At 39.0% G+C, this 115,343-nt stretch carries 105 protein-coding genes, 1 tRNA gene, 3 pseudogenes and 1 riboswitch (2 of these 110 cut by a window edge); of the genes and pseudogenes, 56 read left to right on the top strand and 53 right to left on the bottom strand.

The window, feature by feature from the left end; genetic code table 11:
• Window positions 1-796 carry the 5' portion of a 4Fe-4S dicluster domain-containing protein gene (locus JW794_05735; GenBank protein MBN2017610.1) on the bottom strand. It extends 224 nt beyond the left edge of the window, so 796 of the gene's 1,020 nt are visible here — the first part of the coding sequence; it begins with the start codon at window positions 794-796; its stop codon lies off the left edge, out of view.
• A gap of 348 nt (window positions 797-1,144) precedes the next feature.
• Here JW794_05735 and JW794_05730 point away from each other — a divergent pair, with 348 nt between their 5' ends.
• On the top strand, window positions 1,145-3,349 hold the full coding sequence (locus JW794_05730; protein ID MBN2017609.1) for a sodium-translocating pyrophosphatase: 2,205 nt from the start codon (window positions 1,145-1,147) through the stop codon (window positions 3,347-3,349).
• Window positions 3,350-3,439: 90 nt separating this feature from the next.
• On the opposite strand, the pseudogene JW794_05725 reads toward JW794_05730, so the two are convergent.
• The 6 genes and pseudogenes from JW794_05725 to JW794_05700 all read right to left on the bottom strand — a co-directional run bounded on the left by JW794_05725 (window position 3,440) and on the right by JW794_05700 (window position 9,983).
• Window positions 3,440-4,603 (bottom strand): annotated as a pseudogene (locus JW794_05725) (4Fe-4S binding protein).
• Window positions 4,604-4,625: 22 nt separating this feature from the next.
• Entirely contained in the window at window positions 4,626-5,630 is a 1,005-nt protein-coding gene (locus JW794_05720; protein MBN2017608.1) for an alpha/beta fold hydrolase, read from the bottom strand.
• Window positions 5,631-6,779 (bottom strand): saccharopine dehydrogenase NADP-binding domain-containing protein, encoded by a 1,149-nt coding sequence (locus tag JW794_05715; GenBank protein MBN2017607.1) that lies wholly within the window; start codon window positions 6,777-6,779, stop codon window positions 5,631-5,633.
• Entirely contained in the window at window positions 6,776-7,633 is an 858-nt protein-coding gene (nfo, locus tag JW794_05710) for a deoxyribonuclease IV (protein MBN2017606.1), read from the bottom strand. Before nfo ends, JW794_05715 begins: the two co-directional genes overlap by 4 nt.
• Before the next feature lie 60 nt (window positions 7,634-7,693).
• Complete coding sequence (ftcD, locus tag JW794_05705) at window positions 7,694-9,385, bottom strand: glutamate formimidoyltransferase (protein ID MBN2017605.1); 1,692 nt, start codon at window positions 9,383-9,385, stop codon at window positions 7,694-7,696.
• 25 nt (window positions 9,386-9,410) lie between these two features.
• Window positions 9,411-9,983, bottom strand: coding sequence for an orotate phosphoribosyltransferase (locus JW794_05700; protein ID MBN2017604.1), 573 nt, complete (start codon window positions 9,981-9,983; stop codon window positions 9,411-9,413).
• Window positions 9,984-10,071: 88 nt separating this feature from the next.
• On the opposite strand from JW794_05700, the gene JW794_05695 reads away from it, so the two are divergent.
• The 8 genes from JW794_05695 to gap all read left to right on the top strand — a co-directional run bounded on the left by JW794_05695 (window position 10,072) and on the right by gap (window position 16,995).
• Window positions 10,072-10,159 (top strand) — tRNA-Leu (locus JW794_05695).
• A 104-nt stretch (window positions 10,160-10,263) separates the two neighbouring features.
• Window positions 10,264-11,448: a tyrosine--tRNA ligase gene (locus JW794_05690; GenBank protein ID MBN2017603.1), complete on the top strand. Its 1,185-nt coding sequence runs from the start codon at window positions 10,264-10,266 to the stop codon at window positions 11,446-11,448.
• Window positions 11,449-11,514: 66 nt separating this feature from the next.
• On the top strand, window positions 11,515-12,417 hold the full coding sequence (locus tag JW794_05685) for a hypothetical protein (protein ID MBN2017602.1): 903 nt from the start codon (window positions 11,515-11,517) through the stop codon (window positions 12,415-12,417).
• Window positions 12,418-12,539: 122 nt separating this feature from the next.
• On the top strand, window positions 12,540-12,977 hold the full coding sequence (locus JW794_05680; protein ID MBN2017601.1) for a transcriptional repressor: 438 nt from the start codon (window positions 12,540-12,542) through the stop codon (window positions 12,975-12,977).
• A 9-nt stretch (window positions 12,978-12,986) separates the two neighbouring features.
• Window positions 12,987-13,229, top strand: coding sequence for a ferrous iron transport protein A (locus tag JW794_05675; GenBank protein ID MBN2017600.1), 243 nt, complete (start codon window positions 12,987-12,989; stop codon window positions 13,227-13,229).
• Window positions 13,222-14,943 carry a ferrous iron transporter B gene (locus JW794_05670; GenBank protein ID MBN2017599.1) on the top strand — a complete coding sequence of 574 codons (1,722 nt, stop codon included), beginning with the start codon at window positions 13,222-13,224 and terminating at the stop codon, window positions 14,941-14,943. The genes JW794_05675 and JW794_05670 overlap by 8 nt, the downstream gene beginning before the upstream one ends.
• A 66-nt stretch (window positions 14,944-15,009) precedes the next feature.
• Complete coding sequence (locus JW794_05665) at window positions 15,010-15,981, top strand: hypothetical protein (protein ID MBN2017598.1); 972 nt, start codon at window positions 15,010-15,012, stop codon at window positions 15,979-15,981.
• A 21-nt stretch (window positions 15,982-16,002) separates the two neighbouring features.
• Entirely contained in the window at window positions 16,003-16,995 is a 993-nt protein-coding gene (gap, locus tag JW794_05660) for a type I glyceraldehyde-3-phosphate dehydrogenase (protein ID MBN2017597.1), read from the top strand.
• Between the two features lie 73 nt (window positions 16,996-17,068).
• Here the strand turns inward: gap and JW794_05655 are convergent, their stop codons facing one another.
• The 4 genes from JW794_05655 to JW794_05640 all read right to left on the bottom strand — a co-directional run bounded on the left by JW794_05655 (window position 17,069) and on the right by JW794_05640 (window position 21,132).
• On the bottom strand, window positions 17,069-18,226 hold the full coding sequence (locus JW794_05655) for a hypothetical protein (protein MBN2017596.1): 1,158 nt from the start codon (window positions 18,224-18,226) through the stop codon (window positions 17,069-17,071).
• A gap of 112 nt (window positions 18,227-18,338) precedes the next feature.
• Entirely contained in the window at window positions 18,339-18,902 is a 564-nt protein-coding gene (locus JW794_05650; protein MBN2017595.1) for a hypothetical protein, read from the bottom strand.
• A 158-nt stretch (window positions 18,903-19,060) separates the two neighbouring features.
• Window positions 19,061-20,032, bottom strand: coding sequence for a class II fructose-1,6-bisphosphate aldolase (locus tag JW794_05645; protein MBN2017594.1), 972 nt, complete (start codon window positions 20,030-20,032; stop codon window positions 19,061-19,063).
• 5 nt (window positions 20,033-20,037) lie between these two features.
• Entirely contained in the window at window positions 20,038-21,132 is a 1,095-nt protein-coding gene (locus tag JW794_05640; protein ID MBN2017593.1) for a hypothetical protein, read from the bottom strand.
• Between the two features lie 163 nt (window positions 21,133-21,295).
• On the opposite strand from JW794_05640, the pseudogene JW794_05635 reads away from it, so the two are divergent.
• The 5 genes and pseudogenes from JW794_05635 (at window position 21,296) to JW794_05615 (ending at window position 28,468) form a co-directional block, all read left to right on the top strand.
• Window positions 21,296-21,828, top strand: a pseudogene (locus JW794_05635) (TetR/AcrR family transcriptional regulator).
• A gap of 101 nt (window positions 21,829-21,929) precedes the next feature.
• Complete coding sequence (locus tag JW794_05630; protein ID MBN2017592.1) at window positions 21,930-23,330, top strand: TolC family protein; 1,401 nt, start codon at window positions 21,930-21,932, stop codon at window positions 23,328-23,330.
• A 13-nt stretch (window positions 23,331-23,343) separates the two neighbouring features.
• Entirely contained in the window at window positions 23,344-24,375 is a 1,032-nt protein-coding gene (locus JW794_05625; GenBank protein MBN2017591.1) for an efflux RND transporter periplasmic adaptor subunit, read from the top strand.
• A gap of 28 nt (window positions 24,376-24,403) precedes the next feature.
• Window positions 24,404-27,496, top strand: coding sequence for an efflux RND transporter permease subunit (locus tag JW794_05620; protein MBN2017590.1), 3,093 nt, complete (start codon window positions 24,404-24,406; stop codon window positions 27,494-27,496).
• A gap of 165 nt (window positions 27,497-27,661) precedes the next feature.
• Window positions 27,662-28,468: a phosphohydrolase gene (locus JW794_05615; GenBank protein MBN2017589.1), complete on the top strand. Its 807-nt coding sequence runs from the start codon at window positions 27,662-27,664 to the stop codon at window positions 28,466-28,468.
• A gap of 12 nt (window positions 28,469-28,480) precedes the next feature.
• On the opposite strand, the gene JW794_05610 is transcribed toward JW794_05615, so the two are convergent.
• From JW794_05610 to JW794_05575, 8 genes are all read right to left on the bottom strand, one after another.
• Entirely contained in the window at window positions 28,481-28,984 is a 504-nt protein-coding gene (locus tag JW794_05610; protein ID MBN2017588.1) for a 4Fe-4S binding protein, read from the bottom strand.
• Window positions 28,985-28,991: 7 nt separating this feature from the next.
• On the bottom strand, window positions 28,992-29,777 hold the full coding sequence (locus JW794_05605) for a 4Fe-4S binding protein (protein MBN2017587.1): 786 nt from the start codon (window positions 29,775-29,777) through the stop codon (window positions 28,992-28,994).
• A 9-nt stretch (window positions 29,778-29,786) separates the two neighbouring features.
• Window positions 29,787-31,121 carry a sigma-54-dependent Fis family transcriptional regulator gene (locus JW794_05600; protein ID MBN2017586.1) on the bottom strand — a complete coding sequence of 445 codons (1,335 nt, stop codon included), beginning with the start codon at window positions 31,119-31,121 and terminating at the stop codon, window positions 29,787-29,789.
• Entirely contained in the window at window positions 31,118-32,770 is a 1,653-nt protein-coding gene (locus tag JW794_05595; GenBank protein MBN2017585.1) for a hypothetical protein, read from the bottom strand. Before JW794_05595 ends, JW794_05600 begins: the two co-directional genes overlap by 4 nt.
• 1 nt (window position 32,771) lies before the next feature.
• Window positions 32,772-33,734 (bottom strand): hypothetical protein, encoded by a 963-nt coding sequence (locus JW794_05590; protein ID MBN2017584.1) that lies wholly within the window; start codon window positions 33,732-33,734, stop codon window positions 32,772-32,774.
• A gap of 3 nt (window positions 33,735-33,737) precedes the next feature.
• Entirely contained in the window at window positions 33,738-34,088 is a 351-nt protein-coding gene (locus tag JW794_05585; protein ID MBN2017583.1) for a hypothetical protein, read from the bottom strand.
• A 66-nt stretch (window positions 34,089-34,154) separates the two neighbouring features.
• Window positions 34,155-34,610, bottom strand: a complete 456-nt coding sequence (locus JW794_05580; protein ID MBN2017582.1) for a carboxypeptidase regulatory-like domain-containing protein — start codon at window positions 34,608-34,610, stop codon at window positions 34,155-34,157.
• Window positions 34,611-34,850: 240 nt separating this feature from the next.
• Entirely contained in the window at window positions 34,851-36,545 is a 1,695-nt protein-coding gene (locus JW794_05575; protein MBN2017581.1) for an AMP-binding protein, read from the bottom strand.
• 228 nt (window positions 36,546-36,773) lie between these two features.
• On the opposite strand from JW794_05575, the gene JW794_05570 reads away from it, so the two are divergent.
• Genes JW794_05570 through JW794_05560 form a run of 3 tightly spaced genes read left to right on the top strand, consistent with a single transcriptional unit; the run spans window position 36,774 to window position 38,390 of the window.
• On the top strand, window positions 36,774-37,292 hold the full coding sequence (locus tag JW794_05570; protein MBN2017580.1) for an RNA polymerase sigma factor: 519 nt from the start codon (window positions 36,774-36,776) through the stop codon (window positions 37,290-37,292).
• Window positions 37,293-37,294: 2 nt separating this feature from the next.
• The gene (locus JW794_05565) at window positions 37,295-37,876 is read left to right on the top strand and encodes a hypothetical protein (GenBank protein ID MBN2017579.1); all 582 of its coding nucleotides are present in this window, start codon (window positions 37,295-37,297) and stop codon (window positions 37,874-37,876) included.
• Between the two features lie 13 nt (window positions 37,877-37,889).
• Window positions 37,890-38,390: a hypothetical protein gene (locus JW794_05560; protein MBN2017578.1), complete on the top strand. Its 501-nt coding sequence runs from the start codon at window positions 37,890-37,892 to the stop codon at window positions 38,388-38,390.
• Window positions 38,391-38,393: 3 nt separating this feature from the next.
• On the opposite strand, the gene JW794_05555 is transcribed toward JW794_05560, so the two are convergent.
• Complete coding sequence (locus JW794_05555) at window positions 38,394-39,146, bottom strand: segregation/condensation protein A (GenBank protein ID MBN2017577.1); 753 nt, start codon at window positions 39,144-39,146, stop codon at window positions 38,394-38,396.
• Between the two features lie 2 nt (window positions 39,147-39,148).
• Window positions 39,149-39,775 (bottom strand): site-2 protease family protein, encoded by a 627-nt coding sequence (locus tag JW794_05550; protein ID MBN2017576.1) that lies wholly within the window; start codon window positions 39,773-39,775, stop codon window positions 39,149-39,151.
• A gap of 130 nt (window positions 39,776-39,905) precedes the next feature.
• On the opposite strand from JW794_05550, the gene JW794_05545 reads away from it, so the two are divergent.
• Genes JW794_05545 through JW794_05530 form a run of 4 tightly spaced genes read left to right on the top strand, consistent with a single transcriptional unit; the run spans window position 39,906 to window position 44,629 of the window.
• Window positions 39,906-41,444, top strand: coding sequence for an AMP-binding protein (locus JW794_05545; GenBank protein MBN2017575.1), 1,539 nt, complete (start codon window positions 39,906-39,908; stop codon window positions 41,442-41,444).
• A 23-nt stretch (window positions 41,445-41,467) separates the two neighbouring features.
• Entirely contained in the window at window positions 41,468-42,196 is a 729-nt protein-coding gene (lepB, locus tag JW794_05540) for a signal peptidase I (protein ID MBN2017574.1), read from the top strand.
• Between the two features lie 30 nt (window positions 42,197-42,226).
• On the top strand, window positions 42,227-43,348 hold the full coding sequence (gene hemW, locus JW794_05535; protein ID MBN2017573.1) for a radical SAM family heme chaperone HemW: 1,122 nt from the start codon (window positions 42,227-42,229) through the stop codon (window positions 43,346-43,348).
• Window positions 43,349-44,629 carry an asparagine synthetase B gene (locus tag JW794_05530; GenBank protein ID MBN2017572.1) on the top strand — a complete coding sequence of 427 codons (1,281 nt, stop codon included), beginning with the start codon at window positions 43,349-43,351 and terminating at the stop codon, window positions 44,627-44,629.
• On the opposite strand, the gene JW794_05525 is transcribed toward JW794_05530, so the two are convergent.
• The 3 genes from JW794_05525 to JW794_05515 are packed head-to-tail and all read right to left on the bottom strand — an operon-like array spanning window position 44,618 to window position 46,747.
• Window positions 44,618-45,436: an A/G-specific adenine glycosylase gene (locus JW794_05525; protein ID MBN2017571.1), complete on the bottom strand. Its 819-nt coding sequence runs from the start codon at window positions 45,434-45,436 to the stop codon at window positions 44,618-44,620. The two genes, JW794_05530 and JW794_05525, sit on opposite strands and share 12 nt — an antisense overlap.
• A complete protein-coding gene (locus tag JW794_05520) occupies window positions 45,408-46,013 on the bottom strand; it encodes a phosphatase PAP2 family protein (GenBank protein ID MBN2017570.1) in 606 nt (201 codons plus the stop codon). Before JW794_05520 ends, JW794_05525 begins: the two co-directional genes overlap by 29 nt.
• 11 nt (window positions 46,014-46,024) lie before the next feature.
• On the bottom strand, window positions 46,025-46,747 hold the full coding sequence (locus tag JW794_05515) for a hypothetical protein (GenBank protein MBN2017569.1): 723 nt from the start codon (window positions 46,745-46,747) through the stop codon (window positions 46,025-46,027).
• Window positions 46,748-46,805: 58 nt separating this feature from the next.
• On the opposite strand from JW794_05515, the gene JW794_05510 reads away from it, so the two are divergent.
• From JW794_05510 to JW794_05475, 8 genes are all read left to right on the top strand, one after another.
• Window positions 46,806-47,357, top strand: coding sequence for a PTS sugar transporter subunit IIA (locus tag JW794_05510; GenBank protein ID MBN2017568.1), 552 nt, complete (start codon window positions 46,806-46,808; stop codon window positions 47,355-47,357).
• Window positions 47,358-48,578, top strand: coding sequence for a cation:proton antiporter (locus tag JW794_05505; protein ID MBN2017567.1), 1,221 nt, complete (start codon window positions 47,358-47,360; stop codon window positions 48,576-48,578).
• 18 nt (window positions 48,579-48,596) lie between these two features.
• A complete protein-coding gene (locus JW794_05500; GenBank protein ID MBN2017566.1) occupies window positions 48,597-48,911 on the top strand; it encodes a hypothetical protein in 315 nt (104 codons plus the stop codon).
• A gap of 3 nt (window positions 48,912-48,914) precedes the next feature.
• The gene (locus JW794_05495) at window positions 48,915-49,400 is read left to right on the top strand and encodes an HPP family protein (protein ID MBN2017565.1); all 486 of its coding nucleotides are present in this window, start codon (window positions 48,915-48,917) and stop codon (window positions 49,398-49,400) included.
• 72 nt (window positions 49,401-49,472) lie between these two features.
• On the top strand, window positions 49,473-49,904 hold the full coding sequence (locus tag JW794_05490; protein MBN2017564.1) for a hypothetical protein: 432 nt from the start codon (window positions 49,473-49,475) through the stop codon (window positions 49,902-49,904).
• Window positions 49,905-50,289: 385 nt separating this feature from the next.
• A complete protein-coding gene (locus tag JW794_05485; protein ID MBN2017563.1) occupies window positions 50,290-51,063 on the top strand; it encodes a hypothetical protein in 774 nt (257 codons plus the stop codon).
• Between the two features lie 178 nt (window positions 51,064-51,241).
• Window positions 51,242-51,442, top strand: a riboswitch (cobalamin riboswitch).
• A 67-nt stretch (window positions 51,443-51,509) separates the two neighbouring features.
• Complete coding sequence (locus JW794_05480; GenBank protein MBN2017562.1) at window positions 51,510-52,337, top strand: ABC transporter substrate-binding protein; 828 nt, start codon at window positions 51,510-51,512, stop codon at window positions 52,335-52,337.
• Window positions 52,330-53,277: an iron ABC transporter permease gene (locus JW794_05475; GenBank protein ID MBN2017561.1), complete on the top strand. Its 948-nt coding sequence runs from the start codon at window positions 52,330-52,332 to the stop codon at window positions 53,275-53,277. The genes JW794_05480 and JW794_05475 overlap by 8 nt, the downstream gene beginning before the upstream one ends.
• Window positions 53,278-53,323: 46 nt before the next feature.
• Here JW794_05475 and JW794_05470 read toward each other — a convergent pair whose 3' ends face one another.
• The 3 genes from JW794_05470 to JW794_05460 are packed head-to-tail and all read right to left on the bottom strand — an operon-like array spanning window position 53,324 to window position 55,559.
• On the bottom strand, window positions 53,324-53,959 hold the full coding sequence (locus JW794_05470) for an iron-sulfur cluster assembly scaffold protein (GenBank protein MBN2017560.1): 636 nt from the start codon (window positions 53,957-53,959) through the stop codon (window positions 53,324-53,326).
• Complete coding sequence (locus JW794_05465; protein ID MBN2017559.1) at window positions 53,959-55,140, bottom strand: cysteine desulfurase; 1,182 nt, start codon at window positions 55,138-55,140, stop codon at window positions 53,959-53,961. The genes JW794_05470 and JW794_05465 overlap by 1 nt, the downstream gene beginning before the upstream one ends.
• Before the next feature lie 11 nt (window positions 55,141-55,151).
• Window positions 55,152-55,559, bottom strand: coding sequence for an Rrf2 family transcriptional regulator (locus JW794_05460; protein ID MBN2017558.1), 408 nt, complete (start codon window positions 55,557-55,559; stop codon window positions 55,152-55,154).
• 64 nt (window positions 55,560-55,623) lie between these two features.
• Here JW794_05460 and JW794_05455 point away from each other — a divergent pair, with 64 nt between their 5' ends.
• The 5 genes from JW794_05455 (at window position 55,624) to JW794_05435 (ending at window position 62,413) form a co-directional block, all read left to right on the top strand.
• The gene (locus JW794_05455; protein ID MBN2017557.1) at window positions 55,624-56,415 is read left to right on the top strand and encodes an ABC transporter ATP-binding protein; all 792 of its coding nucleotides are present in this window, start codon (window positions 55,624-55,626) and stop codon (window positions 56,413-56,415) included.
• Entirely contained in the window at window positions 56,396-58,540 is a 2,145-nt protein-coding gene (locus JW794_05450; GenBank protein MBN2017556.1) for a TonB-dependent receptor, read from the top strand. Before JW794_05455 ends, JW794_05450 begins: the two co-directional genes overlap by 20 nt.
• A 10-nt stretch (window positions 58,541-58,550) precedes the next feature.
• Complete coding sequence (locus tag JW794_05445) at window positions 58,551-59,882, top strand: T9SS type A sorting domain-containing protein (protein ID MBN2017555.1); 1,332 nt, start codon at window positions 58,551-58,553, stop codon at window positions 59,880-59,882.
• Between the two features lies 1 nt (window position 59,883).
• Entirely contained in the window at window positions 59,884-61,170 is a 1,287-nt protein-coding gene (locus tag JW794_05440; GenBank protein MBN2017554.1) for a bifunctional folylpolyglutamate synthase/dihydrofolate synthase, read from the top strand.
• 229 nt (window positions 61,171-61,399) lie between these two features.
• Window positions 61,400-62,413, top strand: coding sequence for a hypothetical protein (locus JW794_05435; protein MBN2017553.1), 1,014 nt, complete (start codon window positions 61,400-61,402; stop codon window positions 62,411-62,413).
• 172 nt (window positions 62,414-62,585) lie between these two features.
• On the opposite strand, the gene JW794_05430 is transcribed toward JW794_05435, so the two are convergent.
• The 26 genes and pseudogenes from JW794_05430 to mnmG form a co-directional block, all read right to left on the bottom strand.
• On the bottom strand, window positions 62,586-63,650 hold the full coding sequence (locus JW794_05430) for a BamA/TamA family outer membrane protein (GenBank protein MBN2017552.1): 1,065 nt from the start codon (window positions 63,648-63,650) through the stop codon (window positions 62,586-62,588).
• 55 nt (window positions 63,651-63,705) lie between these two features.
• Window positions 63,706-64,401 carry a leucine-rich repeat domain-containing protein gene (locus JW794_05425; GenBank protein ID MBN2017551.1) on the bottom strand — a complete coding sequence of 232 codons (696 nt, stop codon included), beginning with the start codon at window positions 64,399-64,401 and terminating at the stop codon, window positions 63,706-63,708.
• 8 nt (window positions 64,402-64,409) lie between these two features.
• Entirely contained in the window at window positions 64,410-65,762 is a 1,353-nt protein-coding gene (locus tag JW794_05420; GenBank protein MBN2017550.1) for an amino acid permease, read from the bottom strand.
• Between the two features lie 15 nt (window positions 65,763-65,777).
• Complete coding sequence (locus JW794_05415) at window positions 65,778-66,575, bottom strand: DUF3147 family protein (protein MBN2017549.1); 798 nt, start codon at window positions 66,573-66,575, stop codon at window positions 65,778-65,780.
• Window positions 66,576-66,600: 25 nt separating this feature from the next.
• On the bottom strand, window positions 66,601-68,256 hold the full coding sequence (locus JW794_05410; GenBank protein MBN2017548.1) for an AMP-binding protein: 1,656 nt from the start codon (window positions 68,254-68,256) through the stop codon (window positions 66,601-66,603).
• A gap of 31 nt (window positions 68,257-68,287) precedes the next feature.
• A complete protein-coding gene (locus JW794_05405) occupies window positions 68,288-69,772 on the bottom strand; it encodes a GNAT family N-acetyltransferase (GenBank protein MBN2017547.1) in 1,485 nt (494 codons plus the stop codon).
• A 118-nt stretch (window positions 69,773-69,890) separates the two neighbouring features.
• Complete coding sequence (locus tag JW794_05400) at window positions 69,891-70,067, bottom strand: hypothetical protein (protein MBN2017546.1); 177 nt, start codon at window positions 70,065-70,067, stop codon at window positions 69,891-69,893.
• Window positions 70,068-70,073: 6 nt separating this feature from the next.
• The gene (locus JW794_05395) at window positions 70,074-70,280 is read right to left on the bottom strand and encodes a hypothetical protein (GenBank protein MBN2017545.1); all 207 of its coding nucleotides are present in this window, start codon (window positions 70,278-70,280) and stop codon (window positions 70,074-70,076) included.
• Between the two features lie 393 nt (window positions 70,281-70,673).
• A pseudogene (locus JW794_05390) lies at window positions 70,674-71,885 on the bottom strand (LysM peptidoglycan-binding domain-containing protein).
• A gap of 153 nt (window positions 71,886-72,038) precedes the next feature.
• Entirely contained in the window at window positions 72,039-72,458 is a 420-nt protein-coding gene (locus JW794_05385) for a F0F1 ATP synthase subunit epsilon (GenBank protein ID MBN2017544.1), read from the bottom strand.
• Complete coding sequence (atpD, locus tag JW794_05380; GenBank protein ID MBN2017543.1) at window positions 72,458-73,957, bottom strand: F0F1 ATP synthase subunit beta; 1,500 nt, start codon at window positions 73,955-73,957, stop codon at window positions 72,458-72,460. Before atpD ends, JW794_05385 begins: the two co-directional genes overlap by 1 nt.
• A 19-nt stretch (window positions 73,958-73,976) precedes the next feature.
• Window positions 73,977-74,843 carry an ATP synthase F1 subunit gamma gene (atpG, locus tag JW794_05375; GenBank protein MBN2017542.1) on the bottom strand — a complete coding sequence of 289 codons (867 nt, stop codon included), beginning with the start codon at window positions 74,841-74,843 and terminating at the stop codon, window positions 73,977-73,979.
• A 10-nt stretch (window positions 74,844-74,853) separates the two neighbouring features.
• Complete coding sequence (locus JW794_05370) at window positions 74,854-76,542, bottom strand: F0F1 ATP synthase subunit alpha (protein ID MBN2017541.1); 1,689 nt, start codon at window positions 76,540-76,542, stop codon at window positions 74,854-74,856.
• A 29-nt stretch (window positions 76,543-76,571) separates the two neighbouring features.
• Window positions 76,572-77,102, bottom strand: coding sequence for an ATP synthase F1 subunit delta (gene atpH, locus JW794_05365; GenBank protein MBN2017540.1), 531 nt, complete (start codon window positions 77,100-77,102; stop codon window positions 76,572-76,574).
• Window positions 77,095-77,592, bottom strand: coding sequence for a F0F1 ATP synthase subunit B (atpF, locus tag JW794_05360; protein MBN2017539.1), 498 nt, complete (start codon window positions 77,590-77,592; stop codon window positions 77,095-77,097). Before atpF ends, atpH begins: the two co-directional genes overlap by 8 nt.
• 54 nt (window positions 77,593-77,646) lie before the next feature.
• The gene (atpE, locus tag JW794_05355; protein ID MBN2017538.1) at window positions 77,647-77,886 is read right to left on the bottom strand and encodes an ATP synthase F0 subunit C; all 240 of its coding nucleotides are present in this window, start codon (window positions 77,884-77,886) and stop codon (window positions 77,647-77,649) included.
• Between the two features lie 20 nt (window positions 77,887-77,906).
• On the bottom strand, window positions 77,907-78,638 hold the full coding sequence (gene atpE / locus JW794_05350) for an ATP synthase F0 subunit C (protein MBN2017537.1): 732 nt from the start codon (window positions 78,636-78,638) through the stop codon (window positions 77,907-77,909).
• Window positions 78,639-78,641: 3 nt separating this feature from the next.
• A complete protein-coding gene (gene atpB / locus JW794_05345; GenBank protein ID MBN2017536.1) occupies window positions 78,642-79,472 on the bottom strand; it encodes a F0F1 ATP synthase subunit A in 831 nt (276 codons plus the stop codon).
• A gap of 11 nt (window positions 79,473-79,483) precedes the next feature.
• Window positions 79,484-79,810 (bottom strand): ATP synthase subunit I, encoded by a 327-nt coding sequence (locus JW794_05340; GenBank protein ID MBN2017535.1) that lies wholly within the window; start codon window positions 79,808-79,810, stop codon window positions 79,484-79,486.
• Between the two features lie 40 nt (window positions 79,811-79,850).
• Window positions 79,851-80,087, bottom strand: coding sequence for an AtpZ/AtpI family protein (locus tag JW794_05335; protein ID MBN2017534.1), 237 nt, complete (start codon window positions 80,085-80,087; stop codon window positions 79,851-79,853).
• A 3-nt stretch (window positions 80,088-80,090) separates the two neighbouring features.
• On the bottom strand, window positions 80,091-80,459 hold the full coding sequence (locus tag JW794_05330; protein MBN2017533.1) for a polymer-forming cytoskeletal protein: 369 nt from the start codon (window positions 80,457-80,459) through the stop codon (window positions 80,091-80,093).
• A gap of 13 nt (window positions 80,460-80,472) precedes the next feature.
• Window positions 80,473-81,129, bottom strand: a complete 657-nt coding sequence (locus tag JW794_05325) for a M23 family metallopeptidase (GenBank protein MBN2017532.1) — start codon at window positions 81,127-81,129, stop codon at window positions 80,473-80,475.
• A complete protein-coding gene (locus tag JW794_05320) occupies window positions 81,126-81,956 on the bottom strand; it encodes a ParB/RepB/Spo0J family partition protein (GenBank protein ID MBN2017531.1) in 831 nt (276 codons plus the stop codon). Before JW794_05320 ends, JW794_05325 begins: the two co-directional genes overlap by 4 nt.
• Complete coding sequence (locus JW794_05315; GenBank protein MBN2017530.1) at window positions 81,953-82,729, bottom strand: ParA family protein; 777 nt, start codon at window positions 82,727-82,729, stop codon at window positions 81,953-81,955. The genes JW794_05320 and JW794_05315 overlap by 4 nt, the downstream gene beginning before the upstream one ends.
• Window positions 82,722-83,360 carry a 16S rRNA (guanine(527)-N(7))-methyltransferase RsmG gene (rsmG, locus tag JW794_05310; GenBank protein MBN2017529.1) on the bottom strand — a complete coding sequence of 213 codons (639 nt, stop codon included), beginning with the start codon at window positions 83,358-83,360 and terminating at the stop codon, window positions 82,722-82,724. The genes JW794_05315 and rsmG overlap by 8 nt, the downstream gene beginning before the upstream one ends.
• Window positions 83,350-85,179 (bottom strand): tRNA uridine-5-carboxymethylaminomethyl(34) synthesis enzyme MnmG, encoded by a 1,830-nt coding sequence (gene mnmG, locus JW794_05305; GenBank protein MBN2017528.1) that lies wholly within the window; start codon window positions 85,177-85,179, stop codon window positions 83,350-83,352. Before mnmG ends, rsmG begins: the two co-directional genes overlap by 11 nt.
• 166 nt (window positions 85,180-85,345) lie before the next feature.
• Here mnmG and JW794_05300 point away from each other — a divergent pair, with 166 nt between their 5' ends.
• The 22 genes from JW794_05300 to JW794_05195 form a co-directional block, all read left to right on the top strand.
• Window positions 85,346-86,572 (top strand): GAF domain-containing sensor histidine kinase, encoded by a 1,227-nt coding sequence (locus tag JW794_05300; protein MBN2017527.1) that lies wholly within the window; start codon window positions 85,346-85,348, stop codon window positions 86,570-86,572.
• A 3-nt stretch (window positions 86,573-86,575) separates the two neighbouring features.
• Window positions 86,576-86,974, top strand: a complete 399-nt coding sequence (locus JW794_05295) for a response regulator (GenBank protein MBN2017526.1) — start codon at window positions 86,576-86,578, stop codon at window positions 86,972-86,974.
• Window positions 86,975-87,014: 40 nt separating this feature from the next.
• Window positions 87,015-89,117 (top strand): GHKL domain-containing protein, encoded by a 2,103-nt coding sequence (locus tag JW794_05290; protein ID MBN2017525.1) that lies wholly within the window; start codon window positions 87,015-87,017, stop codon window positions 89,115-89,117.
• Between the two features lie 8 nt (window positions 89,118-89,125).
• Complete coding sequence (locus JW794_05285) at window positions 89,126-90,550, top strand: sigma-54-dependent Fis family transcriptional regulator (protein MBN2017524.1); 1,425 nt, start codon at window positions 89,126-89,128, stop codon at window positions 90,548-90,550.
• Between the two features lie 9 nt (window positions 90,551-90,559).
• The gene (locus JW794_05280; GenBank protein ID MBN2017523.1) at window positions 90,560-92,686 is read left to right on the top strand and encodes a tetratricopeptide repeat protein; all 2,127 of its coding nucleotides are present in this window, start codon (window positions 90,560-90,562) and stop codon (window positions 92,684-92,686) included.
• Between the two features lie 243 nt (window positions 92,687-92,929).
• Window positions 92,930-93,352 (top strand): hypothetical protein, encoded by a 423-nt coding sequence (locus JW794_05275; protein ID MBN2017522.1) that lies wholly within the window; start codon window positions 92,930-92,932, stop codon window positions 93,350-93,352.
• Between the two features lie 77 nt (window positions 93,353-93,429).
• Window positions 93,430-94,773, top strand: a complete 1,344-nt coding sequence (locus tag JW794_05270; GenBank protein ID MBN2017521.1) for a type II secretion system F family protein — start codon at window positions 93,430-93,432, stop codon at window positions 94,771-94,773.
• 19 nt (window positions 94,774-94,792) lie between these two features.
• Window positions 94,793-96,577, top strand: a complete 1,785-nt coding sequence (locus JW794_05265; GenBank protein ID MBN2017520.1) for a type II/IV secretion system protein — start codon at window positions 94,793-94,795, stop codon at window positions 96,575-96,577.
• Between the two features lie 2 nt (window positions 96,578-96,579).
• Entirely contained in the window at window positions 96,580-97,014 is a 435-nt protein-coding gene (locus tag JW794_05260; GenBank protein MBN2017519.1) for a hypothetical protein, read from the top strand.
• Window positions 97,015-97,016: 2 nt separating this feature from the next.
• Window positions 97,017-97,565: a hypothetical protein gene (locus tag JW794_05255; GenBank protein ID MBN2017518.1), complete on the top strand. Its 549-nt coding sequence runs from the start codon at window positions 97,017-97,019 to the stop codon at window positions 97,563-97,565.
• A gap of 89 nt (window positions 97,566-97,654) precedes the next feature.
• Window positions 97,655-99,571 carry a hypothetical protein gene (locus JW794_05250; protein MBN2017517.1) on the top strand — a complete coding sequence of 639 codons (1,917 nt, stop codon included), beginning with the start codon at window positions 97,655-97,657 and terminating at the stop codon, window positions 99,569-99,571.
• 9 nt (window positions 99,572-99,580) lie between these two features.
• Window positions 99,581-100,471 carry a hypothetical protein gene (locus JW794_05245; protein MBN2017516.1) on the top strand — a complete coding sequence of 297 codons (891 nt, stop codon included), beginning with the start codon at window positions 99,581-99,583 and terminating at the stop codon, window positions 100,469-100,471.
• 21 nt (window positions 100,472-100,492) lie between these two features.
• Entirely contained in the window at window positions 100,493-101,392 is a 900-nt protein-coding gene (locus tag JW794_05240) for a histidine kinase (GenBank protein ID MBN2017515.1), read from the top strand.
• Between the two features lie 17 nt (window positions 101,393-101,409).
• Entirely contained in the window at window positions 101,410-102,261 is an 852-nt protein-coding gene (locus JW794_05235) for a response regulator (protein ID MBN2017514.1), read from the top strand.
• 68 nt (window positions 102,262-102,329) lie between these two features.
• The gene (gene tadA / locus JW794_05230) at window positions 102,330-103,544 is read left to right on the top strand and encodes a Flp pilus assembly complex ATPase component TadA (protein ID MBN2017513.1); all 1,215 of its coding nucleotides are present in this window, start codon (window positions 102,330-102,332) and stop codon (window positions 103,542-103,544) included.
• 7 nt (window positions 103,545-103,551) lie between these two features.
• Entirely contained in the window at window positions 103,552-106,404 is a 2,853-nt protein-coding gene (locus JW794_05225; GenBank protein ID MBN2017512.1) for a tetratricopeptide repeat protein, read from the top strand.
• Between the two features lie 4 nt (window positions 106,405-106,408).
• Window positions 106,409-107,284, top strand: a complete 876-nt coding sequence (locus JW794_05220; GenBank protein ID MBN2017511.1) for a hypothetical protein — start codon at window positions 106,409-106,411, stop codon at window positions 107,282-107,284.
• On the top strand, window positions 107,281-108,471 hold the full coding sequence (locus JW794_05215; protein MBN2017510.1) for a type II and III secretion system protein: 1,191 nt from the start codon (window positions 107,281-107,283) through the stop codon (window positions 108,469-108,471). Before JW794_05220 ends, JW794_05215 begins: the two co-directional genes overlap by 4 nt.
• Window positions 108,452-110,281, top strand: a complete 1,830-nt coding sequence (locus tag JW794_05210; GenBank protein ID MBN2017509.1) for a hypothetical protein — start codon at window positions 108,452-108,454, stop codon at window positions 110,279-110,281. Before JW794_05215 ends, JW794_05210 begins: the two co-directional genes overlap by 20 nt.
• Window positions 110,282-110,597: 316 nt before the next feature.
• Entirely contained in the window at window positions 110,598-114,008 is a 3,411-nt protein-coding gene (locus JW794_05205) for a carboxypeptidase regulatory-like domain-containing protein (protein MBN2017508.1), read from the top strand.
• Between the two features lie 51 nt (window positions 114,009-114,059).
• The gene (locus JW794_05200; protein ID MBN2017507.1) at window positions 114,060-114,716 is read left to right on the top strand and encodes a hypothetical protein; all 657 of its coding nucleotides are present in this window, start codon (window positions 114,060-114,062) and stop codon (window positions 114,714-114,716) included.
• Window positions 114,717-114,760: 44 nt separating this feature from the next.
• A protein-coding gene (locus JW794_05195) for a hypothetical protein (protein MBN2017506.1) crosses the window boundary here: on the top strand, window positions 114,761-115,343 show its 5' portion. The gene runs 140 nt beyond the window's last position; 583 of the gene's 723 nt are visible here — the first part of the coding sequence; its start codon is at window positions 114,761-114,763; the stop codon falls past the right edge of the window.

Below are 115,343 nucleotides of genomic sequence, written 5' to 3'. Positions count from 1 at the left end.
GAACTTTTTTGAATTCCTCATTTGTGCTTTCATCATTGAGGATAAGACAATAACAAGTCGGACAGATATTCGTACATGCACCGCATTGTACACATTCATTACATAATTCTTTCCATGTAGCAGCTTCTTTATTCTCTGTGATCACATCATAGTTTCTGTCAGGTGTAAAATCTGCATTGATGTCTCTGACCTTCTTGAGAACCTCTGCTCGATTTGCTTCACGGATCTCTTTATCATTATCAGTTACACTTGAGAGTGTACACACTTCTTTGAGTTTTTCTGCGAGTTCTTCCCCCTTCTTACTACCGATTGTTATGATATATTTATCATCGACAGGAGAAAGGTTAATATCGTAAAGCACTTCACCTTCTTTTTCTACAGGATAGGGATTATTATCGAGTAAAATGCAATGGCAGGTGGGAAGTGCCCCCGTGCAGTCACAACTTATAATGTATGAATTTTCTCTCCAGATTTTATAATTCGGCTCTACAAAATTATCTTTAAGTAGCGCATCATCAAGAACAGCAAGTCCCATAAGATCACAATTCTTTACGCCTGCGATTATTCTTTTCTTTGATTTTGCAGAGGGTGGCAGAACGGTTTCTGATGGCATATAAAAAAGTGCTCGTACAGGATCAACTGTGCGGTATTTATCGAGGACAAAATCTTTTTCAGGATCAAATTTTTTAAATACAAGGTCGTCAACTTCCCGCTCAGTTTTATGGGGGACATAAACCTCATATTCTGACTGTATTGAATTGAAAAATTTAATTAGATCGGATTTTGAAACGACCATGTGTGTCCTTTCTCATTCAAGCATTTAGGTCTAATCATTTAAATAATTTTATTTTTGAAGTAAGTTATTTGGTGGGTAAAACATTAGGGTATATTTTATGTGTCAAGTTTTTCCGAGAAAGATTCCTAAATTTATAATTCAACCATTTTAGCATGTGAAATTTTGATATTAATCATCAAAAATGATACTTTTTTTCCGCTTAATATTCCTAAACTCTCGTTATTTATAATTATCCAATTATTCATTGAAGTTCGATGTAGAAGATAGCTCTCATCTTTGTATCCTTGACAAACAGGATAGTGCTTAAAAATCTGACGCTAAATCAACATTTATATCGGAGGATTCTCTATGAACATCCCATTACTATGGATTGTCGCTCCTGCCGGTGCTATCATAGCTTTGATCTTTTCATTCGTTCTTTACAGGAATGTGAAAAAAGAAGATCCGGGTAATGAGCAGATGCAGAAGATCGCCAAATATGTACGGGAAGGCGCTTTTGCATATCTTAAGCAGCAGTATCGCGGAGTCGGAATATTTTTTATTATTGCATTCATCGTCTTTAACATTATGGCATGGGTGCTGAAAGTGCTCCACCCTCTTATACCATGGGCATTCTTGACTGGTGGATTTTTCAGCGGACTTGCAGGCTGGATTGGCATGAACACAGCAACTCTTGCATCAAACAGAACTGCTGAAGGTGCACGTCAGAGTCTGAATAAAGGTCTCACTATCGCATTCCGGGCAGGTGGTGTGATGGGTCTTGTGGTCGTTGGACTGGCACTTGTTGATATCTCTGCATGGTTCTTTGTACTTAATGCATTCAAGATGGACCTTCATACGATCACAGTCGTGATGCTTAGTTTCGGTATGGGTGCATCAACTCAAGCACTTTTTGCTCGTCTCGGTGGAGGTATTTATACAAAAGCTGCTGACGTGGGTGCTGACCTCGTTGGCAAAGTCGAAGCCGGTATTCCAGAAGACGATCCCCGTAATCCAGCGACCATTGCAGATAATGTGGGAGACAACGTCGGTGATGTGGCTGGTATGGGTGCAGACCTTTATGAATCTTATGCTGGTTCAATTCTTGCAACTGCCGCACTTGGTATGGCTGCTTTTACTCAGATTTCTTTGAGGATCCCGGCATTGCAGGATCTTGCGATCCGCTTTGTCACCGCACCGATGATACTTGCCGGTATCGGTGCATTTCTCTCTGTACTTGGCATTTATATGGTCTCAACCAAAGAAGATGCTACAACCAAAGACCTCATGTTCGCTTTGAACAAGGGCGTGTATGGAAGCTCAATACTCATCGCGATCGTTGCATTCTTTGTAACAAAATGGATGTTACCTCCCGAATATTCGCTTGGAGTCTTTTTTGCCATGGTCATAGGATTGCTTGCCGGTATTCTTATCGGGATATTCACCGAACGCTCTACATCATATAGCTACAAGCCAACAAAAGGAATAGCGGAACAGGCTGAATTTGGACCTGCAACCGTTATCATTGATGGACTTGCAGTTGGCATGAGATCGACAGGCGCACCGGTCATTATTATCGGCATTGGAATTCTTGCTGCGTTTGCTGTGAGTAAAGGTTTCAGTATTCCTGAAATGGGCTTGTACGGCATCGGATTCGGTGCAGTCGGCATGCTCTCCACACTCGGTGTAACACTCGCTATGGATGCCTTCGGTCCTATTGCTGACAATGCCGGTGGAAATGCAGAAATGTCCAAGCTTCCCAAAGAGGTTCGCGAACGCACCGATGCACTCGATTCTGTTGGTAACACAACTGCGGCAACCGGAAAAGGTTTCGCTATCGGCTCTGCAGCACTTACCGCAATGGCTTTGCTCGCTTCCTATCTTGAAGAAGTGCGAACCGGGTTGAAATTCGCAGGCGAAACAATGATCGCTGGCGTAGAATTGAGTAAAGCAACAATTGCCCATTTCGTTCAGCATTATAATATAACACTCATGAATCCTAAGATGCTGATCGGTCTTTTTATCGGAGCAATGGTCACATTTGTTTTTGCAGCACTGACCCTTAAAGCAGTTGGACGCGCAGCAGGCGATATGGTTGCTGAAGTCCGCAGACAGTTCAAAGAGCTTCCAGGTATTATGGAAGGCAAGACTGAACCCGAATATGCAAAATGTGTTCTTATCTCTACAAAAGGAGCTCAAAAAGAAATGGTTGCCCCTGCACTTCTTGGTATTCTTACTCCCATCTTTGTTGGTCTGTTACTCGGTGTTGCCGGTGTCATGGGCTTGCTTGCAGGTGGACTCACCACAGGTTTCACACTCGCGATCATGATGAACAATTCTGGCGGTGCGTGGGATAATGCAAAAAAATATGTCGAGATCGGTCATTATGGTGGAAAAGGTTCAGACGTTCACAAAGCATGTGTGGTTGGTGATACAGTTGGCGATCCATTCAAAGATACTGCCGGTCCTTCAATTAACATTCTCATCAAACTGATGAGCATGGTAAGTATTGTGTTCGCAGGAATGATCGTAGCGTTCTCCCCCGCAATTCAAAATTTCCTCGGTATTATGTAAAATCCAATAACCCTTAAATACATAGAGCACGGCGTCTAATGATACCGTGCTTTTTTTTCACCTTGCTCTTAAATCTCAACGCACAATTTATTAACCCAATTTCTGTAAAATATCCTTCGTTGGCTTATCTCTCTTACCTTCCTTGAAACTGATCGCATCGACCGGGCAGCTCTCAATGCAGGATGCACAGGAAAAACAATCGGGAATTATCTTCTTCTTTTTAATGATTGCTTCCATTACGCTTGAAGGACAACTTTTAATGCAGCTTCCGCATCCAATACATTTAGTATAATCAACCTTTATTTTGATGATGCTTATCTTTTCTGCAACCCATCCAATAAGACCGAAAGGGCAGAAAAAGTGACACCACGGACGATAAACGATCAATGATAAGCTGAACATGATCGCCGCAAAAATTATCCCGATAATACCAAGTGCAGACGGTTTGAATATCCTGAAGAGATCGATCGGCTCGATAATATCAAATGCCCAGACTAATGCAATGACCGCAAATACCAGAAAGAAAATTATCCGAATCGTGTTCGTGATCACAAATGGTATTTTAATCTTTGCGATAACAGGTCTCCCTTTTTTTTCTTTATTGATCCTGAAAATGAGATCCTGCAATGTCCCGAGCTGGCATCCCCACGAACAGATAAATTTGTTTGCAAGAATGACCATGAGCAACATAAGTGCAAGTGCGACTAATCTCGGCGGGAAGAGAACATGATATGCACCAAATAGAGCAAAGTTATCTTTGATCGTTCCCATGGGAGAAGGATCTGCGCTGAGTATGACGCCAAATATCATAACTGCAATAAAGTAGAACCAACTTCTGTTCTTTGTGCTGACATTTTTCTTTTTTATCATAATGAACATGAATATCAGGAACGCAAACCAGAGTGCGAATTTGATGACGATCTTTACCCAATTTTTTGATGCGTCCTCGGACTGTAATGCCATGGATTTTTGTATCTTTGATGCCGCCTGCTCGATAGAGAGATTAAAGTCCGAGAGTTTCTTTTGCATCTCTTCTTTTGCCTGAAGTCCGAAAGCATTTTTCAGTACAATATTTTCAAGCTTGTTTACTTTCCCGATTTCAGAAATCGTCATATTCTCATTGATGGCGATTTCAAGCGATTAATCTATCTTCTCAGACTTTCCCGACCACAATCGCACAGAAATAATTGATCCAACAACGACGATGAGTATGATCAGAAAAAATCGTAATCCTAAATTTATCTTATCTTTCATTATATCTCTCCTGAGATTTATTTCATTCTACATATTTTTTATAAAAATCTACAGTGCGCTGCATCGCTTCCTCGAAATGTGGGGGACCGATATTATGATCATACGAATTATAGATATAAAGCTCAACCGACTGCTGCGCAACTTCCAGATGTTGAGTAAAAGCTATCGACATTTCTACCGGCACAGACGGATCGTATCGTGCATGATGCAGCTGAACGGGTCCGCTTATCTTATGCAAATAAGCAACAGGTGAAATCGATTTCCAGAATTCATTCTCTAACGAATACGCACCGTATTCTCGTTCCAACCTTTCCATTTCATGCGCAATATATCCGCCTTTTCTCACCCATGGCGTCTTATCCTGGTATGTATAGAACATATCTTCGTATGTTCCGACCACTCCTCCCCAGATAACTCCTGCTCGTATGCGGTCATCGATGACCATTGCATGCTGGGTGATCGAGCCGCCCATAGAATGCCCCCACATAAAAATATTGGTTGTATCTGCATTATCGAGTTGCAAAACAGAACCCAGAGCATTCATCACATCCTTAAGGTAATGATTTGTGAAAAAAGGAGAAGTGGCGATTCCTCCGGATTTTCCATGTCCCCGATAATCCGGCATACATACGATAAATCCATTCCGTGCCATAAAATCAATATAACGAACATATTTCCTGGTGTTGTCATATGAATCAGGTGGAATGTATCCGTGGTTGAGAATGATTATGGGAAAAGTACTTTCTGTTTCATCACTTTTGGGTATTGCCAGTGCTGCATAAATTTTTAGACTGCCCGACTTGTATGATACGATATATTTTGAATATGATTCATTGACCAGCACCGTATCGACGATCTCAATCCTGCTTCTCGAAAAGTTTTGCGTTCTGAGATACTCAATGGATAAAGGATGTTCAACTGTTTTCTTCTCTGAGACTACCTCTTCTTTCTCTGCTTCATGTTTTTGATTCTGAGTACAACAAAAAAGAAGGCATATGAAAAGCAATAAAAGAGATATTTTCTTCATTTATTCATCATCTTTAGCGAGTTTCTCTTCCATCACAATATTTCGCTGTGAAAGTTGCTTCAGTACTGATTCATAACATTTCTGACTTTGCCCGACATATTCTGGAGGACAGATACCTTTTTTATCAAACATTCCTGAAAGCAAAAGTCTTGCGACAGCTGTGCATGTATAACCTGTTGTTCGCGCCATTGAGGTCGTATCAGTTTCCTTATCATAGGAATCAAGAAGATCATACGTATAAGCGTAGTGTTGATTTTTCTTTTCCCCGTCGATGATAACTCTCATAAACGTCACATCTTCTTCGCCCTCATCGAATTTCCAGTTCTTGAAAAGTAATTGAGACGTCATCTCAATGGGTTTGACCCTCGTTCCGTGAACATCGATTTCATTAGTATCAAGAAAACCATTATCACGAAGCATCTTCATAATAAAAGCATGACCAGGATATCGCAGTGTCTTTTCCTTCATGAATGGAACATGAATCGTTTTGAGAAGTGTGCGCAATCCGTCCGTATTGAATGCTTCGAGTGTTCCGACTCCGGGCACATCAAGATGCTCTACATCGGATAATGCAGGTTTCGTGATCTCTTTATCAAACTCGATAAATCGCGCAGGACGAGTATATTCCTCAAGCACATCGATCGGGGAGAATCCTGCTTTGTACTGGAAAGGCATTCTGCGAACTTTCGGCAATCCGCCTACAAAGCACTCATAACGTGAAATTTCATCAAGATGAGCATATTGATAACCAAGTATGATGTTACACAAACCGGGGGCTACTCCGCAATCGATAACAGCAGTAACCTTCATCTCTTCTGCAAGCTCATCGAGCTGGAAGGGATCTTCAGGAAAAAATGCAATATCAACGACATTCGTTCCCGTTTTGATGATCTTAAGCAATGTTTCAAAACCCATAAATCCAGGTACCGCAGAAATTGCAAGATCGACATCTTCAAGTATTTCATCAAAAGATGATAATCCTGCAACATCCTTACACTCCGCTTCCACATTATAGATATTCTGAAACTGATTGAGCTTCTCATCATCAATATCATAAACCTTCACAAAAACATCCTTATCCTTAGCAAGGTCCTGTACGATTGCATGACCAACAAGACCTGCTCCTAAAACTGCAATTTTTTTATTCATGTAACCTCTTTCTGTTCAATAAGATCGTAGAGCAATATTATTTCTTTTTTCCAATTATCTCGTTCGGGTGTTTCGAGTATGAGAGGAATTTCATCGAATCGTTCATCATTCATGATGTTTCTGAAACCTTCTATTCCTATAAAACCTTTTCCGATTGGGGCATGTCTGTCTATGCCGCTTCCGAAATCCTTTTTGGAATCGTTGAGGTGAGCTCCTTTTAGATATTGAAGACCTATGACATCTTCAAACCTACGCATCGTTTCTTCATATTTCTTCTTTTTACCGATATCATATCCTGCTGCGAAGATATGGCACATGTCGATACAGACACCTATTCTGGATTTGTCTTCAACTCGTTCTATAATATACGAAAGTTCTTCAAATGACGAACCAACACTCGAACCCATTCCCGCGGTTGTTTCAATGACTAATGTAAGATAATCGGAGTTATCAATTGTCTTATTTATCGAATCCACAACGATGGCTAGGCATTCTTTATTTGAAATTCTCTTAAGCGTACTTCCCGGGTGAAAATTGAGATAGCGCAACCCAAGCTGCTCGCATCGTCGGACCTCATCGATAAAAGCATCTCTTGATTTTTGAAGAGCATCCTTTTCAGGATGTCCCAGGTTTATCAGATAACTGTCATGGGGAAGGATATATCTGGAATCATATCCAAAACGGGAGCATGCTTCTTTGAATAATGAAATATCCTCTTTATTAAGCTGATTTGCCTTCCATTGCCTCTGGTTTTTAGTAAAGAGTGCAAATGCCTTTGCACCAATATTATGGGCATTTTCCGGTGCGTTCCACACACCGCCGCTTGCGCTGACATGTGCTCCAATATATTTCATAATAAAAAAGTGCACACAAAGTTATTATTCGTGTGCACGTATGTCATTCATAGAATTTTTTTATAACTTCTCTAAAACACTTTTTTCAATTTTTCCAGAAAGTTCAATTGCTTGATTTAGTGTGTTGTCTGCTTCCTCTCTGATCTTCTTTTTAAAATCCTCATCTTTGACACCAGGCAGGTTGATTAGCACATTAAAATATGCACTTTTTGTTGCGGTAAGTGCTGTTATGGCAGCGACGCCTGCGTCAGAAAGGGCATTCTGGTTTCCATATTTTGCTGCGGTTTCTGCCAGCACGATAACTTCCCAGCAAAGTTTCATTGTATGAAGCGGAACCTGTGTTGCATTTTTGATCGCCTTCTGAATTTCAGTAGATCGAATTTTCTTTTCCTCATCCGTTTTCTTGGGAAGCTTCATTGCGGCCATATACGTATTGAATGCTTCCGTGTCAGTATCGATTGCGATGAGAAGATGCTTTTTAAGTTGCTGGGCTTCCCACGCCATGGTCAGCATGCGCGCTTCGTTTTCTTTATATGCAATCCTCTCTTCGCTATTCTTGAATTTATATTTTCCCTGCGTCAGATTTCCAACCATCGAAGTCAAGCCTGCAGCGAGACTCCCGCATAATGCTGCAACACTTCCGCCACCAGGGGCAGGTGAATCGGAGGCAAGCTCATCAACAAATTCGTTGACTTTCAGATTAACAAGTAAGTCTTGTTTAGCAATCTTATATTCAATGATCTTCTCATTTGGATCGAATTTTGAAATGTCATTGAGTCCGAGTGAAACAATTGCAATATGCACCAGTTCTTTATCGGAAACAGCATAGGATGAACCTTGCTTTTCGAGGAAATATCTACCTGCATTAAGCATTGCTTCAAGCGGAATGAGTCCAACAAGCTCACTACCTGTTACCACCAAACCTCTTTCAAGAGCGATCTCTCTGACTTTGTCAAAAACAAGATGGGGTGGTGCAACGTTGTAGTTCGTAAGGTTGATGGAGATCTGCGCCTGTCCGTATTCAGGAATATACCATCCGATCGCTTTAACATCCTCAAATATACCTGGCTCTGTAATAATGTTTCCTTCATCATCTGTAATAGGCTGATAATTCTCATCACGCATTCGACGACCTTTTTCACGTATCGTAAGAGCTATTTCCTTTGCTTTTTGAGTATCACGTGTGTTCAAATCGATGTTGTATGCAATGAGAAATTCACGAGCACCGGTAACAAGACCCCCTGCTTTTTCATGGCATTTTGCAGGACCAAAATCAGGTTTCCAATGCGGATTTTCGAGTTTCTTGGCGAGCCCTTCAAATTCTCCCTGCCTGATGTTTGCAAGGTTCTGCCGTTCCGGTGTCGTTGCTGAGTGTTCATATAGAAAAACCGGTATGTGGAGTTCATCACCGACACGCTTACCAAGTTTTTTTGAAATCTCAATACAATCTTCAGTTGTTACTCCTGCCACAGGCACAAAGGGACATACATCGGTTGCTCCCATGCGTGGATGAGCACCTGAGTGTTGACGCATGTCGATGATCTCAGAAGCCTTCTTAATTGCCCTGAACGCTGCTTCTTCTACACCTTCTGGAGACCCGACAAAGGTTACAACAGTTCGATTCGTTTCTTTACCGGGATCAACATCGAGCAGCACAACGCCATCGACTTCTTCTATCTGGTCAGTGATCTGTTTGATAATATTGAGATCACGACCTTCACTAAAATTAGGAACACATTCAACAATTTTCATATGTATTTACTCCTTGAATATTCTCTTATTTACCGCTTGAACCGGGTTTGGTTATCTGAACATTTTCTCTACAAAGGGGGCATTCATCCGGCTCGTATGCTTCGATTTTCAACGTGAGGAGTGGGAGTACAGGTACACCAAAATCGATAATACCTCCACTTCTGTAAACCACAAGACCGACACCGGCTATATCTGCCCCACGCTCTCTAATGCAATCGATTACCTCAAAAACACTCCCTCCGGTTGTTGTCACATCTTCGATAATAAGGACTCTTTCACCCGGCTGAAGATCAAACCCGCTGCGGATTGACATCACACCTTCTTTTCTCTGGGTAAAAACAAATCTCTTACCCATTTGTTTGGCAACTTCATATCCAAGAACAATCGCTCCGAGAGCAGGACTCACAACCACATCAAAATCGAGATGAGAACACTTCGAAGCAAATGCCTTCCCGATCTTGACCACATCTTCCGGTCTCTGAATGAGCTTTATCTTCTCAACATAATATTTGCTGTGTTTTCCAGAGGTCAGCTTGAAATGACCTTCTAAAAAAGCACCAGAGTCGACCAATAATCTTTCAATCTCTATTTTATTCATCTACTATCCTTATTCTATAATCAATACTGCATCTGGAAATGCGATTTTCTTGACGCTCCAGAGCGCATCTCAGAAATTTCTCACTCGTGCTGAAGTGGCGGAAGTGGTAGACGCGCTAGGTTCAGGACCTAGTGTCCATTACGGATGTAGGGGTTCGAGTCCCCTCTTCAGCACCAATCATTTATGATTCAGCTCTTAAAAAGGGCATATCTGTTGTCAAGAATAAACCTATGAATGTAAGATAATCAAATCGGGAGATATTTTGGATATACAAAAACAGATGGAGATCATCAAGCAGGGAGTTGAAGAGATCATTCCTGAAGAAGATCTTATTAAGAAACTCAAACATTCGCAAGAGACAAAAATCCCACTCAGGATAAAATACGGTATCGATCCCACAGCTTCGGATGTACACATCGGGCATATGGTTCCTGTTCGTATTATGCGCAGATTCCAGGACTTAGGACATATCGGCGTTATTGTGATCGGAGACTATACTGCACAGATCGGAGACCCGACCGGGAAAAACGAGTCGCGACCGCACTTATCTGCAGAAGATGTAAAACGAAACGCAGAGAAATACATGGATCAAATGTACTATGTTCTGGATAAGGATAAGACTGAAGTTCGTTATCAGAGTGAGTGGTTTGGTCCTATGCAGCTTTCGGAATTTATTTCTCTACTTGGAAAATTCACCATGGCGCAGATCATGGCGCATGATACATTCCGTAGAAGATATGAAGAAAATCTTCCTTTCGGACTGCACGAGCTTATGTATCCAATACTCCAGGCATACGACTCTGTTGCGATCAAAGCTGATGTGGAATTGGGTGCCACCGAGCAGAAATTCAACATCTTAGCAGGACGTGATATGCAGCGTTACTTCAATATGCCCGAACAGGTCGCAGTGCTGATGCCCATTCTGATCGGAACTGATGGTGTAGAAAAAATGAGTAAAAGTCTTGGTAATTACATAGCAATCTTTGACTCTCCCGAAGATAAATACGGCAAGGTCATGTCCATACCGGATTATCTCATTGAGAATTATTTCCTGTATGCGGCGTTTGCATCTATCGACGACATACTTGAGATGAAGAAGAAACTCAAAGAAGGTATGAATCCCAAGCTGATCAAGCAGGAGCTTGCACGTCGGGTTGTTGAGCTTTATCATGATGCTGAAGCTGCAAAGAAAGCAGAAGATCATTTTAATACTGTTTTTGCTCAAAAAGAAATTCCAGATGACATCCCTGAGTTAAAGGTCAAACCGGAAAAAATCTGGCTGGTTCAGCTTCTTAATGATGGGGGGCTTGTGCAGTCTAATGGTGAAGGCAGACGCATGATCAAACAGGGGGCTGTATCAATAAATGGCGAAAGAATTTCCGACATGAACTATGAATTAATCCCGGAAAATGACATGGTCATCAAAGTTGGTAAACGCAGATTCTGCAAACTTATTCTCTTATAGAAATTCCTAAAATTCTTGACATTTTAATATAAACTGACGTACTCACATAAAAGTGTGGAGGTACACATGAAGAAAATAATTTTAGTTTTTCTTTTTTTGATGATTTGTGCTGTTTCTCTTATCCAGGCTGATGTTATAGAAGACCTCACAAAGCTTGGTGAAGAGAACGCTAAAATGTATATCAAGCCCTTTGTTAATGCTTTTGGAAGCGACCTTAATTCAGGATGGTTCAGTACAGCTAAGACGGCACCCTTGAGTTTTGGTCTGACGTTCAATGCAATGCTTGCAGTTGTTCCAGACAAAGAAAAAACCTTTTTAGCTCATAACCCAAATACTGAACTGTATAATGGAGATTACGAGGTTTCAGCAACAGTGTGGGGAAAAGACGGTGCAGTTTTCACAACCAAAGATCCTCAGGTTACACCGGATTTATTTTTACCTCCAGGTGTAAATTTTGGTATGATCCCTCTTGTTGTTCCTCAGGCTCATCTTGGATTACCAGCAGGTTTCGAAGTCGAATTACGTTACATCCCTCCTTACGAGATCAAGGATCTCGGAAAACTTACGTTTATAGGTGGGGGTGTAAAATACCAGGTAAGTAAACTTATCCCAATGCTATCTGCTCTTATCCCAATATCAATACAGGGAACATACCAGCAGCTGAAGGTTGGTGACGAGGTTACAGTGAATAGCTCATTTGTAAATCTTCATGCCAGCAGAGGACTCGTTGTACTTCCTGTTACAATTTATGGTGGTATCGGATATGAGATGACAAAGCTCAAAGCAAAATATACCTATAAAGAACCTTGGACTGGTACAGATGTTCCGATCGACTTTGATATCGATGGTGACAACGGATTCCGTTTAACAGCAGGTGCACGGTTGAAAATATTACTCATCGACGTTATGCTTGATTATTCCGTTGCGAAGTACCAGACCGTACGATTAGGTGTCGGTTTTTCTATTTAAAAAACATTTGTAAATTAACTTAAAACCCGGAGTGAATGCTACGGGTTTTTTATTTTACATTTTTCTTGACAGGCGTAAACTTCAAATGAGACTGTGTCTCAATCTTAAAATGGTTTATAAAAATGGAAAAGAAGATAAAAAAATTTAAAACCTTTTTAAAAATGAACAATTCACTCTGTTCTGCAGAAAGAGAACAGATAACCCGATACATCCTTTTACGTTCAGACCATTTCAGCGCAGATGAACTCTATCTTGACCTTAAACAAGACGGATATGCCATATCCCGCGCAACAGTTTATCGTACCCTCGATCTATTGGTAAAGAGCGGCCTGGTCGAGAATACTCAGCTGCAAAGCGGTTCATATATCTATGAACAAAAGAAGGATGAAGCCCATCATGATCATCTTATATGCAATGAATGCGGCAAGATCATAGAATTTCATTCTGATAAGATCGAAGCGATACAAAAGCAGGTATGTGAAGAAAATGATTTCTTGATGACCGGTCACACACTCAGAATATGCGGCATCTGTAAAGAATGCCGGAAAAAGGACAAGTAGAGGTTGTACATGGAAAAAATCCCCTTGATCAAACTCAAAAAAGGTGAAAGCGCTGTTATCGTGTCACACCACGGCGGAAGACTCTTTGAACGCAGGATGAGTTCGCTTGGATTACGTCCTCATGCAGTAGTTAAAATGGTCTCATCGCAGCTTTTTCACGGTCCGGTTATTGTTCAGATCGGGAACTCACAAGTAGCGATCGGGCATGGCATGGCTCGCAGGATCTATGTGGAAAGGCTCGGTCATGAATAAGATCCTTCTTATCGGGAATCCTAATGTCGGGAAAAGCGTTATATTCTCTCGCTTGACCGGCGTGAATGTTATTGCATCCAATTACCCGGGAACCACCGTAAGTTTTACAAAAGGTATCCTGCGGCATGAGGGATTGCGCACCGAGATCTTCGATGTTCCGGGCACGTATACACTCGAACCGACATGCCGTGCAGAAGAGGTTGCCGTGCAAATGCTCGACGATATCAAAGATGATGAAAACTCCATTATCGTCAATGTTGTCGATGCAACAAATCTTGAACGAAACCTCCATCTTACCCTTCAGCTCATACAACGAAGAATGCCGATGATCGTCCTACTTAATTTCTGGGACGAATGCAAGCATACCGGTGTATCCATCAATGTAGAAGCCTTACAAAAAGAACTTGGCATTCCGGTCTTTACAACCTGCGGAATAACAGGTGAAGGTATCAAGCATTTTGTGGAATCACTCGATCAGGCAAAAATAAGCACCCTGCAATTCAAAGAAGAAAATATATGGAACAAGATCGGTAAGATCATTGAGAAAACACAGCAACTAACGCATAGACATCATACACTGTGGGAGCGAATTGGCGACGCCTCGATCCATCCTATTGCTGGTATACCAATTGCAATAATCATACTTGCTCTATCATTTTATATTATTCGGCTTATTGGGGAATCAATCATCGGTTATGTTATGGAACCACTGTTTGATAATTTATGGACACCGGTGCTTATGAAACTCTCAGCCCTTCTCGGTGGCTCAGGTTTCTTTCATAACATACTGCTTGGTAAACTGATCAATGGCTCGATCGAATATGTCGAATCTTTGGGACTCCTTTCTACAGGTCTTTTTGTTCCTATCGGAATGGTTCTTCCATATATAATTTCATTCTATTTGGTACTCAGTTTTGTTGAAGATTCGGGCTATCTGCCACGCCTTGGAATCCTTATCGATAAGTTCATGCACAAGCTTGGCATACATGGGCTGGCGATTATTCCGATGCTTCTCGGTATCGGATGTAATGTGCCTGGTGCAATGGCAACACGAGTACTTGAAACCCGGCGGGAAAGGTTCATCGCTGCTACACTCATGGCAATTGCTATCCCCTGTATGGCTCAGATCGCCATGATATTCGGGCTTGTCGGCTCATATGGAGTAGGAGCAATTGCAATCGTTTTTGGGACACTGTTCATTGTCTGGGTCGTGCTTGGTTTGATTATGAATGTCTTTACCAAGGGTGAGAGTCCTGAGATTTTCATTGAGATACCACCATATAGATTCCCATATATTCCAGGTCTTTTTAAAAAGGTCTGGATGCGTATCCTGTGGTTCCTGAGAGAAGCTGTTCCCTTCGTAATCGTCGGCGTTCTTGTTGTGAATATTCTCTATTTTTCGGGCATCATACAATTTTTAGGCAGGCTTTCTGCGCCACTCGTTAAGGGAATTTTTGGACTGCCGGAGGGTGCTGTCGGTGCCCTCATTATTGGCTTTCTACGAAAAGATGTTGCTGTAGGTATGCTTATTCCTCTTGGATTATCCAAATCGCAGATGATCATTTCTTCGGTTGTTCTAACCATGTATTTCCCTTGCATAGCAACTTTTGCAGTACTCCTAAAAGAATTGGGTGTAAAGGATATGTTAAAATCCGCAGGGATCATGTTGATTTCCACGATCATTGTTGGGGGTATTCTCAATTTAATTTTGTGATCAAAATCCTAATCTTGACAATTAAAAATATTTACCGATAAACGTTCGCATGCAAGGAGAATGTTCATGAAGAAAATAATCATGCTTTTATTAGCAGCACTGTTTATCATTATTGGCTGTTCAAAATCTCCAAAAAAAATATTGGTAATATACAGCTATCATCCTGAATATGAATGGTGCAAGCAGGAGAAAAAGGGAATATATGAAATCTTCAATGATCAGGATATTACGATCGAGTCCTTCTATATGGATACAAAACGCAAAACGGATAAAACATGGGAAAAGAACGTCACAACCGAAGCTATTCAGAAAATTGACTCTTTCAAGCCGGATATTGTTATTGTTTGTGATGACAATGCGTGCCGACTGGTAGCAAGTAAATACATCGATAAAAAATTCCCATTTATCTTTACTGGTATAAATGGAGATCCAGAGGATTATGGAATGCCTGCAAAGAATATCACCGGTGTCATTGAACGAAATCTTATTGAGGGCACGATCGGATTGCTCCAGCAACTAGATCCATCTGTAAGATCAGTTGCTATTATTACTGATAATAGTGTGACTTCACAAGCTGCAGTGACCAGATTTACTCAGGAAAATTTTCCGGTTGATCTGTATGATGTTTTTATGACCGATAATTACGATGACTGGAAAAAATATGTACGAAAGATCCACTCAGAAGTTGATGCTCTTGGAATATATCTTTACTTTACGCTGAGAGATCCAGGTTCTGATGAGAGTATACCAAACGAACGAGTCCTTAATTGGACACTTGATAATACTCCGATTCCTACGTTTAGTTTCGAAGCATTCTCCGTTCTTGGTGGCGTCCTATGCGGAGAAACCCAATCCGGTTATGAACAGGGTCGTGAAGCTGCACTTATGGCAAAAGAAATTCTATCGGGCACAAAACCGTCACAACTCACAGTCAGGATGCCTAAAAAAGGAACGCTGATGGTGAATGAAAAAACAGCTCAAAAACTTGGCATTACAATTCCTGAAGATATTCAAGATGAAGTAAAAATAATACATTAACATATTTTGAAAGGAGAATGTATGATTAATGTTGGCATAAATGGATTTGGAAGGATCGGGCGGCTTGTTTTCCGTGTAATGATGCAGCGCAAAAATATCAAGGTCGTTGCTGTTAATGATATCACGGATGCAAAGACCCTTGCCCAGCTTCTGAAATATGATTCTACTCACGGTAAATTTCCGGGCACGGTCGAAGAACAAGACGGATCGCTTATTGTAGACGGGATAGTTATAAAAGTCTATGCAATAAAAGACCCGGCTGAACTTCCGTGGAAGGAACTCGGTGTGGATGTAGCTGTAGAATCCACTGGCATATTCCGTAAAAGAGAACAGATCGAAAAACATCTTCAGGCAGGTGCAAAAAAGGTTTTACTTACAGTTCCTGCAAAAGATGAGATCGACGCAACGATCGTCCTAGGTGTTAATGATTATATGCTCAAACCCGAAGACAAGATCGTATCCAATGCATCGTGTACGACCAACTGCCTTGCACCAGTAGTAAAAGTATTGAACGATAATTTTAAGGTGAAGTACGGACTCATGACAACCGTGCATGCATACACGAATGACCAAAAAATCCTCGATTCACCACATAAAGACCTGCGTAGGGCAAGAACTGCCGCTTCAAATATTATTCCAACGACGACCGGCGCTGCCAAAGCTGCAGGAAAGGTAATACCTGAACTTAATGGTAAACTCGACGGAATGGCAATGCGCGTGCCGGTTCATGACGGCTCTATTGTAGATTTCGTCTGTCTGCTTGAAAAAGAAGTAACAGAAGAAGAAATAAACCTTGCAATGAAGAAAGCGGCTATGAAAGAGATGAAGGGTATTCTTGAATATTCTGAAGAACCTCTCGTCTCCACAGATATTATTGGGAATCCTCATTCAAGCATCTTCGATGCACAACTCACCAAAGTTATGGGTGGTAATTTCGTAAAAGTAATTTCATGGTATGATAACGAATGGGGTTACTCAAACAGGGTTGTCGATCTTATTGAGAAGATAATGTAGTAAGAAAATTTGTATATAAAACAAAAAGGGACGATTTTTTTAATCGTCCCTAAGTTTATAATCAGAATAGAGATTATTGACCGAAATTATATTTTACCGTAAATGAACCGGCAAAATCGCTTTCATTTCCAGTTACAATAAACGGACCTTCCCAATAAAGGTCATCACAGATTTCCCAATCGACCGTCCATCTTCCGAAGTTAAGTCCAACGCCAAATGCATAGTTGAAGTTTGAATCATAATATGAAACTTTGTTATCATCTTTGCAGCATTCATCACCTTTTGATGAGTAGTAGTAATATTCTTTACTAACACCTGCTCGTAAGGTCAGCCATTTTGCAAGATGTGCTTCAAGGCCAAGCTCAAGGAAAGGCAGGGTGATCATAGAATAGCTGGTATCATAACTATATGTTGTGTCTGAATACCCGTATGAATAGGTATATTTGCCGGTATAATACCCGCAGCTTGCAGCAGCGATAACAAGGACTTCGTCCGTAATCCAATGATTCAAGCCGATACCCGGATCGATGGTCATGTAATTAAATTTGTATTCATCTTCATTATCATCTTTTGTCAGGTCTTTTTCCACCTCTTTTGCGGTTCCAATTTCAAGTTCTGCTTTTGGATAAATACATGATTTTTCTGTTTCGAACATTTTCATTCGAGCAGCACCATATAAGAACATGGCATTATCAGTGTCTTCTGAAACATCTTCCACTTCAGATTTTCCGGTTGCAAAGTATACCTGCCCTGCAACATCAAAACCGCTTACTTCGAGTCCGATCTTTCCACCAAGACCAAGAGTGTTTTCTGTCAGCTTTGATTTCGTATAATAATTATCGTTCTGATAGTTATCCATTGCAACATCGAATCCAAGACCAAGTCCACCCAGTGCAAGATAGAGGTTCATTGCTTTATCCAGTCTTGCATAATTATAGTCAAACTTGATGGGGAAATCTCTATTGATATAGATACCAAAGTCATTGCCGAGAAGCTTGAAGTTCAAACCGCCCGAATATTGATAAGCTTGAGTCTTTCCATAATATGAAGAATAATATGCATCAATATATGCATTATTCATATAATGTGAAATATACTGTGGAAATAGAATAAAAAGACAGTCATCATCATAAAATATGGGATTTACTCCCATGCCTCTTGCTCGTCCTTCTGTAGCGAAGGCAGAGGTACAAACAGCAAGTAACAGTATAAGAACTAGTAGTTTTTTCATCATTGTACTCCTTTTTAGTTCATACTTTCTTATATGTTTTGGTATGTATTGAAATGAGAAACGAAGCACCATTGAATGATGCTCCGTTATTTCATAATTACATTATTAGTTTTTATGGTAGATGAACTACAAAACCTGCTCCGACACCAATGTTTGTGCGTTCGTTGTCTGCTTCGCTATCACCAGAGAATTTTCCAAGTCCCATCAAATAATCAGCACCAATATCTATAAATACATGTTCAACAAGTGGGAACAGATAGCCACCACCAAACAGTAAGTATGTTGCATTTTGAGTATAGGTGTCATCACTCTTGCTATTATATTTTGAACTATACAACTCATAGAGAAATGCTGCATTGATATAGAAATTAGTTATATAGAAAGAACCACCAACGCCAAGCATCAGATCACTAACAGTTTGGGTTTCATCTTCTTTCATATAGAAATATGGACTTTTTACACTTTCCCAAAAAAGACCGACATCAAGTGAAATATCCTTCATAAGAAAATAGCTGACCATTGCATCAAGACTAAGTGTTGTTGTAGCATCAAAATCTTTCATGGGTGTATAAGAACTAAATCCTACTTCACCCCAGATAAGTTTTTCACCTGGATCGAAAGCAAACACACTTGTGGTTATCATTAAACACACAACTAAAGCAATTATTTTTTTCATAGTACTCCTTCTCGAACTTTGTTATTTTTTTTATTACCTGCCTAAGAAGTTAACATAATCAGCCGAAGCTTGGTTTAATTTCGACATTTCAATTCAAAAAACACGTATAGAATTTCTGTTCTTAAATTTCGTATAAATTGTCAAGTTTTTATGTTATATCATGCCTTTCCTGCGGAACCAAGGACATTTTTATTCTTGTGTTCATACATTGCAATCAGTTCTGTGCGAGCCGGTCCAAGATACTTTCTCGGGTCAAAAGCGGATGGATTTTTTGCGAGAAATTCTCGTATGATAGCAGTCATAGCAAGTCTTCCGTCAGAGTCGATATTGATCTTACAAACAGCAGATTTTGTTGCTTTTCTAAGTTGATCTTCCGGCACACCTGTTGCACCGTGCATATCTCCGCCATACTTATTAATTATCTCAATATATCTTGGCATAACGGATGATGAACCATGAAGCACAATCGGGAATCCGGGAATTCTGTGTTCAATCTCTTCGAGTATATCAAAACGGAGTGGTGGAATTTTCTCTCCTGGTGCTACTTTGAATTTGTACGCGCCGTGCGAGGTGCCGATTGATATTGCAAGCGAATCAACACCTGTTCTATTCACAAAATCTTCAACATCGTCTGGATCGGTGTAGTGTGACACTTCAGCAGAAACATCATCCTCGATTCCTGCGAGAACACCCAATTCACCTTCTACGGTGACGTCATGCTTATGAGCATAATCAACCACTTTTTTTGTCAGCTCGATATTTTCCTCGTACGGCAATGAAGATCCGTCGATCATAACGGATGAAAATCCATATTCAATACAACTTACACACAGTTCAAAAGTATCTCCATGGTCAAGATGCATTGCAACGGGAACTGCTTTTCCCATCTGCTTCATCATTGCAATAGCACCCTGTCCCATATATCGAAGGAGGGTTTCGTTTGCATAATTACGAGCACCCTTGGAAACCTGTAAGATAACCGGAGAAGCTGTATTAACGCAAGCAGTAATAATTGCCTGAAGCTGCTCCATGTTGTTAAAATTATAGGCGGGGATGGCATATTTGCCATCCATCGCCTTTTTAAACATGTCACGCGTATTTTGAAATCCTAATTCCTTAAAATGTACCATTGTTACTATTCTTTCTCTTTTTCTTCGACATCGATCTCAACATCGACTTCTTCTTCCACGTCATCTTTTTCCTCGTCTTCTTCGTCCTCATCAAGATCGACATCGTCATCTTTTCTCTTTGGGTAAAATTTATCCTGTGATGAAAGATAGATGAAGGTTTCTGCTGCGGACATATAATTAAAGAAATAGGAATAGAGCATACCTGCTATCAGAATCAGGAAAATACCTATGATAAATCCTGGAACAAGATAATATCCACCTACGCCATAAACCATATTTAGTTTTGGAAAGAGAAGGCCCAGAAATCCAAAGAAACTCGGAATTGTTATCTTAGCAAACTCCTGTCCCATGATGAGATGTGCGCCCCAGCTTGTGAGTGCCACCGCGCCCTGAACGACGACGAAAACGAAACAGAATGCAATGGTTCCTACGAGCCATGATAGCGCATGTGTGGCAATGATATAAACGCCGTGGTCCTTAATAAGATGGAATAGACTTATGATACTGTCCATTGCAGATTCCTGCTCGACACCAACGATAACAGCGCCATAGGTACATGCAAAGCATAGAATGACCCCTGCAAGAACTGCAAAAAGAGAAATCACAAAAGGGATAAGATACATGATTGATAGCCAAAGTGAACCAACATAGGGGATCATACCGATTACATAGAAGAAGAGATGACCAAGTGCAATGAGAACAAAGAGCAAAATCCATCCTAACACATAAAATACAAATGTCTTAATATGTTTACCTAAGAATTTGAAAACATCTTTCCATCCAACGAATATCTCATCATCAACCACCTCAGTCCTGATGGAATATGCAATGCACATTCGGGCGATAAACATAATGAACGCAATCAAGATTATACCGATGATCGATTTAACGGAAAAGAGGTTAAGAGCGACCAATAACGTATCTTTCATACCGAACATAGAAACTGGAATAAGAAAGTCATCGAATATGAGGAAATATGCAATAATCCCCATAAGGATATACGCAAAACCTGATATCATCAAACGATGGAATCTGAAAGTATGATTCCATGCTTTAAAGATATCCCTGAACCTGAAAACCTTAGCTTGTTTTTCTTCCATAGCATCTCCTCTGGTTTTTTATCAATGTAGTTCAACGTTTACAAATAAGGATTAAATAATGTCAAATATTTTTATTCTATGTTAAATAATTTGACAGCTTTTATTGAAGCCACAAAAAAGTGAACCAATTCATTTTTGAATCTATTCATTTTTTGGAGATATCATGACTGGTTTAAGAGAAAAAAAGAAAACAGCCCGAAAAGATAGGATCTTTGCAGCCGCAGTTGACCTATTTAACAAGAAAGGATTCTCGAATACATCCATGCAGGATATCGCAGAAAAATCTAATGTGGCAGTTGGAACTTTATATAACTACTTCCCCTCAAAGCACGATCTTCTGCTCGATATCATACAGGAGCAGATGGAATTCAAAATCGCTGATAGTGATGAAATTTTTACCGTTAATCTTACAGAGCAAAAAGCGAAAGATGCGATAAAATTACTCCTAAGAAAAATTTTTAGTATCCCGTTATTAGTAAATAAGGATAGTCTAAAGGAGATTTTTATTGCAACCCTTTCCTCCGATGCGCATATCCAGAAGGGTATCTTCCTTGATATTGAACTCATGAAATCATTCCAAAAATTATTGGATAGATTCAAAAAAAATAATATTATATCCCGCGATATCAACACCTTCGATGCAACAAAAATATTCTATTCCGTTCTTCTGACGCAAATGATGATGTACATCTTTGATCCTGAATTTGATACGGAAACACTTTTTGAGAATACCGACGATCTCATCGATTTAATATTCAAGGGAATGAAACCATAAATTATATAATAAGGAGATATACATGAGTAAAAAACTCATTTTCAGGGCTTTCAAGTTTTTGATCCTTCTGCTGTTCTTGATGGGCTTCCATCTTTCTGCCATAACTCTTAATGATGCGATCTCAACTGCTCTCAAGAACAACAAGAGTTTTAATGCTGAAAAATATGATTATCTAAATTCAAAGTGGAATGAAAAAAATGCTCTTACGAATTTCTTCCCGAAACTTGATTTCAATGCAATGGCTTTTAGGATAGACGATGAAACCTACAACGAAGCGAACACAGTTTATAAATTACCGGTTTTCGATGCATTCGATGTGCCGACTGGTGACTATGTTCCGATATCTGCCGGTGAATTGAGCGGCGGAATTTACAAAACAACATACACGACCGATATTACGCTGCAACAGCCAATATTCAATGGCGGGAAACTCTTTCTCGGTTATACGATCGCAAGATTGAGCACAAAGCAGGCACTACAAAGCCTTGCAAGCACACAGAACGATCTCGAGTACAATGTTGCAGATTCATATCTTAATATTCTTAATATCCAAGATATGATCAAGATCGCAAATAAAAGCCTGGCATCCAGCAGAGCTCAGTTGAAAAAAATTCAGGATAAATTCGATGTGGGAATGGTTACAAAATCCGATGTGCTTCAGTGGGAAGTAAAGGTCGAAAATGACAAGATCACACTTGAGCAGTTGAAGAATAGTTTATCTGTTCTGAAAACATACTGGTTCAACATTCTCGGCTTGCAGTCTCTGTCTGATGCTGCTATGCCTGACCGCATTGACCTTACATCCTATGATAATGAGATTTCACTATTGCACTCTATGTCTGAGGTTACTAAATATGATACGCTGAGTTATGTGCTTTCCATTGTCAAATCTGAAAATCCTGATCTAAAAAGCCTGGAACTTACAGATCGAATTGCCAAGACTGCGCACAAACTGGCTATCAGCAACTTTCTTCCTTCTTTCAATCTAAAGTACACCCGTACATTTGACCAGGATGACAAACTCAATTTTGATGGTGCTGATACATGGAACATAGCTGCTGTATTTTCAGTTCCAATTTTCCATTTTGGTACAAACATTACCAATCTTAAAAAAAGCAGCTATGAGTATAAAAGCACAAGACTCAAGCTGGAAGATGCACGTCAGAAAATTCTCATGGCAGCTGAAAACTGCGTGTACGACCTGATCACAAAAGCAAAAAAAGTGATGAGCGGGAAGTTGGCATATGAGAATGCAAAAGAAAATTATAGTATCGTAAATGACCTTTTTGACCAGGGAATGGTCACCAATACAGAATTAATGGATTCAGAGATAATGCTTTACAGCATAGAACTGGGCTTGCAAACGTCTTACTATGATTTTGTGCGAGCAAAGTATGCCTTGGAAAAATATACAAACAAATAATTGAGAGGAACACATGAACTATAAAATAGTAACTCTGGCACTTATACTGATCGTCATATCCTTTACTGCTTGTTCACAAAAAGCGAAAGTTGAGGAAGAGATCATATCAACAGGTAAAAATATTGTCCAAGTAGAAAAAGTTAAAATCAAAGATATCGAAGAGGTAGTGACCTATTCCGGAACATTGGAAGCAGAAAAAGCGGCACTCGTTGGTCCCGAACTTAGCATGAAGATCAATAAAATTTTTGTTCAAGAAGGTGATAACGTTCACAAGGGACAGGTGCTTGCGATCATGGACAGCACACAGCTCAGACAGGCAGAAGCACAGTTCGAGGTTGCAAAGAAAAATTATGAGCGAATGAAGTCCCTCAAAAATACCGGTTCTGTGGACAAACAAACTTTCGACCAGATCGAATCTGAATACAAGACAGCAGAATCGGCATATAATTTTATCAAGAATAACACACAAATCAAAGCACCTTTCGACGGAATCGTAACCCTTCGCACAAAACATGAGGGTGAATCCTTTTCTCCTATGCTCCCAAGCGCATATGGAGATCCTGCCCTGTTCCGCATCGTCACTCTTGATAAACTCAAAATGAATGTAAACATCTCGGACGTAGACATCAATAAGATCAAAAAAGGACAAAAGGCCTATATCTTTGTTGATAGTGAACCTGACCAATATTTCCTGGGTACGGTTACTTTCATCTCTCCTGAAGCAGATATGATGTCCGGAACCTTCCCCTGCGCGATCAATATTGACAACCGTGACCATTCACTCAAACCAAATCAATTTGCGCTTACAGATATTGTAATAAAAAGCTCATCTAAAACTCTGATCATTCCCAAAGATGCTCTTGTCGATGACAATTATGTTTTTGTGGTGAGTAAATCAAAAGCATCAAAACAGGCAATTACTCGAGGGTTGTCGAACGAAACCGAGGTTGAGATTTTATCAGGACTTAGTGAAAATGATCTTGTGATTATCAGCGGTGCGATCGGTCTGCCTGATGGTTCTGAAGTAATAATTAGAAACCAGTAATGCACACCACACACAAGGAGATCTTATCATGAAATTACCAGAATTTTCCGTTAACAGACGCGTCACTGTAACGATGCTCACTGTGTTGGTTGTCATATTGGGTATTGTATCATTCCTGATGATCGGTTTTGAAATGCTTCCGGATCTCGACTATCCTACCATCTCAGTTGTGACATATTATCCGGGAGCTTCATCCCAAGATGTCGAAGAGGTTATAACAAAGCTTCTCGAAACTTCCATTGCCGGTGTTAAAAATATTAAAAATCTCAAGTCCGAAAGCATGGAGAACATTTCTCTCATTCTTGTTGAATTTGTCTGGGGCACAAATCTTGATTTTGCTGCACAAGATCTTCGAGATGCGATCGATATGAACCTTGATTATCTTCCGGAAGATGCAAATCGTCCAATGGTTGTTAAGTTCAATCTCTCTGAAATGCCGGTTTTATATTATGGTGTTACCGGTATGGAGAATACCTATCAGCTTAAGAAGATACTCGAAGATGAGGTCGAGCCTAAACTCAAGCATCTCAAGGGGGTTGCTTCCATTTCAATGATGGGTGGAGACGAACCGCAGAAGCAGGTCATTATCGACAAAGTCAAGCTGGAGCAGAATGGGATTTCCATCGATGATGTGGTTCAGATCATTGGCGCTCAAAATCTTAATATGAGTGCCGGTTATATCGACGAAGGTATCAATGAATATATGATTCGATCACTCGGTCAATTCACATCAACCGAGGAAATTGCAAACACCCCTATCGGGATGAGTAAAAGCGGCAAAGTCATCTATGTGAAGGATATAGCTCGAGTTGTAGATGGATTTGCAGAAGTACGATATAAAGTTCTCACGAACGGTAAACCTACCGTCATGCTCTGGATAAGTAAAGAGTCCGGTGCAAACACACTGAAGGTTTCTAAAATTATCAATGAAGAATTGGTTAAGATCAAGGAAACCCTTCCTGAAGACATCAAATTTGTGGAGATCTTTGATCAGGGTGATATCGTAGCAAGAATAACGTCAAAAACAGGAAATACTCTTATATTTGGTGGTCTCATTGCAATATTGATCATGTTCCTCTTTCTAAGAAACTGGCGTCCGACGCTTATCATTTCTCTTGCAATCCCCATCTCGGTAATCGTTACTTTTATTCCAATTTACCTGGCAAAATATTCACTGAACATCATGACACTTGGAGGTCTGGCGCTCGGGGTTGGTATGCTGGTAGATAACTCTATTGTTGTGATCGAGAACATCTATCGTCATCTTGAAAAAGGGAAGAAGCGTTTTGAAGCAGCGATTATCGGTGCTTCGCAGGTTGGTATGGCGATAACTGCATCAACGCTGACCACAATTGCTGTTTTTGCACCCATGATTTTTGCGGGAGGATTTACCGGTCAGCTTGTCCGCGGCATGGCACTCACTGTTGCATTCTCTCTCTTTGCATCATTATTCGTAGCCCTTACGATCGTTCCTATGCTTGCTTCTGTCATTTTTAAAAAGCGAGCGTCGGGCGAAGAATACATGCAGGCGACAGGTAAGATATTCATCAAGCTGCGTAATTTCTATGTTCGAGTTCTCAATTGGTCTCTGCATCATCGGGGGAAAATCATTTTAATTACGCTTGCTTTCTTTGTACTTGCAATTTTACTTATACCGTTTGTTGGAGCTGAATTCATGCCGAAATCCGATATGCCCATGCAGGTCATGACGGTAAAAGCTCCTGTGGGTACAAGTCTTGACCAGACAAGTGCTCTTGTGCATGACCTCGAAGCGATCATTGAAGAAATTCCTGAAGTCATCGATGTCATGTCTGCTACCGGCGCTATGACAGAAGGTATGGCAGCAGCCGACCCTACTAATCCTCAGGGATCCAACGAATCGCAGATATTTTTCAGGATCAGTTACAAAGAAGATCGCGACCGCAGTTCTGACGAAATAAAAGAAGCAATAAGGCAGAAATTTCCCCGCTACGAAGATGTAGATATCACATTCTCTGATATGTCCGGCGAGATGATGGGCGGTTCAGGTGATCCTATTTCGATCAAAATATTTGGGAAGGATCTCAATTATCTCCGAAAGATAAGTCTTCAGATTGAAGATAAAATTTCGTCAATTCCAGGTATCATCGATGTTAAAAATACCTACAAGCAAGCGAAGCCCGAACTTCACATTAAGATAAACAGAGATAAGGCATTTAGATACGGCCTGACAACGGCACAGATCGAATCTGCGATCAGAACCGCAACTTATGGAACGGTGGCAGGTATCTTTCGTGAAGCAGGAGATGAGATCGATATCTTCGTACGATATGATAAGGAAGACAGGAACAGTATCAAAAATCTTGAAGATATTACTTTAGTTTCACCGATGGGATTTTCGATCCCCCTTAAGCAAATAGCTTCATGGGATATTGGTGAAGGTCCTCTGACAATATCGCGCGAACATCAGACGAGGAAGGTTACAATAACCGCTGACCTGAAAGGAAAAGACCTTAGCGGAACAGTTCTGAAGATCAAAAAGGAACTCACGGATATTACAGATGACCTTCCGCTTGGATACTTCATCGAGTACGGTGGGGCGTATGAAGACATGAAAGAAAGCTTCCTTACCTTATTCCTTGCCCTTCTTCTCGCAGTCCTTCTTGTGTATGTTATTCTTGCATCACAATTCGAATCCTTCAAACAGCCGTTTGTGATCATGTTCACACTCCCATTGGCATATATTGGTGTTATCTATATACTTGTTGCCACCGGAACCACACTTAGCGCTATTACGTTCGTTGGCATTATCGTGCTTTCTGGTATTGTGGTGAACAACGGTATTGTGCTAATTGATCATATTAATCAGCTGAGAAAAGAGGGGCTCTCTCCCCAAAGATCGATCTTGCAGGCAGGTTCTGATAGGATGAGACCGGTTCTGATAACAGCTATAACAACGATCGGAGGCATGCTCCCAATGGCAATCAGTACAGGTCAGGGCTCAGAAATGCGCTCACCGATCGCAATTGCAGTTATTGGGGGTCTAATTACCGCAACTTTCTTTACCCTGCTGATTATCCCGACTATCTATTCATTGGTCGAGAGGATCTCATACAAGAAATACAATAAAGACACCAAATAAAGATTATAAACAATCTATATAAATTGGAATGCTCCCAATATGAGGAGCATTCCTTTTTTTAATTTTCATTCGTACCACTTTCAACTTTATTACATTCTTATTGACAAGTATATGTCAAATGCTACACTTTCATTGTAAAAAGTAAAATGGAAAAGAAAACATAGTATGATAAAGAAAACTCATAAACAACAGAATCTTGAAAAGACAATTATCAGCCATCTTAAGGGAAAGGCAAAAGAAATTGCAGAACATATATTTGAAGATGAAGAAGTACAAGCTCTTCAGGATTATGCAAATACAGTTTCAATAAAACGTCTCGGATATAACGATCATGGACCGGTGCATATGCGTAAGGCAGCACTCAATGCTCTGAAGATGTTTGATTTGTTGCATAAAGCAGGCATCAAATTCAATCTGGAGAATGAAAATCTCGGAACTGTAGAGGATAGCCAGGTATCAGTTCTTATGGCATCTCTTCTGCATGATGTAGGTATGTCCTCGACACGCGATCATCATGAGATCATCGGGATCATCATTGCTGAACCAATTATTCAGAGAATTCTCGATGTCATTTACGGTAAAGACATTCACAGAAAATGCATCCTTAAATCCATGGTCATCGAAGGTATATTCGGTCATATGGCAACTGAGAAGATCTATTCGCTGGAAGCTGGTCTTGTTCTTATTGGTGACGGTTGTGATATGGAAAAGGGACGTTCCCGTATTACGACATTACTCTCTCAGCAACCAAGAGTAGGGGATATTCATAAATATTCCGCAAGCTCGATCCAAAAAGTAAATATCTTGAAAGGCGAGAAGAAGCCTATAAAAATACTTATCGAGATGTCGCAGTCTGCTGGATTTTTCCAGATTGAAGAGGTGCTTTTCCCAAAAATTGTTTCGAGCCCTGTTAAGCCTTATATTGAATTGTATGGACAGGTAAAAAACAAAGATATGATGCAGTATCTGTAAAGATTTCCCTGCCTATTCTTTTTCTCTAATCGCATCGAAAGGACAAACTTTCTCGCAGATTCCACAATTATTACATTTCGTGGAATCAATAATTGCCTTACCCTTCTTAATGCTGATTGCCTGCATCGGGCATTTCTTCACACAAATTCTACACCCGATACATGCTTCAGGGATTACCTCGTATAAAATATTTTCTTGAGAAGTACTTTCTTCTATGATTGCAATGTCTTTAGTATCATTCGGTACAGTACTATCTATTATCTCAGTCTCAAAAATAGCTTTTACAGGACATTGAACTGCACATACACCACATGCAATACATTTTGTCTTGTCTATAACAGCTTTACCATTCACCATTGTTATGGCATCGGTTGGACATTGTACTTTGCGCACACAGATCGTACAGCCGATACATTTTGAATCATTTACTTCATACACTTTCGTTGTTTTCTGTGCAATAACGACTATTGGTATTACCATAAGAATTAGGATGAGTAAACTCTGTATTTTTTTCACGGTTTCCTTAATCTCTGTATATACAGTTGCTTTTTTCTTTATCAGACTTCGAACATTGGCGAACACATCGCATACATTTGATGCAATTGAAATCTGAAATCTTTTCCAGATATCCTATGTCAATATTCATCGGACAGTAGTTGACACAATTAAAACAATTTAAACTGGTTTTAATATTACGATAAATTTTATATCTCCGGATCTTGAGAAGATCAGCAAGCTTCTGAAAAATATTCATTAATGCAGCATAAGGGCAGAGGTATCTGCACCAAAATCTCTCAACAAAAAAACCACCTGCGACAATGATAATGAGCACACCAATCCCTGCAAAAGTAATACGCTGAATATGAGCAATTGCCATAACCGGACAGAATTTCATATATAGATATTGCACGCTTAAATAAGAAGTAACTGCTGTAAACAACAAAATTATATACTTCAGTATATTCAGATATTTATGTGTTTTATAAGCTATAAGCTGACGAAAACGTGTCTTTGGTCCACGGGCGGAATAGATCAACTCCTGGATGGTTCCAAATGGACATACGTACCCACAGAACCAGCGTCCCAAAAACATCGAACTTATTGCTATCAGTCCACCAATGATAATCGCAGCAGGAAAAAGGAAGGGAGCAAATTTCGAACCGATTTTCCAGACACCGAAACAAACAGAAGAATAGGGGCAGAATTCATGGGCTATTGGTAAAGCACCTTCTGTCAGGAGTATAAAGAGGGCTGCAGAAATGCCAAGAAAACTATATTGAATGAACCTTCTAATATGAAATCGACCCATAAATCGTTACTATTTCTTTAACCGAATGTGATATTCTTTGATCTTACGAGAAAGGGTATTCCTGTGAACCCCAAGTATCTCAGCAGCTTTTATCTGATTATGATCACAATCTTCTAATACACTTTTTATATGCTCTTTCTCGACTTGTGCAATTGTTCTTCCATTTGACTGGTCTTTGGAAATAGTGAAATTCTTTATCTCATCCGGCAGATCTTCAATGCGTATAACATTGCTTCTTGAAAGTGTGACCGTTCTCTGGATTACATTTTTCAATTGCCTGATATTCCCTTCCCATTGATAGTTGATAAGCATCATCAGCGCTTCATGTGATATGGAAAGCTCTTCTTCTCTAGAAAATTCTTCCAGAAAATGATTAACTAATTTTGTGATATCCTGTTTTCGTTCTCGGAGTGGTGGCAAATGAATAAGAATGACATTAAGCCGATAAAAGAGATCTTCTCGGAAATTCCCGATCTGAACCTCTGTTTTTATGTTTTTATTCGTCGCAGCAATAATACGTACATTCACCTTCTTGGTGATTGAACTTCCTACAGGTTCAAACTCCATTGTCTGCAGTGCACGGAGCAGTTTTACCTGTATCATTGGAGCAATGTCACCGATCTCATCCAGAAAGAGGGTACCCCCATCTGCTTCTTCAAATCTGCCTTTTCTGTCTCTGATCGCATCGGTAAATGCACCTCTTACGTGCCCGAAAAGTTCGCTCTCAAGAAGAGTGTCCGGTATAGCCGAACAGTTCACCTTTACCATTTTACGATGTCTGCGCGAACTTAGATAATGAATGATATCGGCGATAACCTCTTTTCCCGTTCCGCTCTCACCTGTAATAAGAACAGAAGCATCGACATGTGCTACCCTTTTAACCACACTGAGGATCTCACTCATCTTTTTGCTTTCAGCAATAAAAGTAATCGGGAAATCTCTATCTTCGATCACATCATGAACAGTTTTGCTTTCTTTCTCAACCTGTATATAATTCTGTGCATTTTCAATTTTATTGAGCAAAAGCTCGAGATTGATCGGTTTTTCTATGTAGTCGAAAGCGCCAATTTTGAGTAACTCTACTGCGTTCTCAACCGAACTGTAAGCAGTGATGACTATAACTGCAGTCAGGGGATTTATCTCAAGTATTTTTTGAAGAACCTCTTTCCCGCTTATGCCCGGCATTCGGTAATCAGTTATGACGACATCAACCGGATTATGATAGAACGCTTCAACTCCATCTTCACCAGAAAGGGCGGCAGTAACCTGATGATCTTTGGTTGTTAAAAAATCAGTTAAGATCTCTCTCTGCGATCTATCATCCTCAATAACTAATATTTTCACGTTAACTCCACCTTCGGTAATTGTATTACTACCTCAGTGCCTTTATCTACCTTGCTTGTTATCTCAATTGAACCCTGATGTTCTTTGATTATCTTTGCTGAGACCGGGAGCCCTAAGCCATTTCCAAATTCTTTTGTGCTGAAATAAAGATCCCATACTTTTTGAAGAATATCATCCTGAATACCAGTTCCGTTGTCCGATGTTCTGATCTGAAGTTCATTATTTTTTTCACGGAAAGTTACTTCAATAATTGAATTTAATTGAGCATCCTGGAAGGAGTCAACACTATTTTTAATAACATTAATCATAACCTGTGTAAGAGCTTCAGGGTCGAAATTCCACAATAGATCTGGTGAACCATCTAGTCTAAAATTTATATTTTTTGCCCTAAACTCTTCTTTGAACAGCATAAGAATCTTATCAACAAATTTATAAACAGGAACACTTTCAATTTTTAGTTCGAGTGGTCTAGAGTAATCCAGAAATCTTTCTACTATTTCATTAAGACGTTCGATCTCATTGAATGAGAGGGCAAGCATTTTCTTGGACGAATCATTCTTCTTGATGTCTATCTCCTTATTCAATCGCTGAAGTGTCATTGAAATCGCATTAAGGGGATTTTTTATCTCGTGTGCAACTTCTCTACCAAGCTCTCCGATGCCTGCCATGTATTCTGCATTTTGAAGGGATTCTTTCATGCTGTTTATTTTAATATGATTTCTATAGAAGAAAAACTCGAGTGCAAGGATTCCAGCAAAAATGATTGAATACATAATAAATAGAAGATTCCTGTTCCTCTTCAGTGCTTCAATCCTATCCATTGAAATCCCAAGACGTATTAAAACGGACTGTTCTTCGAGATAGAACGGTCGAATGATCTCAAGCACTTTTTTCTCCTCATAAGTATAAGTTCTTGAAGCAATCTTTTCATTCATCAAATTCGATTCCAGGAATTCATCCGATGATATCCGCTGAATTTTTCGCACATTCTCGGTTGCAGCAATGATCCCTCTCTCGTCCTGTATAACAAGATAACGAATCTGGGGAAGTATCTTAACAGATTCACTGACACGTTCAATTTGCTCGCCAAGCTTTGAAAAGAGCGTTGACAATTGAATCGGTTTAAGCAATGAAAAATAGTCTCTCTTATTAACAGATGCCACAAACCATGTGTTTTCTCTGAAGGTAACGAAAAAAACATTTGATGGGTCGTCTTCTATTTCAAGGAGTACAAATTCATGTGTTCTGGGGAGATGCTCAACCGAAATAATATCAGTACAATCTTCCGGTATGGAGTTTATCAGTTTTCCTCGTGAGTCAATGGTACATACATGGTGAATGAGCATACTGTTTCTTAATGAGTCAACTAGCTGAGGTGAGTGCTCTTCCATAACAAAATGAAGGAGCATTTCTGCGCGCTCAAAGAAGAGAGATTCTATAACGTCCTGTGAATAAAGATTGCTCTGAATGATGTCACTCACCATCTCGAGATAGAGACGTCCGTTCATTTCTATGGTCTTATAAACCGTATTAATATTGTTCGTTTGTAAATAATAAAGTGACCCCCACAAACATACAATTATGAGTGATGTGATCAAGAGCAAATACTTAAGGGTTTTTTCTTTTTTCTGAACAGATTTTGTTTTCATGCTATTTTATAAATGTATATCTTACGCCACAAACCACATTATAGGAACCAAAATTCGAAGAATCATCTAAAATAAAATAAACACTGGTATTTGAATAAACAAATATATGATCAGTAAGAGGGTAATCTGCATAAAGAGATAATTTTATTCCATTTTCCGTATAAGGATGTTCTTCTGCAAGGTTATTGTAAATCTTATGATGATAGGACAGTTCGGGTTTCATGAGCAAATTCTCAAGATAAATCGTACCGCCCAAATAAACGGTATAGAGATCATAGGCAAATGTATCATATAAATCTGAGTTCATATAAATAAGTGAATCATTTGTCGTTATATTTTTATTAATAAAAAATCCATATTTCAGGCCAATATTGCGCTTTATGCTTTGTGTTACATATATTTCTGAGCTTGCCTTTGAAAGTGCTATTGATGGATCAGAATAATTGTTGAAATACCGATAGCTGAAATCGAAATAGGTATGTAGTGCCGATCGTCTAAAAAAGTGTTTATAAAGAAGATAGAGTGTATTATCTATGTGGTTGAAAGTGTTATAATCCCAAAAAGTAGAATACTTGAAAACATCTCCATATTCTATAATTGATTGAGGATTATCAATTGTTCGAAATATCTCTCCACTGATCATTAAATAATCACGATATTGGGTTCTACCATCTTGATAATAGATATGTGTGCTAACGCTGAACCATGGGAAAAATATCTCACCTAATAAAGAAATATTACTTTCTGATTGTGTTGTATCTAAGGGAACTGAATACTGGGTTTGTGCATCAATATAGTAGCTATCATTAATCAGTTTTAACGTTCCTCCCAATATTCCTTTACTTTCTGTCATCAGATCGACATCTTGCTGCGCAGAACCTGAAATATAAACATCCCCTTGAACATTCAAGCCAAGAAGCATCGTTGGAATGAGAAAAATAATCACACCGACAAGGGCATGCATCAATCATTGACCTCCATTGTGTCTCTGTGTCCCGTGCTGTCCATTTCCGTTATTTCCTCTTCTCTCTCCGTTTTCCAAGCCAAATTCACACTGGTTTTGCTGGTTATATTTATATGATATCATTCTATAATGACGGATTTTTTGATTGTGTGATATCATTCCTTTATTTCTTAAAGTTCTGTTATCACAAATACCATCACCATCTTTATCAACAAAGAAATCGAATTCCTGACCGTCATCCTTTTCAATGATCACTATTTGATCATTAGTAACAGGTACGTTGGTAGAATCAGCCGCAAATATAAAACCTGTGAGTATAAGTATAAAACAACCAGTTAATATTATCGATTTCATGAAAACTCCTTATTGAGAAAATAAGGACGGGACCGAAATCCCGTCAATATTTCTCATGTTGTACACCTAAAAATTGATCAGATGTCTTACTTTTAACTGCTTTGCAGAGCCTGTCCCGTTGCAGCCCTCAAGTGCAAAATCGACAACATTTACATCTTCAGTGATGGTGATATCTTCAATAAGAGTTGGCATATAGGTATGAGGTTTTAATGCACGAGCTTCATAACTGCCTTCTGGTAAATCAACGATTGAGTAATAACCGTTTGCATCGGTCGTTGCATTATAAACATTAATGCCATAACCACCATTATTGCCGCCGTTATTACCATTGTTTCCACCATTTTGACCATTTCCATTTGTTCCGCCTTCTGGGCAGTCTCCATCAAGAAAATGAAATCTAACAATTGCACTTTCAATTCCTTCACCGTTTTCAGCATCTGTAACATAGCCCTCTACCGAGGCTGCAAATATGATACCAACAGTGAGCATCAAAATACTTATGAGTGCGACTAACTTTTTCATGTTTTCTCCTTTCATACATGTCTATTCGCAGCCACTTTTTATGCGAAAATCGTGCCAAAATTTATTTCATTCCAAATCATTATTGCCGTAACCTTCTTCTATTTTGTTTGTTATGCGTTTAAAAATTATTTTACCATCAATTTCTTTCAGAATATTATGCACAAATATAGTGCATGCTTCTAAGTAGAATTGTGCAATCTTTTCGTCAAATCTTGGTTTTATGAATAAACAACAGCTCGATCAGTTTGTGTAAAGATAGCGTTTGATCTTCTTGGTGGGTGTTTTTTCAAAAGGTTCGGGCTGTTCGATCATCCTTGATATTCTTGAAAAGGTCGAAACTTTGCTATTTACTTCATTTCTCAGATCTTCAAGCATGGCTTCAACCTTTTTTGCGATCTGGGTTTCAGTTAATTTTTTATGCTTGAACTCAACATCAAGCTCCTCATAATTTAAATGAACACGAGCAATAAGCTGCCCGTTTTCCTGATATACAATGGATTCCAACACGTTATCATTCTGGTTGATCCACGATTCGATCTCTTCAGGATATATATTCTCTCCACTCGGTCCCACAATAATATTTTTCAATCTTCCAATAATATATAAGTATCCTTGTTTATCCATATAACCAAGATCGCCAGTCTTAAACCAACCATCTTTTGTTATCACTGATTTTGTTCGCTCGGGATCTTTATAGTATCCTCTCATGACATTTGGACCTTTCACCCAGATTTCGCCTTCGTTTGTTTTAGGATCAGGGTCGTTAATTTTAACTTCAACTTCTGGAATGATTATACCGGTTGATCGGAATTTTGTATTTTTCACTCCGCTTCCTGCGATCAACGGTGATGTTTCCGTAAGTCCGTAACCAATTGCATAGGGAAATTTCCCTTCTCGAAGGAATTTTTCGACTTCGCTATTCAATCCTGCACCGCCAATGCCAAAGAATTTCAGTTCTCCACCAAAAAATTTCATGACTTTCTTGGCTGCGACTTTGTGTAATTTCTTGCGTAAAGCCGGCACTTTCATGATAGATCGAATCAAACCGCTTTTAGCAAGCTGAGGTGCAATTCTCACTTTGTATATCTTTTCGATAACAAGAGGTACGGTGAGCATCATTGTGGGTTTTATTTTTTGAAGAACCGGAAGTAACACTCTTGCCACAGGTGGTTTATCAAGATAATACACTGCTGCACCTGCTATAAAGGGTATCAGGAATCCTATTGTAAATTCATAGGAATGCGAGAGCGGTAAAATTGATAAAAGTCGATCCTCTGAATTGACATCCTGAATCTTCAACGTGGATTCAGCATCAAAGATTAAATTTTTATGTGTTAACTCGACACCTTTTGAATGTCCTGTCGTTCCTGAAGTGTATATTATTGATGCGACATGATCTTCGGTAATCGTCTGCATCTCTGGATACAGCAGTTTCATCGCAGAATCACGCAGTTTTGTATATTCAATTTCACCTTCTTTCAGAAATTCTTTTAACTTGTCCAGCGCTGTATTTGGTGGGATAATACTGAAATCATCGATATGGAAAATCGTATGCAGCGTTTCGAGACGTGCATCTTCAAGTTTGTTATAGAGCTCTTTTGAAATGAAAATCGCTTTAGCATCTGAGTGCAGCAGTATGTGATGGATCTCATTTGCGTGAAAATCTGGGAGTAAAGGAACTGCGATTGCTCCAATAGTAGTTATTGCAAAAAAGGCAATACCCCATTTCGGTTTGTTCTCTGAGAGAATTGCAACCTTCTCCCCTTTGGTAATTCCTCTTTTTTGTAATATTTTTGATAAAATCTCAACTCTTTTTCCAAATTCTTCATAGGTCACAGGTTCTCCTTCAACCATTGAGACTGCGATGTTGTTTGGGTATGTTTTTATTGTTTTGTTGAAAATATTACCGAGAGTTTTTTGTTCAGAATTTTTCATAGTTTCCTTATTGTCTCCATGAATCTATTTTACAAATATATTGTAACCATGTGAGCACAACTCCTTCAGTGGGTTTTATATGAATATTTCTGTCAATTTATAATGCACACAATTTCCTTGCTATAAGAAAACTGCTCTCTCTATTTTGTTCTTAATATGAAAAAAACCAGTTTGAGATTAAACTTTTTTACTGCTTTTACGTCTAAGCTAATAAACGAAAATTAGGTCATGGAATCTGTTCAGCTTAATACACTGATTGAAGAAAATTACCAGATGATCTTTTTGCTTGCTTTAAAGATGTTGAAAAACTATGAAGACGCAGAAGATGCAACACAGGAGATTTTTATAAAAGTCTATGAAAATATCAGTTCATTTCGAAAGGAATCAAAATTTACGACCTGGGTTTACAGGATCGCACTCAACCATATTTATTACATGAACAGTAAAAAAAGTAAGGATTTGAACAACATACCGATTGCTCACGAAGTGCGAACGCAGGTTGATACCAATCCTGCTACTGTTCTCCAGGAAAAGGAATTGTTTGATTCACTCGAAAAGGCAATTGAAGCCCTCTCACCAAGGCAGAAAGAGATTTTTGTTATGCGTTATTATAATCAGCTGCCTTTTAAAAAGATCGCACAGATCCTCAAAAAAAGTCTCGGCACAGTGAAGAGTAGTTATTTTTTTGCCATGCAAAAGATCAAGAATGACCTGCAAGATCAGCATATGATGGATTTTCAGGAGTAACGATGAGATGTATTAAAAAAAATATTTTACTCGATTATTTAAGCGATGAGCTATCATCTCAAAAGAAAAAACATATCGAGAAGCATATCTCTGTATGCCCACATTGCAGACTTGAGGTTGAAGAATGGAAAAAAGTCCTTAATCTGACTGAAGAATTTGTCTCACAGGACATAAAAAGGCATCCCGTTCCTCCTCATGCTCATATCATGCAACGATTTGAGCGAATACCTCAAAAAGAAAAACATTATTTCTGGAACTGGGCTTGGGTAAAACCGGCAATAGCAACCGCTGTGGTTCTCTTTGCAGCACTCATGATATTCTTCATGCCTCACCGTGCAACTGACACGACGGAATCTGATTATTATGTCATCGATAATGTAACATATTCGGAAACTGTTTCTCTGAGTGACCTTTATCTTGATGATCTCGAATCTATGTATCTCGAAGAAATATGCGAGAATGAAGAGTTGACTAACGATATTCTTTACGGAGATTGGCAACACTATGACGAGATCCTTAATAATCTTGATCAGGAGGAACTTGAGAAACTTGTAAATGAATTATATAAAAGTAATGTTACCTAAACGAGGAGTATATATGAATAAAAAACTTGTTCTAATTGTTATTTCGATCTTACTTATTTCCGGTATCGCATATTCACAGCCCGGACACTTTCATCCAATGGGAGATCAAAAAAAGGTCATTTTGCAGCTTAGAAACCTTGAGCTTCTTAAAGCTCTCGATCTATCTGATGAGGAAAGCGAAAAAGTACTTCCAGTTATTAAAGATATCGATCTTTTGATGGAAAGCTCTTATGATACCCACAAGATGGTTGTGAAAAATCTAAAGGATGGGCTTAAAGCCGAAAACAAGAAAGAAATTACCAAAAATATCGATCTTCTCATTACCCACGAGCACGAAACAAATACTAAACGAGTTGAACTCTACAAAAAACTTCGCAAAACTTTGGGGGAAGAAAAATTTGCTGAATATCTCATCTTTATGGAAAGTTTCGGAAGAGATCTTCAGGATAAAGTAAGGATGCTGAGAGATGGTGATAAATATCCTGACAAACCAAAGGAAGGACGAAATAAATAAATTCTAATCTTTAGGTCTGTTTATATGTATATCTGAAAACTCGTTACTCTGAAAAACTGTAATCCTCTTTCTTTTGATCATTTCGAGAACAGCAAGAAAGAAGGCAATGATCTCAGTCCTCCCACAATTTTTCACAAGATCTGAAAAAAGTATCTTCTTCTGCCTTCTCATGAGCTTGGCCAAATCCTCGATCTTAACCTCCACTTTATACTCATCAAGAGAAATATCCTCAGCAATTTCCTGGGGCTTCAAAATGATATATTTTTGCAATACTTTTATAAGATCATACAGGTCGACATCCTTTTGTTCCAGCTCATATGTAACAGCAGATTGCTGTATCTCTTTACGAACCTCATCATCCATTGACCGGTACACATAATACCTGTTTTCATCCGCAAGTTCTGAGAGTATGCCTGTTGTTTCCTTCACCTTTTGATATGCAAGCAGATTGTTGACGAGTTCGGTTCTGGGATCTTCCTCTTCTTCCTCAACCGATCTCGGCAAAAGAGAACGCAGCTTTATCTGTATAAGCGTTGCTGCCATCTCCATGAATTCACCTTCGATAGAGATATTCAGGTCCTCCATCACAGCAAGATATTTCAGATACTCTTCCAGCATGAAAGCAATGGGAATATCATAGATGTCGATCTTGTGCTTCCTGATAAGATAGAGCAAGAGATCAAGCGGTCCCTCAAAATTAGGAAGTATAATCTTATACGATTCGTTTTGTTCTTCTTGGATTGCTTCTTGTGTCATAATTATACGGAAACGCCTGTTAGTAACCGAACAAAAAATCTGATTGGAGGAAGAATAACTCCACCAACAATATTCAATCCAGCAAAATTGCTTATCAAAATAATTGCTATGAACAGAATCATGCCTTTCCGTTCAAACTGTTGATATTTGAAATACAGTCTATCCGGTAAGAGTGCGCCAAATATTTTTGAACCGTCGAGTGGTGGAATAGGAATCAGGTTAAAAAGACCAAGAGCAATATTAATAAAGATCGTATAAAAGATGATAAGAATAAAAACATTTTGAGGAGCTGTTGGAGAAAAAAGGAGATTGAAAATTATACTGAAAACGATTGCGCTGATGAAGTTAGCAAGAGGTCCTGCAAATGATACAATTGCAGTATCCCGTTTAAAATTCTTGAAGTTATACGGATTGATCGGTACCGGTCTCGCCCATCCTATCTTTGCAATAAAAAGCATGATCGTGCCGATTGGATCGAGATGTTTTATAGGATTAAGCGTCAATCGTCCTGCTCGTTTTGCGGTATCGTCTCCAAGCTTATATGCAGCATAGCCGTGTGAAAATTCATGAATGGTCAGTGCAAAGAGCACGGGAAAAATCATGATAACGAACTGCTGTAAAATATTCATATAAGAAATGTAAGCGTTGCATACACCGTGTCAATTTTTTCCACATTTAACTCGTAGATGAAAATATTGACATTACAAATACCCTCTTTGATTGTTGCTTTTCGCATAAATAAGCCTGTAAGGAGTTTCTATGCAACTACAACAAGCATTTATTGCTACGGCAAAAAAATACTCAAAGAAAATTGCACTATACGATCAGGCAACTGAAAAGGATTTCACCTATGATAAATTACTCATTGCATCTCTAATTCTTTCAAAAAAACTTTCAGTATATCCTGAACCCCACATCGGAATAATGATCCCCACATCTGCAGGATGCATGCTATCCATACTTGCATCCCTCATCATTGGAAAAATCCCTGTCATGATCAATTATTCAACAGGTGCTGCAAATAACTGTATCTATGCTCAAGAAAAATGCAGCTTTAAAACGATAATAACCAGCAAGAAATTAATGGAAACCCTGAACATCGAGTTTGTTCCGGGTATGATATTCATCGAGGATATTCTTGCCACGCTCACGACCGGTGATAAGATCAAGGCTGCTCTCCGATCCAAACTCCCAACGGGCATGCTTCAGAACTCTGTTCATCACGGCAGCGAAGACGAAACATCGATCATTCTGTTTACCAGTGGAAGTGAAAAGGATCCAAAAGCTGTACAGCTTACACATAAAAATATCTTTCATAATGTTAAATCCTGCACCGAGGTTTTTGAGTTTTCTCATGAGGATATATTCCTGGGCAATCTCCCTCTCTTTCATGTTTTTGGACTTACGACGAATCTATGGATACCATTAATTGTTGGATCAGCTGTCGTCACCCATGCAAATCCTCTTGATTACAAAAAAATTGTGGACTCCATCATCAACTATAAGATAACCATTATGATCGGCACACCTGCGTTCTTCTTTGGTTATTTCAGACGATCCAAGCCCGGCGACTTTTCTTCAGTACGAATCGCTGTTGCAGGTGCAGATAAGCTCACTAATCAGATACGCGAAGCATATCAAAAACATCACGGCATCGAACTTCTCGAAGGTTACGGAACAACAGAAACAAGCCCCGTTATCTCAGTAAATCTTAAAGAAGCGAATAAACCCGGCAGTATCGGTAAACCAATTCCCGGTGTTCAGGTAAAAATCTTAGATAGGGAAACAGACGAGGAATTACCTCGCGGTAAAGAGGGTAAGATTGTCGTGAAAGGTGATCTTGTTATGAAGGGCTATTATGGAGATCTCGAAGAGACCTCACTGCGAATTCATAACGGGTGGTACGATACCGGTGATATGGGTATCCTTGATGATGACGGATTTCTCTGGCATCGTGGACGTCTCCGCAGATTTGTGAAGATCGGTGGTGAAATGGTATCACTTGTAAAGGTCGAAGATGTGCTTAATAAACTACTTCCAAATGATGTTGTGTGCTGTGTCGTCGATGTTCCAAATCCAACAAAAGGCGCTGACATTGTTGCTGCTCTCACAACAGCAGAAATTGATTTTAAGAAAATCAAAAAGCAAATGGCAAAAGAGCTTCCCTCTATCGCAATACCAAAAGAATTCCATGTTATTGAGGATATTCCGATGATGGGAACTGGAAAAGTCAATTTTAGGGAAGTCGAACAGATCTGCCGGGAGTATCTCGATAACGGCAAAAAACATAAATCATAACAGAAAAGATTAGGACGAACTGAATGGCAAAACCAAAAGACATAAAAGCTGATAAAAAAGGTAAAATGAAGAAAAGATCTGCACTCCGTGAATGGATTGAAGCAATCGTTTTTGCGGGTATCGCTGCGATCATTATTCGGACATTTATAATCGAGACATTTCTTATACCGTCAGAATCCATGGAAAGCACCTTTCTCAAAGGGGATCAGCTTATCGCAAATAAATTCGTGTATTGGTTTCGAGAACCAAAGCAGTTCGAGCCCGTCATCTTTAAATTCCCATTTGATCCATACGACCCGGAGCCTACAGACCGCTATACCAAGCTGATCCGTCCGATTTATTGGGATAAAAAGAACTTCTTCTTCAAATTCTATAAACGCCGGGATTTCATTAAACGAATCATTGGTCTACCCGGAGATACAATTCAGATCATCGATAAGAATGTGTATGTAAATGGAAATTATGTAAAAGAGAAGTACGTTCAGCATACTGATTTTCGTATCATACCCCGCGAACAGGGACGCCTCTACATCAACAATGAATTTATGGGAAGCAGGGATAATTTCGGGCCTGTTGTTGTGCCTGATAGCTGCTACTTTGTAATGGGAGATAATCGAGATAACAGCAATGATTCACGCTACTGGGGTTTTCTCGAAAGAGAATATATTAAGGGTATACCTATGATCATTTACTGGTCGATGGGAGATCATCATAAGATAAGGTGGAATAGGATACTCAAGATCCCAAAATAAATCCTGCTTACTTTATTTAAATATTTTGCTGTGAAAGAAATTTCAATCTATATTCATATACCATTTTGCCTTCAAAAATGCAGCTACTGTAATTTCTATTCCATCGCATATGATACACAAATTGTTGAGAAATACATGAGGGGATTGATAAAAGAGATTGGGAAATTCAAAGGAAACGATTACATCGTAAAATCCGTGTATTTCGGTGGTGGAACTCCATCGTTGCTTTCTTTTTTTCAACTATTCCCTATCATTTCTAAGATTGCTCATACTTTTCATATTGATAAAAATGCAGAAATAACACTCGAAGCAAATCCATCCACGATAAACCGGATAAAAGCTCAGGATTGGAAAACGCTGGGCATCAATCGAATAAGTATCGGCGCGCAGTCCTTTCATGATAATGAATTGAAATTACTTGGCCGCATTCATTCTGCTGAAGAAATTGAACAAGCAGTGGAATGTGTTGCTGAATATTGCACGCTAAATTATTCACTCGATCTGATGTACGGCATTCCGGGGCAAACCTGCGATTCATGGAGAAAAAGTATCTTGCGCGCGATTGAGCTTCATCCTATGCATATTTCATCATATTGCCTTTCTGTTGAGAAAAACACTCCTCTTTATAACATCAAAGATCAGCTTCCATTCCCTGATGAAGATTCCCAACGAGATATGTACTATTCTATGATTTCATTTTTGGAATCTCATAACATCCAACAGTATGAAATATCTAATTTTGCTCTTCGAGGATATGAATCACAACACAATACTTCATATTGGATGGGAAAAGAGTATGTTGGTTTTGGTGCTTCAGCTCATTCTTATTACAATATGACCCGATACGCAAATATTTCTGATGTAAATCGCTATATACATTCGATACAAAATGAACTTCCGATCGTAAAGAGTAAAAAGGAGATCCCTACTCGAGAATATATCTCAGATTTAATATTTCTTGGTCTGAGAATGAGAAGAGGAATTTCATTGTCCTCAATAAAAACACGTTATGGATTTGATCTTGAAAAAGAATATAAACACACGATTGAGACATATTCAAAACTTGGATATTTGACAATTGTGGATGATCACCTGAAATTAACCCGTAAAGCACTCTTTGTGTCTGATGAAATATTAAGAGAGTTCGTATAAATGAAAAAAACAGCACTTCTCGTATTCATAATTTTATTACCAGTATTGGGCTGGTCAGATATTCTCATTCCGATGGACTTCTCCCAAACCGATCATCTAAAGTCATATGGGATTGTATATAATGCTCTTGAAAACGGATATGACGGCAAGTGGCTGTTAAATTATAGGGATGGTTCATTTCTATTACCTGAATCCGAAGACATCGAATCTCTGTGCCGCCTAAGAGGTGTGTCTTACGAATTGGTTTCTCCAATGGACTATCTTGCGATCGAGCAGACGATCCAGAAATCGAACATGGATGTTGTACATCTTGAAAAAGCACCAAAGATTGCAGTCTATACATTGCCGGAAAGCAAAGCCGGGCAGGTAAAGGGATTTGCAGGAGAGCCATGGGATGATGCTGTCACGCTTGCACTTACGTATGCTCAGATACCGTATGATACGATTTATGACATAGAAGTGTTACAAGGAAAACTGGAAGAATATGATTGGCTTCATCTTCATCACGAAGATTTTACCGGTCAGTTCGGTAAATTTTATGCAGGATTCCACAGCACAGACTGGTACAAGAAGATCAAGGAAATCGATGAAGAGCTTGCTCGCGAACTTGGATTCGCAAAGGTCTGGCAACTCAAACAAGCCGTTGTAGAGATGATCCGGGAATATGTTCGAAACGGTGGATTTCTTTTTGCGATGTGTGCTGCGACCGACACCTATGATATTGCACAAGCTGCAGCTGGTATCGATATCTGCGATGTACCCTTTGACGGTGATCCTATCGATGCTCATGCTGAGAAAAAACTCGACTTTGATAGAACCTTTGCATTTGAAAACTTTACCCTAGTTAAAAATCCATACGAATATGAATTCTCAAGTATCGATGCAAGCAATTATGCACAGATAAGAGGAGCAGAAGCAGACTATTTTACCTTATTTCAATTTTCTGCAAAGTATGATCCAGTACCGACAATGCTGACACAATGTCATGTTAATGTTGTGAATGGATTCCTCGGACAAACAACTTCTTATCACAAGGAATTTGTTAAGAAAAGTGCCATAATTCTTGGTGAGGTAGAAGGTGCTAATGAAGTAAAATATCTCCATGGAAATTTTGGAAGAGGAACATATACATTCTATGGCGGACATGATCCTGAGGACTATCAGCATAGGATCGGCGATCCCCCAACACTATTAGAGTTGCATAAAAACTCTCCCGGCTACAGACTCATCCTCAATAATATCCTTTTCCCAGCAGCTAAGAAGAAAAAACTAAAGACCTAATACCCCGTTTTTGTTTGTCTTGATCAATTTCTCATTGACCATATCCCTAACGATTCTTTGAACTCTTTCTGTATCTTCATTAAGTATTCCCGCAACATCTTCAATCGTTATTTTCTGCTCTTTAAGCAAAATATCAAGCAATCTTCCGCGTATCTGCCTGTCCGAACCCTCAAATTTTGACTGTTTATTATAGTGCCTGCTGCGGTTATTGAGATTTCCAATTTCCTTTTTAAGAAAAGCGCCGTAATCCATGAGTGCAGAATACCATTCCCGTGCATGCCCCTTATCATATGTTTGATTGAGCAATTCGAGAATTTCATTATCATGAATGTCGTCCTTCTCTTCAAAGAAGTAATGTATATACACCGTCCTGATATTAGTTTCTATAAACAGGACATCTTTATTATATGCGAATGCAAGCAAAGAACGTGCTGTTGCTTTTCCAATTCCGGGTAACGATTCGAGCTCTTCTGCTTCACCTGGTAAAATCCCGTCATGTATCTTTTCGATTGTTTTCGCACACTCATGTATCCATTTTGCACGACGATTATAACCAAGTCCTTTCCATACGCTCAGGACATCGGGGAAAGCGCTTTTTGCGAGTGTTTCAAAATTTGGGAAATTTTTTATAAATTCATTATATTTTTCTATTACTCTATCCGTTTGTGTTTGCTGGAGCATTATTTCCGAAACAAAAATACAATATGGATCATCAGTATTTCGCCATGGAAAATCCCTTTTATGCGCTGTATAAAATGAGTATACTTCTTTTTGAAACTCAGCTTTCTGGCTTGGAGTTATCTTCATTTATTGTTTTCTTTTTCATATGATGTTTGACAAGAACTTCTAACCTGCAATAAGCCAAATACACTACGATACCCAGGATCATGCCAAATACCGCACCTCCAATGATATCAAGCGGAAAATGAACACCCACATAAATGCGTGAAAATCCGATTAAAACAGCAAATCCAAAGAAGTATCCGGCGTATTTATTGTAAAAACACGAAAAAACCGTTGCTGCCGTGAACATATTCATGGCATGGTTGGAGGGAAATGAGAATGACGTTTTCATACCAATGAGAAAATTACCCCCATCTACAAAAAATTCAGGATGGCACGGACGGTATCTACCCACAAGGGCTTTTATTATCCTATAAGCAATAAGATCAGAAAGGGCAACTGCTATGACAACAACCACAAGTACTCCAATCGCTCTTTTCTTTTCCTTAATGACAAAGAAAATAAGTGCGATGAGGATAACGATCAGCCAGTTTCTCGGCTCTGTAATGACAGGAAATATCTTATCAAAAAAACCGTTGGATAGTGTTTTATTAAAGAACAGAAAGACCGATCGATCTGCCTGCAAAAGGAAATGGAACATTAAAAAGAAGGTTAGTTAATGTGACACTCTTCGATTATAGCAATTTTCGATGATATGGATGCAGTTTCTTTAAAATGCTCATTTGCTGCGCCTTGTTTCTCCGAGATAAGCTTTGCCTTGCATGTTTTCCCTGCAAGTTCAGTAAAATTATCGGGCGGTATTGTATAACTTCCTGTATCAACACTGTCTTCCGGGATATCTACATATACAACTCCGACATCATCTCCGTCATCGTACGAAAATTCTATACTCATAGGATAATCCTGAATAACCTCTTCCCATGTTACCTGCACGCTATCTGTATGATTAAAAGTAGCAGGAATATTGAAGGTATGAAGTTCCTGGAACTGGGTTCTGATTGTTGAGTCATAGGTATCGCCGTTACTCATTGTTACGGTGATCGTATAATTTGTATTTAAAAAGATTGGATAGTTTCCACTTGTTTCATAATAGGGACCACCCGTAATTAAGTATTCAAGTGTAAGATTTGTGCCGTTTACAGACACACCGCCGTCCATGATCTTAACAAGGTTCAAATTTTTATCGAAAAGGAATGCTATTGCCTCTCCCGTGGTTGTTTTAGTATTATCCAACGTCCTTTCAACTGATAGGGTTGGAGAAATTTTTGAAGGATCGTTAAGGGGTTCATCCGAAAGGGGTGAATCACATTGCGTTAATAATATTGAAGATATTATAAAAAATATTCCAAGTAATAATCTACTATACTTTTTCATTGCCTGCTCCTGATTTTTCTTTGAGCACATTTTACTCATATATTTGGTCAAGAAATTAATGATTAATAATTCTCTCTCATTTAATTCTTTGACAATTATTTGTCTTCATAAAAAACAAGCAGAAATATCATGCAGGGACGGCTATTCTATGAAGAACCTGATTCAAATTCATAAATACCTCGAACCGGATCGTATTATCGATATAATTTCCGATAACAAAGACGAAGCGCTGAAAGAACTTTCAGGAATAATATGTAACAGCGAACTTATTACTGACCCAAAACTATTTCTTAAGAAAATTTATGACCGGGAAAAACTAATGAGTACCGGCATTGGATATGGCATTGCTGTTCCCCACATACGTGACAAATCCATACAGGATTTTGTTATCGCACTCGGCAGAAAAGTAGAAGGGCTTGAGTATGAATCCATAGACAACAAACCGGTTTCTCTCATATTCATGATCGGTGCTTCGGATACGCAGGACAAGGATTATATTCGCCTTCTGTCCCGTCTTGTTCTTCGTCTGAAAAACAGATCATTTGTACAAAAACTCCTCTCTGCTCAATCTCCGCAAGACATGTATTCTCTTATCAAAACGCAGGATTAGATGTATACAACTCATTTCATTTTTATTTTTCTTGGAATATCACTCATTGCTGCGCTTATCTTCTCGAATGGTGCAAAACTTCTAAAATCACCACTTATTGTAGGTTATATTATTGCTGGAGCATTGCTTGGTCCAAGTGTTTTTAATTTTATTTCCTATGAACAGATTAGGTCACTCGAGATCATTAATGTCGTTACACTATCGCTTATCGGTTTTGGTATCGGTGGTGCGTTAAGATGGAGTGAAATAAAAAAATTGGGAAAAGTTATTATTTATACGCTGTTTTTTGAATCCTTTGGTGCGTTCTTTTTTGTTAGTATTGCGTTGAGTCTCCTTCTTAAAAGCATCCCACTTGGACTTATTTTCGGCGCACTTGCCGTTGCCACAGCTCCAGCAGCTACAGTGGAAGTTGTTCGTGAGTATAAAGCAAAAGGAACATTAACAACAACACTCTATGCAATTGTCGGATTGGATGATATTCTTGCGCTTGTTATTTATATCATCATTATGCCGGTTGCATTAATCTTTCTTGGAGATGTGCACACGAGCACAGCATCATCCATTCTTTCTGCACTGGGTACAGCTGGTCTTGAAATGTTCCTCTCCGTTATTATCGGAGTTGCAATTGGATTTCTTATGATGCTGGTGAGTCAACGCATACATGACCGGGTCAAACTCCTCATCTTTTCGCTTGGCATCATTCTTCTAAATTGCGGCATTGCTGAGATTTTGAAACTTTCTCCCATCCTTCTAAACATGGCTATGGGAATCGTGGTCATCAACTCAAAACCGATCAATGCCCGGAAAATATTCACTGCCCTCGGTGATTGGTCGCCACCGATCTATGTTTGGTTCTTCGTACTTGTCGGTGCCCGTCTTGACCTTTCATTATTGATAAAATTCGGACTTCTTGCAATTGTCTATATTCTCGCACGTTCTTCAGGCAAATGGGTAGGTGCTTACGTTGGCGGTTCGCTCTCCCACGCAACAGAACCTGTTCGGAAATATCTGGGATTCTGTCTTCTTGACCAGGCAGGTGTTGCGATCGGATTAGCTCTAGCAGCATCCAAGACCCTTGAAAATCTTGGCATGTCACTGTATGCGAACCAGATCATCAGCACCGTTACTGCAACGACGTTTCTCGTCATGCTTGTTGGACCGATATTTCTTAAATGGGCTCTATTCAAATCGGGAGAAGCCCTTGCAGACAGAGGAGATTAATTTTTATTAGGTGACACTATGTATATGATATTGCAGCTTTACAAAGTAAAATACTTAGATGATATAATGATGGCTCTGACAGAAGCCGGGGTCGAAGACACTATTGTTCTCAGCGGAGAATCCTTGAGTCATAAATTGACTTTCAGCATGCCGCTATTCGCTGGTTTTAGAAGTACATTCGGCGACGAAAAGCAATTCACAAACCTCATCATGGCCGTAGTCGATAATACTCAAATTGATTTTATGTTGGAAGAACTTAAACGGTCGGATGTGAATTTTGTTGACGATGGAATTGGAAATATCGTATTACTTCCAATAGAAAAAATAATTTAGACTATGAGAAAAACATTTAGAAAAAATAAAACTGAGCTAGCCCAGCACTGGAAAAACTATCTCTTTCAAAGCCTTTTCGCAACTGTTTCAGTATTTCTCATTCTCATCATCCTCAAATTCAGCAATGCGATCGTGATCGCTTCTATCGGTGCAACGGTCTTTATTGTATTCGCTATGCCGAACAGCGTTTCCGCACGTCCCAGAAGCATAATTGGTGGACATCTTACGGGTTTGCTCGTTGGTTCTTTGATATCCCTTATACCTTTCTCGTCTTTCTATATTGAGATACTCATACTTGCTGCATCGGTTGGAATTTCGATGTTCATAATGGTCATGATAGACTGCGAGCATCCTCCTGCATGCGGAACTGCACTTGGTATAGCTTTGATAGGATTTTCATGGGAGATAGCTTTTGCTGTTGTCATATTCTCAATACTACTTGCTGCTATCCACGATATTTTCAAGAATGTAATCCGCGACCTTGTATAATTTAAATGATTGGTAAATGATAGGGCATTTCATATTTTGAACAAAGCAAAAATTAGCTATAAGGAAATTGATATGAAAGTAATAAATAAGGCTCAAAAAGAACGAGAAGAATTTTTATTTGTGCTTCTGGAATACGCTTCTAAAAAGGAGGAATTCAATCCACATTTTTACAAAGAGGAAATGCTAAAAATACTTAATTTTGATGAAAGTAAATTTAATAAAATACAAAAAAGTCTAGGAGATGAATATTGTTCTTTTGTTGATCGTATAGACTGTAAGGACCGTTATAAAATTGATACAAGCAATTGTTGGAAACTGCATGATAAATTTAAAGACTGGAGACTGAATAAGTCATTAAAAACTCTTACAATAACATTATTAGTAATAGCCTTAATAACATTAGTAGTAGCATTACCTTCAGCTATTGACACTTTAGATACATCTTCAGGAAAAATACAAAATCAAACCATTATGACTCATGAACATCCAATCAAAAATCAATAATTAGACGCCCTTAGCTTGAGATTATATAAAAACCTTTGTCATACTCCCGGATGGAGTAATTCGTAGCATAATCGAAAGTCTATTCCTTAAAACTTTTTACGTTTCATTCTAGAATTTTCTCAATCCACTTAAGACATGCACTCCCATAAAAGTACTTTTGATAGTCTATCAAGTATTGCATTAATACTCGCTATGTATAGTATACAAAATTTTTTGTGTAATATAAAATATTGACAGGGAAATTATGAAATATTTCTTTAATTTGTTGTAATTATTATTGAATAATATAAGTGTGTTATGAATTGTGAATATTTTAAGATTATTGTACTTTTTGTACTATTAATAAGATGATATACTACAGAAAAAGAATAGGAAATTACTATGTTTGGATTTTTTTAAAAATATATTCTCTAGTAATAAAAAACAATCAAAAATTGAATTTGGCGTAAAACTTGTTGTTAATAATGAGATAAATCCTGCTAGAGAGAAGTTAAAGAAAGCTACAATCCTAAAAAATGAAAAAAAGTATGATGAAGCTTGTAAAATACTGAAAGAGGCATTCTCTTTAAAGGGATCTAATGATCTTATGATTAAAGAACGCCTGAGGCTTCCTATGTACTTACAACTAGCTAATAAAAACGATGAGGGGTGGAGAATTCTAAATGAACTCAATGTTAAATTTGTAGATGTCTTTTCACAAGCAGAAATTGCTAACCAAATGAGAATTTTTCTTCAAAAAGAAAAGAAATATACTCAAGCTATACTATTCTCTATTTGGAGTATATGCAAAGAAGTCGAACGTGATAGATGTAATATACGAGGAAGTGTTGAGTTTGCAGACCAATTGGCTTCAAACAAGCGGAAATATAAATTTCACCAAGATGATAATATTGAAAAGGTATATGGAAAAACTCCGAAAGGAAATCCAATAACAGATTATAATTACAAAATATTTGTTGACCGAATTAACGATAATATCTCAGTAGATGGTGTAAGTTATCGAATATTACCCCTTTTAAAAAAGTTAAATAAAGATAAATTATTACCGAGCTTATCTAAATCCATATCTGAATATTTAAATTCTTCAAAAGTTTATAACCTTAATAAAATAGGAGAAGTTATAAACGAAATCTTATTAAAAGAAGATAATACCTTTTAAAATTACAAGGTAATTCACGACAAATTTGCTTCACAATAACTTCCAAAATTTCTGTGTTTTCTGTTATTTAAATAGTAACATAAACAATATCATACTCCTGAAAGATTTCTTTTCACAACCAAACTAATATCCCAAGATATTTGACAACCATTCTTCATATCTTTCCAATCCAACTATAATAGTGTGTAATATATAAGGTGCTTGTGTGCGTGCTATTGGCATAATACCAAGAGGGAATTCCGTGAAAATCGGAAGCGGTCCCCGCCACTGTAATCAGCATCTTCAAGAGGAGACGTCACTGATCCCGATCAATTGGGAATGGGAAGGCATCCTCGTTTCGCTGTAAGCCAGGAAACCTGCCTTATGTATTAGACGATTATTTTTCGGTGGAAGAAATAATTCTCATACAATGAGAACCCAATTTCCACCGAGATTGGGTTTTTTTCATGAAAAAAAGTATTATCCTGGTTTTTCTAATCTTCATGCTGAGTTGTACTGGCCGCCAACCTGTAAATGCACCACATCCCCGGATTGTTGTGCTATCTCCCGAACTGGCAGAGATAATCTGTGTGCTCGGTGCTGAGGAACACATAATCGGTATCGTGCTGGAGTGTGACTACCCGGATGAGTTACATGAAATAAATTCTGTTGGCAGCTTCAGCTCACCAAGCATCGAAAAGATCGCTGCACTAGAACCGGATGCAGTACTTTGTACAGGTATGGAACAGGAGATACTATCCCATCAACTTGAGAAACTCGGAATGGAGGTTTTTCGCTTCTTTCCTTCATCATTAACATCATTATACGAAACAATAGTCTCGGTAGGTGAACTTCTTCATCATGACCAAGAAGCTGATTCACTTGTTCAATACATGCAGCAGAAAATCGAGAAAATTCCAAAACTAACCAATAAGCCATCCGTTTATATTGAAATATACAACAAACCTCTTATGACTGCGTCTTCAGGTTCCTTTGTTGGAGACCTTCTTCGAGCAACTGGTCTTGAAAATATCTTCCCTGAATTGCCGCGAGAATACTGTGCTGTCTCATCAGAAAATATCGTGAAACTCGATCCTGATATTATTATCATCACCTATCCGAATGCAACAAAGAAGGATATCACAAGCAGGCTTGGATGGCAAACCATCTCAGCAGTAAAGACAAACAACATATACACAACAGAAGATATCGATCCTGATCTGCTCCTTCGAGCTGGTCCGAGAGTTGTACAGGGCATTCAAAAACTTTCAGAATTGTCTAAGCAAAATGAATAAAAAACTTTACCTTGTTTTTGCTTTTATAGCACTCCTCATTGTCGTCTTTATATCGTTACAGATCGGGGGAAGTTCAGTAAATCTTTTTTCTCTATCAGAAATCGGCAGAAATATTCTTTTCAATATACGTCTTCCGCGAATTCTTCTCGGTATTGCAGCAGGACTCATTCTTGCATCGACCGGTGGTGTGCTTCAGGGCATGCTTCACAATCCTCTTGCAGAACCTTATCTTCTTGGTATTTCTTCCGGTGCAGCACTTGGCAGCATCATCGGGCTTCTCTTAAAAAAAGTTTACCTTATGCCCATTTTCGGTTTTCTTGGTGCACTTGTAACAATGATACTTGTCTGGAAGATAGCACAAAAACAAAGGCACGTAGACAAAACCCGACTTATCCTCTCTGGTGTGATCGTCAACATGTTCTTTTCTGCGATCATTGCATTTTTGATGAGTGTTTTTCATAAAGACCTGGCGCAGATTTTCTCAATTCTTATGGGAAATCTTGGATTTATTTTCTCACATTCCAATGCTTTTCTGCTCTGGATTATTGTTGGATGTTCAATCGTCGGAGTGGCTGTTCTCTGCTTCTTTTCTGTAAGACTAAATGTCCTTTCAATGGGAGATTATTCAGCAGAAACGCTCGGTGTAAATGTCTATAAAACGCGAAAGTATCTTTTTATTCTCACTTCATTCCTCGTTGGTATAATCGTATCTTTCGTCGGGATTATCGGCTTTGTTGGTTTGATCATTCCGCATATAGCGCGTCTTTTGATCGGGTCGGATAATCGTTACACGCTTCCGCTTTCCGCTCTGCTTGGTGCAACATTCCTTGTTCTGTGTGATACTATAGCACGTTCTGTGCTTGTAATCGAAATCCCTGTTGGGGTTATTACCGCACTTTTTGGTGCACCGTTTTTTGTATATTTGTTAAAGAAAAAATAAATCGTTCTTTTTAGCTATATAGTGTGTTGATGAGCATCCGGTTTCGCTATACGAGCGAAATCTTCACTGATGCAATATCCGGAAATTTCTCCATACGTTCGTTGATCTCATGTTTCAGGTCATCGATAAAGGGATCATCCTTCTGGATTGCCAGCTCAATCAGTACATTCTTATTGTCATCGATGCCTACATACTTGAGCAGCCTTAAGCTTACGATGTCTACTCCGACTTTGCCATAGATCACTTTCTGTAATTCTTTTACGAGATTCTTCTTTGTAAGATTATCATCGAGCTCTTTGCCAAGATGTTTGTGTTCCCAATCCTTTATCGCAGAACGAAGTGCATCGACAGCAAGGACTGAGCAGTGCATCTTAACGGGCGGGAGACCACCGAGTTCTTCAGCCGCCTGTTTCCAGGAGATCTCTTTTGCTTCCTTCAGTGTTTTACCCAGAGCAAGGTCTGTTATAATCGATGCTGTTGCAATATTAGAAGCACATCCATAGGATTGAAATTTAATATCTTCAATGACCTGCGTTTCTGGATTTACCTTCAGATAAACGGTTAACTGATCACCGCAAGCGGGACTCCCCTCTGTGGCAGACGCATCAGGTTTTTCTAATGTTCCCACATTATGAGGATTCTTAAAATGCTCGATCACCAATTCCGAATATTTGATAGCCATTATTGCTCCTTCTTACCAAGGGGACTTCTTCTACGAAGTTCTTTTGCTGTTTTCTCAAGCGCATCCACGGTTTTAAGAATACCTTCCTTTGTCACAAACCGATCCAGCGTAAAACGTACTGACCCATGTGATTCCTCATGAGTTCTACCCGTATTCATCAGAATATAATTTGGTTGCAGATTTTGTGAAGAGCATGCTGAACCTGTCTCGACATGGATATTATCAAAATCGAGCATCATCATGATGGCTTCACCTTCAATGTATCTGAAGGTTATATTCAGATGTGCCGGACTTCGTTCTCCCAGCGGAGGTCCATTCAAAACCACGTCAGGAATTCTTCTCATTATCTCATCATAGAGCAACTTCTGGAGTTCCCTGTAATGTGCTATCTGTATATCAAAATCAGTGAATGCTAACTCGACTGCTTTTGCAGCTCCTACAATACCCGGAATATTGATCGCACCTGGTTTGAGCTTGTACAACCGTACAATGCCAAACTGCGTCGGAATGATCTTCGTTCCTTTTTTGACATAGAGAATTCCCATGCATTTGGGTCCATTGAATTTATGAACTGAAATAGAAAGTGCATCGATTCCAAGCTCATTCACATCGAGAGGGATTTTTGTATAAGCTTCGCATGAATCCATGAAAAGGTAGATCTTTTGATCTGCCTGGTCAAGTATATCCCGAATTGCTTTTGCATCCTGTATTGTACCAAGAATATGATTGATGTGCGTAAATGCAGCAAGCACGGTATCAGGTCTGATCGCTGCTTTCAATTCTTCAAGGTTCAGATAGCCGTCCTTATTTGCAGAAATATAGGTTCCTTCAAAGCCCTGTTTTTCCAAGCCCTGAAATACAGCCAGCACTGATGGATGTGAAACAGTCGAACAGATGAAATGCTTTCCCCGATCTTTATTTGCCTGCATGATACCCTGGATCGCAATATTATTAGCATCAGTACCACCAGATGTGAAGGTTATCTCTTCCGGTTCAGCATTCATCGAATCTGCAACCCGTGCCTGTGCATCTTCAATTACTTCAGCTATCTCTGTTCCAATACTTGTAAAAGAACCCGGATACCAGTATTTATCCGTCATATAAGGCATCATAGCTTCGAGTACTTCCGGTGCAAGTTTGGACGTTTTGCAGCTATCGAGATATACTTCCTTTTCGCTCATCACACACTCCGCTATTTTTCAAGAAAATCAGCTAAAGTATAAGAATCAAGAAAGTCATTAATATGAGTATTAAAATTATTCCAAAAATCCTGGAACGAGCATTCATCAACAAACTCACAGAGTTTTTCGCTCTTTCGGTCGTTGCAACTGTGAATATTTGTTCTTCCATCAACTGCCTTGATAATATCTTTTGTCGTTATCTTCGAAGGATCTCGGCTGAGTCTGTATCCTCCCTTGCGCCCTTTAACAGATGTAACAATGCCTGCCATCCTCAATCTTCTGAACAATTTCTCAAGATACTTATGAGGAATTTTTCTCGCTGTTGCGATTTTAACAATAGAGTAAGGATATTCTTTATCCTGGTATGCAAGTTCCTGAAGAGCTCGCAAACTGTAATCGGTGTCTATCGATATTTTCATTATGACCTCCATGATCATATTTTATTAAAACATACAAAACAAGTATATTAACGTCAATAAAAAAATGATACTTATTTCTGATTTATTTTTTGCATATACGGAAAATCCAGTTCTCACGGGCATTTCCTTCGATGTCGATGCTCATGATTTTATTGGTGTGATCGGTCCGAATGGCGCAGGAAAATCAACACTCCTGAAATGCATGTGCGGGTTTTTAGATACATACAAGGGAAAAATTATTATTAAAAACAAACAACTTCATGCATATTCTCATCTTGAACGAGCAAAGCAGATCTCAGTTGTGGTTCAGCAACCTCATTTCGAATTTGATTTTACGGTCATGGATGTTGTTCTGATGGGAAAGTATCCCTATCTTGGTTTCTGGCAGAATTATACACAGGAACATATTGCGCAAACTGAAGCTATCCTACAGGAACTTGGCATTGAACATCTCGCAGATAGATATCTCAGCGAATTAAGCGGAGGAGAATTCCAGCTTATTATGATAGCGAGAGCTCTCAACCAGAATACAGACATTCTTCTTTTTGACGAACCGGCATCCCATCTCGACATCCATCACCAAATCGGCATATACTCGCTTCTTAAAAAACAAAATGTAATTCAGAAAAAGACGATCCTCGCAGTCTCCCATAATATCAACCTTGCTGCCGAATTCTGTAACAAGATCCTTATCCTCGATAAAGGAAGGATAATCGCATACGGAAAAACAGAAGACATATTGAGGAAAGATATTCTTAAGACTGTTTTTCATGTGCCAATCGAGGTGACGATAAATCCTTTTACTGGCAAGCCAAATGTACTCTACAATTATGCTCATGAGACTGATAAAGTGTAAATTTCTCTGCCTAATTCTCTTTCTCATTATACCTTCGATTGTTTTCTGCAGGGTAAGCTCCAAGATAGGTGGGAGAATTATATCTTTAAAAGACTACAGCTCGATACCCTATGTGTGCATTGAAATAATTAAAACCGGTGAGATAATTCTTACCGATGAGGAGGGATGTTTTAATATCGATCCACATCCATATAAAGAATCATTGGAATTATCACTATCAAGTATTGGATATAGAAATAAACATTACATATTTGAACCGAAAATTCGTTATGCAATTATTGGACTAGAACCTGAACCGATAATCATTCCAGGTATGACAGTCAAGAGTAAAAAAGACAATGTGCTGACGCTTTCACAATCCAATATCTCAGTTATCCTTCCAAAAGGCACCACTGTTTTGGAAACCGAGGAATTGATTGCTCAACATCCTGATATTATTCTTGAAGAAAATGCAATGGGCGAAAAATCGATACGAATCATGGGGTATAAATCGCGGCATGTTGCTCTTTTGGTCGATGGAGTAACGGTAAATAATCCAACGATGAATACGCTTGGGACTATTCCTCTCGAACAGATCGATCACATAGAAGTGCTTTCGGGTAATGCATCGTCGGTATCCGGAAATGCTGCAATGGGGGGAGCGATCAATTTTGTGACAAAGAATCCTAATAAAGAATTTTCTTACGATACCACGATCTTTGCAGGCAGTTGGGATAATTATTCAACCAATCTTAATATCAGTGTCCCTAACCAAAGAATTTTAAACAGTATTAATTTCTATGCGCATAAAGGGTCTAACAATTTTCTTTATTACAACGAGCAGGAGCAAAAGGATATTCGGCGCATTAATAATGATATCACCGAAAGCTCTCTCTCGACCAAAAATGTGATTTTATTTTCACACAACATATCTTCGACCTTAGCATTCCAATGGTATATGGCGGAGAGAGGTATTCCCGCTCAGTCGACCGATTATATGTGGTACAAACATGCACGAGCTCAAGCTTCACGGATCAATTTGAAAGAAAGTATCCAGATTGAATCTGATGAAACTAAACATGATTTTGTGCTCTCCTATCAACATGCAAACAGTCAATATCTTAACGATATCGATAACGTCTTCTTTGCATATAACTCAGAAAATAGTTCTTCAATTTTTGATGCTGCATGGCAGCTGGATCATCTTCTCGGATCGTGCAGCTCCCGACTAAAAACCGGATACAGGCATGAAACATATTCCTATCACGACAATCTTGATCCTTCCCAAACCATATCTTTAAAAACCCGTAATAATATATTTGCATCTTATGAAAGTTCGATACCCATACTTCTTTCGCGTAGCAGCATTTCAGTCATTCCATCATTACGATTCGATACTTTGATAAATGAAAATTCATTCCTCTCTTCTAATGTAACAATAGAAATACCTCGTAATCCTGAAGAATTCCAGCTGACACTTTCTGGTGGAAATTCATACACAATGCCCGAATTCACGTCTCTTTTCTGGAAAGGAGATTCTCGCGTGCAGGGAAATCCCGACCTGAAACCAGAGAGATCGTTTGGCGGTAAAACAATCATAAGGTGGAAATCAAAGAAATTTACTTTTGAGATGACCGGATCGTACAATCGTATCGATGATCTGATATATTGGTTCAGAAGCGCGATGGGGGTCTGGAAACCTGAAAATCTTGCCGATGCAGATTTGTACGGATTTTCTGGATCGGTTGGTTGGAAACCATTTGAATTTCTTTCACTTTCAATGAGTGGCTCAAAAATTTTCCCTATAAATAAAACCACGAACAGTGACCATTATAATAAGGATATCCCGCATAATCCTCTGCACAAATTGAACTCTGAAATAGAAGTATCACTTCTTCCTATCGAACTCTCTCTTTCAATTACCAATCTCGGCAGGCAATATGACAATTTCAGCAATACTGTTACCGTTGACGGTTACACGGTCTGCAATGCAGGAATCTCTTGCCAGGCAGCACTTTCCAAGAAATTCACTTTGCAAACCCATTTCAGCATACGTAATTGCTTCGATGAATCCTATGAATCATCCAGGAACATCCCTGCGCCCGGCAGAAGTTTTGGGTGCTCCTGCAAACTCATATATAAATAGAAAGGTTCCTATGAAAAATTTCCTATTATTCTTTGTATTCTGCCTCCTCTTCACCCGGCTTAGTGCACATGACGTTTTTATTGTAAACAGCAATGATGAAACCCTCTCCCGATACGATACTGAAACAGAAGTACTCGAAAATCACATTCTCCAGCTCGGTCAGTATGCCAACCAGATCGTTGTTCAAGAAGACAGATCATATGTCGTTAACTCGGGTATTCATCACATTCAAATAATCGATCTTGAAACAGTTTCCACAACCGGCTATATCAACTGTCCGAACGGTTCGAATCCTTACTGGATGGAGTTGCATCCAGATGGGCAAAAAGCTTATGTAACAGGTCTTTTTACCAATAGCGTTTATGTTCTCGATCTTGTGAATAATATTGTTTCAAATACTATTTCTGTTGGCTCAGTGCCTGAGGGTATGATCCTTTTCAATGAAAATTTATATGTCATGAATTCATCTTATGGCTCAAGTACTGGAACTGTTTCAGTTATAGATATCAATTCTGAAATCGTAACGAACACGATCCCTGTTGGTAATAATCCTCAGTTTGGAGCAGTGGATGCACTCGGTCGTTTACATGTTGTATGTACAGGTAATTACGGCTACACAAGCCCTGCTGTTTGGGGTAAAATTTATGTAATAAACACGAACAATTATTATGACATAACTGTCCTTGATATTGGAGGTTCGCCAACCAAGATCGCTATACATCCAAATGGTACCGCTTATCTTGCCGATGGCTTCGGGCTTGGGTATATGGCATACAATTCTCTTGATCTGTCCATCATACATTCATCATCAGAACTCTGGGCAAGTGGCGGAAGTTTTATAAAAATTGATGAAGACGGCACATTATATCTCGGTGACTCAATGGATTGGATCAATAATGGACGATTGTATATCTATTCAGAATCTGAAGAGCTTCTTAATACACTCACTGTCGGTGTTAATCCCCAAGATGCTGGATTCTACTATCCGGGTGTTGGTGTAGATGTGCCACCGCAAGAAGAAATAACTGCATGCAATTATCCGAATCCCTTCTCGAACTCGACAAAATTATCGTTTTCTTTAACCACTAATTCACACGAATTATCTTCAATAGAAATTTACAATATTAAAGGACAAATGATAGAGCAATTAGGAATTAGTCCGTCAGCTGGCGGATCGGATTTAGAAATTTCTTATAACTCTTCATCACATTCATACTTTTGCCAAGTGACTTGGAACGGCGAAGACAATCATGGTAAAAAAGTTCCCAATGGTGTTTATCTTTACAAAATAATCGCTAATGGAGTAGAAACTGCATTTCATAAAATGATTTTATTGAGATGAGATGAACTATACAGAATTTTTAGAAGAGATATTCGCAAAGACTGCTACCGATCGTAAGATAGAGCTTACGAGGATCAGGAAATTTCTTGATGCCATCGATAATCCTGAAAAAAAATTACAGTGTATTCATGTTGCCGGAACGAACGGCAAAGGTTCTACGTGCGCTGCAATCGAGTCGATCCTGCACGCCCACGATTTCTCGGTCGGGCTGAACACCTCTCCCCATCTTGTTGATTACAAAGAACGGTTCAGAATCAACAAACAGGAAGTCGAACCCGAAGAACTTCTCAATCTCTACTTTACAAGAAAAGCAGCACATGATACATTCGATACGACCTATTTTGAGATTTCAACTGCGATTGCGTTTGAACTTTTTTTTAATAAAGGAGTTGATTTCTCCATCATGGAAGTTGGTCTCGGCGGTCGACTCGATGCCAGCGTACTGCTGAATGCTGTTATCACGGTCATTACGAATATCGAATATGATCATACTAAATCCTTGGGTAAGACCCTGCCAAAAATAGCTGGTGAGAAAGCAGGCATTCTTAAAAAGGGCATTCCACTTGTTCTTGGCACAACACGTCCTTCAGCAAGAAAAGTAATACTCAGAAAAGCAAATGAACTCTCCTGCCCGGTCGTCGAATACGATAAGGTCGTTACCCTTTCCAACGAGCGATACGATGAAGACGGAGTTTATTATGAAATCTCAATTACGGCTTATGATGTTAACTTCAAAGGAATTCACTGCAACCTTGCCGGGAAACACCAGGTTGGGAATACTGCGCTTGGAGTTCTTGTGTGTGCGGTGCTAGCGAAATATTATGGATTTGTACTTGATGAAGAAAAAACCAAACATGCGCTTGCTTCTGTTGTGTGGAACGGACGCCTGCAAAAAGTAGGGAATAATCCAACAATAATTCTTGATGGTGCACACAATCCTGCAGGCATGAAGCAGCTTGTGCATAATCTCAAAACAATCTATTCCTATGATCGGCTTATTGCGGTGATCGGAATTCTCTATGATAAGAATATTCATAAGATGATCCAAACACTTGCCGAAGTAGCCGATGTCTTTGTGATAAGCAAATCACAATCTCACCGTGCAGCTCCTGTCGAAATACTGGAAAAAGAAGTAAAACGAACTGGAAAAGACTATCATGCCAGGCCGGATAGCATTTCCGCGTTTGAACACGCAAAAGCAATCGCACATAAAAATGATCTCATCTGCGTGTGCGGCTCGTTATATACAATTGGTGAAGTGCTGGGGTATTGTGAAAACAATAAATAGGAAAATACTGACTGATGACATTGAGTTCATTTGGACTAAATTGACTTCGTCAATGTTAAATCGGCATAGTCGATTTACTCCATAAATAGACAACGAATAACACACCCCGATACCGATTGCATCGGGACCACCCCTCTTGATAGAGGGGAATAATTTTCTTTACAAATATTTCATCATGTTTTCTTTTCAACCCGAGGTAACCATGAAACGAAAAGAAGACAAAGGTTGTATGAATGTATGGGGTAATATTTTGATTGCTATTTTAACAATTCTTATGATAATGAGTTGTGACATATTTCACGAGGACTGGGTAATCGAGTATGCATACCTCTGTACAATTGATACAACCGGGCAAAACTTCCAATATCTTATGAAAGCTGAGGATTTCAGTCTATATGTGGTTCCACCAGATAATAGTAAAATTCTTATTTTCAAATCAGATGCCCTTTACTCTGCTGATCTCGATGGCTCAAACTATCATCTGTATTCACAATGCCCGGATTCCATCAAATTTGGCATTAACCTTTCATGGGCTGAAACTCCAGAAGGGTTTAGGATAATTTGGTGTTATGCTGATGATATATTTGCGTATGATTATAATAATGATGAGTTCACGCAAGTTACTGATACACCTGATATTGAGGAAAGATATTGTTGCTTTTCAAATGATGGAATTCATATAACCTATTGCTCATGGATTCGTCCAGATACTGTGCACGTTAATCCATGGATTGATTCATCTATAAATATGATGTCTTATGATTATTCAGTTAAAACGTGTATAATTGAAGAACAGGCTAATGATATGTACTATGCAATTCCAATATTATCAAATAATAAAATATTATACTATGTATCGGGCTCGGATTCAATTAGAGGTATATATTCAATAAATCTTGATGGATTAAATAATACAAATTTATATAATGACATAATAACAATACTTCAGAAGTTTATAGCGATAGAAGAAGAAAATAGTATAATATTCACTGATAGCTATAACCTATACAAATTGAATTATGAAAATGGAGATCTGATGGAACTTGCTCCCGGAGAGAAACCGAGATTGTCGGGCAATAAAACTCATATTGCTTACTATTACGGATTACTTGAAATTATGGATACGGGCGGAAGTGATCACAGAGTATTGAAAGACGGATACATGACAACAATTTATCAACCACCAGTATTTTATCAGAATGATAGTAAACTACTATTTTTGATATTAAGAAAAATGAATTAAAAAATTAAGCCGAGTTCAGAACATTACTATCTGAATTCGGTTCAATATATAGTGCTATTTTAATCCAGATCCTTTGCCTGGTTCTCCTTTAAGTTGGGATCGAGTATTCTCTTGAAATCCTTGCCTGTAATGCTTTTATATACGAACTCAATTAGAAATGAAAATATTTTTCTTAAAAAGTCTCCCCGCCACTGATATCTACAGCACTATTTGCGTTGCACCTTCCATAATCAAACCGCAGGTTAAAACGATCATCAGTAAAAATGCTGATCCTGATCCCAGCTCCCACACTGCATCGAAAATCAGCTATATTCACATCCTTTACACTTTGCATTCCCTGCCCTGTGTCGAAGAACAGAGCAAACCCGATTCGTTTACCTATCTTTCCTTTAAACGGGAAAAAGCGGTATTCTGCGCGAAAAGCTATGCCGTTTTTATTTAAGAAAAGCTCATCTTTATATGCGCGCACATATTCTCCCAGTTTGAAAAGACGATAAAACGGTGATTGCCCAGACCGGAACGAGACATACTGCTGAAAAGCGAATACATGGTTTTGGTTGATGCTGATAAATTCACGCAGATCGAGTGTTACTTTTTCATAATCGTAATAACTTCCCAGCCACGAGCAGTAGGATTCGATCTTAACATTCGCATATAATCCTTTGCTGGTGAAATCTTCGCTGTCCCTGCTGTCATAGCTTATGCCTGCCCCGATCCCGGAAAGTAAATAACTCTCATTTCCCGGAACATTTTTCATAATTGCAGCATTTTCCCTTTGGGTGATGACACTATGAACTTGATCGGAATAGAAATGCAAAGCCCACCTGCTCCTGAGATTATATTCCCAGTCCAGCTGAAACTCGAAAATTTCAGGTGTGAATTCATACATTTCAGCTTGCGGGTCTGTATTATTTACTCCATAGAATTCGCTGGGCCATTTCATGAATGTTGCATCAAGATTGATCTCTGACTTTGAAATAGGGAAATTGAATTTTGGGAAAAATCTGAGTTTGAGCTGATTTTTCTCTGTATACATTGCCATGAAATCCAAATGATTTTTCAGGTCAGGAAATTTATTGAGACCATAACGATAATAGGTTATCAATCCGCCCCAGAAACCGGTTTCCTGAGAATATGCAAATTGCGGGAATATAGCAAATTCCGAATTCTTTTCTTCTTCACCCTGTAAAGAAAGAGACATCATGAAAATAATAAAGACTAAACAAACCTTATTCACATTACTTCTCCAGTTTTAAGACGATTGAGCACATCGCAAAAATCTGCCAAGAATTTTATTCCCTTTCAAGCGGCTCGAAAATTGCTTTATATCCCATTCCAAGATGGTAAATTTCTGTATCAGCAGGATACTCTGCTCCATCAGAATCTTGCCAATATAGAAACCTATATCCATCCTTTTTAGGTAAAGGTAAAATTAGATAGTCTATGTCATTCCACGAAAATGCATTCTCACCAATTTCTATTACAGAATCAGGAATAATCACGCTTTCAAGTAAATTATCACAAAAAGCTTCTTTTCCTATTACTTTCACGGACTGCGGAATATTAACGCTGTCGAGACAATTATAATCAAAAGCTCCATCACTTATTACCGTTACTGAGTTTGGAATGAACACGCTGGATAAAGAGTTATTATAAAAGGCTTCCTCACCAATCGTTTTTACTGAGCTTGGAATGGTCACACTATATAGGTTATTATCAGTAAAAGCTGTATCGCCAATTGCTGTCACAGGAAAGCCGTCAATTGAATCCGGAATTATAAGTTCCTTTACTTCACCTAAGTAATCTGTTATTGTTAGATCGTTGTTTATAAATGTGTATTCAAAATCACCACTTGTTTTAATCTCTTGTCCACTGAGATTAGCATGTAAAAAAATAACTACAGCAAAGGGTAGAATAACCCATAAAGCCTTTCTACGCTTCTTACAATTTATTAATTTCAATAAGAGATTCTCCTTTCTTGATTTCATATTAGAACCTAATCCAGATTCTTCGTCTGATTCTCCTTAAGATTAGGGTCAAGCACTGTTTTGATACTCTTACCTGTAATACTTTTATATACAAACTCGATCAGGAATGACAAGCCAAGCATGATGACCAGCACCCAGATATTGGACGGCATGGTTATTGCTGTTTGCCACACTAGGGCAAAGAGCGCAATAAAGCACACAATTGCTCCAATAAGCGAGATGAACTTCTTGCTGTTAGTACTTTTTGCCAGCATTACATTTGAGATATTCACAAACGCAAAGATCAAAAGGAATCCTGCACTTCCCATCGTAGATATGCTCGAAAGGTCGAAGAAGTTTGCAACCAGCAGTGTGACTCCGGCAGTAATAAACAGTCCTTCCATGTTCTGCTTTCCCCATACTTTCTTTTCAAGTACGTTGGGAAGCTCTCCATCTTTTGCAATTATATAACTCACACGGGATGAGCCATAGAGTGTTGCATTCACGGCAGAGGCAGTAGCAAGCAGTGCAGCAATCGTGATGAGAACAAAACCAAATTGTCCGAGGAATGGTTTTGCAACTTCAGCAAGAATGTAATCTCTATATTTTGCAACTTCAGCAAGGTTCGTGATATTCCCCACTGTGATCATTCCAATAACAATGTAGAGTATAATAACAAAAATAACTGCGGTAAAATAGGCACGCGGAATTGTTTTTGCCCTGTGCTTGACCTGGTTCGCAGTGTTTGCGATGAGCTCAAAACCTTCATACGCCACAAAGATGATCATGCCGCCAGCAATGAGCGGTATAGTGCTGACCCATTGTGAAGGCATAAAATTTGCCGCTTTGATCGTTGAGAAACCCATGACCGTAAAAAACAGGAGTATGACTATTTTTATACCTACGATCCATGTCTCGGCACGTCCTACTGCTTTTGATCCGATCACATTAAGAAACATGAAAATCACAATCACGCCGGAGATACACACATGCTTCATCAGTGTCTGGATCGCTTCCGGGAAAAAGGTGCTGGCATAGCTTCCAAAAGCATAGGAATACAATGAAAGCATAACCACATAACTAATCCACAAAAGCACATTCATACCGCCGGTAAAAAATCCCGGCTTGAATGCCTGGTTGATGAACTCTACAGTTCCGCCTTCGCTGGGATAGGTCACAGATAGTTTTGAATATGAATAGGTCGTGACAAGTGCAACGAGTCCGGCGAGTCCGAATGCAACCGGCGTTCCGCCATGTGCAAGTTGAACTGCCAGACCAAGTACTGCAAATATTCCTCCTCCAACCATACCTCCCACACCGATTGCTACAATAGCCCAGAAACCAAGATAAGAACCATTACTGTTTTTTGCTTTATTTTCCATGATACTCCTTACACATTAGATCATTTTTCTTTTTACAAATTGATACACAAAAAAAGAACCTATCATAGATATTATAAATGAGACCAGCGTTCCCCAAAGTAAACCAAGACTTCCATAAAGATAACGAACTGCAACAGCATAGGTCACGACATTCACTGGTCCACTCACTGTCAGTATTTTAAGAACGGCGATCGAAAAACTTGCTCCGTGTGCAAAATACGTAATGATCAAAGTTGAGAGCATTACCGCAGGGAAAACAGAGAACATGCCCCCGATAAGCGGTCCTGCAATTTTTGCCATAAGAACTGCAAAAGCTATGATCGAGCCGCTAAGAATTCCTCGTATCAGGAGTAAATGCAGTGAGTATTTAGTAAATTTTTTTGGTTCGGAAGGAAAAGAATTCCACTTTTCCATAATGTGATAAGAGAGAATGACCAACACAAGAAAACCGATCATGGAAATCAAGAAGCTGTCGAATTTCAGTGTCGCAAGAATGGCTGACGTAACTCCCCAAAAAAGGAGTGCACCGCCAAGTGCAATAAAGAAACCTCTTTTTCTGAGAAGTGCATACACGACTACGAAAAATGCATTAACTCCCATCACTAAGGGAATAACCGTTGTCGCTTGATATGCAACGTTTGGAGATTGTGTCCAACCGATAAAGAAAAGAGAAATGATGATCGTACTCGGCAGTCCTGCAATGACACCCCCTAGTTTTGATCCGAGTTTTTCTGCAATGATCGTTGAGATCGTTATCCAGACTCCCCCAAGAAAAAAACTCAGGAGAAGCTTAAGCAGAAAAGCATGATCCATATAGTACTACTATTGGATTTATTTCTTACTGTATCGAATAGAGGAAACGCTTGATCTTTTTGGTGGGTGTCTTCTCGAATTCTTCGGGATATAACTCGAACTTTGAGATAAAACTGTATGACGGCAGTATTTGATTGATGTCCTTCCTGTTCTGCTCCATGATATCTTCTATTTGAGTTTCTGACATCTTCTCTGCATCGATCTTTTCAAAATCAGCATATACAAGTGCAACGAGTTTTCCGTTCTTGTCGATAACCAGTGATTCCTGAATATAGGGCATATTATTGATCTTAGCTTCCAGCTCTTCGGGATAGATATTCTGCCCGGATGAACTCAAGATCATGCTTTTTCTTCTACCTTTAATGAAGATAAAACCATCTTCATCGATGAGTCCAAGATCGCCTGTATGGAGCCAGCCATCGCTGTCTATCGCTGCATTTGTAGCTTCTTCATTTTTATAATATCCGTCCATGACCACTTCACCTCGAACCATTATCTCACCAACGATATTCTGCTGATCTTCGGAATCGATCTTTGCTTCGAGGAAATTTATAGTCTGCCCGCAAGAAGCAGCTTTATGCTTATCCCAACTCGCGTAACTGATAAGCGGTCCGCATTCTGTCATGCCATACCCGATCGTAATCGGGAATTTGATACTCTGGAAGAATGCTTCAGCTTCTTCATTCAAAGCAGCGCCGCCAACTACAAGTTCGTAGAAATTTCCGCCGAATGCTGCAACAAGTTTTTGCTTGATCTTGTTTTTTATAACCGATTTCAGGCCGGGTAAAGCCATAATTACTTTCATACTTCCTTTATCCAGAACGGGCTTGACCTGTTTTCGGTAAATCTTCTCAATGATAAGCGGAACTGAAAGAATAAGATGGGGTTGGACCTGTGAGAATGCCTTTAATATTATTTTCGGTGACGGAAGTTTTGTGAGAAAAGTAATGTGGCATCCGAGCGTAAAGGGAAAGAGAAATTCAAACGCACATCCATAGGCATGAGCAAGGGGAAGGAAGGATAATATTCTTTCACCTGCTTTTAGCGGCATATGCTCGTGTGCATAGACAATATTTCCGATCAAGCTGTTATGTGAAAGCATCACACCTTTTGAAAAACCTGTGGTGCCGGATGTATAGACGATTGCTGCGAGTTTGTCATTCTTTATTTTTTTAAAGGTGAATGAGCTCGTGGTTAGATCGAGGGATAAATCCTTGTCCCATTCTGATGATGCTTTTTTTATTGCTTCTTTGATTGATTTACTCTTTTTGTAGAGTAGGGAGAAATCCTTTAGATCGAATATTGCATTGATCTTGGGGATGTTGTTTTCATCGATGTTTTCAAAAAGACCATCTCCAATAAAAAGTAACTCAGAATCAGAGTGATTGAGGATGTGATGAATATCATCAGCCTTAAAATCAGGAAGAATGGGCACAATAACTGCGCCGTATGAAACCGCAGCAAGGTAGGTGATCGCCCAGTTCGTTGAGTTCTTTCCTAGCACAGCGATCTTTGCACCTGATTTTACTTCCAGTGCTTTAAAAATATGATGAAGTTTCAGTATCTCCTTCGCTACCTGACCAAAGTTCAGCGTGTCTCCACCATAATTTGTGAACGCCTGCAGATTCCAGTTCTCTTTTATTCCTTTCTCAATATAATCGATAAGGTTCTCTTTTAGCATAGTAACTCCTTCTTACGTTTTAACGAAAAAATTATACTGACAATTCCCGCTCGTGGGCTCTGACCACATAGTCGAACAGCTCTTTCCCAAAATCAGAGACAACCGTTACTTTTTCGAAGTCGATATCCACATTGTTGAGATATTGCAATCTGAGGACATCGCCGTCAAACATTTCGGGAATAATTCCTGCGAAGAAGAATCCCTTCATCTCAAGGGGAGCACATATCTTCTGGGTCATGGGATGGCTCAGCGACAGATCGATATAAATACAGTCAATCTTCTGAAGGCAGATCTCGCGTAATCTGAATAGGATAAGCTCAACAATATCCTCACCATATTGAGACACTCGCATAAATGCTCGCCCGGGTTCCGGGAATACCTTCAGATCAACCTGGGATTTTTCCACAATTGTACCTTTTATATCTTTTGCTGTAGCACGTTCGGATCTTCTTTTCAATCCCCCGACTTCATAAATTCTTTGAATCATTGCTTTATGGTGAAAGGGCGGATAAATGGACTTTTCTTCATCTTTCAACGGAAGGTAGAAAAGCACGGTTGTTTGACGTTTCGTCCGTTGCTGTTTTTCAATTTTCTTAAAGAACATTGTGGAGGGCGTAAAACCGATAAGAAATCCAGTTTCGTGTGCTCCTAGAGAGATATTCCCTTTTTGCGTGTATGGATGTACTGCAACTGCTTCGCTGTAAATTCCGGACATGCCTTTCTGCTTGGCATAATCTATCAAGAATAGTTTGGTTTTTTTGAAGATACCATGTCCACGATACCGGGGATCCACAACAGCCATGCCGGTTTCTCCAACCTTTGCATCGGGGATATCCAGCATCATGGCAAGATGCCCGACAAGTTCTCCTTCAGGACTTATCACCACGCATGAATGAAGGAGCTTCCCTTTTATGAGCTCCTGAACTTTCTCAGGATAATAGACAAAGTCATTTCCATATGAATAACCATATGACCGATACATGCATCGTGCCATCTGCACAGCGTCTTTCTCAGTCATCAGGCGATAGGTAAGTTCAACATCCTGCATTTCTGCCGGCTCTTCAACTACCGGTTCTTTTTCCTGATCGATCTCAGCGATACTTTTATACGGTAAGTTCTTTATAAATACTACTTCTTTTCCATCTCTGCCGAGGTTCACGAAATGTACTTCGTCAGCTAATGCCTTCATAAGAACCATGCCGAGTCCAGAGCTTTCACCTGGATGTACCTTGCTAAAGTCGAAGGGAAGCCCCCTGTCTCTGATCGTTATTTTGAGCTGCCCGGGCTGTCGCATGATAACAATATCGAATGATCCGACCTCATCTTCATCAAATGCATGTTCGATAACATTCATGCTTGCTTCTTCCACAATAAGCTGCAGTTTGTGCGCTTCGGACTTCTCCAAACCAACCACAACGGTAATGTCTTCGATAAAGTTCATAGCAAGGGGGAGATATTTTTTGTCTGCAATGAGGGTTAATGTTGCCAGCTGAGTTTCATGAGACTGCTCTTCCATGGTCTCCTTAATGAATATTAATGGTCTGAATTATCGCTGAAAAGTATATTCGTTCGTCAAGAAAATTTGATAATTATAATAATCAGATTTATCTCATAAATGAATTTACTTGTTAATCCTATTTCTTTTTCTTCCTGTTCCTTTGCAAACCGATCGCTGTTCCGATCACAGCGCCAATAACTGCAGGACTGGCAAAGGCATCTTGCCAATCTGGTCCAAGCAAAAGCTTGCTGACAATGAACCCCGCGAGAAGACCTGCTGCCATGAAAATCAGAATACTAAAAACGTTCTTCATTATATCTTACATCTTTGTTTGAAGCATTTGCTGCAATTCTTTGGCTGCCTTGAAAAATTCTTTTGGCATCTTGATGCGTAAGTCATCCATTCCAACGAGGATGATCATATCGATGCGTTTTGCCCAAAGCATCTTTAAAAAGTCGTAATAGACGATCTGGCTCGAATAACGTACATATCTACTATTATCATCTGTTGCGAGAGATTCTATCATCGAAGGGGTAACTGCTGTGGTGTCATCGATGATAAAGGAAATAAATGGATCGGTCAGGAAAGGGGTTTCTTTAACGAGTGTGTAGCAAAATGTAACAGGGTCGTTCGGCTGAGGTGCCCTGTGTGTGCGTATTGTGAAATCGATCCCGATGCTCATCTCCTTGATCTTCCATTCTATAGGATGAACAAAGTACTGTGTGGCATTTTCGGATAGAGGAAAGACATCGATATATTTTCCATTTGATGTTCGGTTCTGGTAACCATGCTGAGTAGCACATGAAAGAAGTGCTACCAGGATAATTATCGGGCAAAGTAACATCAAGATTGGTTTGTGTGCTAATTTCATGATATGAATGAAAATTTTTATCTGTTACAGGTCAAGATAAATGAATGTTCACTTCCTAAATTCTTCCAGCGCTTCCCACGTTGCATCATAATTCCTTCCGGCATTCCAGAAAAGATAACCTGAACGTAATCCAGAATCTATGACAGCCTGTATCTGCACTGAAATAGTGTATGAATCAACGGTATTATTGTATAGAGAGAAAGATTCCAGATAGGGTATGATCTTTTTGTCGTTCTCAATTTCTTCCTGTAGAACGCTGCACATTCTATAGATGAAATAATATGGTTCTTTACCTGGATATGCTTTGCCCCAGAATTCACCATAGAAATGCGAGGGATAGATCATCGGGTGAATGCGGTCCATATACGGCATAATCTCCCTGATATCCTGTCCTGTGTTTTGAACATCTTCCGGATGCTGGAGTGCAACAATGCCGAAGATATCAGCGCTGAGCGTTACTCCTGCTTCATGAGTTATTTCTGATACATGCCGTATAAAATCTGTAATGACATCGGATTTTGTCAGGGAATCCGGGATCCCGAAATCGGCATCGAGCAGGTGCCCTTCTGTTGGGAAGCGCACATAATCGAGTTGTATCTCATCAACACCAAGAGAAATAACCTCTTTGATAATATCAAGCTTGTATTTTTGGACTTCTTTATTATACGGATTGAGCCAGTGTTCCTCAAATTTTCTATCAGATAAAAGTGTGTCCGTTGAATCAGGAATAATGACCGGTCTCCACTGTGGGTAGCTGTATGCTAAGGTCGTATCTTTGAACATGGTGAGCCGCGCGATGAGTTCAATGTCATGTGTATGGAGAAGGTCTGCAAGTTTCGCAGGATTGCTGATGATAGGTATGGTAAGATGATTTTCTTGTGCAATTCTGTTCTGCGATAGATAGAAAAGTGTACCTGTAACATTTGAAAAATCAACCACCAGCGCATTGCATCTCATAGAATCGTACTGATTAAGGATATGTTTAAGATTCTTCTCGGTAAGCGAATAGGTGTTCAGGTAAATGCCGCACAGCGAATCATGATGCAATACCTCCCCTTTCAGTATCTCGGTTTCCTGTATAGGTATTAAAAGTATCTGACCGATATGGATGATGTTCGAATCCGAAATACCATTCGCGTCTTTTATTTGTTCTACGAATTCATTGAGAAACATTGTTGGCGATTGGTCGATGTAGTGTCTCGCAATTTTAAAAAGATTTTCCCCGTATTTCACTTTATGTTTAAGAAAGGGCGAATCATCTGTTATCTCTGCGCTCGTATCAATTACAATAACACATAAAACAAACAGAAGTAATAATCCTGTTTTCAATACACCTTTCACCTGTTCCGCCTATAAAAAAATAGCTATATATGCATATATAGCTATCGTTTTATTCTCCGTCAAAGAAATCAATTAATGGAATCCTGTGTCATGCAGGCTAATTCGAGCTACAGCTCTTCTCAATGCAGCTTCAGCACGACGAAGATCCGTTTCTTCCTTCTTTTCCTGCAATCTTTTTTCAGCTCTTGCTTTTGCTTTCTCAGCTCGTTTAAGATCGATCTCCTCAGGATGCTCAATGATCTCTGTAAAGATCCTGATTTTATCAACATCAACCATCACGAAACCATTCATAAGAGTATAGATGTCGGGTTTATCATTTTTATATATCTTTAAGATGCCAGGTCGAACGGATGAGATAAAGGGAGTATGTCCTAACTGCACGCCGAAATCTCCTTCGGTGCCAGGTGCAACGATCTCGCTGACATCATCTTCGAAAAAAACACCTTTTGGTGTAATGATCTTTATATGGATCAAAGTTGAATTATCTGCCATTATGAGGATTTCTTAGTTTTCTTTTTTTCTGACTTATCTTTAGATTTCTCTTTTTTTGAATTTTTTTCTTCAGAAATCTCTTCTTCAATAATGTCTTCCGTTTTTCCGGATTTCATCTTCTTGAATCGCTCTTCAACTTCCTCGATCGTGCCTGCCATTAAAAATGCACGTTCAGGTATTTTATCGCATTCGCCCGAAAGGATCTTCTTGAAGCCTGTAATTGTATCTTCCAGTTTTACATATTGACCTTTGTAGTTTGTGAATTCTTCTGCAACGTGGAAGGGCTGAGAAAGGAAGCGCTGAATTCTGCGAGCTCTGTTCACTGCAAGTTTATCTTCTTCTGAAAGCTCTTCCATACCGAGGATTGCTATGATGTCCTGTAATTCGCGGTATTTCTGGAGTACTTTTTGTACTTCTCTGGCAACAGTGTAATGTTCTGTTCCGATAATACGAGGATCGAGAATTCGAGAATTTGAATCGAGTGGATCCACAGCAGGATAAATACCAAGCTCCACGATTTTTCGGGAAAGCACTGTCGTTGCATCGAGATGTGCAAATGCTGTAGCAGGAGCAGGATCTGTCAGGTCGTCAGCTGGCACATAGATCGCCTGAACTGAGGTGATCGAACCATCTTTTGTCGAAGTAATTCTTTCCTGCAATTCACCCATTTCAGTTGCAAGTGTCGGCTGGTATCCAACTGCGGAAGGCATTCTCCCTAGGAGTGCAGAAACTTCTGAACCTGCCTGGGTGAACCTGAATATATTATCAATAAATAAGAGAACATCTTTATGAGCTTCATCTCTGAAATATTCAGCAACAGCAAGTCCGGCAAGCCCGACACGGAGTCGCGCTCCGGGAGGTTCGTTCATCTGACCGAATACCATAGCAGTTTTATCGATCACGCCGGATTCTTTCATCTCAAGCCACAGGTCATTACCTTCACGGGTTCGTTCACCAACTCCAGCGAACACAGAATATCCGCCATGCTCTGTTGCGATATTCCTGATTAATTCCTGGATAAGTACGGTTTTTCCAACACCGGCACCACCAAAAAGTCCGATCTTTCCACCCTTTGAATAAGGACAGAGCAAGTCTATCACCTTGATGCCTGTTTCCAAAATTTCATCTTTGATATCGAGTTGGGTGTAGGTAGGAGTTTCTCTATGGATCGGGTAATATTTTTTTGTTTTTATCTCACCTAAATTATCGATTGGTTCACCGACGATGTTGATAAGACGTCCAAGTGTAGTTTCGCCAACGGGAACAGAGATCGGTTTTCCTGTATTGATAACTTCATCACCACGTTTCAATCCATCTGTGGTATCCATGGCAATTGCACGAACCCTACCTTCTCCAAGATGCTGCTGCACTTCGAGCACGAGAACACTCTTATCTTTACGCTCAACATGGAGTGCCGTATAAATCTCAGGAAGGTCTTCTTCCGAAAATTCGACGTCGACCACCGGACCGATGATCTGTACTATTTTTCCTTTTTTCAAAACTCCTCCTGTGCTTTTTTTATTGTAATCCTTCTGCACCGGAACATACCTCTATAATTTCTGTCGTTATCTTGCTTTGACGCATGTGATGATACTCCAGCGTCAAATCTTTTATCATCTCATCTGCATTGTCTGTTGCAGCATCCATAGCAGCCATTCGCGCTCCCTGTTCTGCTGATGATGACTCAAGGAGGACTCTCCAGATTTGAATATCGAGATGCTCCCTAATGAGATCATCCAGCAATTCCTCTGGGGATGGCTCGAATAGATATGCTGCATATTTATCTTCTTTGACCTCTTCCAGCTCTAGTATTGGAAGAAGCTGCTTGGTTACGATATTCTGCTGAATTGCAGACTTGAATTCATTATATATAATCACGATTTTATCATAGTTCTTTGAAATAAATCTCTCAGTTACGAGATTCATAATATCCATGCTGTTTTCAAATTCCAGCTTATTGAATAGCTCGATGTATGATGCTTCGATCTTAACTTTCAGGCGCTGGAAATAGTCCAATCCCTTTTTCCCGACACAGATTAGATCGATGTTCTTGCTTTTGTGATGTGTAAGATATTCCTCAGCTGTTTTGATGATGTTCATATTGAACGCCCCGCACAATCCCTTATCGGCAGTTACAACGATCAGCCCAATATTCTTAACATCTTCTTCATCGATCTCATGGAGAAGAGGATGAAGCTGACGTCGGTTGCGTGTAGCAAGCGACCGCAGGAAAAGATTGAGTTCGTCGGAATAGGGGCGAGCATTCAGAATAAGCTGCTGTGCTTTCTGTAACTTCGCGGCAGAGACCATCTTCATCGCACTGGTTACCTGCCTAGTGCTTATGACCGATTCTATTCTTTCTTTCAGCTCTTTAAGACTTGCCATGATCTACCGTTTATGCTTCCTCTTCAACTTCCTCGACAATGACTTGGTGTTCAAAAACGGATTTTACCTTTTTCGAAACTTCATGCAGCTGTTTTTCGATTTCTTCAGTCACACCTTTCGGCTCAATCAATTTCTCTTGCAGTTTCTTATAATCTTTATCGAGTACTTCAAAAAGCTCTGCCTGAACATCCTGAATAATATCAACGGGAAGGTCATCGAGATATCCTTCATAACCCATGAAGATGATAGCGATCTGCTTTGCAACAGGTATGGGTTTGTACTGTCCCTGCTTGAGGATCTCAACATATCGATATCCACGGTTAAGCTGATCCTGTGTATCCTTATCGAGTTCTGCACCGAATTTCGCAAACGCTTCGAGTTCTCTGAACTGTGCAAGCTCGATACGAAGACGTCCTGCCACCTGTCTCATTGCCTTGATCTGTGCTTTACCGCCAACACGGGATACCGAGAGTCCGGCATTGATGGCCGGTCGTACACCGGAGAAGAAGAGCTTTGATTCAAGATATATCTGTCCGTCTGTGATTGAGATCACGTTTGTAGGAATATAAGCTGATATATCGCTTGCCTGGGTTTCGATGATGGGAAGTGCTGTAAGTGAACCACCGGTTTCGGGAAGTTTATACGGTTTACATTTTTCAACACCGAGTTCCTTAAGGTCTTTTTCAAGCTCTTTAGCACTTGATTTGATATGCTTACGATATTCTTTTTTATTCACTCCCTCTTTTGCATGCTCTTTTTCTTTAGGAATAATGATATAGACTTCTTCCAGCTTTGAAGCTCTTTCGAGAAGTCTTGAATGCAGATAGAACACATCGCCGGGATACGCTTCTCTACCCGGAGGTCTTCTCAAGAGAAGCGAAATCTGTCGATATGCAACAGCGTGCTTTGAGAGATCATCATAGATAACGAGGACATGTTTTCCCCTGTCACGGAAATATTCTCCCATTGTTACACCTGAATAAGGCGCGATATATTGAATTGCTGCAGGATCTGATGCTGTGGCAGATACAATGATCGTATAATCGAGAGCTCCGCGCTCGCGCAATGCTTCAACGACTTTTGCAACCGAGGATCTTTTCTGGCCGATTGCCACATAGATACAATATACATCAGTATCTTTCTGGTTGATGATCGTATCGACTGCGAGTGCTGTCTTTCCTGTCTGGCGGTCGCCAATAATGAGTTCTCTCTGCCCTCTTCCAATAGGGATCATCGAGTCAATTGCTTTTAAGCCGGACTGAAGGGGTTCGATCACCGGTTGTCGTGCTACAACACCAAGAGCTTTTCTTTCGATCGGCAAGCTTAATTTTGACTCTATCGGTTCTTTACCATCAAGAGGTATTCCAAGAGGATTGACCACACGTCCCAACATAGCTTCACCAACAGGAACCTGAACGATCTTCTTTGTTCTTTTAACAATATCGCCTTCTTTGATGGATTCACTTTCCCCAAGAATAATACATCCGATATTATCCTCTTCGAGGTTCAATGCCATGCCGTATATTTCATTATTAAAAAGAACGAGCTCAGAAGCCATGATATCCTGTAGACCATACACACGAGCAATGCCATCACCAACTTCGATAACTCTGCCGACTTCGTCTATATCGACCTTATAATTATATTTCTCTATCTTTTCTTTGATTATTCTACTAATTTCATCAGGTTGTATTTTCATCATACTCCTAAAATGATCTGCTTCATATATTAAAATTTCCTCTTCAACTCATCGAGGTTGTTTCTGATGGATGCATTGATCGCCATTTCGTCATTATAAGCAAGAAATCCACCCTTTATATTCGGATTTATCTTATGGTTGAAAAGCACCTCTCCATCAACGTATTTTGCAACAAATTTCTTTATTTTTTGAAAAGTATTTTCATCTATCTCATGCGCGGTGACAAGATCAAAATCATAGATCCCGAGTCTTTTGTGGATAGAAGCAAGGAGTTCATTGAGTATATCAGCAATGAAAAAAATCCGCTCTTTATCGATAAGTACATTCAGGAAATTCTTTATGACATCCTGTGCCCGAAGTTCTTTCATAAGAAGCTCTACAATCTCCTTTTTATGACTATCTTCGACAATCGGTGAAATAAAAAACTTTTCGATTTCTAGGTTATCTTTGAGGATTGTCTGTAAAGCAAGCAATTCATTTTCGAGACGAGGTAAATCACTATCTTCAATAACTTCAAGAAGAGCTTTTGAATAGCGCCGAGCGATGATATTTCTAATCAACGGACGACTCCTTTTTGCTTTCCTTCTTGATCATCTCATCGATGAGTTTTAGGTCTTCATCTTCGGTCAGTTTCTTTCCGATTATCCTGTCAGTCAGGTCAACGACAAACTCACCGATTTCTTTTTGTATGCTTTCTTTCGCCTTGATAACTTCGACGTTGATCATCTCCTGGGCTTCGCCAATGATCACATCTCGCTGAGCTTCTGCATCATGAAGAATCTCTTCACTTTGAATCTTCGAAAGCTTGATAGCTTCGTCACGAATATCACGCGCTTCTTCTTTTGCTTTTCTGAGTAATTTCTTTTGTTCTTCCAATATTTTTTCTGATGATTCTTTATGCTTTTGCGCGCTTTCGAGATCTTCCTTGATCTGCGACTCTCTCTTCCGAATAAAATCCATAAGCGGCTTATACAAGAGCTTTTTTAGGATAATCAGTAAAATTATAAAATTTACAATTACCAGAATAAGCGTATAATCGATATTAACCATACTTAAGACTCCTTTCCGACGTTTCGGGATTCCATCCCTATATATCAGGAGCGCTTACACTGCGAAAATAAGCAACAGGGATATAACGAGCGAGTAGATACCGGTAGATTCCGATACTGCCTGGCCAACAAGCATTGTTCTTGTGAGTAATCCTGCGTTTTCAGGAGAGCGTGCAATACCTTCACAAGCTTTTCCTGCGGTGAATCCTTCACCGATTCCAGGTCCGATAGCACCGAATCCCATACAAATGCCGGCACCTAACAAAGCTGCTGCTCTAATGATTTCACTTTCCATGTATCCTCCTAAGGATCAAATTACGTTACGAATAATAATAAAAATGCAATAACTAATGCATATATTGATGTTGATTCTGATACCGCTGCACCTACGAACATGGTTCGAAGAAGAACTGAGGACTGTTTGGGGAATCTGCTGATCCCATCAACCGTTTTTCCTGCAACGATACCGATTCCAAATCCTGGACCGAACGTGCCGAATCCCATTGCAAATGCCGCACCGATAAATGCAAAAGATTTGACCACACTGTTTCCGTCCGGTGTTGAATATAAAAGAAGCATGGCAATAACAAGGGCAAAGATGGCTGAGGTTTCTGACAATGCCTGTCCAATAAGCATATTTGCTGTTAAGGTCTTTGCTTCTCTGGGTTGTCTGCCAATGCCCTGGCATGCCTGCCCTCCTGCATAACCAATACCAAGCCCCGTTCCCAGGCATCCAGCTCCCATGACAAGCCCTGCACCAAAGAGTGATGCTATTCTCTGCCATCCTGCATCAGGAACAATGGAACCCCCAAAAAGAAGGAGCATAGCAATAACGAGAGCGAAAATGGCTCCTGTCTCAGTTATTGCTTGGGCAATGAGCATTGTGCGTAGAAGCACATCATTTGACTTGGGCTGTTTCATCATAGCATAATTAGCATTGCCGGCAATATAACCCTCACCAACACCTGCTCCGATGGATGAGATGCCCACGGCGAGTCCGGCACCTATATATGCTGCAACATGTATCAAGCTTACTGTATCAAACATAATTTATTTTATCGCTACTGCGGTATATGACAGTATAAGCATCGTGAAGACGAATGCCTGTACTGTTCCGATGAACAAACCGAAGAATAAATTCAAGCCAACCGGTATAAGGATATATCGTGTCAGATTTGAAACGACCAAGATGATAATTGCTCCTCCCAGTATGTTTCCAAAAAGACGGAAGGAGAGAGAAATAACATTTGAAAGTTCACTAACAACATTCAGGGGTGTCATGAAAGGAAGCGGTTCGGTGTATTCCTTTAGATAACGTCCAAGTCCCTTTGCTTTTATTGCAGAAAAATGAACAACACTCAAAGCCATGATTCCCATTCCAAGCGGAACATTGAGATTTCTTGTCGGCTCAAGATTACCTGGTATCGGGATCAAACCGATGATATTACAAAGCCAGATAAATATAAAAATTGTAAAAATATACGGTGTGAAATATTTCTTCTTTTCCCCAATCGTTTCAACGACAAGACTATAGAAAAATGAGTAGATCATTTCAGCTATAATTTGCAGTTTACCAGGGATGAGAGACATTTTTCTTCTTACAAGAATAGCAAAAAGTATCAAAAAAAGATCGACGAAAAGGATGACGCGAAGAACACTCCAGTTGATCATGAATTTCCCAAACAACTTTACCATATGATAGTGCTGAAATTCGTGCGTTATCCTATCCTGTATGGAAAGATCGGTCGCAACATTTCGAATGATAAGCTTCCCTTCATCGAATCCAATTTGAAGCTGGTAATTTAGCCCAACCGAAATAAGCCCCTCAATAATGAGTATTGTGAGAACGATTACCAATAATTTCTTGGACTTTTTTTTCATGTACTTTGCGTTTATTCTGATATTTGATTATTTTTCCCGGCAAAAATTCCATCGACGAGTACGATGATGGGAGCTATGAGTAAGCCGGCAAGAAGTGAAAATATATTGACCTTAAGAAATTTTACAAGAACGACCACAAATACGAGAAGTGTCAGGTACCTGATATAGAAATTCTTGAAAATACTAACTTTTGCACCGGAAGGGCTGAGCCCAACTCGATTTTCTGCACCCTTTGCCTGAAAATAAAAATTTAAACCTGAAAGGATCGAGCCTAGAAAATATCCCAGCCAGAGCTTCAAGTTTTTTGTGATAAGCAAAAGTGCCGGAATCTCTGTCAAGAAAATTAGCCCGAGAATGTGATAAACGTATTTGCGGAAGCTACTTGTCAGAATTTTCATTTTTTTTTATCATTCGATAGCAGGACATCGCACCGGTAACAATGCCTAAAAAAATACCAATAATGATCGGGAATCCCTTTAAATGCCATTTTCTATCAATGAAAAGTCCGATAAAAAAGAATATGAGAATATTGATAACCATTGTGAGTCCAAGTTGCGCCACAAGGCCGAGTCCCTCGAATACTTCCTTATAATATCCCTTATTTTTCAACGGCATTGGTTATTCTTTTGACTTCTTCGTGCTTTTGGGACCATCAACCTGTTTAACACTGCAATTTCCGCAGATCTGCGTGCCGGATTCCATGGAAAGAACACGTGCTATGATGTCTCCGTTTATATATGCAGAACTTTTAAGTTCTAATTTCTTTTCAATTGTAATATTCCCTTCCACTTTCCCAGAGATGATCGCTTCGCACGACTGAATATCTGCTTTTATATTCGCTTTCTCTCCGACCAGCAGAAATCCATCACATTTTATTTTTCCTTCAACACTGCCATCGATACGAACACCACCCTCGGAATGAATTTCTCCATTAAATGTTGTGTGCTCACCAATAATTGTATCTAAATTATTTTCTCCGTTTTTCACGAATGAACCTCCGCTATTTTATTTTTGTTTCCGGATCGATATTTTTATTTTGATATGTTATTTCAAAATGCAGATGCGGTGCAGAACTGATTCCAGTATTGCCGACTTCTGCAATCTTTTCACCCTTACGAACAAATTTACCTTCTTCCACAATAATTTCAGAATTATGACCATAACTGGTTTCATAGCCGTTGAGATGATCTATAGTCAATAGTTTACCGTAGACATCATTATCCAGATCAATCATCTCGACAACACCGGAAGCAGATGCGTACACCGGTTCACCAATCTTGCCTGCCAGGTCAATGCCATAATGGTTTTTCTTGGGTAAATAGGGTTTTGTGAGAATAAAGTCTGCGAGTGGACAGAAATTTGGAATGTACTGCTGAAAATTAACAAAATCTTCTGTCGCATCACCAAGTTCTTTTTCATGAACTTTGATTTCACTAACAGGTTGAGAATGAAGGGATGTTGTTGTACTCTCTTTTTGGTTAGATGCTAGTAGGTCTTCCAGCTGCTTTACCTTGAGATCCAATCCCTGCTTTTCCTGCCGCAGCATTTCGCTTTCCGATGAAAGATCACTGATAAGGTAGAGCGATACGATAATATACGAAGCCGCAATGATTGCTATGATAATCGAAAGTAATGCAACAACTCTTTTATGTTTCATTTTTGATGCATAATCATTTCGAGGATTTTTTCAAATTCTTCCTCGGTGTGATAATAAATCTCAAACTTACCTTTTTTATGCCCTTTGATCTTAACCCTCGTGCCAAATCTCTTTTCAAGATCCTGTTCGAGTGCAACCAGATGGATGTCTCTTTTCGCTGGTTTCTTTTCCTTGGTGAGTTTATCAAATTTCTTTGAGATTTCCTCTGCTTTATGAACAGAAATTTCATTTTTAACAATATACTTCGCAAAATTATTTTGTAATGATTGATCAACCTGAAGGATTGCTCGTGCATGGCCGGCAGAAAGCACATCATCTTTTATCATATCGATCACTTCGGGCGGAAGTCTGAGAATGCGTAATGCATTTGTAATTGCAACCCTGCTTTTTCCAACGATCTCGGATATTTTTTCGTGAGTATATTTAAATTCATCAATAAATCGTTGATATGCCATTGCTTCATCGACAGCATTGAGGTTTTCTCTTTGGATATTTTCCACAAGTGCCAGCGCAAGCAATTCCTGATCTTTTGCTGTTCGTGTGATAGCCGGCACGCGTGAAAATCCGGCAAGTTGTGCAGCAGTAAGTCTTCTCTGTCCTGCTATCAGTTCATACTTTTCATTACCTGCTGGTCGAACGATAATCGGTTGAATTATTCCATTTTGCTTTATTGAATCCGCAAGTTCCTGTAATTGTTTTTTATTGATTGATTTTCTGGGTTGGTAGGGATTGAAGGAGATATTCTCAATCAGGATCAGCTGTACGCCAGTCTTTTCATCTTCATTTACTTGAACCAGAGCTTCCAAACCTTTTCCAAGTTTACTCATTCGACATCCTTTCCATCTTTTCTTAAAACCTCAAGGGCAAGATGCAGGTAATTCTGTGCACCTCTCGAATCAATAGCATAGGTCAGGATCGGTTTTCCATAACTTGGGGCTTCACTTAGTTTTACATTCCTGTCTATGATCGTTTTGAAAACAATATCCTTGAAATATCGACGAACCTCTTTTGCCACTTGCTCGGACAGCAGTGTGCGCCTGTCATACATCGTTATCACGATCCCGAAAATTGAGAGTTTAGGATTAAGCTTTCGTTTTATAAGCCGTATCGTTTTGAGGAGTTGTGCAATACCTTCTAGTGCATAATATTCTGATTGAATAGGAATGATCAGATCATTCGAAGCGACCATTGCGTTCACGGTGAGAATATTGAGAGATGGGGGACAATCGATAATGATATAATCGAATCTTCCGTCTATTGCAGAGAGGATATCTTTAAGTTTTTTTTCTTTATCTTCAAGTACCAGCAGCTCAACTTCTGAACCAATGAGGTCTATCGAAGATGGGATAATGCGAAGGTTCGGAATGTCTGTTTCAATTATCGAATCGTAAATATGCGAATCACCGAGAAGGAGGTCATATATCTGCCCGTCAACAGTGTTTTTATCAATACCAATTCCGCTCGTGCAGTTCGCTTGTGGGTCGAGGTCGATGAGGAGGACTTTTTGTCCATATGATGCCAGAGATGCAGCAAGATTTATCGCAGTTGTCGTTTTGCCGACACCGCCCTTTTGATTTGTGATAGCAAGTACTTTAGCCATGTTTCTTTACGATGATATAAGCCCGTCTTCCGAGCCCTGAGATCTCATTTCTTATTATTTCTGTAGAGGCACAATCCTGATAGTTCTTTATCTTGTCAACTTCATCATCAATTACTTTCGATTTGTATAAAATGATACTTCCTGCTGGTTTTAAGAGCTTAAATGCTTTCTCAAAATACTGATCGGTCATTTTAACTGCGCGAACAACTATATGATCAAAGGTGCCGTTCAGATCTTCTGTGATATTCTCAAATCTGCATGTAAGAATTTCTGTATCTGAAAGATTGAGCTTGTCTTTTATAAAGGTAATAAAGAGCGCTTTCTTTTTAATCGATTCTACGCAATACAACTTCATATCGTAACAAATTATTTTGAGAGGAATACCTGGAAAACCAGCTCCGCTTCCAAAATCTAAAATATAACTATTGCCAAGATCATTATAATTTGAAAGTAAAACAGAATCGAGAAAATGTGTAGTCCAGATGGTATTAATTGTTTTTTCAGAAACGAGATTGAATTTTTGATTCTTTTCTTGAATGAGTGTTTCGTATTTCTCGAACTTTTCTATGACGGAATTCTGTACTTTGTGCTTGCGTAAAAAGTCTAAAAAGATTTGTTTACTATCTTGCATCGAGTGTTTTCAGTTTTATCAGAAGTGCAGATACATCTGCAAAGGTGACACCTGGTATTCTTGCTGCCTGTCCGACAGACAGTGGTTTTACTTTAGTGAGTTTTTCCCTCGCTTCGTAAGATATGGTATCAAACTCCATGTAATTAAAATCTACTGGAATTGATTTATTCTCAAGGTAATTGAATCTTTCAATTTCCTGTTTTTGGCGCTTTATGTATCCTTCATATTTTATTTCGAGAGAAATTTTCTCTTTAATGTCATTGGTCACATCGTTTCCGATGGTATATCCAAATCTTGAAAGATCATCGTATGATATTTCGGGACGCCTGAGAATATCGATCATCTTATATGCTTTATCGGAATCAGATATTGCATTCTGTTTTTGCAGCTTTTTGATCTCTCTATTTTTGATCTTAAGCGCTTCTTTGAATTTCTTGAATCTCTTATCATCAACCAATCCAAGTTCATGACCGAGGGGCATAAGACGTTCATCAGCATTGTCCTGACGCAGGTGAAGACGATATTCTGCACGTGCTGTGAACATTCGGTATGGCTCATCGACTCCTTTCGTCACAAGATCATCTATCAGAACACCTATATATGAATTGTCTCTGTGCATGATAACCGGATCTTTCCCCTGCACATATTTCACCGCATTAACGCCAGCTATGATTCCCTGTGCTGCTGCTTCCTCATAACCCGAGGTACCGTTTATCTGTCCCGCAAAGAAAAGCCCCTTTACCAGTTTTGTTTCAAGACTGTAATGAATATATTCTGTTGGAATACAATCATACTCGATTGCATAACCGTATCTCATCAGTTTTGCATTCTCAAGCCCCTCGACCGAGTGTATCATATCGAGCTGTATCTGCGGTGGAAAACTTGTTGGCAGTCCGTTAGCATACATTTCAAATGTATTTATTCCTTCCGGTTCGATAAATACCTGGTGTCTGTCTTTCTCTGGGAATTTCTTGATCTTATCCTCGATCGATGGACAGTATCGTGCACCGATCCCGGTAATGTTTCCACTGAATAAAGAAGACTCAGTAATGTTGTCAGAAATGATTTTATGAGTTTTTAGATTAGTATATGTTAGATAACAACTCACTAAATTCTTTGGTTTAATGTCTGTATAGAATGAAAATTTTGGTGGTGGATCGTCCGGTTTTTGTTCTTCCAGTTTTGAATAATCAAGGGTTCTTGCATCGAGACGTGCAGGGGTGCCTGTTTTGAATCGTGAGAGAGGGAATCCGCATTTTTTCAGAGAGTTAGATAATTTTATCGATGCAAACTCACCCGCTCTACCTGAGGAATATGTATTTTTCCCAACATGTATTGTGCCATTCAGAAATGTACCAGCAGCAATGATCACGGTTTTAGCATAATATGTCTGTCCGTATTGAGTAATCACTCCTTTTATATGACCCTCTTCAACAATAAGCTCTTCGACCAAAGCCTCTTTTATCTCGAGATTTTCCTGGTGCTCGATAACTGTTCGCATCTCGATCTGATATGCGATCCTGTCTGCTTGTGCGCGCGGAGCCCAGACTGCCGGACCTTTACTTTTATTAAGCATCCTGAAATGAATGCCTGTTTTATCGATAACCTGCCCGATGGCACCGCCGAGCGCATCGACCTCGCGGGTAATATGCCCTTTTGCGAGACCTCCCACTGCGGGATTGCAAGACATCCTGCCGATCGTCTCAAGCTTGATGACAAACATGAGGGTATCTGCCCCCATCTTTGCAGCAGCGAGTGCAGCTTCGCACCCGGCATGCCCGGCGCCAACAACGATAACATCATAGATATGTGAATGCATTACTATTTTTACTTCCTGTTTTCTGTTTAACGGAGTTTTTGTGTGCGGGTTTTTTCGTCAAATATTATTGCCCTAATGTACCATGTCTGTGTTGATAATAAGCGAAAAACTTGACGTAATAAAAACATTACACGGTTACTAAATTTATTAATAATTGGTAAAATATATGCCTGAATCAAAAGAAGCCACACAATTCGATGCACTGCTGACGATCACGCAGACGATCAACTCTCACCTGAAACTGGATAAAGTTTTGGAATCGGTTATGGATGTTGCTACTCAAGCAATGCAGGTGGAAGCATCCTCACTCGTTCTTGTGGATGAAGAGACGAACGAACTTCTCTTTCATGTTACTGAAGGTGTGAAAGCAAAGATCATCAAGACCATTCGTATGAAAGCTGGTGAGGGTATTGTCGGCTGGGTAATTCAGGAGGGAAAACCGGTATTGGTTAACGATGTTAGCAAAGATCCCCGTTTCTTTAAAAAAGCTGATAAGAAAAGCGGCTTTACAACTAAATCAATTCTCTGCGTACCTATGAGCACTTCCAAAAAATGTGTCGGTGCAATCGAGGTTCTCAATAAAGAAAACGGCGAGAAATTTACCAAAGAAGACCAGGAATTCCTTCAGGCGATTGCCAATCAGGCAGCTATTGCAATCGAGAATGCAAAACTGCATGAGCAAATCGTTAAGACAGAGCGTCTTGCTGCGATTGGGCAAACGGTGTCTGGTCTTGCTCACTGCATAAAAAATATTCTTAACGGTATACAGGGTGGATCATACATTCTAGATTTGGGTCTTAAGAAAGAAGATTTTTCGAGTGTTGATAAGGGATGGAGTATTGTTAAAAAGAATAATGAGTTCATGAAGGAACTGGTTCTCGACATGCTTTCCTATTCTAAAGAAAGAGAGCCGGAATATGAGACCGTCAATCCGAACGAACTTGTAAAAAGTGTATATGAACTCATGCTGCAAAAAGGAAAAGAAAAAGGAGTTGAGCTTACATTCGATCCTGAAGAAGAATTGCCGGAAGTTCACATCGATCCAAAAGGAGTAAAGAGAACAGTTTTAAATCTTGTTTCAAATGCTATCGATGCGTGCGAGGAGACCAAGGGAGCAAACGTTCATATATCTGTACAATCAACCGACGGAAAAACATTCCGCATTCATGTCAAAGATACGGGTATTGGTATGCCGCCCGAAATTCAGGCAAAACTTTTTCAGGTTTTTTTCAGCACAAAAGGTTCGAAGGGCACCGGTCTCGGACTCGCAGTTTCCTATAAAATAATCAAGGAGCATGGGGGAAATATAACCGTTGAATCCGAAAAGGGCAAAGGTACAGCATTTACGATTACATTACCAAAGAAAAGAACACATAAACAGCTACGGAGGTAGGTCATGTTAGAGAAAAAAAGAATATTAATCATCGATGATGAACCGGATGCAATTGCTTTTTCCGAAGCAATGCTTTCCGAAATTGGAGATTTTGAGATTGAGACTGCCATAAACGGTCTTGAAGGTTTAAAAAAAGCAGAAAGCGTTAATCCCGATCTAATCATACTTGACGTACAAATGCCCGAAATGAATGGATTTCAGGTATTTAATAAATTAAAGACGAAATCTGGTTTTGATTCAACACCTATAATCATGCTTACAGGTATCGAATCTAAGACAGGACTTCATTTTAATGCAAAAGACATGGGGGTCTTCTTAGGTGCAGAACCAAATGCTTATGTAGCTAAACCAGTCGAGCCAGAGGAGTTTATTTCCGTTGTAAAATCCGTTCTTGGATTATAGGTATCCTTAAAAACCATTTTTCCAAATAATTATCTACTTTGTGAAAAAGAAAAAACGCGGACTCCAAAAACAGATCATCCTCTTGTATTTTGTCTTCACCTTCTCTCTGGTTTTTCTTCTTATCTTCAGTGTGTGGCAGTTAACCAGGTTTGGTATTTCTGAATTTGAATACGAGAGGATTTCACGTGTTCTCACAAACATAAAAAGCCTTAAGCTGGACATAACTAATAATGTGAACAGGTTCACTACGGAAATGTCTGGTAACCCGGATCTCATCACTTCACTTGAAAGAAATGATATCTCGTCTGCACAAGCGATACTGACATCATATAAAGAACGCAATCTTTTTAGTTACATAGCTCTTTTCACCCCAGAGGGTAAAAGTCTATATGGCGAATCGTGGGATCTGGTTGATTCCTATCTTCCCAAAATGCTCTTACTTTCAAAACAAAATGTTACCCAGGGATTCTATGCGAGTTTTTTGAATAAGATCTATTATTTATCATTCTCGCCAGTGCTCCCGGATACAGAAAACTATGCCCCCTCACTTGGACTTGTATTGAACGTTCATCAAATAACATCTCTGGAACTTAGATTAACTCAGAACTTTCATGTGTTTATCCTGCCATATCCGGATTTCTCAATAACAGAGAATGAAATTTTAACTAAGATCGAACCTGAATTAAAGAAAAAATTATCACCTGTTCTCAGAACGAAAAACCGTGAATCAGTATTACGTTTGAATGGTGAGATTGCTGTTGGGCTTTTGATAAACTATACCATTCTTGATGAACCTGCGGCATTGACGATCTATGTGTACGATCGTGAATTCAATAAATTCTATCGGCAAAGCATGTTTTTCTTCTTCCTAATACTCGTTGCGTCGAGTCTTGTTATCGTCAGTTTTTTAAGCAACTGGCTTGGCAAACGCATTATGCAACCCATAAAGCAGATCAGCGATAAGATGCAAAGGATCGAGAAAAACCCGCTTCGTATCGAACCCATTGAAGATGAATACAGCGGCGAGTTGGGTAATATGGTTTCTGCCTTCAGTTCTATGAATCGTTCTCTTGTTGAGTATAACAAATCTCTGCTGGAATACAAGGTCCTCACTGATAATATTGATATTGGGGTACTGTGGACGGATTCAAAAATGAACATCCTGATCTGTAATCCCAGCGCAATGCATATTCTTGAGCTTATTTCATCAGACGAGATCATTGGAAAAAACCTCTCTGATTTCATCCAACTTGATGAAGATCTCATATCCCAAGCCCACGAAGACAGTCTAACATTACCCAGATTAGAAATCAATTTCCCGGGCAAAAAGAAATTCCTTAAATTTGTCATCCTGAACATCAAGGCTGTTGATGATACCATTGGTTTGAGGATGGTGGCTACAATAACTGATATAACTCAAGAAATAAATGAAAAAAAGGCACGGGAAGCCCTTGAGATGGAGATTATCAAGAGCAACAAACTTGCTGAAATTGGAAGACGGGTTGAAGGAGTTGTGCATAATATGAACTCTCCTCTTAATTCAATCCTCGGTTATGCCCAACTCGTAAAGAAAGATTATCAAGATAATGAAGATGTAGATAAGATCATCGATGCTGCCAAAAATATTTCCCATGCAGTTAAAACACTTCTTCGAAAAGTCCAGCAGGATAATATTTCTATGATGAGACCGATCGATATAAACCAGCTGATCACACAAGAACTTGAGCTGCTCAAGCATAATCTATTTTTCAAACATTATGTCGTCCTCGAAACACAACTTTTCAACAAACTTCCTCATATAAAAGCAGTTTATAGCGATATCAGCCAAAGCTTTACCAATCTCCTTAATAATGCTATTGAATCCATGAAGGAAAGTAAAGATAAGATTGTCCATGTGCGCACATATCAGCAATCGGATATGATTGCAATTGAAGTCAAAGATACCGGAGAAGGCATTGAAGAGAAATATCATTCAAAGATCTTTGAACCATACTTCACGACCAAAAGGGGAGACGGACAGGGCGGCTTCGGACTTGGTCTGGCGATCTGTAAAAACGTTGTAACAAGATACGGAGGGTACATCACTATACATTCTGAGTTTGGCAAAGGAAGCACATTTACGATCTTTCTTCCATATGAATAAAACTAATTATGAATAACGAAAAAATACAAACGGAATTCTTCAACAGAAATGCACGAATCCTTATCGTTGATGACGAGAAGGACACGCTTGATATATTTCGCCGTCATCTTGAAGATGAATATGAAATTGATACTGCACATTCTGCCGATGAGGCAATGACCAAACTTGAGAGTAATGTCTTTCATATTGCGATGACCGATATGGTCATGCCTGGAACTGATGGTCTCGAACTCTTATCTCAGGTAAAGAAACGGTGGCCTCAGCTTGCAGTTATTATCATAAGTGGGAAAGCTTCGATTGGTATGGCTGTTGAAGCAATGAAGATCGGGGCGGATGAATTTATTGAAAAACCGGTTGAAGATCTCGATCTGCTGAAGATCATCATAAAAAGACTATTACGAACAAGATGGCAGCATGAGGAGATTGAGAGACTGCGAAGCATACTTGCACAAGAATTTGATCGCACTCAAATCATCGGAAATAGTCTGTCTATCCAAAAAATTATGGAAAAGGTCAAACGCATTGCTCCACTTGACACAACAGTATTGATAACCGGAGAGACCGGTGTGGGAAAAGACCTTTTTGCTGATCTTATATACAGAAATAGTAAGCGAAAATCCAATAAATTTGTTGCTGTAAACTGTGGCGGACTTCCAGAGAATCTTCTCGAAAGTATGCTTTTTGGGCATAAAAAGGGATCGTTTACTGATGCTATCAGAGATAAAGTAGGTTATTTCGAGGAGGCAAATCACGGCACGCTTTTTCTCGATGAAATAACTGAAACAAGTACAACATTTCAGGTAAAACTCCTTCGTGTGCTTGAAAAGGGTGTTATACGGCATGTTGGAGGAGATACTGATATAGAAGTCGATGTGCGCGTTATTACTGCAACGAATAAAGATATTGAAAAAGAAGTTAAGGAAGGTAAATTCCGACAGGACCTTTTTTATCGGTTGAATGTTATCCATTTGAATATTCCGCCGCTTCGAGAAAGAAAAGAAGATATTCCTCTTTTGACAAATACCTTTGTCCGAGAATTCAGTATTAAATATGATAAGAAGAATTTAGAAATTTCCGAATCGGTCATGTCTGTTCTCCAATCCAGTGATTGGGAAGGCAATATTCGAGAATTGAAAAATGCTGTTGAACACGCTGTTGCTATGGCAGCTCATAATAAAATAGTGCTCGATGACCTCCCGTTGTCAATTTATCAAAAATATGATGTTAAGATGGAACGGTATTATGACCCAACACATATGTATTTCTCAGAAGCAAAAGATGCTTTTGAAAAACAATATGTTGAGCATCTCTTAAAAATGTGTGAAGGAGATGTATCAAAAGCTGCTAAACTTTCCGGGATTAAACGACCCAATCTCTATGATAAATTCAACAAACACAATATCAACGTAGACAAGTTCAGGAAGAAATCATAATTCCATTCTATGCAAATCGATATCTCAAAGACCACACAGCATTCAGTTTTGGTTTATTACATCTTAATTATACTGATAGGTATACTAATTTTCGGCATATTAACAACCTATGATTTTGTCTGGGATGATAAAGATCCCAATCTGATCGAGAACAAATATCTGCAGAATCCTTCCTTAAAAAATATCGCACACTTCTGGATTATGCCCTATGCACAGATGTATATTCCGATGTCCTACACTTCATGGGCGTTAGTTAAAGAGATTGGGCAACTCCTTCCGTTTGGGAACTCCGTAGACGGTTTCAATCCGTTCGCATTTCATCTTTTTAACATTCTTTTTCATATTTTGAATTCAATTCTTGTTTTTAAAATATTAAGACTTCTTATCAAGGGGAATCTGCCTTGTTTTATCGGAGCTCTTTTCTTTCTCCTACACCCTCTTCAAGTAGAAACAGTTGCTTGGATCACAGAATTCAGGGGATTAATGAGTGCATTCTTTGGTTTTAGCTCTTTGTATATTTTACTAAAAAATGATGTTTATTCCTGTAAAGATTTATCTAGTAAATGCTTAAAAATCAGATATATTAATTCATTGATACTCTTTGTACTCGGCATGCTATCCAAACCATCAGTTGCCGTCATATCTATTATTGGCTTTCTCATTTATCTCTTTTACTTCAAAATTGATGTGTGGCAATCTTTTAAAAAAGTCATTCCTTTTATTATTATAACAATTCCGTTCGTTTTTATTCTACGCTATGTTCAACCTTCATCCTTTCATACAGAAGTCGCTCCTATCTGGTCGCGTTTTTTTATTTGGATGGATACAATTAATTTCTATCTCCTTAAGACAATTATACCATATCCATTGGTTACAACATATACAAGGACATTCCAGAATCTTCTTCCTCATTTCTGGTTTTATCTTGAATGGATTATACCCCCCCTTCTGGTTTTCTTAGCGATTAGGGCAGATAGAAAAAATAGAATCTTATTTCTGGGTCTTCTCATTTTTATTGCAGGATTTCTTCCAGTTTCGGGTCTCATATCCTTTGTCTTTCAGAAATGGTCCAATGTTGCAGATCGTTATGTATACTTTTCCATGTTTGGATTTGGTCTTATTATTGCATGGCTTTTAGATACATATCGTAAGAAGCTTATTTGGGTTCCTATTATTATTGTGCTTCTATTATTTACTATTCTTACACGTATTGTTCAAATTCCTGTATGGAAAAATTCATTAATCCTCTGGAGTCATGCACTCACGCATGGTGAACCAAATACCTATGCATATAATAACAGGGGAATTGCTTTTCAAAAGAGCGGAGATTATAAGAACGCACTTGAGGATTTTAAAAAATCCATAATTTTGAATTCCTTACACACTAAATCCTACTACAATATTGGAATCGTATATGCAGAAAATGCAAGACCGGATTCTGCAATAACCTATTATAGTAAGGCAATAGATCAGAAGGTTGATTATGTAGATGCATATCTGAATCGAGGAGTTGCGTATAATCATTTGAAACAGTATGACAAAGCCCTCAAAGATTTCAACTTTATCATCAATATAAATCCTAATGATGAAATGGCATACAGCAATAGAGGAATCGTCTATCTTGAGCTTCACAAATATGGTTATGCATTGAAGGATTTTTCCCGTGCTATCATTCTTAATCCCAATCGCGCTCAAACTTATTACCTGAGAGGTAAAGTAAAAAATCTGATCGGAAATAAAGAAGGAGCTCTATCAGATTTTAACGCAGCACTTAACCTCAAACCAGACTTGATTGATGCACTTGTCCAAAGAGCAATGCTCTATGAAGCAAAAGGGAACTATGAAGCTGCAATTATTGATGCTTTAAAATCATATCGCTTGAATAAAGATAAATTGGATTCTGTTATATTGCTTGGGGATCTTCTCACTAAAAAAGGTGACTTGCCAATAGCTATAGATTTCTATTCACATGCTATTTCTATCGAACCAAAGAATGCTGAAATCTATAAAAAGCGTGCTGTAGTCTATTACCTTCTTGGTAAATATATTAAATCTAATCAAGACGTTCTTCAGGCTGAACAACTTGGAGCAACCATAAGAAAATCGTTTTTAGAATCACTGAGAGAAAAACTATAGCGGTGTATCTTTTTTATTACACCCTCGGCAACAGCGTCGCTTTTTTATAACACTTTCTCAATAAGTTTTTTTGTTCTCTTCTGATATCAGAACGCTAGAAGTGCTCATAGCATAGTAGTTGTAAGGCAAAGATTTTTAAAAATCTATCATTTTCAATCTTGGCACGGAACTTGTATTATATAGTAATGTTGATAGATGTGACGTTTGTGAGTTACGAACAAAAATAAAACCCAGGAGGATCCCATGGGAACTCAACAAATTCTGCTCATTGTCTTGAGCGTTATTATCGTGGGTATTGCCGTTGCAGTTGGTATTACAATGTTTAATACCCAAGCACAGAATGCTAATCGTCAAGCGCTTGTTGCTGATGCGAACAATTTTGCATCACAAATGATCGCTTATTACAAGACACCGACATCACACGGTGGTGGTGGAAGAGCTTTTGAGGCTTCAATGGATACATTAGAAATTTGGATTGGATTTGCTTCTGACGGCACCTATTCCAATGACAATGGTACCTACGCGCTTACTCGTGGAAGTGCAAGCGTTATCACAATTGTCGGTTCTGGTACTGAAGTTGGTAATGATGGTACAAATAACACAAAAGTTACTGCCACTATTACAGCTACAGCAGCTGATCCAGTTTCAATGGCAATTGATAACTAGACGCATTATTACGTAATGTAGAATTATTGGGAGGTATAAGTTTTTATTATACCTCCCTGATTTTACTCCCTTAAAACATGCTTAAAGAATTTCGCTATACGGGAATTAACCAAGTTGACTCGCCCGTTCAAGGCGTCGTTCTTGCGAGTAACTCCACAAGCGCGAAAAAACTTATCCGTGACATCGAACTCAAACAAAATATTACAGTAAATAAAATTGATCCAAAACGGAATTTCATTTACAGGATTAAACTGCCAAGTGGTAAGAGGGTAAAGGGAAAACAGGCAGCTTTTTCCAAAATTGAACTCATTCAAGCACTTTCTCGTATTGGATATTCAAACGCAAAGATCGAACCTGTCCTCTTTGATTTTCAGTCGAAACCATCATTTGCCAATATCCTGATGTTCGTAAACTTAAGTTCATTTCTTCTTAAGGAACAGATGAGCTATGATAAAATTCTCCGCATGCTTGCTGAAGAGGAAACTAATCCTACATTGAGATCAACACTTAAGAAAATTGAAGGAGAGCTTAAAAAAGGAAAGGAAGGAACAGAAGTTTTTAACCGTTACGCAGATGTGTTCGGCAAATTTCCAGCTTATATGTTGGGTCTTGCAACAAAAAGCGGTAATATGTCTGAGGTATATGATGCAACTGCGAAGTTCATGGAAAGGGATATGGAATATAAAAAAAGCCTCCGCCAGGCATTGATGACACCAATGTTTACTGTTCTTGCCATGATTGCAGCTGTGCTCTACTACATTATTTCAATTTTCCCCACGACCGCCGAGCTTTTCATCAAATCGGGTGTTGAGGTGCCGCCTATGACTGCAGCAACACTGCAGATGAGTGATTTCTTTGCAGCAAACTGGTGGTGGATGGCATTATTGGTAATTATTCCGATAATCGGACTTGTTATATGGTGGCGTACACCTGATGGTCGTGTGTGGCGTGATAGGACGATTATAAAGCTTCCCATCGTTGGAAAACTTCTTCATAAATCGAGCATTGAAATATTTTGCCGCGTTTTTGCAGCTATCTATTCTGGTGCAGAGAATAACATTGAGACGATCCAGGCTGCTGCAGAAGCTTGTAGAAATGCATATATGGAAAAGAATATAAAAGAAATCACCATCCCTCTTATGTTGAAAGAAGGTATGTCACTTGTCCCTGCACTATCAGCTGCAAAGGTTTTCAATCATACAACATTAAGCAGATTTAAAACCGGTTCGGAAACGGGTAATGTTCTTACGGCCGCTCAACAAATCGCAAAATTCTATGAAAAAGAAACAACATACAAAATGCAGAATCTTATACAGTCCATTCAAACATTGATTGGTGCATTTATCGGTATTGTTATAACTGCTCTCACTGTTGTATCTGCGGAAATCGCTACTGTATCACCAAAAACACCGGGCATGTAAAAGATTAAGGAAAAAGTATATGTTAGGAAAATCAAGATTAGGTAAGCTGCTGGTCGATAAAGCAATCATTGATAAAGATACTTTGAATAAGGCTCTTATCATCCAAGCAGATGAGGATCCGTATAATCCACGACGTCTGGAAGATATCCTTGTAACTGACCTGAAGGTCAAGCACGATGATGTTTATGGTCTTCTGGCTGATCTCTATGCATTCAGGAAAGTTGACATTAATGTCGATAAATTAGATCAGGCACAAATAAGCCAAACACGCGAGATCCTTTCAAAATTTCCTGAAAATCTTAAAAGAGAGTTGCTTTATAAGAAGGTCTTACCTTACCAACTTGCGCAAGGAAGGCGTACAACGCTCATCATACTTGCAGCTGACCCAACAGATAAAATTGTAGAAAAAATACCCCTCAATACTGAATTCAAAAAATATGAAGTCGCATACTGCTCACTCACTACCATTGAGGAATTGATCAAGATCATTGCCCCTCAAAAAAATGAATTCCTTGAACTTCTCAGTGAGGCAGGCGAGCAGATGGAAGAAGTTAAAGAAGAAGGAAAGGCAGAGGGTGTAGACGAATATGCTTTAGATGAAGAAATCAATAAAAGCCTTCTCGTAAACCTTTTCGAGGGAAGTCTTATAGAAGCTGTTCGAAAAGGTGCAAGTGATATTCATATCATCCCCTTTCAGCGCTCGAATGTTGATTTCCTCTTTCGTGTAGATGGCAAGCTTCATCAATGGCATAGGCAGGAAAAGACCTCACCAGAAGCAATAGCTGCAGTTGTTAAGGACAGAACAAATGGTATCGACCGATTCGAAAGAGATAATGCACAGGATGGTTTTGCTCAACGAGTTGTCGATGGACACCTGATCCGTTTTCGTGTATCTGTTCTCCCAATCATATCATCTGAATATGAACGAAGGTTCGAAAGTATCGTCATCCGTGTTATCGATGACAGAAACGTTATCACAGACCTTGCAAAACTTGGTTTACAAAAACAAGCAGAATCAGATTTCTTAAAAGCAGTAAACAAATCAAAGGGTATCATTCTTCTTACCGGTCCAACCGGAAGTGGAAAAAGCACAACCTTGATGGCTGCCCTTCACCATGTGATCGATCCCTCTCGAAACGTGCTCACATGTGAAGATCCTGTCGAGTATGTTATAAAAGGTGCACGTCAGTTAAAAATAAGTGCAAAGATGTCATTTGATCAGGCAATTCGTTCTATCCTCAGACACGATCCTGATATCGTCATGGTTGGTGAGATAAGAGATAAGATCACTGCAGATGTTGCTGTAAAACTTGCAAATACCGGACATCTGACTTTTTCTACACTCCATACAAACGATGCTCCAAGTGCTATTTCCCGATTATATAAAATGGGTGTAGAGACTTTCCTGCTTGCCTATGCAGTCAATATCATTATTGCTCAGCGTCTCGTAAGAAGACTCTGTCCTGAATGCAGAAGACCTCTTTCCAGGGATAAATATAAAGGCGCTCTTGAACTTGGTCTTACTGAAGATGATCTTAAAAAGGGACTCGTCTATGAAGCTGGTCCTGGATGTAAGAAGTGCATGAACGGCTATAAGGGGCGTGTTAATATTTGCGAAGCCCTCTATTTTACTGACGAGATTCGAAAAGTGATCATGGAGTCAGGTGAAGAAATTGACGAAGAAAAGATTCGTAAAATCGCAGAAGGCCAGGGCATGCTTTCGTTGCTTGACTCAGGTCTGGATAGAATCCGAAAAGGACTTACTTCTGTTTCTGAAGTGTCCTATGCAACATCAGAAGGTTAAATATGACATACGGGCAGATCTTCCTCATCCTCCTAGCAATGGTTCTCTTTTCAACCATTTACCTTACAACTTATAATAGTCTATATGACCAAGCAGATCTCGCATACAAAGGAATGTATCTTCTCAATGGACAAAAGGTTGTTGATAAATATTTTCAGGAAATAGAATCAAAAATTCTTGGAGAACTCCTCTCTTTTGATGCCTTGGAATCTACTTACGATAATCGTTCAGACTCCCTTTCGGTTTCTGACCAGGTTTATCATATAAATATAGTAACATCCCCCTGCACCCGAACAGGGGTAGATACAACTACTGCATCACCGGAATTCGTCCGTGTTGATATTAATACATGGACATTGCATCCGGATGGTGATACGCTCTGGATTGGAATGCCTCAATCACCAATAAGCAAAGTTTTTGTGGACCTTTATTATTAATTATGATTACAGTATTAGAAGCAATCGGTGCAACGATCATCGGTGGAATTTTCATTCTGACCATGGTGGCTTGTATTATCAATATTCATGCAATTGGCGTTAATACTTCCCAACAGATAGAGCTTGTCGAAATATCTGAAGATGTTGTTTCTGTCGTTGAAACATATCTTTCTCTCGTTGGTGCTGGCGTCGCAGATTCGGCAGTTATTGCTGCGCAAGACACACTCTTTACATACTCGTATGCTGACAGTGTCGGAGGAACCAGACATCTGGTAAATATGGGTCAAGAAAATGTGGCTGGGTCGAAGCAGCTTTCTGTTTATGTTGACGGCAATCCTGATCCGATTCTCGGACCCTTCGGGCTTTCAGATTACGGGGTTCAATTTATATATTACGATGTAAATGATAATCCAAATCCTGCTGACTCCCTTGTTCGCTATGTACAAATGACAATGGAGTTTGAATACGACACGTATAGAGATGATATTGATAAAAGATATATTAGACACAGAATTCAAATCTGGAAATATTTCAAAAATCTATATTTATAACTGATGATAATAAATAGAAATGTATTGACAAAAAGGCAATTTACATTGTTTATTGATGGTAATATTAAACTTTTTACCAGGAGGTGCCAATGGGCAAAGCAGTCTTAATTATGGCATTGCTTCTCGCGGTAATCGTTGTTATCGCCTCTGTGACTCTTTCTGTAGAACGTAAGGCAGATGTCATACCAGAAAAAATTGCATCTAATGAAGTGCATTCTGAACTTATAAATCTTGGATCTTATGCTCTCAAATGGGCAATCAGGCAAGTGCTAAATGAGCAAATTATAGAAACCAATACTTCTATTTTTGATAACGAAAGTGGTTCCTATCATTTTGCCTTCTTTGAAGTTCCTGCATTAGATGGCAGCATCGATATGATCACCTATGAATTTGGAGACACGCAAAGTGTGGAAGGGGGAGGTGGAGACGAAGAAGATGAGGAAGAGGAACAAGAGGAAGGAACAACCATTCCTTCTCTTGATATGATCTTTGCAAATGGGGATATTACGCTTACTGGTAGTGCGAGAATAAATGGAACAACTGGAACAAATTCAACGGCAAATAATAGTGTCACCTTTGCGTGGAGTACCGTTGTTGAAGGAGATTTCTATGTCGGTCCTGGAGCAGATTATAATGATGTAATAGATTCCCAAGGTTGGGGGAGAGTCCCCGAAGATAATATAACAGGTACTATTACAGATCTACCTTCAGCCCGAAGCTATCCTCTTCCAGATTATCCCGACTTCCCTGAGTTGACAAATCGTGGTTCTTTCAGCACAGCTGGACCACCATCTGGTGAATATCTTATCGATGAAGATGGTTATTACTCTTCAATCAGTGCTTCGGGAAACAGAACAATTACAATTGATGTTGGTTCTGGTACGAGAAGAATAGTTGTGGGCAGTCTTAGTATCGGTCAAGGACATATTGAATTACAGGGCACTGGAAACTTAATTCTTTATGTAGAAAACACATTCTCCCTCACAGGAAGTAGTGTGATCAATACTAGCGGAGATGCGAGTAAGGTACACATGTATTACTCAGGTGCAACTGATCTCGATTTGGCAGGTGCAACTGAATATAATGGGTCAATTTATATTGAGAATGCTAATTTGAGAATTGGTGGTTCGGGTGGCATTACCGGTCACATAATATGTGGCGGCTCAACGATCGATGTAAATGGTGCTGCTAATGCATATGTGCGTGCTCTTTATGCTCCGAACGCAGACGCATCAATTACCGGTTCTGGAAGTATCAGCGGTATTCTTGTTGCCAATACAATTACAATAACGGGCAGTGGTACTATTACTGCCAACACTGGTTGGATAGATCCTATTCCCGATATTGATGACTCAAGTGATGATACACCTGCAGTCACTGGTTCTTATGTTGTACAGGTTGACATCTCTGCCCATGTCAGCGAAGATGAATATGGCAACGAAAATGACCATACCAGTTTTGCCTCGATTCTTGTATCATACTCTGGTGGAGAACAGGAAGAAGAACTCGATGTTGAAGAAGAACCAGAAACTCCAACATTTTCAATGGAAGCTGACCTAAATATTAATCCGACCAATAATTCATCAAAACGATTCCAGATGCAAACACCAAGTGGTCAGATCGACAGGAATACTTTGAACTCCTATGGTTCTTCATATACGTATAGTGGATCTGCTTCTGAAATACGAATGCGTGTTAAAACAGGTGGAAACTCAATAACCGTTAATGAAACCAACATCTCTCTCTCGACAAATACAACATATACTTTTTGGTCTGATGACATGACTGTTAATCTAAGAAATACTCATGGTGGAAACTGGAACCAATCAAAAGGTCACTGGTGGATAGAGATTACCTGTTCTGAACCAACCGTAACTCCTGATCCTGGACTCCCTGAACCAGAAGAGGTAGACGACGAAGAAATAGACGAAGATGAGGTTGATGAAGAAGAAGAAATCGGCGATACTACCCTTGAAGATGTTGAAATAATATATTGGCAACCATAACATGATAAAATGAATAGAGTTATATTGATCATTGTCATTATACTTATTGCAATAGCGATTACAATTGTTGTTATAGGTAACAAGAAGAGCGAAGTCGTTCCTGAAATAGTTACAGATGATGAGGCAGGGATACAAGCTCGTTCTCTGGCTAACTATGCAGTTCAGTATGGTATTAAACAACTCTTGCAAGGTAAAGTAAGTTTTGCTGATAGTACTCATGGATACATCGAAGGATTCACCTCCCTCGCCATTATGGATGGCACCATAGATAGTCTATCTTATGCCACATTGAGTGATGGTAAAATTAAGATAGACTCATGGGTCAGTTATGATGTGCTTGGCTCTATAAAAAGTCATCATAGTTCTGCGAAATTTGCCTTTTTCACAGGAGAAGGTGTTGTTTCTAACATCACAGCAGCCATTGTCACTGGGGGTTCAATTACAGTTAAGGCAAAAGCTGTAGTTGATGGAATTGTTATTGAAGACTCCACCTTCGATTTCGAAGAAACCTTTGGCTTAACAGAGCAGGAAGTTAAAGATGAATGCATTTCTCTTGGATCATATATTGAAGTTCCTGCCAACAACGAACCTATGCCCGATAGTCTTACGTGGATGAATAATGATTTGAGGGTTCAATCCTATTGGTCGGGTGCTGGAATTCTTATCGTAAACGGAGATTTTAATGCTACTGCTCAAATAGTGTTCGAGGGTATCCTTGTCGTATTTGGAGAACTTTCTCTTGGGGCTCATTCTGATATCACTGGTGCTGTATATGTTATTGATGATGCATCTCTGGGTGCTCATGCTGTTGTATCTTTTGATGTTGATGCAATTCAGGATGCTCTTGAAGCGCTACCAATATCAATAACCTTAAAAATTGTCGAATGGAATGAAGAATAAAAAGCATAAAAGGATAGACATATGGAACAAATAAGATTATTAGACTCGGAAAAATTGATGTTTTCCTGGTGGCTTAAAATTCGCTGGTTCATTGTGCTCATATTGTTTGCAATTGGTCTGCTTCGCATTGGTATGATACAACAAACTTTTCCAATTGTGGCATTCGTAGGTGCTTTTCTTGGTATTAGCGTGCTCAACATATTGTTTCATCTTCAGATTATAACATCAAACAATCTTATCGGGGCTGCACAGATCGTGCTTGATATTATATTCGGTACAATTGTCGTTCATCTTACTGGTGGATTAAATAGTTCTTTCGTATGGATATTCCTTGTTGCTGTTGTAACTGCGAGTTTGTCGATCGAAAAAGCTGGTGGTTTCATTGCTGCTATGATCGGAAGCTTAAGTCTGCTTCTTCTTATCCTCATGTACAACTTCGGATGGCTAGCTCCTGTTAATGGTCAACCATATGAAGCAAATGCTGCAACACAAACCATTTTTCTTATCTCATATACCGGTCTGTTTACTGTTATCGCATTTATCTCAAGTTATATAAGTGATATGGTAAGAAAACTCTCACTTAAGGTCCTCGAAGCAAATGACAAGCTGAAAAATCAAGAAGAGTTCCTTAAAGATAAAGAAGATAAGATCGTATCTGATGAAAAAGCATTATCTGATTATGAGGAGGTTGTAAGGGTTTCTGCATCATTGGCGGGTATCGATCATGATATCAATAATCCACTTAGCATCATATCTCTTTCATTGAGCAGGGTAAAAAAGGCTGCAAGCCAGTATGATGATGAGAAACTTCATAAATCAAGCAATCAAATAACCGAAGCAATTAATAAGATCAATGGCATCCTTGCTCGGTTGCAGGAGCTTAAACGATTGCCCCTGATAAAAAAAGCACGAAATAAATAATATAGCAGGATAGTTTTATGCAAAAACACATTTTAATCATCGATGACGAGGATAGCATCAGAGAGCTCTGCAAGGAATTCCTAGAAGAAGAAGGTTACAAAGTCACGCTCGCAGTTGATGGTCAGGATGGTCTCGATAAGATGAACTATGATGACTTCGACCTATACCTGGTCGATATGGTCATGCCTCGTATGGATGGACTAGAAACGATGAAGCGCATCAAAAAGAAACAACCTCTTGCAGTAATCATTATTACAACTGGTTTTTCGAGTATTGAAGGTGCCGTAAAAGCGGTTCATGCCGGTGCGTTTCAATATTTATCAAAACCCATCAATGCAGAAGAACTCCTCGAAGCAGTTAAAAAAGGTCTGCAATACGGTGAGGACTTATATGGTCCGCTGCAAAAGGCATTTGAACCGGGAGCAGAAGGCACAAAGAATGAGCCGGCTATTCTTAATGGTTTTACACAGGAAGAAAAGGCTGATTTCCTCGCGCTTGGAAGGATAAAAAAATACGAAGCTGGTCAGACCATCACACTCGAAAACGAAAACGCCAACTCAATCGTTCTTGTTGACTCAGGAGAAGTGTCGGTTTGGTTGAGTAATACTACAGTTGACTACCTCCGCAAGAATGACAGTTGGGCTGAAGAAAATTTTATTCTTGCAAGCTCTGCCTTTACTGCCCTTCGTTCTGAAACTGCATGTGTAATTCGCTTTTTTGAAAGGAAAAAACTCCTTGATTTCTTCGCATATAAGGGTGAACGTCTTATGAAACGATTCATGATCAATCTTATTAATTGTCTCTTCACTAAATGGCGAAAGTCTATTCAACGAATCGTCATGCTCAAGCTCGTTACCGGCGAGAAATAATTTATCCTTTCTAAAAGATTGTATATGAATATGATAACCAAAATCAATAAAACTTAGGCAGGACAGCTATGGGTTTATCATTTACACCGGAAATGCTTGTTGGTTTGCCTGAATATCTCACCGGTACAAGCCGTTTCCAAAACATAAATAAGATCATTACATACAACGCTGCATGGCGTGAAGAAGCATATGAACATCTGCGTAAACTTCTCAAATACATGCGTGAAATAGATGCTTCCGACCTCGATATCGGTGGTCCGGGCTCAAATAATAACGTTTGGTACAGAACATATGGAAAAAAGTCGCCGTGTGATGATATGCCACATTATACCAATGATGAGGTAACTGCTATATTGTTAAGCGTCCTTTCTGATGACCAGAAAGTTCTTCTTTTTAAGGATAAGAACGTTGACCTTTCTGTTGGGATGGTTCTTGAAGAAGGTGAACGTCAAAGTCGTTTTAGAAGTGATATCTATTACGAAAGCAATGTACTGGTCGGTAACTTCAGGCGTATCAATCAAAATCTTTATAAAATTGAATCTCTTGGTTTTCCGGCTCCTATCATCCAGAGGATGGATCTCCAGTTCGAGAAATCAGGCTTGATTCTTGTAACCGGTATAACTGGTTCAGGAAAAAGCAGCACATTGGATTCAATTGTTGATATGAATAATCATAATAATGATGCACATATCATTATACTTGGTGCCCCGATCGAATATGTTCATAAATCAGATAGATGCATACTCCGGCATAGAGAAGTAGGTGAGGATGTTTTATCCTTTAAAAATGGTGTTGTCCAATCTCTTCGTCAAGACCCCGATATCATCATCGTCGGTGAGATGAGAGATCCGGACACGATCGCTCGAGTTCTCGAAGCAACTGACAGTGGACATAAAGCTTTTTCAACACTTCATACAAGCTCTGCGGTTGACAGTATTCATAGAATTATCGGTGAATTCCCGACTCGTGAGCAAGAGAGAATTAGACTCCGACTTGCTGATACTCTTTCAGTCATCATTTCTCAAAAACTTGTTCCAAACATAGGTGGTAAACGCAGTCTAGTTAAAGAGATACTTTCGGTTACACCATCTGTAAAGGCAGCTATTCGAAATCAAAATATTAATGAAATATACCAGATGATAACCGAAGGTAAGAAGTATGGTATGATCACACTCGAACAGGACCTTTTCAATATTTATAAAAAAGGTGAAATCTCTAAAGACGTTGCTCTAAATTATTCAAATAATAGAAAAAGAATGGAGCAGCTCCTGACCTATTCATGATAAAAGAATGAAATTAAGTAAAAACGGAAAAACAGCGATTGGTATTTATCAAGATGGGATGACCATTAAAGTTGCACAACTCACGGTTGTCAATGGGAAAATAAGTCTCACCGAACTATCTGAGACAACTTTATCACTCCCCCTTTATCCACTTGAAGTAACTCCTCCAGATCAAGGTGCAACTTCAATAGATCAAGAAGCGACAGAGCCAATTGCAGATCTTGCAGATTTTTCTGAGGATTTTAAAATTCCTGATCTTGCAGAACTAGAGGAATCCGAATATGAACCTGCTGAAGAAGCTGAACCGGTCATGACCGGAAAACAGGAATTTCAAAAATTAATATCTCATTTTCCTCTCGACTCTTGCCGTCTTTCTATGAATGCTCTCGAAGAGAATGTCTCATACACACAATTCAGCGAGACCTTTACACAATCACATTCCCGGTCAAAGATAAAAAAGCTCATACGCGATGAGATCCTTTCAAAAGAAGAACAAAAGAACAAAAATTATAATTTTGATTTTATTAGAAATGGAGATAATTCTCTTCTTGCTTTTGTGGAAAAGGGCCGAAATGATATTCTTCAAGCTCTTCAAGAAATTAATCCGCTTATATACAAAAAGAGATTTTATTTTAGTTATATTGAGCCTATAGAGGTTTCGCTTATGAACCTTGTGCGGAATAACTATGAATTTAATGAAGATGATTATGTGCTCTTAATTTATATCGGCATAGATTCTAAATTCGGGATTATAATGAAGGGAAATCAATATGTGAAAAGTTTCCCTTTGATCGTTCCTGAATCCGATCTCGATCGTATGCGTCAAGTTATCTATTCGAAGATTATTCTCGAACAGGACACTTCAAATGTAAACATAACTAGAAATGTTATCCTTGCCGGTGAAATGTCTAAGGATGATGATGTACAATACTTCCGTAACCAGATAAATTCTGGAGCAAATATTACACGCATATCACTTGATAAGCTTCATATTCCATCAGCAAAAGAAGCAGCATTTCCCCCAGAAAGAATCGCTGATTATTGCATACCTATATCCCTAGCCTGGAAATCGTTGGAGGGAAGGAACAAGAACTTCTATACATGCAACCTTCTTCCTCCAAAAATAATTGAAAGCCAGAAACCCTTCAAGATAGAGTGGCATGGATTTCTTGTCATGGCTGCGATTTTCTATGTCGCTTTTTCTGCTACGTTTAAGAATCTCGACATTAAAAAAGATATTATTGAGATCAGCCGTGAAAATAGCCAGATAGAGATAGAGTTAAGGAGAAACCGTTCCATTGTTGTAAAACTCCAGCAGGTAAAAAAAGAGATAGACGCTCTGCAGGAAAATCTTAAAAAAGTAGATAAACTCGTTGGTACTAAAAACCAGTGGTACTATATCTTGAACGTCCTATCAAACGCTTTCAAAGATAATAAAATCAGCTGGATAACATCCTTTAATACACAGGATAAAAATTTTAAAATAAGCGGTTACACAACGAGAAAGAGAAATGTAATACCATTCTCCAATCTATTCCCTGATGGAATTATCGAAAAAGTAATTGAAAACACGATACAGAACATCGCAATATGGCAATATGATATAACATATGGTTATCCTGATCCTATTGAAGTAGCTAAGCTAAAAAAAGAGAGTGAACCGGGCATCGAGTTTATCAAAGATACCGAACAGCTTTCTTCTCCTCAGGTTCAAATAGATTCTTTCAAACCTGCTGAAAAACCAAAAGTGAATACTGCAACTCAGCTAGTGAAACCCGTTACATCCAGTGCTCGTTATAATGAAATCGCGCAGCTATATTTCTCAGGTAATTATCAGAACGCTTATAATCAGTTCAAAGAATTTCTTCTTGAATTTCCTGATAGCAAATATACGAACAATGCTAGTTATCTTATGGGTGAATGTCTCTATCAAATGAAGGATGTTGATCAGGCAATTTTGGTGTTTGAAACAGTTATCAAACAAGGGGGCCTTAAAACACCGGATGCTCTGATGATGCTTGGAAATGCGTGTTCTCAAAAAAACAATCTCGATCAAGCTAAGATCTATTGGACAAGGATTGTAAATGAATATCCCCAAAACAGACTTGCATCCATCGCAGAAAAGAAACTTGCACAACTTGGCCCGACCAAACCAATTGAAAACAGCTCTATTAATGATACTGTTGAAAATCAATCATCAGAACTTTTTGATATACAGCTCTATGCTGATGGCAACTATGATAATATCCTCAATGAGCAGAAAAAATTGAATGCAGCAGGATACCCAACAAAAATTATACCTATCTCTACGAGTTCGGGGGTTATATATAGATTGAGGGTCGATGGCTCATTTTCTCGAGACAAAGCGTTTTCTCTTGGCAAGGAAATAAGCAGAGCGTTAAATTCTTATTATGACTTCTGGATCACTGAAGCACCTGTCACAAACCCATCATCTCAGGAAGATAATGCAAAGATCATAGATATTCAAGAGGAAATTCGGTCTGAATATGCTTCGATACTTGAAAAATATTTTTCTGAAGATTACCAGGCATCATACGATGGTTTCTATGATTTCATGAAGAAATATCCCGATCATGATCTTGCTTCGAATGCGCAGTATTATATGGGTGAAGCCCAGTATCAAATGGATAACCTGCCTGAAGCAATAACCATCTTTGAAATTGTTCTGGAAAAACAAGATGTAAAAAAACCCGATGCATTAATGATGCTTGGAAACGCTCATGCTGAGCTTGGAAACAACGATCAAGCCCTCTACTACTGGAATGAACTGATCTCTGTCTATCCTCATCATCACCTTGCTGATATTGCACAGATAAAAGCAATTGAGTTAAAGGATTAATGATATGTCATATGCTATAAGAAATACGATCATCCTTGCAGTTCTCTTGATCCTCGTTTTTATCGGTGGCTTGCTCTCGAACTCTCAATCGGTTAAACGGCTTGAGAAAATCGAAAAAACCTATCATGATAATCAACAGACCCTTGATCAGCTCAAGAGAACGAATCCGGACCTTGATAAAACTGATGAAATCATAGCTTCACTTGATGAGATGAAAAAGAAAGCACTTGAAGATAACAAGATAATCTTAAAAAATGACAATCCAAGCCAATCATATCAATATCTGATAGATATTACAGAAACCTTTGCACCAGATCTCAATTTTGATTTCAAGGTTGTACAGGGCGGAAAAAAGAATGATCTTCCTTTTAATTCTTATACATTAAATGGCACGGCAAATATAGAATCACTTCATTTCTTTATCTATCAAATTGAATACCAGGCACCTCTTTATATCATAGAATCGGTTAGACTATCAGAAACATCTGTTGCCCTTAAAGATACAGTGGACTTTTCTATGAAACTCAGTGTTTTTTATGACAAGAAGACCGGCACTTCCATTTCAGAAATACCTTTTAGAAGTTTCAGTTATTCTTCTCTTCCATATAATCCATTCTATTCGCGCATTCATGCTCCTTTCGATCGTTCAGAAGAAGATAAATATATCAACATCAATACATCTCTTCTGATTGGATTAACACCGGATAAGGTCTTTTTAAGAGATATTAATGGTATGATCGTTACTCTTATCCCCGGCTCAAGGGTTGCTTACGGATATTTAAATTATATAAACTGGAAACAGCAATGTGCTGTATTTAATATTAATCGAATTGGTATTAACCAAGAAGTTAAAATGTATTTACAAGGTAATGAATTATGAAAAAAATAATTCTCTTACTTTTATTCACATTACTCTGTACTTCATTGTTAGAAGCACAGTGGGTGGAAGATGAATTCTCATATAAGGAACTTGTTTCAATGGGTCGAGAGACTCCCTTCTATGAAGCGGTTCGTGCCCTTGAAGTCATGTCCATTCAATATGAAGGGAAAAAGATCGTTAATTTGAGCAAGTTCACGGGCGAAATAGGTATTCCTATCAAAGAAGTATATTGGAAGAATGCGCTATTTCTTATCATCAACTTTAATGATCTCATACTCGAGGACCTTCCCGGCTCGTATGTTATAAATGACATGACAGAGCTCGAAGAAGAAGCTGCCGAAGGACCTGAAATCACTCCGAGTACGAAGCAGGTAAAGATATCATCTATCTTTTTCAAAGCTGATAAATCAATACTTAATAGTATTGGGATTGATTGGTCAACTCTCTTTAATGGTAAAGTAGTTGCTGCAATCAACTTTTCAGGAAGTAGTGTTGCTGAAGATGTCTTTAATGCAAGCGCTGCCACAAAACTTGAATCCGGTGATGTTACGATAGATATCAATACTCTCTTCAGTATACTGGAATCACATCAGGTCGGTACGGTTATCGCACGTCCAACTCTTATTGTTATTTCTGGCAAGCAAGGGCAAATACAGGTTGGCCAGGACTTCTCTGTTAAGAAGAAAGACGAAGCAGGAAATATCAGTGATGAATTCTTCGAGACCGGTGTAATCATGACTGTTACCCCTACTGTTGTCGATGATGAAAATGGAGAAGCAATCCATCTTGTTGCAAGTGTTCAAAAAAGTTCTGCAACACCGGGTGAGCTCAGTACAATCATTAATAAGAGTGAATCGGATACTGAAGTTCTCCTCTATGACGGTGAAGAAACAGTCATCGGCGGTCTTTATGACACAGATGAAACAATAAGCCGAGTTGGAATTCCAATTTTAAAGGATCTTCCCTGGTGGGTTTTGGGTATCAGATACCTTACCGGTTCGAACAGACGTGAAACGAACATTCGAGAAATGATTGTTATCATTAAGGCTGAGATATCGAAATCAACACATGAGAGAAGAAATGAAGCATTAAATACTCAGCAAAAGATAGAAGAACATCGTATCGAGAACGAGGATGCAAAAAAACTTTTTAATATTGAGGAAACCGATGACACAAAAAATAAATAAGTATTTATATCTCCTTTTGTTGGTGTTTTTGACGGGTCTTTTCCTCTTCATCACAAGTTGTGATCTAAAAATTACTGATCCCGACCTTACTGATGCTCCTTCTAATATGAAGATCAAAAAAACTGAAGAGGGCAGAATTGAAATTACATGGACCTACAAAATACCGGAACATGCTGATTCCGATACCCTCTATTTTGTGATCGGCAAAAAGGTTGGAACTGGAACATGGAATGATAGTTACGAAAATATCTCAACACAGTTTTTCACATTTCTTGATAATATTCCAACCAATGACAGCCTTGTTTATGCATATAAGGTGAAATTTTATAATAAATCAACTGGTGAGTCATCTCCCTATTCAGAGATAATCGCTTTTCTTTCATCATATTGTGATCCAACCGATCTTGTCATTAACCAGAAAACCCAAACCCGTGTCGAAGTAGCCTGGAAGGATCATTGTGTTGGTGAAGAAGGCTATTATGTCGACAAGAAAATCGGGACTGGGAGCTGGTCGAGTAAATACAGGACGCTCACTGCGAATGCTACTTCTTTTACTGACGATGTAATTCTTTTTGAAGAAGTCTATTATCGTGCAAAGGCATTTATTGGCACATCAACATCAGATTACACAGAAAATTCTTATACACCAACATTTCTTGCACCTTCCAATCTTGTACTTCAAAAACTCGATGATAACAAGATAAAGCTTACCTGGCAGGATAATAGTGAGGGTGAAGTTGGTTTCCATATCGATAAAAAGATCGGCGGTAAAGACTGGACTCTTAACTATAGTACTGTTGATAGTAATACAACATTTTTTATCGATAATATAACAGAACCATGCGGCACATTCTCATATCGTGTTAAAGCCTATTCAGGGACATTTACGTCGTCGAACAGTAATGAAGAGTCAATGAATATTCTTTTGAATCTTGTTGGTGATTTAAATACTCCAGGTGTTGCTCAAGACATTGCTACGCTTGCCTGGTATGCCTATGTACCGGATAACTATTCTGGTCTTCAGATCATATATTATGGGAATCCTGAAAGTCCTTATGTCGAACACACAATGACAGATTTCGAGGATCGGGTTATCTCCGCTGATATCGAAAATGATTTTTTATATGTAACAAGTCACAGCGGAACAACTGCTCCAGGCTTGATATCCCGAGTCGATATTAGCACTCCAACAAATCCTATCGTTACAGGAAGCAGTCAGACATCGGGAATTCCATATGATATTTCAGTTGTTGGAGATTTTGGATATATTGCTGACGGCAATAATGGATTGACCGTTTTCTTCATTTCAAATTCCACCCCTGATTTCGTGACAAATGTTCCTACTGGTGGCTCTGCTCAAGGTATTTTTGTTAATGGAACATATGCCTATGTTGCTCAAGGCTTGGATGGAATAGCTATTTTTGATATCTCTGATCCCTATAACCCATCTCTTCTCTCTACCTATCCGACAACCATAGCCAAAGATGTTTTTGTTCAAAATAACTATGCCTATATAGCTGATGGTGAAAGTGGTCTTATTATTATTGATGTTTTAACACCGGCAACTCCCACTTATGTTTCTGAAGTCAATACTGGCGGATTCGTTACGGGAGTTTATACTTATGATGGCTATGCTTATATTTCAGATTCAGAAATTGGATTGATGGCTATCGATGTTTCATCAATTACGACGCCATATATACTTGGATATTATTACATGACAACCGAAGCGTCTTCACTCACTTACTCTGGAAGTTATACCTTACTCATTGATAGCGAGGGAGTGAAGATTGTACAGGTTAGCCCATAAGGAGCTAAAATGAGAGGTGGATAAAATTTCTTCAAAGTGTAGAATAAACTACACAAACTGCGGAATAAATTCAGCATTTTGTCAAAATTTCTCAAATGAATATTTTTGTCTAATGCATTGAATTAATATTGCATTCAATCTTTTAAGTCACATCTCACAGTTACGTTACGCAATTCTGCAAATATTTTTATTCAGATAATTCATTTATATTCTAATTATCAGCACAAAAATTGCTATATAAATTTATAAAAATTTTTATTAAAACCTAAAAAAGAAGGTTATCAATGAAAAGAAAAAAACTATTATGGAGGATACAATGAAAAAAATTGGTCTTTTGCTTTGTTTCTTACTTCTTTTTTCTATTTCTGTTGTAGCTCAAACTCATATTCCTGCTGGTAATGTAAGTGGAACTTGGAGTCTTGCAGGTAGTCCCTATATTGTTGATGGTGAAATTCAAATACCTTTAGGCAATGAGCTTACGATCGATCCTGGTGTTTCAGTAGAATTTTCAGGACATTATAAGTTTATCATCTATGGACGATTATTAGCAGAAGGTATTCTTGGAAATACGATCACTTTTTCTGCACAAACACCTGCTACAGGATGGCATGGCTTGAGATTCATAGACACAAACACAAACGGGCAGGACAGCTCAAAGATCGTGTATTGTGATATAGAAAACGGAAAAGCAACAGGTATTTCTCCTGATTATCGTGGTGGTGCACTATACTGTTATAATTCATCAGATATACTCATCCAACATTCAACGATCACTCAAAATACAGCCATAAGTAACGGCGGGGCACTCTACCTGTACGAATCGGATATTGTGATAGACGATGTTATCATTTCTGATAACATAGCAAGCGGTGCGGGAGGTGGGTTATATCTTTATAATTCTGATCCAGTTCTTACAGAAGTGTTGATTTTTGATAATACTTCTACCTATGACGGTGCTGGTATAAACTGCTTTAATTCAAGTCCTTCAATAAAATGGTCACAAATATACGGAAACACAACCCAGTGGAATGGGGCTGGCATATCCTGCTATAATAACTCCCTCCCTGAAATACAAAATACAACAATAAGCAATAATCTCGCTTATCAAAACGGATCGGCTCTTGCTGTGCTGTATAATTCTGATGCTACTCTTGTTAATTGTATTTTATGGAACAATGCAAATAATGGCATATATGTAGAAGCTGGAAGCAGTATTGATGCTACGTATTCGGACATTATGAATGGAACTGGTCAATCATATTTTGGAACCGGTTGTATTGCCGTAAATCCTCTTTTCCAGGATGCTATGAACAACGATTTTCAAATAACCTGGGCTAACTTTCCTGTTCATGATTCAACAAAATCTCCATGTATTAATACAGGTGATCCTGCTTCCCCACCTGATCCTGATGAAACAAGAGCAGATATGGGAGCACTCCCGTTCCTTCAATCCGGTATTGGTGGAACTATCACACTGCAGGGCGGAACAGGAAATCTACAGAATGTAGCAGTTACTGCAGGTGGCGAGACTGTATATCCTGATGCTTCTGGAGAATATCTTATCAATCTTGCTCCTGGAACTTATACAGTTACTGCTATATTAGACGGTTATTCTACAAATCCCGTAACTGGAGTTAATGTATTACTCGGTCAGGTTACGACAGGTATCGATATCACATTAAATGAAATACTTCCCGGTGAAATCCTTGGGCGTGTTGATCTTGAAGGTCTCGGAGATGTAACTGAGGTTCTTGTTTCAGCTGGAGATCAAAGCACGCATCCTTATCCAGTTTATGATCCTTACTCTGGCTCAATTTTATATTATGAATATTTTATTGAATTACCACAAGGCACATATGATGTACTTGCCACAAAAGCAGGTTATCAAGATTCCACAATTACAGATGTTGTCGTTGTTTCCGGGCATCAAAACACAGGTAATGATTTCTTTCTTCTTCTTATTAAATATGATGGCTGGATTACAGGCACCATAACGCTTAAGGATGGTGCTGGGCTTGTTACAAATGTAGAGGTTTCTTCTGATACGCTTACTGTAAATCCTGATGCAACAGGTTACTACGAAATACTTCTCGAAAACGGAACATATGATGTTACGGCTTCACTTGATGATTATACAACTGTTTCGATCAGTGATGTAGAAGTTATTGCAAATGATACAACAACTGTGGACATTACGCTTTTAAATTGGGAGGTAATACCCGGGACACAATATACAATGGTTGCTTATGTAACTACTTCATTAGACGGTGACTATTTGATTAATGATGCCAGTAATCAGTTTGGTGCTTTTGGTTCTGGCGGTACTCCTGACTGTCGTGGAATTGCCACATGGCAAGAAGGCAACCATCCTCTCTGGGAAGGTTTTTACGATCTTGAGGGTTACTGGTACTTGACAATGGTAAGTAATAATAATTCCGGTACAGACACTATAAGTTTTAAAGTATATGATACCGAAACGGATGTTATCTATGATTGTTATGAAACTTTAATTTTCATGGATTGCACACATTCTCAACTCAATGTTGTAGCCCAAAAAGATGTAGATCAGAATTTCTCTCTTACAGCAGAGTGGAATTGGATTTCATTCAATGTCCATCCTGATGACACATCTCTTGATGCTGTACTTTCTCCTCTAGGTGGCAATGGATTCCAGATTAAGAACCAAACACAATCTGCAACATATACGGATCCGCCAGGGATATGGGTTGGCACACTCTTAAACATCACAGATGGCGATGGTTATCTTCTTAATATGCTCAATCCTGTTGATCCCTTCACCGTTACCGGTCATCTCATTAATCCAGAAACAAATTATCTTCCTTTAGAATATGATTCTGCTCTAGCATACAACTGGAATTGGGTTGGATACTATCCTAACGTTGAGTTAACTCTAGATGATGCCCTTACAAGTCTTGGAACAAGTGCGTTGGCGGTTAAAACTCAGTCTAAATCAGCAATAAACGTTAACGGTTCCTGGGCAGGTGACCTGGTAACAATGGTTCCCGGCGCAACTTATAAGATCAATATGGATAATGCTGACACACTCACCTATCCTATTGCTGAGCAAACAAAAGAAGTTTTATCATCACCTTCATCTAATAATGCCTTGAACTGGCAGGTTCTTTCTGGTTGTGACAAAAACATGATAGCTCTAATAGACTTAGAAAATGATTATGATCCATCTTCTCTATCAGTTGGTATCTTTGATGAGAATGGTGCATGTCACTCCATAGGGACATATCTTGAAAATGTTTGGTACTTTACTGTTGTTGGAAAAAAATCAGAATCTTTGCACTTACAGGCTTTTAATGGTCAATCAGATGAGTTCCTGATAAGCAATCAAACCATAGATTTCCAGAATGACATTATTCTTGGAAAATTCTCTAATCCTATCAAAATAACCCTGGATAAAATCGAACATGAAAACAGCTCATTAATGTTATATAGAAATCATCCAAATCCCTTCTATCAATCAACTCGTATCCAATACTACATTCCACAAACAACGTCTGTCGAACTTTCGATTTATAATATACTCGGTCAAAAGGTAAAAACATTGATTTCAGGCTCGAAGGATGCCGGAGAATATGTTACAAGTTGGGATGGTTGTGATGATAATGGACATCGATGTTCTAACGGTATTTACTTCTACAAATTAACATCGAATTCCTCCTCCGTCGTAAGAAAAATGTTAATGATCAAATAACATATTGTGAGGAAGAAAGTTCATGCTTTCTTCCTCTTTTTTCTTGTAATAATGAAAAGAATTATCTTACTTCTTCTCGCTTTTCTATTGTCATACAAATCTATTCTCATATCTGAGCCGCCTGAGTGGGCACCTATTTCTGGCAACGAATATTCAATGGTTGTTTTTGCTGATATCTTTTTAGATCATAATCCTTTTACTGGCTCAGATACCTGCAATATAGCTGCAGCATTTGGACCTGGTGGTGAATCTGACTGTCGTTCGATTGCCTTATGGTTAGAATCTTTCCCTGCCTATGGATACTGGTATTTTAATATTATTGGAAACATAAATTATGAGACTATAACATTTAAAATATATGATTCTAATACTGACAGTGTCTTTAACTGTCTCGAAAATATTATTTTCCAGGATGGTATTACTATTGGTACAGCTGCAGATCCTATTATATTTTTAACTAATCTTTCTACACCTAGTTCCATTTTAATAACCGTAAACGAAATAACAGGTATTCCAACAATCTCATGGACACCAATCAATGGAGTTTCATCTTATTATATCTATTCAGGTAACTCCCTAAATATAGTAACTACTCCTGGAACACATATAGCTCAAGTTGATAGTAATTCTTGGTCAGATTTTTCAAAATTACTAAGTAAAAAATTTTACGTTATTACTTCATCTAATGATCCATTACGATGTGAATAGAAATAATTGTCCTAATTCACATTACTTGGCATCAAAGGAGATTAATGTTAAAAAGAATTATTATTTTTGTTTTTATAATATTGCTCTTATTTAATACAATCTTGCTATCGAATCCACCAAACTGGCATGTCATCTCCGGAACTCAGTATTCAATGATCCTGATTGCTCAAATCACATTTAATGGTGACATATTTGAAGGTGGTGTAAGCAACAATATGGCTGGAGCATTTGGTCCTGGTGGTGAATCTGACTGTCGCTCTATTGCGGCATGGCAGGTAGCTTCACCTCCCTACTGGGATGGATACTGGTATTTTACCATTGTTGGCAATGATAATTGTGATTGTATTTATTTTAAGATTTATAATGATCCCACTGATTCGGTATATGACTGTACTGAAAGTCTTTTATTCCAGGATAATATAACAATAGGAGAACCTACAAATCCCTATCAACTTCACACTTATCCAATCAGTGTTTCTCACAATGGTTTTAATGATTTCGATATTTGCACATATCCAAATCCGTTCACAGAAAATGTTCATTTCTCAGTCCCAGTTGAGCATATAAATGATTTTGTTCTTACTATTTTAGATATCAAGGGACGCTTTATTAGATTTTTTTATCCAG

The organism is Candidatus Cloacimonadota bacterium, from assembly GCA_016932035.1.
Taxonomy (GTDB): Bacteria; Cloacimonadota; Cloacimonadia; order JGIOTU-2; family JGIOTU-2; genus Celaenobacter.
Note: the sequence above shows the minus strand (reverse complement) of the source record. Positions and strands in the feature narration are given on the sequence as shown.

Excerpts from the sequence above, each read along its gene's own strand:
- JW794_05385 (MBN2017544.1), bottom strand. The coding sequence starts at position 72,458 with ATGGCAGATAATTCAACTTTGATCCATATAAAGATCATTACACCAAAA.
- JW794_05405 (MBN2017547.1), bottom strand. The coding sequence starts at position 69,772 with ATGGAAGAGCAGTCTCATGAAACTCAGCTGGCAACATTAACCCTCATT.
- JW794_05265 (MBN2017520.1), top strand. The coding sequence starts at position 94,793 with ATGTTAGGAAAATCAAGATTAGGTAAGCTGCTGGTCGATAAAGCAATC.
- JW794_05370 (MBN2017541.1), bottom strand. The coding sequence starts at position 76,542 with ATGAAAATACAACCTGATGAAATTAGTAGAATAATCAAAGAAAAGATA.
- rsmG (MBN2017529.1), bottom strand. The coding sequence starts at position 83,360 with ATGCAAGATAGTAAACAAATCTTTTTAGACTTTTTACGCAAGCACAAA.
- JW794_05630 (MBN2017592.1), top strand. The coding sequence starts at position 21,930 with ATGAGTAAAAAACTCATTTTCAGGGCTTTCAAGTTTTTGATCCTTCTG.
- JW794_05415 (MBN2017549.1), bottom strand. The coding sequence starts at position 66,575 with ATGGATCATGCTTTTCTGCTTAAGCTTCTCCTGAGTTTTTTTCTTGGG.
- ftcD (MBN2017605.1), bottom strand. The coding sequence starts at position 9,385 with ATGAAAATTGTTGAATGTGTTCCTAATTTTAGTGAAGGTCGTGATCTC.
- JW794_05620 (MBN2017590.1), top strand. The coding sequence starts at position 24,404 with ATGAAATTACCAGAATTTTCCGTTAACAGACGCGTCACTGTAACGATG.
- JW794_05605 (MBN2017587.1), bottom strand. The coding sequence starts at position 29,777 with ATGGGTCGATTTCATATTAGAAGGTTCATTCAATATAGTTTTCTTGGC.
- JW794_05475 (MBN2017561.1), top strand. The coding sequence starts at position 52,330 with ATGAATAAAAAACTTTACCTTGTTTTTGCTTTTATAGCACTCCTCATT.
- JW794_05555 (MBN2017577.1), bottom strand. The coding sequence starts at position 39,146 with ATGACACAAGAAGCAATCCAAGAAGAACAAAACGAATCGTATAAGATT.
- atpE (MBN2017537.1), bottom strand. The coding sequence starts at position 78,638 with ATGTTTGATACAGTAAGCTTGATACATGTTGCAGCATATATAGGTGCC.
- JW794_05575 (MBN2017581.1), bottom strand. The coding sequence starts at position 36,545 with ATGAAAAATTCTGAACAAAAAACTCTCGGTAATATTTTCAACAAAACA.
- JW794_05435 (MBN2017553.1), top strand. The coding sequence starts at position 61,400 with ATGAATGTATGGGGTAATATTTTGATTGCTATTTTAACAATTCTTATG.
- JW794_05320 (MBN2017531.1), bottom strand. The coding sequence starts at position 81,956 with ATGAGTAAACTTGGAAAAGGTTTGGAAGCTCTGGTTCAAGTAAATGAA.
- JW794_05285 (MBN2017524.1), top strand. The coding sequence starts at position 89,126 with ATGAATAACGAAAAAATACAAACGGAATTCTTCAACAGAAATGCACGA.
- JW794_05690 (MBN2017603.1), top strand. The coding sequence starts at position 10,264 with ATGGAGATCATCAAGCAGGGAGTTGAAGAGATCATTCCTGAAGAAGAT.
- JW794_05715 (MBN2017607.1), bottom strand. The coding sequence starts at position 6,779 with ATGAATAAAAAAATTGCAGTTTTAGGAGCAGGTCTTGTTGGTCATGCA.
- JW794_05580 (MBN2017582.1), bottom strand. The coding sequence starts at position 34,610 with ATGAAAAAGTTAGTCGCACTCATAAGTATTTTGATGCTCACTGTTGGT.
- JW794_05325 (MBN2017532.1), bottom strand. The coding sequence starts at position 81,129 with ATGAAACATAAAAGAGTTGTTGCATTACTTTCGATTATCATAGCAATC.
- JW794_05300 (MBN2017527.1), top strand. The coding sequence starts at position 85,346 with ATGCCTGAATCAAAAGAAGCCACACAATTCGATGCACTGCTGACGATC.
- JW794_05625 (MBN2017591.1), top strand. The coding sequence starts at position 23,344 with ATGAACTATAAAATAGTAACTCTGGCACTTATACTGATCGTCATATCC.
- JW794_05595 (MBN2017585.1), bottom strand. The coding sequence starts at position 32,770 with ATGAAAACAAAATCTGTTCAGAAAAAAGAAAAAACCCTTAAGTATTTG.
- JW794_05220 (MBN2017511.1), top strand. The coding sequence starts at position 106,409 with ATGTCATATGCTATAAGAAATACGATCATCCTTGCAGTTCTCTTGATC.
- JW794_05515 (MBN2017569.1), bottom strand. The coding sequence starts at position 46,747 with ATGAAAAAGTATAGTAGATTATTACTTGGAATATTTTTTATAATATCT.
- JW794_05720 (MBN2017608.1), bottom strand. The coding sequence starts at position 5,630 with ATGAAGAAAATATCTCTTTTATTGCTTTTCATATGCCTTCTTTTTTGT.
- JW794_05240 (MBN2017515.1), top strand. The coding sequence starts at position 100,493 with ATGGAACAAATAAGATTATTAGACTCGGAAAAATTGATGTTTTCCTGG.
- JW794_05615 (MBN2017589.1), top strand. The coding sequence starts at position 27,662 with ATGATAAAGAAAACTCATAAACAACAGAATCTTGAAAAGACAATTATC.
- JW794_05455 (MBN2017557.1), top strand. The coding sequence starts at position 55,624 with ATGATACTTATTTCTGATTTATTTTTTGCATATACGGAAAATCCAGTT.
- JW794_05495 (MBN2017565.1), top strand. The coding sequence starts at position 48,915 with ATGAGAAAAACATTTAGAAAAAATAAAACTGAGCTAGCCCAGCACTGG.
- mnmG (MBN2017528.1), bottom strand. The coding sequence starts at position 85,179 with ATGCATTCACATATCTATGATGTTATCGTTGTTGGCGCCGGGCATGCC.
- JW794_05550 (MBN2017576.1), bottom strand. The coding sequence starts at position 39,775 with ATGAATATTTTACAGCAGTTCGTTATCATGATTTTTCCCGTGCTCTTT.
- JW794_05585 (MBN2017583.1), bottom strand. The coding sequence starts at position 34,088 with ATGAAATCGATAATATTAACTGGTTGTTTTATACTTATACTCACAGGT.
- JW794_05505 (MBN2017567.1), top strand. The coding sequence starts at position 47,358 with ATGTATACAACTCATTTCATTTTTATTTTTCTTGGAATATCACTCATT.
- JW794_05525 (MBN2017571.1), bottom strand. The coding sequence starts at position 45,436 with ATGAAGATAACTCCAAGCCAGAAAGCTGAGTTTCAAAAAGAAGTATAC.
- atpF (MBN2017539.1), bottom strand. The coding sequence starts at position 77,592 with ATGGTTAATATCGATTATACGCTTATTCTGGTAATTGTAAATTTTATA.
- JW794_05460 (MBN2017558.1), bottom strand. The coding sequence starts at position 55,559 with ATGAAAATATCGATAGACACCGATTACAGTTTGCGAGCTCTTCAGGAA.
- JW794_05480 (MBN2017562.1), top strand. The coding sequence starts at position 51,510 with ATGAAAAAAAGTATTATCCTGGTTTTTCTAATCTTCATGCTGAGTTGT.
- JW794_05670 (MBN2017599.1), top strand. The coding sequence starts at position 13,222 with ATGAATAAGATCCTTCTTATCGGGAATCCTAATGTCGGGAAAAGCGTT.
- JW794_05665 (MBN2017598.1), top strand. The coding sequence starts at position 15,010 with ATGAAGAAAATAATCATGCTTTTATTAGCAGCACTGTTTATCATTATT.
- atpB (MBN2017536.1), bottom strand. The coding sequence starts at position 79,472 with ATGAAAAAAAAGTCCAAGAAATTATTGGTAATCGTTCTCACAATACTC.
- JW794_05570 (MBN2017580.1), top strand. The coding sequence starts at position 36,774 with ATGGAATCTGTTCAGCTTAATACACTGATTGAAGAAAATTACCAGATG.
- JW794_05400 (MBN2017546.1), bottom strand. The coding sequence starts at position 70,067 with ATGAAGAACGTTTTTAGTATTCTGATTTTCATGGCAGCAGGTCTTCTC.
- JW794_05520 (MBN2017570.1), bottom strand. The coding sequence starts at position 46,013 with ATGTTCCATTTCCTTTTGCAGGCAGATCGATCGGTCTTTCTGTTCTTT.
- JW794_05410 (MBN2017548.1), bottom strand. The coding sequence starts at position 68,256 with ATGCTAAAAGAGAACCTTATCGATTATATTGAGAAAGGAATAAAAGAG.
- JW794_05680 (MBN2017601.1), top strand. The coding sequence starts at position 12,540 with ATGGAAAAGAAGATAAAAAAATTTAAAACCTTTTTAAAAATGAACAAT.
- nfo (MBN2017606.1), bottom strand. The coding sequence starts at position 7,633 with ATGAAATATATTGGAGCACATGTCAGCGCAAGCGGCGGTGTGTGGAAC.
- JW794_05650 (MBN2017595.1), bottom strand. The coding sequence starts at position 18,902 with ATGAAAAAAATAATTGCTTTAGTTGTGTGTTTAATGATAACCACAAGT.
- JW794_05685 (MBN2017602.1), top strand. The coding sequence starts at position 11,515 with ATGAAGAAAATAATTTTAGTTTTTCTTTTTTTGATGATTTGTGCTGTT.
- JW794_05445 (MBN2017555.1), top strand. The coding sequence starts at position 58,551 with ATGAAAAATTTCCTATTATTCTTTGTATTCTGCCTCCTCTTCACCCGG.
- JW794_05205 (MBN2017508.1), top strand. The coding sequence starts at position 110,598 with ATGAAAAAAATTGGTCTTTTGCTTTGTTTCTTACTTCTTTTTTCTATT.
- JW794_05655 (MBN2017596.1), bottom strand. The coding sequence starts at position 18,226 with ATGAAAAAACTACTAGTTCTTATACTGTTACTTGCTGTTTGTACCTCT.
- JW794_05270 (MBN2017521.1), top strand. The coding sequence starts at position 93,430 with ATGCTTAAAGAATTTCGCTATACGGGAATTAACCAAGTTGACTCGCCC.
- JW794_05255 (MBN2017518.1), top strand. The coding sequence starts at position 97,017 with ATGATTACAGTATTAGAAGCAATCGGTGCAACGATCATCGGTGGAATT.
- JW794_05565 (MBN2017579.1), top strand. The coding sequence starts at position 37,295 with ATGAGATGTATTAAAAAAAATATTTTACTCGATTATTTAAGCGATGAG.
- JW794_05200 (MBN2017507.1), top strand. The coding sequence starts at position 114,060 with ATGAAAAGAATTATCTTACTTCTTCTCGCTTTTCTATTGTCATACAAA.
- gap (MBN2017597.1), top strand. The coding sequence starts at position 16,003 with ATGATTAATGTTGGCATAAATGGATTTGGAAGGATCGGGCGGCTTGTT.
- JW794_05560 (MBN2017578.1), top strand. The coding sequence starts at position 37,890 with ATGAATAAAAAACTTGTTCTAATTGTTATTTCGATCTTACTTATTTCC.
- JW794_05335 (MBN2017534.1), bottom strand. The coding sequence starts at position 80,087 with ATGCCGTTGAAAAATAAGGGATATTATAAGGAAGTATTCGAGGGACTC.
- JW794_05315 (MBN2017530.1), bottom strand. The coding sequence starts at position 82,729 with ATGGCTAAAGTACTTGCTATCACAAATCAAAAGGGCGGTGTCGGCAAA.
- lepB (MBN2017574.1), top strand. The coding sequence starts at position 41,468 with ATGGCAAAACCAAAAGACATAAAAGCTGATAAAAAAGGTAAAATGAAG.
- JW794_05260 (MBN2017519.1), top strand. The coding sequence starts at position 96,580 with ATGACATACGGGCAGATCTTCCTCATCCTCCTAGCAATGGTTCTCTTT.
- JW794_05425 (MBN2017551.1), bottom strand. The coding sequence starts at position 64,401 with ATGAAATCAAGAAAGGAGAATCTCTTATTGAAATTAATAAATTGTAAG.
- JW794_05245 (MBN2017516.1), top strand. The coding sequence starts at position 99,581 with ATGAATAGAGTTATATTGATCATTGTCATTATACTTATTGCAATAGCG.
- JW794_05225 (MBN2017512.1), top strand. The coding sequence starts at position 103,552 with ATGAAATTAAGTAAAAACGGAAAAACAGCGATTGGTATTTATCAAGAT.
- JW794_05645 (MBN2017594.1), bottom strand. The coding sequence starts at position 20,032 with ATGGTACATTTTAAGGAATTAGGATTTCAAAATACGCGTGACATGTTT.
- JW794_05420 (MBN2017550.1), bottom strand. The coding sequence starts at position 65,762 with ATGGAAAATAAAGCAAAAAACAGTAATGGTTCTTATCTTGGTTTCTGG.
- JW794_05640 (MBN2017593.1), bottom strand. The coding sequence starts at position 21,132 with ATGGAAGAAAAACAAGCTAAGGTTTTCAGGTTCAGGGATATCTTTAAA.
- JW794_05675 (MBN2017600.1), top strand. The coding sequence starts at position 12,987 with ATGGAAAAAATCCCCTTGATCAAACTCAAAAAAGGTGAAAGCGCTGTT.
- JW794_05490 (MBN2017564.1), top strand. The coding sequence starts at position 49,473 with ATGAAAGTAATAAATAAGGCTCAAAAAGAACGAGAAGAATTTTTATTT.
- JW794_05465 (MBN2017559.1), bottom strand. The coding sequence starts at position 55,140 with ATGAGCGAAAAGGAAGTATATCTCGATAGCTGCAAAACGTCCAAACTT.
- JW794_05440 (MBN2017554.1), top strand. The coding sequence starts at position 59,884 with ATGAACTATACAGAATTTTTAGAAGAGATATTCGCAAAGACTGCTACC.
- JW794_05730 (MBN2017609.1), top strand. The coding sequence starts at position 1,145 with ATGAACATCCCATTACTATGGATTGTCGCTCCTGCCGGTGCTATCATA.
- JW794_05545 (MBN2017575.1), top strand. The coding sequence starts at position 39,906 with ATGCAACTACAACAAGCATTTATTGCTACGGCAAAAAAATACTCAAAG.
- JW794_05510 (MBN2017568.1), top strand. The coding sequence starts at position 46,806 with ATGATTAATAATTCTCTCTCATTTAATTCTTTGACAATTATTTGTCTT.
- JW794_05280 (MBN2017523.1), top strand. The coding sequence starts at position 90,560 with ATGCAAATCGATATCTCAAAGACCACACAGCATTCAGTTTTGGTTTAT.
- JW794_05215 (MBN2017510.1), top strand. The coding sequence starts at position 107,281 with ATGAAAAAAATAATTCTCTTACTTTTATTCACATTACTCTGTACTTCA.
- JW794_05530 (MBN2017572.1), top strand. The coding sequence starts at position 43,349 with ATGAAAAAAACAGCACTTCTCGTATTCATAATTTTATTACCAGTATTG.
- JW794_05395 (MBN2017545.1), bottom strand. The coding sequence starts at position 70,280 with ATGATAGAATCTCTCGCAACAGATGATAATAGTAGATATGTACGTTAT.
- JW794_05250 (MBN2017517.1), top strand. The coding sequence starts at position 97,655 with ATGGGCAAAGCAGTCTTAATTATGGCATTGCTTCTCGCGGTAATCGTT.
- JW794_05295 (MBN2017526.1), top strand. The coding sequence starts at position 86,576 with ATGTTAGAGAAAAAAAGAATATTAATCATCGATGATGAACCGGATGCA.
- JW794_05590 (MBN2017584.1), bottom strand. The coding sequence starts at position 33,734 with ATGCATGCCCTTGTCGGTGTGATTATTTTTCTCATTCCAACGATGCTT.
- atpE (MBN2017538.1), bottom strand. The coding sequence starts at position 77,886 with ATGGAAAGTGAAATCATTAGAGCAGCAGCTTTGTTAGGTGCCGGCATT.
- tadA (MBN2017513.1), top strand. The coding sequence starts at position 102,330 with ATGGGTTTATCATTTACACCGGAAATGCTTGTTGGTTTGCCTGAATAT.
- atpG (MBN2017542.1), bottom strand. The coding sequence starts at position 74,843 with ATGGCAAGTCTTAAAGAGCTGAAAGAAAGAATAGAATCGGTCATAAGC.
- JW794_05210 (MBN2017509.1), top strand. The coding sequence starts at position 108,452 with ATGACACAAAAAATAAATAAGTATTTATATCTCCTTTTGTTGGTGTTT.
- JW794_05450 (MBN2017556.1), top strand. The coding sequence starts at position 56,396 with ATGAGACTGATAAAGTGTAAATTTCTCTGCCTAATTCTCTTTCTCATT.
- JW794_05275 (MBN2017522.1), top strand. The coding sequence starts at position 92,930 with ATGGGAACTCAACAAATTCTGCTCATTGTCTTGAGCGTTATTATCGTG.
- JW794_05700 (MBN2017604.1), bottom strand. The coding sequence starts at position 9,983 with ATGAATAAAATAGAGATTGAAAGATTATTGGTCGACTCTGGTGCTTTT.
- JW794_05235 (MBN2017514.1), top strand. The coding sequence starts at position 101,410 with ATGCAAAAACACATTTTAATCATCGATGACGAGGATAGCATCAGAGAG.
- JW794_05470 (MBN2017560.1), bottom strand. The coding sequence starts at position 53,959 with ATGGCTATCAAATATTCGGAATTGGTGATCGAGCATTTTAAGAATCCT.
- JW794_05500 (MBN2017566.1), top strand. The coding sequence starts at position 48,597 with ATGTATATGATATTGCAGCTTTACAAAGTAAAATACTTAGATGATATA.